Here is a 115343-nt window from a genome sequence, read left to right as displayed (position 1 = left end):
AGGACATCGGCGCGGCGCGTCTGAGCGGCGAGCGCGCGCAGCGTTCGACTCAGATGAAGGTCGGTGGGGCCGCGCCCGGAAGGGCGCACGACCAGTAAAGCGTGGACTCGGGCGGGCATGGCCTGGTCAGCCTAAGCGGATGCACCGGCGTGCACGGGAGGAGACGCGGGGTGGCGCGAATCGCTCAGGACGCGCGACGCTGCTTCAGCTTGCGGCGTTCGCGCTCGCTGAGTCCGCCCCAGATGCCGAAGCGCTCGTCGTTCTGCAGCGCGTAGTCGAGGCATTCGCCGCGAACGTCGCAGGTCGTGCAGATCCGCTTGGCGTCGCGGGTCGATCCGCCCTTCTCCGGGAAGAAGGCCTCGGGGTCGGTCTGTGCGCACAGCGCATCCGCCTGCCAGGCGAGGGCGGTGTCTTCGTCGGTCGGGGCGGCACGACGGACGCCGGGGACGCCGAGATTGACCGGATCGACGAACCAGTTCTCGGGAACGCCGGAACGGTAACCCGTCATCTTGCTCTCCCACCTGTAGAACCTGACCGCTGAGCGGCTCGTCCCTAAATTACACCCGTGTCATTCGCTCCGGTCAAGTCGCAGATCGTAAACCCTCAACCCCTGAGTGAATGTTCTTGAGGCGCATCGGCGTGTCGCGAGGGTGGCGGAGCACCCGATCACCGGTGAATCGTCAGTGGGAGCGCCCGGGCTGCGCGACATAGACCGTACCGTGGCCGGAGAGCACCAGGGTCTCCTCATCGTCGGCGTAGGCCGCAGCACCCGAGACGAGGTCGACACGGACTCCCCCTGCGCGGACGGTCACCGCGCCCTCGGCGGCCAGGACGATGGCCGGACCGGAGAGGGCGACCCGGGCATCGGCACCATCGACCTCGACGCGCGTCAGCGCGAAGTCGGGAACGCCCGCATCGAAGAGCTCCCCCTCGTCGCCTCGCGTCGGCACGAGGACCGGAGCGGGTGCGGGTCGGGTGTCCACGACGCTCATGAGCTCGGGCACGTCGATGTGCTTGGGTGTCAGTCCGCCGCGGAGCACGTTGTCGCTCGCCGCCATGAGCTCGACTCCGAGGCCGTCCTGGTAGGCGTGCAGGACACCGGCCGGGGCGAAGACCGCCTCGCCCGTGCGGAGGACGACGAGGTTCATGAGGAGAGCAACGACGATCCCGGGGTCGCCGGGGAAGTCGCGGGTGATCGCCCGGAGCACGTCGATCTCCTCCGCGAAGTCCCGGGATTCGGCGCCGGCGAGCGCGGCCGACACATCCGCGACGATCGCCTCGCTCCGCCCCGAGAGGACGTCCTCGATCACCGTGCGGAGCGCAGCCGATTCGTCGGGCGCGTCCAGCGCCTCGCGGAGAGCCACGACGCCCGGCGCCGTTCCGAGCACCGACAGCAGCTCGCGGGTGCGCGCGACAGGGCGCAGCCCGACCAGGGCCCGGAAGCGCTCGCTCAGCGCGACGATGATCTCGGGCTTGTGGTTGTCATCGCGGTAGGTCCGCTCGGCCGCGTCGCGCGGGATGCCGGCGGCTTCCTCGCGCGCGAACCCCTCGACGGCCTCGGCGATCGAGGGATGGGCCTGGATGGACAGGGACGACGATGCCGCGAGGATCTTCAGCAGGTACGGCAACGGCGGCCGGCCGGCATCCGCTCGCACCTCGCTGAGCGTGCGGCCGTCGCCGACGCGGGCCGGGCTGCCGGGATGATCGCCGAACCAGACCTCCGCCTCCGGCCGTCCGTTCGGCTCCCGCCCCTGAAGGGCGGGAATGAGCGTCTCTGATCCCCAGGCGTAGTCACGGGGCGCGTTCGTCAGCGTCTCCAGCACGGTTCCAGCCTAGGTCCGCGCGATAGCCTGCTCTCACCATGGCCGTTCACACGAAGCATCCGCTCGCAGCGCCCCCGGCCGCGCCCGTGCGCGAGACGTCCGGGCACCTGCTGCTGCGGGGCTGGTGCATCTTCGTGATCGCGATGGCCCTGTCGGGGACGTCGCCGCTCGTCGCCTTCGGCCTCCCCGTGTCGACCGCGATCGGAATCGGGATCTTCGTCGTGTCGATCGTGATCTGGTTCGTGATCCGCCCGCGCATCCAATGGCGGCGCCTGCCCTGGTACGCCCTCGCCTACGCACTGTGGGGCCTGTCCTCCCTGATCTGGACCGCCTGGCCGGACACGTCGATTCCGACACTGACCCTCCTCGTCATCACGACCTCGCAGGCGCTGTTCGTCGGATCCGTGCTGACGTGGCGGGAACTCGTGCGGGCGATCGCGTCGGCCCTCAAGTGGATTCTCGCGCTCTCCGTGGCCTTCGAGCTGTGGGTGTCGCTCATCTGGGACGGCCCCATCCTGCCCGGCTTCGTCCGCCCCGCTCGCCCGGTCGACGACCCGATCGTGCTCTGGTCGCGCGACAACCTCTTCGACGGCGGTCGGATCCAGGGCGTCTTCGGCAACTCGAACGCGCTCGCCTACGTCGCGCTCCTCGGCGTGATCGTCTTCGCGATCCGCGTCGCCTCACGCGCGCCCCGCCGCCCCGCACTGGCACTGTGGATCGCCCTGTCGCTCTACCTCTTCTTCCGGGCGGGCTCGGCGACGGCGACGATCGCGGCCGCACTCGTCGTGGTCGTCCTCGCGACCGTCCTCCTCATGCGGACCACCACGCGCGCGGGCGAGCGGACGAGGTACTACGCCCTCTACGCCGTCGTCGCCGCGGGCGGCCTCGCCGCGGCTTGGTTCATCCGCGACGGCGTGTTCGCCGCACTGGGCCGCTCGAGCGACCTCACCGGCCGCGAATCCATCTGGGGGTCGGTCTGGGACCGGGCCTCGGAGCACCCGGTGATCGGCTGGGGTTTCGCGAGCCCGTGGATCCCGAGCGACCCCGCGTTCGACGGCTGGATCCTCGACCACGGCGTCAGCGTCATGCAGGCCCACAACATGTGGCTCGACGTCTTCCTCCAGCTCGGCGGGATCGGGGTGGCACTCCTCGCGGCCGCGTATCTCGCCTTCGTCTGGCGCTCGTGGTTCTTCGCCGTCGACCGTCCGCGCTGGGATCTCGTAGCGGACAGGCCCTACTCCCCCGTGACCCTTCTCCCGACCCTCACCGGAGCAGTGCTCCTCGTGCAGGGCCTGGCGGAGTCCACCCCCCTGCTCAGCTGGGGCTGGATGTTCCTCGTCATGTTCGCATTCAAGATCAAGCAGGCCCCCCTCGTGGGGCGCGGTGCGTCGGAGCAGCGGCTGATCGGCGAGCAGGGCGACCTGCCTGGCGAGCGATGAACGAGACTCGGGGCGCGGTCCTCGCCTTCCTGCGCTCCAGCGCCCTCGCCTCGGCATTCGCGGTGGCGACGATCGGCGCACTGTTCGCCACGCACGCGATCCGTCAGCTCATGGGCGACGCCGGGCACGGCGCCGTCACCACCGGCCTCTGCATCCTCGGCGCCGCGATGCTGGTGGCCCGCCGGCGCGAGCTGCGGATCTTCGAGATCATGCCGACGACGCTCCTGGTCCTCCTGATCTGGCTGCTGGCCTCGGTGTTCTGGAGCCCGTCGGTGCCGGCGACGCTGGTCGGCTGGCTCCAACTGGCCGGTCCCACCTTCCTCGCCGTCGTCGTCGCCCAGTTCCGGGACACCCTGCAGACCGTGCGAGCGACCGGCGACGTGCTCCGGTTCCTGCTGACCGCCTCCCTCGGGGTCGAGATCATGAGCGGGATCCTCCTCGACGGACCCATCCCCTTCCTCGGCGTGGCGGGGAACCTCGCCGAAGGAGGACCGATCCAGGGCGTCTTCGGCACGCGAACAGTGCTGGGCGTCGTCACGATGATCGCCCTCATCACCTTCCTGGTCGAGTGGCGGACCCGCTCGGTCCGTCCCGGGCTGTCGCTCTACTCCATCGTCCTAGCCGCGCTGCTCGGAGTGTTCACCGCATCCCCCATCGTGCTGGGGATGGCGGCGATCGCCGGCGCGGCGACGGCGACGCTCGCGGTCGTTCGCCGCGTGGCACCGCGCGTGCGTTCGACCCTGCAGTGGACCCTCGCCGGCGTGGTCGGGGTCGCTCTCCTGCTGGCCTACGTGTTCCGGCGGCCCCTCGTCTACTGGCTGAATGCGGAGCCCGACTTCCTCACCCGCTCGCGCCTGTGGAACGCGGTCCTCGACATCGCGGCCGTGCGGCCCGTGCAAGGGTGGGGCTGGGTCGGAACCTGGCCGGACACCCTGACGCCCTACTACTACATCCGCTTCGCCACCGCCTATCACCACGACTCCGCGCTCAACGCCTGGATGGACCTGCTGCTGCAGTCGGGAGCGGTCGGCGTGGTCCTCTTCCTCGCCTTCGCCGGCCTCGCGCTCGCCCGCTCGTGGATGACCGCGTCGGAGCGGCGCTCGACCGTCCACGTGTGGCCGGCGCTCGTGATCATCACCGTGCTCGCGGATTCGGTCGTGACGAGCTCACCGCTCGGCGGCTTCGGGTGGTTCCTCCTCGTCGTGTGCGCAACGCGGGCCTCCCTCCTCCGCGGGTGGCGGCACTGGTGGAGCTCGGAGGCCGCGCCGAGCGGCATCCCCCGACGCGAGCCGCCGCAGGCGGCCCCAGACGGCGCCGCATAGAATCGACCGATGCCCATTCCGCCATGGAGGTCCCCCGTGCGCGCTCTCCGCAGCGTCCTGCGACGAAGCGCCCTCCTCCAGCGGTGGCGGTTCCTGCCCTATATGGCCGCCTACGCGCTGGCCGCGAAGGCGACGACCGTGCAGCCCGGCCGCGTGCTCTTCCTCTCCGACTCCCGGTCCGGCTTCTCGGGGAACTTCGCGTTCCTCGAGGCCGAGCTGCGCCGCCAGGATCCGGACGCGCAGATCGTGGGGCTCTTCAAACGCAGCCTCCGTGCGCGCAGACCGCTCCGCGACGCGCTCCGCCTCCCCTGGGAGATCGCGCGCGCCCAGACGGTCGTCCTCGACGACTTCTACCCGCTGGTCTACCCGCTGACCCTTCGCAGCGAAACGCGCCTCGTGCAGGTGTGGCACGCCGCGGGAGCGTTCAAGAAGGTCGGCTGGAGCCGGGTCGGGATGCCGGGTGGCCCGCTGCCCGGGTCGCTCGCCCATCGCAACTACACCGATGTGGCCGTCAGCGCGGAGGGCGTCCGCTCGGACTACGCCGACGCCTTCGCCGTCGACGTCGAGCGTGTGCACGCCCTCGGAGTGCCCCGCACCGACGTGTTCTTCGACGCGGACGAGATCGCTGCGCGCGCCGGCGCCGTGCGCGAGAGGTGGGGTATCCGAGCGGATCAGAAGGTCGCCCTGTTCGCTCCCACGTTCCGCGGCAACGGTCAGCTGACGGCATCGTACGACATCGACGCGGTGCCCTGGGACGACCTCATGGCGGGCCTCGGCGACGACTGGACGGTCCTCGTCAAGATGCACCCGTTCGTCCCTCCCCTCGGCCGGCGTCTGCCCGCGCACCCGCGCCTTCTCGACGCCTCCGGGGAGCGCGAGCTCAACGACCTCCTGATGGCCGCCGACGTCCTGATCACCGACTACTCGTCCGCGATCTTCGAGTACTCGCTGCTGGGCCGTCCGCTCGTCTACTTCTGCCCCGACCTCGCCGAGTACACCGCCGGCCGGGACTTCTACCACCCGTTCGAGGACTACATCGCCGGTCCGCTGGTGACCGAGGGGGCCGCGCTCGGGGCCGCGATCCGCACCGCCACCGTCGGGGGCGACACGACGTCGTTCCGGGGGCGCTTCATGTCGGCCTGCGACGGCCGATCGAGCGAGCGCATCGTTCGGGAGCTCCTGCTCCGCCGCCGCGTCGAGCTGGTCGCCGAGCCCGTCGCCGCCGGCGGCACCCCCGAACCCACCCGCATCCGCGGTTCGGTGCACGTGCAGACCGCGATCGCGTGGGTCGCCCGCACCGGGCTCTCGCTCATCTACGGACCCCTCAAGCGGCTGCCCTCTCAGCGCAAGATCGTCATGATCAGCCGGGAACACCACACCGAGCCCGAAGACTTCGCCGACATCCGGACGGCCGTGCTCGCCCTCGATCCGACGGTTCAGGTCGTCTCGCTCGTCCGCATGGTGCCTCCCGGCATCCCGGGGAAGATCCGCTACGCGCTCCACATGCTCCGGCAGCTGTATCACGTGGCGACGGCGCGGGTGCTCGTCGTTGACACCTACGCGATCGTCGCGAGCGTGCTGCGACACAAGCCCGACCTCACCGTCGTGCAGATCTGGCACGCGCTGGGCGCGTTCAAGAAGTTCGGGCTCAGCATCCTCGGGCAGAGCGAAGGCCGTGACGCCCGCCTCGCCACGGCGATGCGCATGCACGCCGGCTACGACGTCGTCCTCGCCAGCGCCGAGGACTGCCGCGAACCCTACGCGGAGGCCTTCGGCGCCGATCCCGAGCGCATCGTCGTCGCTCCGCTCCCCCGCGTCGACCGCCTCCGCGATCCCGCCCGGCGCGCCGAGACCCGGGAGCGCATCTACACCGCGCACCCGCACCTGCGCGAGGCCCGCGTCGCGGTGTACGCCCCCACCTTCCGGCTCGACGGCGCGATGACCGTCGACGCGACCGCACTCGGCGAGGCGCTCGAGGCGATCGGCGTGCACACCGTGGTGAAGCTGCATCCGCTCGTCCACGCCGACCTCGGCGCCGTCGACACCGCGCCCGGCTTCTCGACGCAGGAGCTCCTCACCGTGGCGGACGTCTTCCTCACCGACTACTCCTCGGCCCTGTACGAGGCGGCCCTCCTCGACATCCCGACGTACTTCCTCGCCCCCGACCTCGACGAGTACCTCGCCTCCCGGGACTTCTACCTCGATTACCGCCGCGACCTGCCCGGCCCCATCCTCCGGACCGTCGACGAGACCGCCGCGGCGATCCGAGGCGGCAGAGCGGATGCCGCCGCGTCGGCCGCGTTCGGAGCCCGCTGGGTGCAGGTGCCCGGCGACGCCGCGCCGGCGGCGGGGGCGACGCCCTGCGCGGATGAGATCGCCCGGCTCGTCCTCGCCCGCGTGGGCGGCACGGTAGAGGCCCCCGGCCGCCCGTAGGATTGACGTGCGCGACAGGCACCAGGTCGCGCACCCCGTCCTCCGAGGAGTTCCCCAGTGAGCACACCCCGCACCGTCGCCGTCGTGCTCGCCGGAGGCATCGGCGTGCGCGTCGGGCTCGGCATCCCGAAGCAGCTCATCAAGATCGCCGGCAAAGCGATCGTCGAGCACACTCTCGAAGCGCTCGAAGCGAGTCCGGTGATCGACGAGATCATCATCATGATGAACGCGGTCGCGATCGACGAGCTCGATCATCTGCTCACGAGCGGCCGGTTCCCGAAGCTGACCCGCATCCTGCCGGGCGGCGAGACGCGCAACGACACGACGCAGCTCGCGATCGCCGCGATCGACGGCGATGACACCAAGGTGCTCTTCCACGATGCGGTGCGGCCCTTCATCGACGATCGCATCATCGAGGACTGCGTCCGGGCACTCGACTCCTACGACGCCGTCGACACGGCGATCCCGTCGGCCGACACCATCATCCAGGTCGGCGAAGACCGCCTCATCACCGGCATCCCGAATCGCTCGCTCCTGCGCCGCGGGCAGACCCCGCAGGCGTTCCGCCTCGCGACGATCCGCCGCGCGTACGAGATCGCCGCCACCGACCCGACGTTCACCGCGACCGACGACTGCGGTGTCGTGTTCACCTACCTCCCGGACGTGCCGATCTATGTGGTCGACGGCACCGCGGAGAACATGAAGGTCACCGAGCCCATCGACGTCCACATCGCCGACAAGCTCTTCCAGCTGCAGTCGGCGAGCCTCTCCCTGGAGAGCATGACCTCGGTTCCCGACCTCGCTGGCAAGAGCATCGTCATCTTCGGCGGCAGCTACGGCATCGGCGAGAGCATCGTCGAGCAGGCGCGTCGCGCCGGCGCGGTCGTGAGCGAGTTCTCCCGGTCGTCGACCGGAACCGACGTGAAGTCCGCGAAGGCCGTCCGCAAAGCGCTCGCGTCGGTCAAGAAGACCGTGGGGCGCATCGACGTGGTCATCGTGACGGCGGGCGTCCTGCGCATCGCCACGCTCGTCGACAGCTCGAAGCGCGACCTGAAGGACACGATCGAAGTGAACCTGATCGCGCCCGCGATCGTCGCGCGCGAAGCCTTCGGCCACCTGGTGGAGACCTCGGGCCAGGTCGTCCTGTTCACCTCGAGCTCCTACACGCGCGGCCGCGCCGGCTACAGCACGTACTCCGCGACCAAGGCCGGGGTCGTGAACCTCACGCAGGCCCTCGCCGAGGAGTGGGAGGAGGCGGGAGTCCGCATCAACTGCGTCAATCCGCAGCGCACTCGCACTCCGATGCGCACTCAGGCCTTCGGTGAGGAGCCGCTCGACTCACTGCTCGATCCCGCCGACGTCGCCCGTGTCACCCTCAACGTGGCGGCATCCGAGCTGACGGGCCAGATCGTGACCGTGCAGGTCGCCGCGATGCGCGACCTGACCCCGGGCGACGCGGTCTGACGCGGCCGGCGGATCAGCCGCCGATCTGATTGCGCTCGAGAACGTCGAAGAAGGCCCGGCAGACGTAGTAGTCCTCCGCGGTCGTGATCTTGATGTTCGAGCGCGGCCCGTCGACGCGGTAGAGGGTGTGCCCGTACCGGCGGAGCAGGCTGCAGGTGTCGATCGAGTCGTTCTCGCCGTCGGCGACAGCCTGGTCGTAGACCGACAGCGCCGTCTCGAGAAGGGCGCTCTGCGGCGCCTGAGCGACGTAGAGCAGGTCGCGCGGGATGACCTCGTCCACGGCGCCGTCCGACGACGAGATGATCGTCTCGTTGAACTTCGTGCTCGTGATGGCGGGGCCCTGGCTGCGGACGGTCGCGATGTTCGCCGTGATCACGTCGGCGTTGATGAGGGGGCGCACGCCGTCGTGCAGCAGCACGACCGTGTCGCCGGGCGCCTCGTTCGCCACGGCGCGGAGCGCGCGGTGGCGCGACTCCTGGCCCGTCGCGCCGCCGTCGACGATCCAGTTGACCTTCGTGAGCTCGTAGCGCGCCACGAGCCGCGCGAAGCGGTCACGCCACTGCGGCAGGATCGACACCGCGATGCGGTCGATCTCAGGGTGATCCTGGAAGTGCTGGATCGTGTGCACGATCAGCGGCGTGCCGTGGATCTCCAGGAACTGCTTCGGCAGCGTCGCCGAGGTCATGCGGGAACCGATCCCGCCGGCGAAAATGATGGCGATGTTCACGCGATCTCCTCTTCGGGCACGTCGTTCTCAGCGGAATCGACGGCCTCGTCTTCTCGGTCGGATTCGGGGCTTGGGCTCTCGGTGAGCGCGGTGGTGTCGGGATCGCCCAGGATGAGCCAGTCGATGACCCGGTCGGCGGCGCCGGTGTCGATGCGGTCGAAGTTCTCCGCCCGGAAGCGCGCGACCTTCTCCTGCTCGTACTCGCCGGTGCGGAGCGCGTCGATCACGTCGTCGAAGGTCATCGCCACCCTGCCGGGCGCGGTCTCGTCGTACTCGCGGTGGAAGCCGCGCGTCGCCGAGTAGTTCACCTTGTCGGGCGCGAAGAACAGCATCGGCCGATCGAGGAGGGAGAACTCGTAGATGATCGACGAGTAATCGGTGATCAGCACGTCGGTGACGTGGAGGAGGTTCAGCCCGTCGGAGAAGTGCGTGAAGTCGAAGAACCGGTCGCGGTACTCCTCAGGGATGTCGATCGGGTCCTTGACGAAGTGGTGCATGCGGAAGAGGACGACCGTGTCGTCGCCGCACATCTCGTAGAGGCCGTCGAAGTCGATCTGGTCGTAGTCGTAGAACGCGGTGTAGATCGACCGGCCCCGGAACGTCGGCGCGAACAGCACGATGCGCTTTCCGCGCAGGTGCGGGTGCTCCGCGTAGAACTCCTCGGTGAAGGCATCCCGGCGCACGGGATCGAGGAACCAGTCCACGCGCGGAAGACCGGTGGGGATGACCGCCTCTTCCTCGATGCCGAAGGCCTCGGCGTAGACGTGACGAAGGTGCTCCGAACCGGTGATCGCGAAGGTGTACTGCCGGTGCGGATGCCACAGCTTCGGCGATCCGAGGTTGCCGAAGCGGCTGTAACCCACGGATTTGAATCCGCTCCCGGCGTGCCAGAGCTGGATGACCTTCGTCTTCGGATCCATCTGCAGGCTCTTGAGGATGCCGAAGTAGTCGTCGAGGAGGACGATCTCGCTCGTCGCCAGGAGGTAGATGATGCGGATCGTGGTGCGCCAGCCACCCGAGCGTGGCAGGCGGAACGAGTACTTCAGGTCGAACCGGCGGTCGAGGCCGCGCTCGAACATCCGCTCCTGCACCCGGCGCAGGTTGCCCTCGATCGCCACCCTCTGATCGGAGGCGAAGAGGATGCGCCCCGGCTGGACTCCCACCCATCGGTTGACGGCGCGGTAGATGAGGCCGGCGTACTTCTGCTTCGCCCGGTCGCCCAGGGTGAGCTTCTTGAGGCGCTTGACGGGCCGGAATTTCTTGGGCTTCGGCCGCTCGCGGAACAGGTGGTAGGTCCGCATGAGGAAGTCGAGCCGGTCCAGATCGGCGGGGTTCTCCGCGATGCCGAAGGAGACGGTGAGGACGGCGCGGTTGCCGTCGTAGAGGAAGACCCGGGAGGCCTGGTCGAGATCGAGGAGCGCCGCTCCGTCGAACACCGCCGGCATGGCGCGCTCCCCGTGCGCATAGAGGACGATCCGCCAGGTGCCGTTGGGGATGCCCTGGCGGTCTGCGAACGTGGGGACGTTGACGCTGAGCTCGTACTGCCCGCCGCCGAGGTCGGTGAACGGCACCGGGCGTCGACGCTTTCCGTCGACGAGGCGGAAGGCGATCGCCGGCGCGGGCTCCTCGTCCTCTTCAGGCGCCAGGGGCTCCCACTCGCCGGTCTGCTCGACGTTGATGCGGATCGTGAGGAGAGCGCGCTCCCAGCTCATCCGCTCGACGGTCACGTGATAGGGCGGAACGGGACGCACGACCTGTTCGAGCTCGTCGGTGAACTCGAGGGACCCCCCGTTCGTGGATGCGGAGACCGACGCGTCGATCGTCATGACTGTCGCTCCTCGTGCCAGGCGATCGTGCGATCCACCCCGGACTCCAAGCCCACGTGCGGGCTCCAGCCGAGGCTCCGGAGCCGGGTGTCGTCGAGACCCTGACCCTTGACCGGGTTGTATGCCGACACGTCGACGCCCTCTCGGAAGCGCACCTGGAGCCCCTTCGCCGGTCGAGCGGCGGTGAAGGCCTCGGCGAGCTGGCGGATGCTGATGAAGCCGCCCCGGTCGGAGATGTTGTACGCCGTGCTCTCCCCGAGGAGGATCGCCGCGAACATGCCGGAGATGGCATCGGCGAGGTAGGTGTACGTGCGCCGGGCGCTGCCGTCGCTGTTGAGCGTGATGTCGCGACCGGCCAGCACGTCGGCGGTGAAGTCGGCCTGGACCCGGCCGTCGTCGAGAGCCATACCGGGCCCGTAGATGTGCCCGAAGCGGGCCACGGTGATGGGAACGCCGTACTGGGCGGAGTAGCTCACCGCGATCGTCTCGGCGGCGCGCTTGCCCTCGGTGTAGGAGGCGCGGGGCGTGAGGATGTCGACCGACCCGTAATCTCCCTCAGCGACGAGCGAGCCGTCGTCGGCGCGCTGCCCGTAGACCTCGGCCGACGACATCAGGACGAAGGGTGCGGCCCCCGACCGCACGCACAGGTCGAGGAGACCGAAGGCCCCGCTCACGTTCGCGCGGATCGTGTCGACCGGGCTGGCGGCGTGGAGGGAGGGCCGAGCCGGCGAGGCGCCGTGGATGACCATGTCGACCGTGCGGTCGAGCGAGATCTCCTTCGCCACATCACCGGCGACCAGCTCGAAGTCGGCGCGGTCCGCCACCGCCCCGAAGAAGCGGCGCGCTTTGTCCACGTCCCGGACCATCCCGAGGACGCGGATGCCGGCCGCGTCGCGCTCGTTGAGTGCCAGGAGCGTATAGACGGCGTAGGCGGGGATCATCCCGCCGGCACCCGACACCAGGATCGTCTTGCCGGCGAGGTCCGCCCAGGGCAGCGGGCGGGCCAGGATCTCCGCGAGGTCGCGGTCGACGACGGAGCTTCCTGTCACCGTCACATCGACGCTCGTCGGGGTCGCATCGGCATCCGCCGGAGTGTGGGTCGACATCTGAGCGATTCTACGTCACCACCCGCTCACCGCCGGGGAGATCCGCCGCCCAGCCGGCGACGCAGCCCTCGGATCACGCGCCCTCCCAGCCGGCGCGCTCGACGCACGCCCGAACGCAGCACTCGCTCCGGAAGACCGCGTCCGGCGGGCGACGCGCCCACCCGATGCTTCCGGTAGGACTGATAGATGCGTCGCAGCTTGTTCTGCACCCGCTCGCGGTAGAGCGAGGCGGAGGTGCCGGGGTACGGCGGGAGCTTCGCCGGCAGCTCGTCAGGCGACCAGGCACGGGCGTCTCCATCGGGGGCGACGACGCTCCCGAGCGCCTCGAACAGCGCCGCGTAGACCGTGTGCAGGTACACCGGGTCCTTGCGGACGCCCTCCCGCATGGCGGTGGCCAGAGCGGAGACGGCCTTCGCCGCCGTCCAGTCCTTCCGCTCGAGTGCGCGCCCGCCGTATCCCACCGCGCGGTAGAAGTCGGGCACCTTCGGATTCCACGAGAGGCCGACGGACGGGATGCCGTAGGCGAACGCCGTGATGCTCGCGTGAAGACGGAAGGCGATGACACCGACCGACGCCCGGAGTTCGGCGACCAGTTCCTCGGGCGAGTTCACGGTGTGGACGACCTTGCCCTTCGGGATTCGCTCCGCTCGAACGAACGCATCGAGGAACATCTCGTCGGCGAAGTGCCCCGTCGTGAGCAGGCGGTAGTCGTAGCCGCGCTTGGTGATGAGGGCGATCGCCTCCCGCCAGAACGTTCGCTGCTCCTTCTCGGAGAAGGGCACCCCGTTCGCCTGAGCGAGCCCCTGCCGGGTGACCACCAGCGCGATGCGGGGTCGCGCCGTACTCGGCGCCGCCGGGGGTGCACCGAAGACGACGTCCGCATACACGGCGGGGTCGGCGACGCGGGCAGTCGGGATGTCCGCGCCCGCGACGAAGCGCGAGAGCGAGTCCAGATCGTCGCGGGTCGTGATCTGACGAACGGTGGACGCGGCGAGCGCCGCGCGGAGCCGCTCCGCACGGGCATCGCCCTCGTGGAACTTCTCGATGCCGATGGACGAGAAGATGACCGGGACGCCGTACTCCGCGGCGAGCTCGAGCGTCGTGATGGTTCGCCGGTAGAACTGCTGGTAGCGGTAGTTGAACACCGGCGCGCCGCCGAAGACGATGACGTCGGCGGCCTTGATCGTCTTCCTGGCGTCAGCGAGGAGCGTCGGATCCGCGGTGTCCAGGTAGGCCTGGGGGATCATCCCCGCGGCGCGGCTGTTCACCGAGACGTCGCCCTCCGGGACTCCGAGGTTCGTCAGCGCTGCGCGGATGAGGGACATGGCCGTCGCCTCGATGATCTGATCCCCGACGTTGTCGGAGTCGCGGTTGGTGAGCAGCAGAACCCGGGCGGAGCGAGGAGCCGGTGCCTTCCGTGCCGGCGCCAGCCGAGGCGCACCGTCCTCATCGAGGGTGAAGTCCCACCCGGCAGGGCCGCCGGGCACGCGGTCGCCGATGAGCAGAGTGGCCCCGGGCGCCGGGGACACCACCGACAGCGACGCCGCCCCGTCCTCGATCCGCAGAGTCGCAGAGGTCTCGCCCAAGGCGCCGTCACTCGACCGGAAGGCGACGGTCGTCTCGACCTCGCCCGCTCCATCGTGTGTGCCCGAGAGGTCGAGGCGGAGGACCCCTCCCTCGTCGAGGGAGGGGTGCGAGGGCGAAAGCCGTCGCACCGCTTCGACCGCGCCGTCGACGAAGATCGTCGCGGCGCCGCCGTCGTTCGGGTAGAGGAGGTGCAGCCGGCCCCGCGCGACCGTGACGGTGGCGGGGAGGGTGCTCTTCATGGCCCGGTGGTTCACCGTGCCGCCCAGCTGGCACCGGACGAAGAGGTCCTGATACCCCGCCGAGAGCGGCGAGCCCATGGCTGCCGACTCCGGGTCCACCGTCCCCGTGAACGGCGCGGAGACGCGGGTTCCCGAGGGAGCGGCATCCACCTCCACCGAGTGCTCGGTCGGCGTCAACCAGACCACACGCGTCGAGCGGTCGCGTACCGAGAGATCCGCTGCCGCCGCCTGCACTTCGGCCGTGGCGTCCGCGAGCGAGGCGGGCAGCGTGTTCTTGACGTCGTCGGGGAGCAGCGTATCCACGCGCTCACCAGAGACTCTGAGCGGGAGGGATGCCTTCTCCTTCGTCGTCCACTCCGCCTTTCCGGCGACGTGGAGGATGCCGTCGCGCCACGTCAGTGACGTCGCCTCGGTCTCGCCGACCGGATGCGTGTCCGCTCGGCAGAGCGTCTCCATCGCCGTGCGGTCACCGTCTCGAAGCAGCTCCGCCCTGCGGCGACGATACTGCGGGAGGTCGCCGTCGAAGCGGCTCAGGTCGTAGTCGGCCTGGACCCGACGGCTCTGCTCGAAGATGAAGATGCGCTCACTCTCGGGCCGCTTCGCGTACCCGTCGTCGAACATCCCGAGGATCCGCACCGCGTATTGGTGGGACAGGAGGAGTTCGCGCTGCGCGACGAGGTGTTCCTCCGACAGCTGCTCGACCGTCCAGTCGAGAAGGCGCCCCATCATCGACCACCAGAGTTCGGATGCCCGCACGAAGAGAGTGGACCCGCTCCCCTTCGTCTTCACCCAGTGATAGAACGGCACGCTCGCGAGGGTCGAGACCACCTGAGCGTGGCGGGCGACCTCGATGTTGAAGAACTGGTCCTCCCACAGCACCTTCCGCCCCTCGGGGAAGCGGATCGCGTGCTCCAGAAGGAACTCACGGCGATACAGCTTGTGAGGGTTCATGGGAACGAGCGGGTGGTGGTCGGTGCGTCCGATCGACTGCGCCTCGTCGCGGCGGTATGTCTCGAGCCCCCAGTGCGGCGTGTGCGTGTACGACTCCTTGCCGTTCAGGACGTCGGCGTCGTTGGCGCGAGCGAACTCGTACCCCGCCCGGAGGGCGTCGGGATAGAGCTCGTCGTCGTGGTCCATGAACAGCACGTAGTCGCCGCGGGCGACGTCGATGCCGATGTTCCGAGGGCGGGACGGCCACCCGGAGTTCTCGATCCGGCGCGCACTCACGTGGGGGCGCGCACCGGCGATCACCTGGAGACGATCGAAAGTGTCGTCCGTCGAGCCGTCGTCGATGAAGAGAACCTCGACGTGCTTCGGATCGAGCGTCTGGGCGTCGAGAGACGCGACCAGGCGCTCGAGGCCGTCGACGGGTGAGTTGTAGGTCGGGATCACGATGGAGACATACGGCACGGGCCCACGATACGTCCGCCGGCGGACTTTCGCCCGGATGGCCCGCAGAACGGCGTCCGTGCGAGCCCGCCCGGTATGGAACGATGGCCCTATGAAGGGGATCATCCTTGCAGGCGGCTCAGGAACCAGGCTCCACCCGTTGACCTTGGGGGTGTCGAAGCAACTGATCCCGGTCTATGACAAGCCGATGGTCTACTACCCGTTGTCGACCCTCATGCTGGCGGGCATCAGGGACATCCTGATCATCACCACCCCGCACGACGCCCCCTTCTTCGAGCGCCTGCTCGGCGACGGGTCGCAGTTCGGGGTCACCCTGAGCTTCGCCCAGCAGCCGTCCCCCGACGGCCTCGCGCAGGCGTTCACGATCGGTGCGGACTTCATCGGCGACGACAAGGTCGCCCTGGTCCTCGGCGACAACCTGCTGTACGGCCCGAGCCTCGGCCGCCAGCTGAAGCAGTACGCCGACGTCGACGGCGGCGCCGTCTTCGCGTACTGGGTCGCCTCGCCCGAGGCCTACGGCGTCGTCGAGTTCGACGCCGACGGGCGCGCGGTGTCCCTCGAGGAGAAGCCCGCCGCGCCCAAGAGCAACTACGCCGTCCCCGGGCTGTACTTCTACGACAACGATGTCGTCGAGATCGCGCGGAACCTCTCGCCGTCGCCCCGGGGCGAGTACGAGATCACGGATGTGAACCGGGCCTACCTCGAGCGAGGAACCCTCGCCGTGGAGGTCCTCCCCCGCGGAACCGCGTGGCTCGACACCGGCACGTTCGACGACATGACCGACGCTGCGGAGTATGTCCGGACGATGCAGCGGCGTACGGGCATGTCCATCGGCGTGCCCGAGGAGGTCGCGTGGCGTCAGGGCTTCCTGAGCGACGACGAACTCCGCGTCCGCGCCGAAAAACTTGTCAAGAGCGGATACGGCACGTACCTGCTGCAGTGCCTGGAAAGAGGACGTTGATGGCCCACCTTCTCGTGACCGGCGGCGCCGGCTTCATCGGTTCGAACTTCGTCCACCACGTGGTCGAGCACACCGATCACACCGTGACCGTGCTCGACAAGATGACGTACGCGGGCAACGAGGCGTCCCTCGCCTCCCTGCCCGAAGACCGGGTGCGCCTCGTCGTCGGAGACATCGCCGATGCGGAGCTCGTCGACGGACTGTTCGAAAAAGCGGATGCCGTCGTGCACTACGCCGCCGAATCGCACAACGACAACTCGCTGCACGACCCGCGGCCGTTCCTCGACACGAACATCATCGGGACGTACACGCTGCTCGAAGCGGCCCGTCGTCACGACACCCGCTTCCACCACATCTCCACCGACGAGGTGTACGGCGACCTCGAGCTCGACGACCCGGCACGGTTCACGGAGGACACCCCCTACAACCCGTCGTCGCCCTACTCGTCGACGAAGGCCGGCAGCGACCTGCTCGTCCGCGCCTGGGTGCGCTCGTTCGGCGTCCGCGCGACGATCAGCAACTGCTCGAACAACTACGGGCCGTTCCAGCACGTCGAGAAGTTCATCCCGCGTCAGATCACGAACGTGATCCGCGGCATCCGTCCCAAGCTCTACGGCAAGGGCGAGAACGTCCGCGACTGGATCCACGCCGATGACCACTCGTCGGCGGTCCTCACGATCCTCGACAAGGGCGAGATCGGCGAGACCTACCTGATCGGTGCAGACGGCGAGAAGGACAACAAGTCCGTCGTCGAGCTCATCCTCACCCTCAGCGGCCAGTCGCCCGACGCCTACGATCACGTCACCGACCGCGCCGGACACGACCTCCGCTACGCGATCGACTCCACGAAGCTGCGCACCGAGCTGGGGTGGCGCCCCTCGTACCAGGACTTCGAGGCCGGCCTCGCCGCGACGATCGACTGGTACCGCCGGAACGAGTCGTGGTGGGCGCCCACGAAGGATGGCGTCGAGGCGTTCTACGCGTCGAAGGGACAGTGAGCGTGACCGAGTTCGGCAAGCAGCTGCAGTCCATCGAGACGACCATCCCCGGGCTGACGCTCTGGGAGCTCCCCGTCCACGGCGACAGCCGCGGATGGTTCAAGGAGAACTGGCAGCGCGAGAAGATGACCGGGCTCGGCCTGGACGACTTCGGTCCAGTGCAGAACAACGTGTCGTTCAACGATGCCGTGGGCACGACCCGCGGCATCCACGCCGAGCCCTGGGACAAGTGGGTCTCCGTCGCCACCGGCCGAATCTTCGGCGCGTGGGTCGACCTCCGCGAAGGCCCGAGCTTCGGCGCCGTGTTCACGGCCGAGATCGACCCCTCCCGGGCGATCTTCGTGCCGCGCGGCGTGGGCAACTCGTACCAGACACTCGAGCCCGACACGGCCTACACCTACCTGGTGAACGACCACTGGTCGCCCGACGCGAGCTACTCGTTCCTCAACCTCGCTGACGAGACCGCGGCGATCGACTGGCCGATTCCGCTGGCCGAGGTCGAGATCTCCCCGAAGGACCTCGCCCACCCGCGTCTGGCGGACGTCGTGCCGATCTCCGCCAAGAAGACACTGGTGGTCGGCGCCGGCGGTCAGCTGGGGCTCGCCGTGCGCGCCGCCTACGAGGGCGTGCCGACCGTCGAATTCGCGACGCGGGCGGACCTCGACCTGACGTCCGACCTCTCGGGCGCGCGCCGTTGGCGCGACTACGGCACGATCGTGAACGCCGCCGCGTACACGGCCGTCGACGCCGCGGAGACCGACCGCGCCGGCGCGTGGAGCGCCAACGTCGCGGCAGTGGCGCAGCTCGCCCGGATCGCGACAGCCCACGGCATCACCCTCGTCCATGTCTCGAGCGACTACGTCTTCGACGGCGCGTCCGACGAGCCCTACCGCGAAGACCATGCGTTCGCTCCGCTGGGCGTCTACGGGCAGACGAAGGCCGCTGCGGATGCCGCGGTGTCCACCGTGCCGAAGCACTACATCGTCCGCACCTCCTGGGTCATCGGCGAGGGCAAGAACTTCGTCCGCACGATGGCCTCCCTCGCGGAACGCGGCATCGACCCGGCCGTGGTCGACGACCAGATCGGGCGCCTGACCTTCACGGACGAGATCGCCCGCGGCATCCGCCATCTGATCGACAGCGGTGCCCCCTTCGGCACGTACAACCTCACCGGAGCGGGCGAGCCCGCCTCGTGGGCGGACATCGCGGCCGACGTCTTCACCCTCGGCGGGCACGAAGGCTCCCGTGTGTCGGGCGTGAGCACCGACGAGTACTTCGCGAAGGCGGCCGGCCCGGTCTCGCCGCGTCCTCGGTGGTCGGTCCTCGACCTCGGCAAGATCGAGTCGGTCGGCTTCACACCCGCCGACTTCCGCGAGTCGCTGCGGTCCTACCTCGCCTGAACGGTCCCCTTCCGGGCCCCCAGGGGCCCGGAAGGGACGACTCACTGCTTCTCGAGGATCTCCAGGGCTTCGTCGATGGGCCCGTCGAACACGACGTTGCCCTTCCGGATCACAATGCCGCGCGAGCACAGCTCCTTGACCTGACCCTTGCTGTGGCTGACCACCATCATGGTGACGCCGCGCTCGGCCAGCTCCTTGAGCTTGATGTTGCACTTGGCGCGGAACGGCGCATCGCCGACCGCGAGGACCTCGTCGACCAGCAGCACATCGAGCTCCACGTGGATGGCGACGCTGAACGCCAGACGCATGAACATGCCCGACGAGTAGTGCTTGACCTCCTGGTCGATGAAGTCGCCGATCTCGCTGAAGGCGACGATCTCATCGAAGCGGGCCTTCGTCTCCTTCTCGCTCATCCCGAGGATGGCCGCGTTCAAGAAGACGTTCTCGCGGCCGGTGAGGTCGGGGTGGAACCCCGCGCCGACCTCGATGAGACCGGCGACCTTGCCGCGCGTGAGCACGCGTCCCTCATCGGGCTCGAGCACACCGGAGACGAGCTTGAGGGTCGTCGACTTGCCCGAGCCGTTGAGACCCATGACGGCCACAGACTCGCCCTCGCCGATGCTGAAGGACACGTCGTTCAGGGCGTGGAACTGCTTGGCCCGCACGGGCTTGCCGCGGACCGTGTTGATGAAGGCATCCTTCAGCGAGCGCGTGCTGCGCTTGTTGAACCACTTCGACACGTGGTCGACGATGATGCGGGGCTGATTCTCAAACGACGTAGACATCACAGATCCTGAGCAAAGCTGCGCTCGAAGCGCCGGAAGACGAACTGGCCGACGACCAGAGAGAAGACGATGACGCCGATCGCGGCGACCACGTGCCACTCGAACGACGGCGGCCATGCGAGGTTGTCCGGGGCGGGCTGGGCCGACGTGACCGCCGGCAGAGAGCCCCAGAACGCGTGGTGGTAGAACTCGACGGCCACCGCGAGCGGGTTGGCCATGTACAGGTCGAACAGCCACGGGATGCCGTGGTCGGTCGCGACATTGCGGACCATCGACCACGTGTAGAGGATCGGTACCGACCAGGTGGCGATCGTCCGGATGATCTCGACGAAGTTGCTCGCGTCGCGGAACCGCACGTTGATCGCGGAGAAGAAGAGACCGAGTCCCATCACGAACCCGACCACCATCAGGATGCCGGCGATCGCGAAGCCCAGGGAGGCGAACGAGGGCAGCCAGCCGAAGAGCAGGCTCACGACGAGCAGGACCGCCAGCTGCGGGAGGAAGTGCGTGAAGGTCCCGATGATCGCGGCGAGCGGGAAGAGCTCGCGCGGGAGATAGATCTTCCGGACGAGAGCCCTGTTGCTCACGATCGAGCTCGTCGCCGCCGACATCGTGTCGTTGAACAGGTTGACGAGGACGAGCCCGCTGAACAGGTACAGCGGGAAGGCCGGAACCCGGTCGTGCAGGCCGAGGATCTGACCGACGACGAGGTAGTAGACGAGGAACTGGATCGTCGGTCGCACGTACGACCAGAACCAGCCGAGCACCGAGTTGCGGTAGCGCAGAGACGTGCTCTTGCCGATCAGAAGACGCAGCAGATATCGGTACTCGAAGACATCGAGGATGCCTCGTCCACGCCCCGGCGTATCGAAGGCGCTGTAGTCGATCTGTGTCACAAGGTTCCTAGCGGTGTCGTGATCCCGTGCCGGCTGCCGTCGGCGGGGAGGCCATCCGCCATCCTAGTGGACCCGTTCCTGCCCACTTCCGGTGCGCCCGCTCACCTGAGGTAGCGACCGTGGACCCAGCCGACGCGGGTTCCGACGGTGACCTTGCGCCAGGCACCCTTGGATGCGGTGACGGTCACCGTCGTGCCCTTCTTGAGCGTCGTGATCTTCTTGCCTGCCGTCGACGCCGTGGCCCGGAGATTGAGCGCGGCCGTGGTCTTCTTCTTCGCCGTCGCGCTCGGCTTCGCTGCGGACGTCGACTTCAGCGTGTTCGCCTTCACCCAGCCCGTGTGCGAGCCGACCTTGACGGCACGCCAGGTCGCGGTCCCGTCGACGACGGTCACCTTGGTGCCCTTGGGAAGCGTCTTCACGGCCTTGCTGCTGCTGACGATCGCCACACGCATGACCGTCTTCGCGGATGTCTGCAGCGTGCTCTTCTTCGGCGCCGCGGGCTTCCGCGCCACAAGACGCTTCGAGTCGATCCATCCCTTCGCCGAACCCGCCGTCACGCGCGTCCACCCACTCTTGGTGGAGACGACCGTCACCTTCGTGCCGGTGAGAAGCGTCGAGACGACCTTGGTCGAGCCCGCCGCGGTGCGCAGGTGCACGGCATCCTTCGTGTACCGGACCTTGGAGGCGGCTGCCGGGGGCTTCGCCGGCGTGGGCTTCGGCGTGACCGCCGGCGGGGTGCTCGGCGTGGGCGTCACGGGCGGCGCCGGGGACGGCGTCGGGGTGGGCGCAGGCACTGCGGGCGTGGGAGTCGGCTTAGGAGGAACCGGGGAGGGCGTGGGCTTCGTCGGCGCCGGGGCGACGGTCGCAACCTTGAGGTAGTCGCTGTGCGCCCAATAGGCGGAGCCCGACACCGTGATGCGCCACCATTCGCCGAATGTGCCCGTCCGCGTGTAGGTCGATCCCTCGGCGAGGCTGAGACGTCCCGTCGTGCAGGCCGTCGTCGGCGCCTTGCGCGCATTCAAAGTCGATGCGCCCGTGACAGTCACCTTGCCACCGGCCTTGGCCACGCTCGACTCCGCGGGGACGGCGCAGACGTTGCCACCGGCCGGGCTGCCGGACGAGAGAGCGGAAGACGGGAGCCATGACGTCGCGGACCCGACCTTCACCCGGCGCCAAGACCCGTAGGACCCGGTGAGGGTGACCTTCGCACCCTTCGTCAGCGCCGTCGCACCGGTGCCGCATGTCGTCGTCGGTGCTTTCCGTGCCGTCGTCGCGCTCGCGAGCGAAACGGTGCCCGACGCGGTGGCGATGTCGGCCGATGCGGGAACGGTGCAGGCGGAGACGAGCGCCGGTGCGCCCTTCGACGGCGAAGCCCCCGGTGCGAACCACTGCACGTAGTAGTTGTAGAAGTTGCGATTGCCGTAGCTCGAGCACGCGTCACCCGTGGCATAGCCGGCCGCGAGCGCGGCGACGTTGGGCCGGTACGGCGTGTAGATGTACAAGTTGGCGGTCGCCTGATTGGCGATGTAGACCCGCGACGTGCCGCACGCGCTGTTCGGATGCCACTTGATCGTGTTGACCTGGCCGGCACGGTAGTTGTAGCGCGTGGGGTGGGAGGCGTAGACCTGCTGCTGCCGGACACCCAGGTAGACCTGGTTCACGAATCCTGCCGACGCAGCCGAGCATGGGGCCGTGTCAGGGCAGTTCATGCCCATCGCGGCGCGGTAAGCCCACTCCGCCGGCTTCGTCGCGGTAATCAGGCCCTGCTCTTTCTGCAGCATGACGAGAACAACCTGCGGGTTCAACCCGCAGGCGCGGCTGATCGTGACCACGATGTCCGCAGCCGACGCACCGCGCTTCGCGGGGATGGCGTTGCAGTAGGTGTCCCCCACCTTCGCCGGCAGATCTGCCACGAAGTTGCGCAGGCAGGCGGGGCCGGTCGTCGCTTTACAGGTGGGCACGCGCTGTTCGAGGAACTTCTGCACCTGCGGGGCCGTCATCGAGTCGGAGTCGAAGAACGCCTCGTCGCTGATGATCGTGCCGCCGTCGAGAATCGAGGACGGCAGGGCCGCTGCTCGAGCCGGCGCCGCGGGCACGATCGCGGCGAGAAGGGCGGCGGCGAGGACGATGACGAGCGCCATCGCCGAAGGCCGGTCGAGCCAGGCTCGCCGGACGGTCGGAGTGTGACGCATGTGATCAGTGTTACGGAAGTCGCGCCCAGATACCAGCCGAGACTGAAGTTCGTTCGATCGACACGCGGCGTGACGACGACTCACAACTCCGCGTGCAGCTGCCAGATCCGCTCCGCCGCGCCCGCCCAGGTGAACGCACGACCCCGGTCGGTGGCCAGCACGGACAAACGCTCGACCGCCTCGGTCGACGAGAGCGTGTCGTCGATTCCGGCGGCAAGGGCCGCCGGATCACCGGGAACGGTCAGGACCGCGCCGTCGAGAAGGATCTCCCGGTGGGTCTCGCTGTCGGCGCCAACCACCGGCACGCCGACGCGGAGCGCGTCGAGCACCCGCCATGGGTAGTCCCCACCCTCTGCGGCGGCGATGAATGCGACGGCGCCCGCGAAGACGGCAGCGCGGTCGGGCGCATCCAACCGCCCCCTGATGTGCAGCCGTCGCTCGGGGAGGCCCGCCGCCGAAGCGAGCTCGACGATCGCCGGTTCATCGCCGTCGGGCGCGTCGAGCACGACCACCGCGGTGTCGCGGCCGGTCGCCGCGATCGCCTCGAAAGCCGCCCGCAGATTGGCCGACGGTGCACTCGACCCGCTCGCGAGGAGGTACCCCTCGGGCAGGGTCAGGTCCCGTCGGCGACCGATCTCGTCGGACGGAACCCGGAACGACGAGGCGGGTGCGCCCGACACGACGCGGACGCGATCGCCCAGCGGAGCGATCTCGCTGAGCCGCCGCGCCAGGGAGTGCGTGGGGACCACGACGGCGTCGGCGTGTCGGACGGCGCGCTTGAGCATGGCTCGCGCCCATGCGACCGCAGCCCGGGGAAGCTCATCCGGGGTCTCCCAGGGCCGCAGATCCCACAGCGTCACGACCGTCTGATCGTGTTCGTGCACGCGATCGTGCCGGACGAGCGGCGCGGCGAGGGATGGGGAGTGGATGAGCCCCTCCCCCGCACCTCCCCGCGCGCCCAGCCGCCAGAGCGTCGCGACCGCGGCGCCCGGCATCGCCAGGCGGTCGACCCCGGCGAGCGACGGCATGGCCCCGGCCAGATCGGCATCGGCGTCGCTCGGGGCGATCGCGCGCACCTCGCACCCTCGCGGCGTGGTCGCGGCGAGCGCGAGCGCCACGTCGCGTGCGGCCTGCGTCGAGTCGGCGTCGCTGAGAGGTGTCGGCTGCTCGATCAGCACACGGAGGGTCGTCGTCATCGGGACTCCAGTACGGCCCTCACGGAGCCGGTGTCGGGGTGGGAGTGACCGGATGCAGGAGCGCGTCCGCCTGTTCCCGGACGCTCGCCCACTCCGCGTCGGTCGGGTCGTCGGGGTTGATGCCGGCGCCCTCCAGCGTGATCTCGAGCGTCTGCACCTTCTGCTCCTTGGCCTTGACGGCGAGGTCGACCAGGAACGGCAGGAGCGAGTCGGGGATGTCGGTCTGGACGAGGTTCTTACCCGCAGCCACGATGTCACTGAATCGGGCGAGGACGGTCGTGGGAGTCGCCTGCGACAGGATCGCGGTCTGCAGCTCCCGCTGGCGGCGCATCCGGTCGAAGTCGCTCGTGGTGTAGCGCGACCGGGCGTACCACTGCGCGGTCTTTCCATCCATCGTCTGCCGGCCCTCTTCGATCCACCCGGTGGCCCAGTCCTCCACCGGCTGGTTCTTGAAGCGGGGGCCGGGGCCTTCCGGAAGACGTTCCTTGACGGTGATGTCGACGCCGCCGAGGGCGTCGACGAGGTCGGCGAACCCGTGCATGTCGATGAAGACGTGGTACGGGATGTCGATGCCGAGGATCGCCTCCGCGGCATCCTTCGTCGCTTCGACGGCCGGTGTCGAGTTCTGCGCGGCGGCGTCGGGGTACAGTCCCTCGCCGCGGTCCTCCCGGCAGCTTTCCACGGCGTTCGTCAGCTGGTTGATCCCCGAACCCCAGCCGCACGACGGCGACACGTGGCCTTCGAACCCGTCGGGATAGAGGTCCTGCATGGGACCGGCGGAGAAGTTGGTGTGCCGGAGATCGCGGGGGATGCCGAAGATGGTCACGGCGCCGCTGTCCGCGTTGACGGAGACGACGGAGATGCTGTCGAACCGCATCGAATCCCGGCCCTCGCCGCTGTCGGCGCCGAGGAGCAGGAAGTTGTAATGACCGTCGGAGGGCTGCACGCTCGGCCCCGACGCGAAGATCGCGAGGCCCGACCGCAGCGGGGCGACGACCGACTGCGCGGCGTACGCAGCTCCCGCGCTCGGCACGAGGGCCAGCACGAGCGCCGCCGCCGTCACCGCGACACCCGTCCGTGCGGGAACACGGCCCAGTCGCGCGATACGCAGCGTGTCGACGGCCAGCACGATCCAGAGCACGGCGTACACCCACAGGAGAACCTGGGCCGCCGTGAGCACCCACCACGATGTGAGGATCGCTGTCAGCCCGGTGCGCCACACGAGCGCGGCCACGACGCTGATCACGATGAGCGTCCACATGACCAGCGTGGCCACGATCCCCACCCGGCCGAGTCGTCGGTTTCCGGCGAGCACCTGCGCCGAGCCGGGGATGAGGAAGTTCGCGCCGACGAGCCACCAGGCTCGACGGGACATCACGGACACCGATGAGGCATCCGGGTTGCGGAGAGGCCGCTCCTCGAGCAGGGGGCGGGATGCCGAGGGCGACGGGCGCGGCGGACTGGCGACACTCACGCGCGGAACCTCACAGGGAGTCTTTCAGTCGACGGTTCTTCTCTTCGACCTGCGTCTCGAGATCGGCGGCGTACGCCTCGAGGCGGGCCGCGACGTCGGCATCCGTGGCACCGAGGAGGCGCGCGGCCAGCAGTCCGGCGTTCTTCGCGCCGTTGATCGACACGGTCGCCACCGGGATCCCGGCGGGCATCTGGACGATGCTGAGGAGGGAGTCGAGCCCGTCGAGCGTCGCGAGCTGCACGGGGACGCCGATCACGGGAAGGGTCGTGACGGAGGCGAGCATGCCCGGCAGGTGCGCCGCCCCGCCGGCACCGGCGATGATCGCCCGCAGCCCCCGGTCGCGCGCCCCGCGCCCGTAGCGCAGCAGCTTGTCGGGGGTCCGGTGGGCGGAGACGACCTCGACCTCATGCGCGACGCCGAAATCGGTGAGCACCTGGGAGGCGTCGCTCATCACGCGCCAGTCGGAATCGGATCCCATGACGACGCCCACGAGCGGGGACGAGGAGGAGTGCAGCGGGCGGTTCACTCGACCAGGGTAGGCCGCGCGCCTGGAGATCACCGGAGCGGCACGGGTCAATCGCCGAAGAACGCCGCCGCAGCACGGGCCTGATAGCAGACGTCGTCCAGGTCGTCGCCGGCCACGGTGACGTGCCCGACCTTCCGGCCCGGGCGGGGCGCCTTGCCGTAGGTGTGCACCTTGGCGGAGGGATGCGCCTGAAACGCGGCGGGCATGCGGTCGGCAAGCGAATCGGTCACCGGCCCGCCGAGGATGTTGACCATCACGGCCCACGGTTCGCGGAGCGCGGTGTCACCGAGCGGCAGATCGAGCACCGCCCGAAGGTGCTGCTCGAACTGGCTCGTGACGGAACCGTCCTGCGTCCAGTGCCCGCTGTTGTGCGGTCGCATCGCGAGCTCGTTGACGAGCAGGCGCTCGTCGGCGGTCTCGAACAGCTCCACGGCGAGCATCCCGGTGACGCCGAGACCGGTGGCGATCGTCTCCGCGATGTCGGCGGCGACATCGGCCAGCCGTCCGGCGGCGTGCGGGGCGGGGGCGATGGCCTCCGCGCAGACACCATCGCGCTGCACCGTCTCGACGACCGGATAGACGACGACCTCTCCCGAGGGCCGTCGAGCGACCTGCTGCGCGAGTTCGCGCGCGAAATCGACGAGCTCCTCGACAAGGAGCGCATCACCGGCGGCCAGTCCGTCCAACCACTCCGCAGCCTCGGACGACGACGACACCACGCGCACGCCCTTGCCGTCGTAGCCGCCGCGGGGCGTCTTCACGACCGCGCGACCCCCGTGGTCGGCGAGGAAGTCGTCGAGCTCCGCGGCCGTCGCGACGGCGGCCCACTCGGGCTGGGGCATGCCGAGCTCGGCGAGCCGGGCACGCATCTTCAGCTTGTCCTGCGCGTAGAGGAGGGCATCGGGTCCGGGATGGACCTGCACCCCCGCGGCGACGAGTCCGCGGAGGACGTCCTGGGGCACGTGCTCGTGATCGAACGTGACGGCATCGAGTCCCTCGGCGAAGGCGAGGACCGTCTCGAGGTCGCGATAGTCGCCCACGGCGGTCGCGGCCAGTCCTGCGGACATGCCCGGCTCCTCGGCCAGCACCCGCACGTCGAGGCCGAGCTCGACGGCCGGCGCGATCATCATCCGAGCCAGCTGTCCTCCGCCGACGATTCCCACCTGCAGTGCCATCGTGCTCCCTCCGTCGGCTCCATCTTCGCGTACCGGGGGCGCGAGTCCGTCATCCGTCGGAGCGGGCGACCGGAATGCTGTGCGAATCGCGGTGGGCGAGGATCTGGCTGACCTCGATCTGGTCGGCGAGCGTCTCGTGGACGAGCCGCACCGAGGGGATGTCGACGAGCCGCATCGGCGCGTCGACGCCGTTCGCGAGCGACAGCGTTCCGCTCCCCCACAGACGTTGCAGCGGGCCTCTCCGCTCGGAGATCGTGTACCCGCGCTGGTGCGACACGTCGGTGCGTCCACGGCTGACGAAGCCGGCCCGCTCGATCACGCGTCGTGTCGTCACGGTGTACGTGTGCGAGAGCCAGCGGAGGTAGGGCAGGACGACGAGGAGCAGGACGACGCCCCCCGCGGCGGCCCACAGCATCCAGTCCTCGAGAGGGGCCGGCAGGTTGCCCGTGAAGTATCCGACGGCGCCGGCGACGGCGATGAGCACGAGGGCCGGCCAGAGCATGCGTCGGGCGTGCCGGCGCAGACGCGCCACAACCATCTCGGGCGACGTGCTCCCGGGTGCGGGAGTGCGTGGACGCCCGGAATACGCGGTCGGCTGGGTCACCCTCTCATCATGACGCGCCCGGCCGACACGAGGCGCGTTCGGTCGGGCGTGTCAGCGGACGTGCACGACGTCGCCCGCGGCGACGGCGTGCTCCGCACCGCCCGCGACGACGATGAGTCGGCCGTCGCCATCGAGGCGCGCGGCGCGGCCCAGGAGGGTCGTGCCGCCCGGAAGAGAGACGGACACCTCAGCGCCCACCGTCGCGCAGGCCGCGGCGACGCGCTCCCGCAGCTCGTCGAACCCGGCGCCGCCCACGGCGAGCGCGGCGACGCCGTCGCGGAGCGCCGCCAGGTAGTCGGCGAGCAGACGGTCCTCGTCGACCTCGGCTCCGAGCGCCGCGAAGGACGTCGCCGTCGGCACGGGCAGCTGCGACGCCGTCATCTTCGTGTTGACCCCGGCTCCGACGACGACCGCCTGCGGGTCTGCGGGCGAGACCTCGGCGAGGATGCCGCTGATCTTGAGGCCGCCGACGAGGACGTCGTTGGGCCACTTCAGCGCGACATCCTTCCCGCTCAGCTGGGCGGCGACGGCGGAGGTCATGGCGGCTCCGGCGACGAGCGGTATCCATCCCCGCGCGGCCGTCGGCACGGCGCCCACGCGCAGAAGTGTCGAGACGGCGAGCGCGGTTCCCGGCGGTGTCGTCCACTCGCGGTCGAGGCGTCCGCGGCCGGCGGTCTGGTCGCGGGTGACGACGACCGCCAGGTGGGGGTGGCCATCGGGCTCGCCGACCACATCGCGGAGAAGCTTCGCGTTGGTGGAGTCGACCGAGTCGACCACGTGCAGGCGGGGGCTGATCTCGGCGGCGAGGGGGTAACCGTGCTCGGAGTGCGACATCCCGCCACCCTACGCCGCGGCGATGCCCCGGATGAGAGCAGCGCAGGAGGGATGCCACAGCGGATCGGCGCACTGGTTGTCGCGTGTGTCCAACGATCGTGGGGTGCCGCTCGCTAGGGTGGAACGCGTGACCGATCAGCCCGACCTGTCCACGACCGCCGGCAAGATCGCCGACCTGCGTGCACGCTATGAAGAAGCCGTCGTCTCCGCCGAGAGCATCGCGCGCGAGAAGCAGAGCAAGAAGGGGAAGCTGACCGCGCGTCAGCGGATCGAGCTGCTGCTCGACCCCGGCTCCTTCGTCGAACTCGACGAGTATGTCCGGCACCGGACGACGGCGTTCGGCATGGACCGCTCGCGTCCCTACGGCGACTCCGTCGTGACCGGAACGGGCACGATCCACGGGCGCACCGTCGCCGTGTACTCCCAGGACTTCACGACCTTCGGCGGCTCGCTCGGTGAAGTGGCGGGCGAGAAGATCATCAAGGTGATGGAGCACGCGCTGCGCGGCGGCATCCCGATCATCGGCATCCTCGACTCGGGCGGCGCCCGCATCCAGGAGGGCGTCGTCGCTCTCGGCAAGTACGGCGAGATCTTCCGCCTCAACACCGCGGCATCCGGTGTGATCCCCCAGATCTCCCTCATCATGGGCCCGGCAGCCGGCGGCGCCGTGTACTCCCCCGCCCTCACCGACTTCGTCATCATGGTCGACAAGACCAGCCAGATGTTCGTCACCGGCCCCGACGTCATCAAGACCGTCACGGGCGAGGACGTCGGCATGGACGAACTCGGCGGCGCGTACACGCACAACACCCGATCGGGCGTCGCCCACTACCTCGCCGAAGACGAGGACGATGCGATCGACTACGCCCGGACGCTCATCGGCTTCCTCCCGGACAACAACATGTCCGACGCTCCGACGTACGAGAGCGCATTCGAGTTCGAGACGACCGACAGCGATCGCACGCTCAATACGGTCATCCCCGATTCGCCCAACCAGCCCTACGACATCCACGACGTCATCGGCCACATCGTGGACGAGGGCGACTTCCTCGAGGTGCAGCCGCTGTTCGCCCCGAACATCGTCATCGGCTTCGGCCGCATCGAGGGCCGCACGGTCGGCATCATCGCGAACCAGCCCAAGCAGATGGCCGGCACGCTGAACATCGACGCGGGCGAGAAGGCCAGCCGCTTCGTGCGGTTCTGCGACGCGTTCTCCGTTCCGATCCTCACCCTCGTCGACGTGCCCGGGTACCTTCCCGGCACCGATCAGGAATGGACCGGCGTGATCCGTCGCGGTGCGAAGCTCCTGTACGCCTACGCCGAGGCGACCGTCCCCCTCGTGACCGTCATCCTCCGCAAGGCCTACGGCGGCGCGTACATCGTGATGGGCTCGAAGCAGCTCGGCGCCGACATCAACCTCGCCTGGCCGACCGCCGAGATCGCCGTGATGGGCGGACAGGGCGCCGTCAACATCCTCTACCGGGGTGAGATCAAGCGCGCCGAGGAGGCGGGCGAGGACGTCGCCGCCGTGCGCACGCGTCTCGCCAACGAGTACACCTACAACGTGGCGTCGCCCTTCCTCGCCGCCGAGCGCGGGGAGCTCGATGGCATCATCGAGCCGGCCGCGACGCGCGTGGCAGTCGCGAAGGCGCTCCGCGCCCTTCGGGGCAAGCGCTCGACCCTGCCGGCGAAGAAGCACGGGAACATCCCGCTGTGACCGAGTCGGATGCCGTCGACGTCGCGCCCGTCCGGGTCGACGTGCTCCGGGGGACCCCGACCCCCGAAGAGCTGGCCGCCGTCGTCGCCGTGGTCACGGAGTCGTACGTCCAGGAAGCGTCGGGCGCGCTCGCACCCGAGACCTCTTCGTCTGCGTGGCACGCCTCGGCTCGAGGTCTTCGCTCGCCGCTGCGCCGGGATGTGCCCTGGGGGCGCTTTTCGGGCTGATGCCCTCGAGGCCGACGATTTTGTCCCCCAAAGTACCTACAGACAGCGGGTGGCGCGGCGGCGAGACTTATACCGCTGGAACGCTTCTGCGTTCGGCTCATCCGTATCCCTCAGAACGCGGATGGGCCATGCGAGTCGGTTTTCGGGTAACCGCTCGCTAGGCGAGGGGCGGGCGGCTTCGCCGCCCCTCGCCTTCCTCTTCCCCCTCGGGCCCTTCGCCCAGGGGATGCGAGATCTCGCGCCACAGGTCGACGACCTCCTCGCCGTCGGGGTCTTCCTCGGACCGCGACCGGCCGACAACGGTCACGGCGACGCTCTCGTGCGGTGACGTGCGGATGTAGATCCGATCGGACTCGGCGCCTTCGAGCACGTTCGCGAGGTCGGCGCGGATGCTGTCGAGCGCATCGCCACTGGCCCCGTCGAGCCCGCCCTCGTCGAGGACCGTCACGATGCTGCCGCGGCTGCGCGCTTCGTGGAGCCGCGCTCGGACGGATTCGTCCAGAAGGCGAGGTCCCCGGAGCTCGTCCCGGAGCGCACCCTCAGCGAGGCGCGCGCGCTGGCGCTCGGTGTCGTCGAGACGACCCTCCTTCTCGATCGTGCGAGTGAGCACGGGCCCCGCGACCTCGAGGGCGTGCTGCACGCGGACGCGCCGCTCACGTCGCCGCCCCTCCTGCGTCGCGAGCCATTCCGACGAGCGCCGCTGGATCGCCGCGAGCTCGGCCTGGTCGACGCCGGCTCGATCGACGAGGGCGCTGAGCAGTTGCGCCGTGACGACCCAGACGGCCGCCCCGACGACACCGACGGTGAGAGCTTTGATGACACCGATCCATGCCGTCGCGGTGACGGCAAGGGCGATGACCCCGATCCAGGCGATCACAGGACGACGCCGCACCATCACGATCGTGAGGAGAGCGCCGACTCCGCCGAGCGTCCACGTGGCGAAGCTGTCGGTAAGGGCGGCGGGCCCGACCGCGTACCAGGTGGCGGAAGGGACGGCGACCGTCGCGATGAGCGCGAGCGCGCCGGCCCAGAGCGGGAGCGGGCGATCGCGGCGGAGGATCTCCTCGCCGCCCGGCGGACGCCGCCCGGCATCCCACAGCACGCACAGCCATGTGACGGCGAGGTAGAACACGAGAGCCGCGAAGAAGACGGGCGGCTGCTCGACCGGCGAGGTCCAGAAAAGACCCGCTGCCGCGAGGTACGCGGTGAAGACCAGTCCGAGGACCGTGAGTCCCGTGTGCACGCGTCCGCTCATCGGCTCCGCTCCCAACGCAGTTCGACCACCGTGCCCCTGCTGGAGCTCTTCACCGATGCCTGGCCGCCCACCGCCGCGACCCGCGCCACGATGGAGCCCCGGATGCCGAGGCGGTCGACGGCGACATTGCGGGCGTCGAACCCCTCGCCCTCGTCGGAGATGCGGACGATGACGCGCAGGTCGTCGACGGCGACCTCGGCGCGGATGCCCACGCCGTAGGCATGCTCGAGGGCGTTCACGATGGCCTGCGCAGCAGCGAGGACGAGCGCCCGCGCGACCCGCCCGGGAAGCGGAGCGGTGCGCGGGGCGATCGCGGTGCGGATCGGGATGTCGACCCCGTGCGCGCTTCCCGTGTCTCGGATCCCCTCCACGAGGAACTCCGCCTCGACGGGGGCGTCCGGGCCCTCTTCGGCATCCCGGTCGGCATTCGCGAGCCGGGTCAGCGCCTCCCGCGACATCGCCACCGCCAGGTCGTGCTCACGGGGAGTGTCGGCGCGCTCGACGGCGATCAGCGCGGCCAGGACGCTGTCGTGCATGAGCGCCGCCACGGACACGCGCTCCTGCTCTGCGGCCGCCGCAGCAGCCGCCGTCGCGTACGAGCTCACCGCGGCCTCGCGCGAGTGGTCGAGGTCGGCGGCGAGCCGGCGCAGCATGTAGGCCACGAGGATCATCACGACGGCGAGGATGACCGCGAAGACCACGTCCCGGCTGATCTTCAGCGCGGCATCCGGTCCACCGCCCACCTGGATCATCCGGGCGACGCCGTAGAGCAGCGGGATGCCCACCGCCCACGCGCACTGCAGGACGAGGGGGAAGACCAGCACCGAGGCGACGATCGCGACGTTGAGCAGGTACCAGATCCAGGGTTCGGGCGAGGAGAGCGCCGCTCGCCCCACGGTCGCGACCGGCCAGAGGATGAGCGCGACGGGAAGGGCGACCGCGAACGCACCCGCGAAGATGCGGACGAGGAAACCCGTCACTCCGGCGAGGATCATGAGCGCGAGCGGGACGAAAACGATGACGACCAGGGCGATCCGCCACAGCGGCGGCTCCTGATCGGAGGTCAGCGCATTGGCGAACGCCTGGGCTCCCATGGCGATGGAGCCGACGCCGACGACGAGGCCGAGGATGCGTTCGATCCGGGCACGGGTGAAGACGGTGGCGTCGGGCGGAACACCGAAAGGCACGGCGACCGGATCAGCGCTCACGTCGACCTCCATTGCCCTCGGCGACGAGCCCGTCCTCCATGGCGCGCCGCAGCAGATCGACCTTGGTCGGTGCCGGCCGCCCCACTTCCACGTACTTGACCCGCACGCGCGTGATGTTCTCCTTCGCGGTCGAGTAGGCGACGCCGAGCCGCTCTGCCACGGCCTTGAGCGGCAGGCCGGCGGCATACAGGCGGAGCACCTCGCGCTCGCGCACGGACAGCTGGGCGTCGGCGAAGGCGCGGTCGCCGTCGATCGCCGAGGCCCACTCGACGTTGTCGAGACTCTCGCCCCGTGCCACGGTGTCGATGGCTGCGATGACGTCGCCGATGCGGGAGGCCTTGCTGACGACGCCCGATGCGCCCGCGACGAACGCCTCGCGCACGGCCGCGGCCCGGTCGGCCACGCTGTGGATGATGACGGGCGAACCGTCGTGCACGACGCGGGTGACGTTCTCGGTCACCGTCGAGCCGTCGCCGAGGGTGAGGTCGAGGACCACCACGTCGGCCGGCTGGGCCTGGGCGAACACGCGCCAGTCGAGATACGCCGCGACGCTCTCCCCCGAGAAGACGACGGTCGCGCCCTCGGTGCGCAGGAAGGCGGCTTCGAGCCCGAGCCGCACGGACTCGTGATCGTCGATGAGTGCCACCCGGGTCATGCGGACAGACTATCCACCACCGTCACCTCGACAGGACCGCCACGGCCTCCACGTGGTGCGAGTGCGGGAAAAGATCGAACGCGCGGACCGACGGCGTCGTGTAGCCGAGCGATGCGAAGGTCCCGAGGTCGCGAGCGAGCGCCACCGGATCGCAGGCGACGTAGACGATACGGGCGGGCCCGATCGCCGCCAGGCGCTCCACGACGTCACGGCCGGCTCCGGCGCGGGGAGGATCGAGGACGACGACGCCTCGGGAGAGGCGCTCGCGCTGCGGCGCGGACGCCTCGGTGTCGAGGCCGGCGAGCCAGCGGTCGACGCGTCCCGTCTCCGCCCGTGCGCCGATCCACTCGGCGAGGTTCTCCCCGGCGTGCTCGGTGGCCCGGGGGTCGGACTCCACCGAGGTGATCCGCGTTCCCGCGCCGCCGGCGCTCGCGACGGCGGCGGCGAGCAGGCCCACACCGCCGTAGAGGTCGAGGTGCGCGGCATCCGGATCGACAGCGCCGTCCACCGCGGCGGCGACCGCGGCGTGAAGGGTAGACGCGGCGGAGCGGTGGACCTGCCAGAAGCCTCCCGCGTCGACCTGAAAGTCGCGTCCCGCGGCCGATTCGATGATCGTCTCGCGAGCCGAAGGGTCGATCGCGGTACGGCGGGATCCGGGCACGTCGGCGCGCGGGATGATGCGGACGCGACCGTCGGCCGGCTCGACGAAGTCGAGGCGACCGGGGGCGGCCGAGCGACGACGGGCTGCGGCCTCGGCGATCGCTGGAGAGGCGAGCGGGTGGTCGTCGACCGGGATGACGCGGTGGCTCCGGGCGGCGAAGGGCCCGATGTGACCGTCGGCGTCGACATGAAGGCTGACCCGCGTGCGCCAGCCGGTGCTCTCGGCGGCGGAAGGATCGGATGCCGATGCGACCGGCGCCTCCATGCTCACCGGCACCTCGAGGTGGGCGAACCGCTGCAGGGCGTCACGGACGACCTCGGTCTTGAGCGCGCGCTGGTGCGCGAGAGCGATGTGACCGAAGTCGGCGCCGCCGGGACGATCCTCCGGGGCGGTGGCGAGGTCGGCGGCCGCCCAGATGTGCGGCCTGCGGTGCGGCGAGGCGTCGAGGACCTCGACGACGTCGCCGCGCCAGAACGACGCCTTGCGCGTGTCGGTGAGCCGCACGCGCACGCGCTCGCCCGGAAGGGTGTCGGGGACGAAGACGACCCGGTTCTCGTGGCGGGCCACGAACACGCCGCCGTGGGCGACGGCGGTGATGTCGAGGTCGAGCAGGTCTCCGGGGTTCATCCTCCGATGCTGTCACACCCTCGCGAGCGCACCGCGCCCGGTAGCGTGGCCGCATGCGCGTGTGCCTGGCCTCCACCTCCCCCGCCCGACTCATGCTGATGCGCCAGGTCGGCATCGAGCCGCTCACCCGTGCACCGCAGGTCGATGAGGAGGCCGTCATCGCGGCGACCGAGTCGGCATCCGGGCGCACCCTGTCTCCCGAGGAGCACGTCCTCCTCCTCGCTCGACGGAAGGCCGCCGACGTCGCGGAGGAACTCGCGGCCGAGAGGTTCGACGGCCTCGTCGTCGGCGGGGACTCGATGTTCGAGCTCGACGGCGAGATCCTCGGCAAGCCGTACGAGGCCGCGGTCGCCCGCGCACGCTGGCAGGCCATGCGCGGCCGGACCGGAGTGCTCCACTCCGGTCACAGCGTGTTCCGGGTCGCTCCCGGCCGCGAGCCGGTCGAGGCGCACGCCGTGGCGGCGGCCTCGGTCACCTTCGTCGACGACATCACCGACGAGGAGATCGACGCCTACGTCGCCACCGGCGAGCCGCTCCTCGTCGCCGGTGCGTTCACGATCGACAGCCTGGGAGGTGCGTTCATCGCACGCGTCGAGGGCGAGCCGTCGACGGTCGTCGGGATGTCCCTCACGACCGTCCGCCGCCTCGTGCGGGAACTCGGTGTCACGTGGACCGACCTCTGGAACCTCACCGACCAGCACTGAGGAGCGCCGCGCTTCGTAGACTGTCCCAGACGATCTCGGGATGATCTTGTGCGAGTTGTCCAAAGGGACGCCCCCCGACCTGGGTAGGCTCGAACCCATGCCTGAGAGCGTGAACACTCGGATCTCCAAGGTGCTGATCGCCAATCGTGGCGAGATCGCCGTGCGCATTGCGCGTGCCGCCCGCGACTCCGGAAAGCTGTCGGTCGCCGTCTACGCCGACCAGGACCGCGATGCGATGCACGTGCGCCTCGCCGATGAGGCCTATGCGCTGAACGGGTCGACGAGCGCCGACACCTACCTGTCGATCGAGAAGATCCTGTCCGTCGCGCGGCGCTCCGGCGCCGACGCGCTGCATCCCGGCTACGGGTTCCTCGCGGAGAACGCCGAGTTCGCCCGCGCGGTGATCGGTGCCGGTCTCACCTGGATCGGCCCCTCCCCCGAGGCCATCGAAGCGCTCGGCGACAAGGTGACCGCCCGTCACGTCGCCGAGAAGGTCGGGGCGCCGCTGGCACCGGGAACGCCTGGCCCGGTGAACGGCGCCGACGAGGTCATCGCCTTCGCCCGGGAGTTCGGCCTGCCGATCGCGATCAAGGCCGCCTACGGCGGCGGCGGCCGCGGCCTGAAGGTCGCGCGCGAACTCGACGAGGTCGAGGAGGCGTTCGAGTCTGCGACCCGTGAAGCCATCGCGGCCTTCGGCCGCGGCGAGTGCTTCGTCGAGAAGTACCTCGACAAGCCGCGCCACGTCGAGACGCAGTGCCTCGCGGACGCCGAGGGCAACGTCGTCGTCGTCTCGACCCGTGACTGCTCGCTGCAGCGTCGCCACCAGAAGCTCGTCGAAGAGGCGCCGGCGCCCTTCCTCACGGGCGCTCAGAACACGATCCTCTACGAATCGTCGAAGGCGATCCTCAAAGAGGTCGGGTACGTCGGCGCGGGCACGTGCGAGTTCCTCATCGGCGCCGATGGCACCATCTCCTTCCTCGAGGTCAACACCCGCCTCCAGGTCGAGCACCCGGTCTCCGAAGAGGTCACCGGCATCGACCTCGTCCGCGAGCAGTTCCGCCTCGCCGAGGGCGGCGTGCTCGACTACGACGACCCGGCTCCCGTCGGGCACTCGATCGAGTTCCGCATCAACGGCGAGGACCCGGGCCGCGGCTTCCTGCCCGCCCCCGGCAGCATCCACGTGTTCAAGACCTTCGGCGGACCGGGTGTCCGCCTCGACTCGGGTGTCACCGCTGGAGACAGCGTGTCGGGCGCGTTCGACTCGCTGCTCGGCAAGCTCATCGTCACCGGGCGCAGCCGGGAAGAGGCGCTTGAGCGCTCACGGCGCGCCCTCGACGAGTTCGAGGTCGCCGGCATGCCGACCGTCCTCCCCTTCCACCGGAAGGTCGTCCGCGACCCCGCTTTCACCGCCCCGGACGGGCGGTTCGGCGTCTTCACCCGCTGGATCGAGACCGAGTTCGACAACGACATCCCCGCCTGGGACGGCGAGGGCGGCCTCCAGGCCGAGCCCGAAGCGCGCCACACGGTCGTCGTCGAGGTCTCGGGCAAGCGGCTCGAGGTGAGCCTTCCCGACCGCATCGCGCAGTCGCCCGTCGCTGCCGGCCGGCCCGCGGCCGTGCCGCCGTCGCGGCGCTCGCACGCCTCGACCGCCATGGCCGGCGCCAGCGGCGACTCCGTGGCCTCCCCGATGCAGGCGACCATCGTGAAGATCGCCGTCGAGGAGGGGCAGCAGGTCGTCAAGGGCGACCTCGTGGTCGTGCTCGAGGCGATGAAGATGGAGCAGCCGATCCAGGCGCACAAGGACGGCGTCGTCGGCGCGATCAACGCGACTCCCGGCACCACGGTGGCCGCGGGCCACCAGCTGCTCACGATCTCCTGACGCCCGCGATCCCTCGGATCGCGCACCCGTGCAGGCCGATCGACCGGATGCCGCAGCGCGCGGCATCCGGAGTGTCACTCAGCTGTAGGTGTCCTCTTCGCGACCGACCTGGTGCATCGCACGCGTCGCGTCGGTGATGCTGCCGGTGAGCGAGGGGAACACCGCGAACACGCGGGACAGCTGGTCGACCGTGAGGCGACGCTCGACGGCGATCGCGATCGGGTAGATCAGCTCCGAGGCGCGCGGCGCCACGATGACCCCGCCGATGACCGTGCCCGATCCCTCTCGGGCGATGATCTTCACGAAGCCGTCCTTGACGCCCATCATCTTGGCGCGGGCGTTCGCGGCCAGCGGGAGCTTGTGGACCGTGCCGTTGACGGCGCCCGACTCGATCTCACTCGCCTGCGTGCCGACGGTCGCGATCTCGGGCGCCGTGAAGATGTTCGCCGTCACGCGGTGCCGTTCGAGCGGGATGACGGTGTCGCCGAGGGCGTGGAACACCGCCATGCGGCCCTGCATCGAGGCCACCGAGGCGAGGGGCAGGAACGTGGTGCAGTCGCCGGCGGCGTAGATGTTCGGCACCGAGGTCCGTGCCACGCGGTTGACCTGGATGTGACCGGAGTCGGTCAACTGGATGCCGGCTTCGGCGAGGCCGAGCCCGGCCGTGTTGGGGATCGACCCGACGGCCATGAGGCAGTGGCTGCCCTCGACGGTGCGGCCGTCGGACAGAGTCGCGACGACACCGTCGGCCGTGCGCTCGACCTTTTCGGCGCGCGACTTCGACAGCACCGTCATGCCCCCACGGGTGAAGACCTTCTCGATGACGGCGGCCGCGTCGGAATCCTCACCGGGGAGGACCTGATCGCGGCTGGAGATCAGCGTGACCTTCGCGCCCAGGTTCATGTAGGCGCCGGCGAACTCGGCCCCCGTGACACCCGACCCGACCACGATGAGGTGTTCGGGGAGGGAGGACATGTTGTACAGCTGCGTCCAGGTGAGGATCCGCTCCCCGTCGGGCTTGGCGCTGTCGAGCTCGCGTGGCGAGGCTCCGACCGAGACGACCAGCGTGTCGGCTTCGACGCGGTCGAAATCGGTGCCCCGGGGCCCCGTCGAGACGACGACGGCGTGGGGCCCCTCGAGCCGGCCGTGACCGGCGATGATGCGGACGCCGGCGTCGACCAGCTGGGCGCGCATGTCGTCGGACTGCTGGCGGGCGAGCGAGAGCAGGCGACGGTTGACCGCACCCAGGTTGATCGCGATCTCCGGCTTGAGCGGCTTCTCGTTGTCGCCGCGGGCGAACAGCTGCACGCCGAGATCGGATGCGCCGCGGATCGCGACCGCCGCATCGGCCGTGGCGATGAGGGTCTTCGACGGCACCACGTCGGTGATGACGGCCGACCCTCCGACGCCCGCCCGCTCGACGAGGGTGACCTCGGCGCCGAGCTGTGCGGCGGCGAGCGCCGCCTCGTATCCGCCGGGGCCGCCGCCGATGATCGCGACGCTCTGGGTCCGCTCGAAGCTCAAAGACATGGTCCCTATCCTCTCAGGCTCGGAGCGGCGGGCGGAGCCGTCTGGTCGGTGGTGTCGGAGGTTCCTAGAGTGGTCTCATGTCCGATCACCGCAATCCGCTCGACGACCCCGCTGCAGACCCGTTCGAGGTGGCCGCCCAGGCCGCCGCCGACATCGCCCGGACGACCGGGGTCGACCGGCACGACATCGCCCTCACTCTCGGCAGCGGCTGGGGCAAGGCCGCCGACCTCCTCGGTGAGACCACTGCGACCATCCCCGCCACCGACATCACCGGCTTCAGCAAGCCGGCCCTCGAGGGGCACGTCGGCTCGCTCCGCAGCATCCTCACCGAGAACGGCACACGCGTGCTCGTGATCGGGGCGCGCACGCACTACTACGAGGGCCACGGCGTCCGCCGTGTCGTCCACAGTGTCCGCACCGCGGCGGCGACCGGCGCGAAGACGATGGTCCTGACCAACGGCGCCGGCGGCATCAAGCCCAGCTGGAAGCCCGGCACGCCCGTGCTCATCAGCGACCACATCAACCTCACCGCCGACTCCCCCCTCGAGGGCGCGACCTTCGTCGACCTCACCGACCTGTACTCGGCCCGCCTCCGCGAGGTCGCCCGGACGGTCGACCCGTCACTCGACGACGGCGTCTACTGCCAGTTCCGCGGACCGCACTACGAGACCCCCGCCGAAGTCCGCATGGCGAAGGCGATCGGCGGCGGCATCGTCGGCATGTCCACGGCGCTCGAGGCGATCGCCGCCCGGCAGGCCGGCATGGAGATCCTCGGGTTCTCGCTCATCACCAACATGGCGGCCGGCATCCAGCTGACGCCGCTCAGCCACCAGGAGGTCATCGACGCCGGCCGCGAGGCCGAGCCCGTCATCTCCGACCTCCTCGCACGCGTGATCGGCGCGCTGTGAACGTCGTGGATGCCGCCCGCGCCTGGCGGGCGCAGGACCCGGACCCCGTCACGCGCACCGAGCTCGACGAGCTGATCGAACGGGCCGAGGCAGGCGAGGCCGCCGCAGCCGCAGACCTCCACGACCGGTTCGACACCCGCCTGGCGTTCGGCACCGCCGGGCTCCGCGGCGCGCTCGGGGCAGGCTCGAACCGCATGAACCGCGTCCTCGTCGGTCAGGCGGCGGCGGGCTTCGCGGCCTACCTGCGGGAGCGAGAGCCGGATGCCGTCCCTTCGGTCGTCATCGGATACGACGGGCGCCGGAACTCCGACGTGTTCGCCCGTGACAGCGCCGAGATCTTCGCGGGTGCGGGACTCCGCGCCATCCTGCTGCCCCGGCTCCTCCCGACCCCGGTGCTCGCGTTCGCCGTCCGCCACCTCGGCGCCTCGGCGGGCGTCATGGTGACGGCATCCCACAATCCGCCCGACGACAACGGCTACAAGGTGTACCTGGGCGGCGCCGACCAGGGCGCCCAGATCGTCTCCCCCGCCGATGCGGAGATCGCCGCGCACATCCAGGCGGTCGCGGATCGCGGCGACTTCGCCGGCATCCCCCGCTCCGAGGACATCGAGATCGCCGAGGAGTCGGTGGTCGAGGCGTACGTCGCCGCGACCGCGCTCGTCTCCCCCGCCCCGGCCGGTGCGGCGGGCATGCCCTGGGTCTACACCGCGATGCACGGGGTCGGGTACGAGACCCTCCGGCGCGTCCTGACGGTCGCGGGGTATCCGCTGCCGACCGTCGTCGACGCGCAGATACACCCCGACGGCCGGTTCCCCACCGTCGCCTTCCCCAACCCCGAAGAACCCGGCGCGATGGATCTCTCCTACGAGACCGCTCGCACGGCCGGCGCCGATTTCATCCTCGCGAACGACCCCGACGCCGATCGCCTCGCGGTGGCGGTTCCGGATGCCGCGTCGGCCGACGGGTGGCGACGGCTCACCGGCAACGAGGTCGGCCTGCTCCTCGGCTGGCGCGCCGCGCGCTCGGCGAGCGCGGGCTCGCTGGCCTGCTCGCTCGTCTCCTCGCCGGGGCTCGAGACGGTCGCCGCCCACTACGGCTTGGCCTTCCACGCGACCTTGACCGGGTTCAAGTGGATCTCACGCGCGCCCGACCTCGTGTTCGGATTCGAGGAGGCGCTCGGTTACCTGGTGAACCCGGCGACCGTGCGGGACAAGGACGGCATCTCGGCGGCGGTGGCCGTGCTCGGCCTCGCGGCGGAGGCGAGGGAGGAGGGCCGCACTCTCGGCGACCTTCTCGACAGCTTCAGCGAGACGTTCGGGCACTTCGCCTCGGGGCAGGTGTCCGTGCGCGTCGACGACCTCTCCGTCATCGGCCGGATCATGACCGGGCTGCGTCAGACGCCGCCCACCTCGGTCGGCGCAGTCGCGGTCGATCGCATCGAGGATCTGCTCCGCGCCGCGCCCGGCGAACCGAGCGGCGACGTGCTGCGACTGTGGCTCACCGACGGGTCGCGCGTGATCGTGCGACCGAGTGGCACCGAGCCGAAGCTGAAGGCGTACCTCGACGTGCGCGGCGACTCCGCCGCCGACGCCGCCGCGCGCCTCGACGCCCTCGAGCGGGGCGCGCGCACCCTCGTCGCATCGATCTGACCGGCGCTCGGGCTCGGCATCATCCGCCGAGCCCGAGCGGCCTAGGATCGGCCGCGTGATGAATCTCGTCGAACCCGTCTCCCTCGAGAACGCGCGCGTGCGGCTCGAACCCCTCACCCCCGCCCATGCGGACGAGCTCACGGCCGCCCGCGAGGGCCTGGAGTACGCGTGGTACACCGCGGTGCCGGCATCCGTCCCCGAGGAGATCGAGCACCGCCTCGCCGAGCAGGCGGCCGGGCGGATGAACCCGTGGGCGGTCATCGCCGAGGGGCGCGCCGTCGGCATGACGACGTTCTGCGGCATCGACCAGCCGAACCGTCACGTCGAGGTCGGCTACACCTGGTTGTCGCCGGCGGTGCAGCGCACCGGCGTCAATACCTCCGCCAAGCTCCTGCTGCTCGGCCACGCCTTCGACACGTGCGAGGCGATCGCGGTCGAGTTCCGGACCGCCTGGCACAACCGCCAGTCGCGCGCGGCGATCGAGCGGCTCGGCGCGAAGCGCGACGGCATCCTGCGCAACCACCGGTTCGGCCCGGACGGAACGCTGCGCGACACGGTCGTCTACTCGATCCTGCCGCACGAGTGGCCGGCCGTCCGGCGCGGCCTCGAGGCGGCGCTCGACCGCTGAGCGTCAGCCGTCGACGACGGCGACGAGCTCGTCGAGGAAGGCCCCGAAGGTCGTCCCGCGGCGGAGGATGCGGTGGACGCTCTCGCGTTCGCTGAACACCTCGACGAGTTGCTCGAACACCGTCTGGAACGCCTCCCTGTCCGACTCGGAGAACGCGACGAGCGCGACCACCTGCACGCGTCCCTCGCCCCACCCGATCGACGGGTCGGCCAGTCCGATCGCGATCGCGGTGCGTGTGGCGGTCATTCCGAGCGCGTGCGGGACGGCGAGCGCGTCGGTGAACGCGGTCGACGACATCCGCTCGCGCTCCAGGGTCCGCTCGACGTAGTCGGCGCCGATGACGCCCTGCGTCACGAGGAGCGATCCGAGCTGCCGGATGACGCTCTCCTCGTCGGCCGCGGGAGCCAACCGGGCGACGAAGGCGCCCGGTGAGAAGTACCGCTCCAGCTCGGCGCGGAGGCCCGCCAGCCGGCGGGCGCGGCGGGCGCGGGCCGCGGCGCCCTGCACCCGTTCGACATCGGTCTCGGTCAAGAAGGGCTGGATGCGGACGATACGGTCGGCGACGTGCGGCGGGTCGATCGTGCTGAGGACGAGGTCGGTGTCGATGCGCGACCAGTCGGGATCGGCCCGCGTCTCGACCGCGACCACGTCGATCTCGCGCCCGAGCGCCCGGTCGATGCTGGCGTGGAGCAGCTCGTGCATCTCGTAGTAGCCGGGGCTCACGAGGGTGGCCGTCAGCAGCCGGCCGGCCTGACGTGCGCGCTCGAGGCGGCCGCCGACATGCATCGCGATGTAGGCGATCTCGTCTTCGAACAGCGGAGCGCCGATGAGTTCCCGCAGCTGCTCGGCGATGAAGACCGCGACCTCGAAGATCATCGGGTAGCTGGACTTGAGCGACCGTGTCAGCGCGTTGCGCGACCATGCCTGCTCCTGCGCGCGGTGACGGAGGTTCTGCACGTGGAGCGCGAGGCGGAGGATGAAGTCCTCCTGATCGATGTCGACGAGGAACTGGGATGCCGCGCGCGAGACGACCTCGCGGACGGCGCCCTCGACATCGGCGTCGAGCCGGTCGCGGAGCACGGCGTCGGGTTCGGCGGCACCGGGCGCGACGACACGGGTCTGCACGAGCGCCGCGAGGTGATCTCGATCGCCCTCGCCCAGCCGCACGTCGAGGTGGGCGGTCGTGAGGCGGTCGACGAGCACGCCGATCGTCAGCCGAGCGGGGGTGACGTCGCCGGCGACGTCGTCGAGGCGATGGCCTCGCCTCACCCGGTCGGCGGTGATCGCGATGTGCATCATGACGTCGCCGATGCCGAACTCGTTGACGAGGTAGCCGAGCTCGCCCAGCCCGGCGACCAGGTCGGACTTGAACGACACCAGCGCGGTCGCATCGGCGGTGGTCTCGCCGAGCGCCCGCCGGAGTGCGGGCAGATCGAAGGCCCCCTGCTCCATCTCCTCGTGCGCGAGGCGGCTGAGGAGGCGCCGCTGCGCCATCTCGGTGCCGCTCAAACGCACCCGGGATGCCGAGCGCTCGAGCGTGAGCCGGGTGCCACCCAGCAGAGCCCGCACCCGACCGAGGTCGGCGTCGAGCGTCGCCTCGCTGACGTGGAAGCGCGCGGCGGTCTCGTACACGTCGACGCCGTCGGGCGCATCGAGGATCACCCGGACCAGCCGGTGCAGCCGGTCGCGCGGTGTCTCGTCGGACGCGCCCGCCTGGATCGCGTCGGGAGCGCCCGCACCCGCCCGGTATCCAGAAGGCCCCGACTCGACGGCATCCGCTCCGGAGACCCGGGAATTCAAGGCCGCCACGTACGAGCGGATGCTGCGCGGCGTCACCCCGACGAGGTCGGCGAGCTCGCCCGCCGTCCGCCAGCCCGGCTCGCGCGACAGCAGTGCCATCACGCGGTCCTGTCTGGTGCGGCTCACAGGATCAAGTCAATCACGCAGGCCCCTCACCGGCTTTCCTCCCCCGCGGAAGAAGGACTGGTTGTCGCGGGCATCCGACCCGATCAGAATGGCCCAGAGGCAAGGAGGCGGATCGATGATGATCCTCGTCGTCTGTGGAGCGGGCGCGTCGAGCACATTCGTCGCGCAGCGCGTGCGCAAGGCTGCTGAGCAGCAGTCCCGTCAGGTGCTCGTCGCCGCGGGTCCCCGCAGCGCGGTCACCACGGAGGTGGGCGCGGGCGACGTGGTGCTCGTGGGTCCGCATCTGGCTTCCGATTTCTCCGACGTGGCGCGCGACGCCGCATCGCGCGGCGCCCGAGCCGTGCTGCTGCCGGAGGACATCTTCGACGACCGGGACGGCACCCGGTCGCTCGCCCTGGCGGATCACGCCGCCGAGACCAGCGAAAGGACGCCCCGATGACCACGAAGGCCACGCGCACCGTGAGGATCGGCTCGGCGAACGGACTGCACGCGCGACCCGCGAAGCTCTTCGCCCAGGCGGCGAAGGATGCCGGCATCGCGCTCACCGTCTCGAAAGGCGCGGGCTCCCCCGTCAATGCGGCGAGCATCCTCAGCGTCATCTCGCTGGGCGCCGAGAACGGCGACTACGTGACCCTCACCGCCGAGGGTCCGGACGCCGAACAGGTGCTCGACACGCTGACCGAACTTCTGACCACTGATCACGACGCCTGAGGGACACATGACTGAGCTGCGCGGAGTAGGAATCGGACTGGGCATCGCCCACGGACCTGTGGCGAGGATGGCGGAACCGCTGCCCGCCCCCAAGGACACGCCCAGCACGCTGAGCGTGGAAGAGGAGACCGCGCGCGTACGCGAGGCGATCGCCGCCGTCGCACGCGAGCTCGAGGAGCGCGGGGAGACCGCGGGCGGCGCCGCCCAGGAAGTCCTCGAAGCGCAGGCGATGATGGCGGAGGACCCCGCCCTCGACGACGAGGTCGCCGCCCGACTGTCCGCCGGCAAGACCGGTGAGTACGCCGTCTCCGACGCGTTCGCGTCGTTCCGCGACGCCCTCTCGGCGATGGGCGGCTATCTCGGCGAGCGCGCTGCCGATCTCGACGACGTCGCCCAGCGCGTCATCGCCCGGCTGCGCGGCGTCGCCGCTCCCGGCGTGCCCGACCCCGGTCACCCCTTCGTGCTGGTCGCGAAGGACCTCGCCCCCGCCGACACGGCCCTCCTCGACCTCGACAAGGTGCTCGCGCTCGTGACCACCGAGGGCGGACCGACGTCGCACACCGCGATCCTCGCCCGTGAGAAGTCGATCGTCGCCGTCGTCGGCGCAGCGGGCGCCGCAGGCCTCGCCGAAGGGGAGACCGTCATCGTCGACGCGGCACAGGGCCTCGTCCTGACGGAGCCCTCCGACGACGACATCGCCCAGGCGGAGCGCCGTGAGGCCGACCGTGCCGCTGCGGTGGGCGCTCCCATCACCCCCGGCGCCCTCGCCGACGGAACGCCCGTCCCGCTGCTCGTCAACCTGGGCAAGCCGGGCGGCGCGGCTGCCGCGGTCGAACTCGGCGCCGAAGGCGTCGGTCTGTTCCGCACCGAGTTCCTCTTCCTGAGCTCCGCGCAGGCCCCGGGTGTCGACGAGCAGACGAAGGCGTACACGGAGCTGCTGCAGGCGTTCGAAGGCAAGAAGGTCGTCGTGCGCGCGCTCGACGCCGGCGCCGACAAGCCGCTCGCCTTCCTCAACGACGCCCACGAGGAGAACCCCGCCCTGGGCCTGCGCGGGCTCCGGGCTCTGCGCGCGAGCGAGGACATCCTGCGCGAGCAGCTCACCGCCCTCGCCAACGCGGATGCCGCGACGAACGCCGACCTCTGGGTCATGGCGCCCATGGTCTCGACCGTCGAGGAGACCGAGTACTTCGTGACGATGGCGAAGGACTACGGCATCAAGACCGCCGGCGTCATGGTGGAGGTCCCCTCCTCCGCGCTCCTCGCCGAGAAGGTCCTCGCGATCGCCGACTTCGCCTCGATCGGCACGAACGACTTGACCCAGTACACCCTCGCCGCCGACCGCCTGCTGGGCTCGGTCGCCTCCTTCCAGGACCCCTGGCATCCGGCCGTCCTCCAGCTCGTCAAGCTCACCGGCGAAGGCGGCAAGGCCAACGGCAAGCCCGTGGGCATCTGCGGCGAGGCCGCCGCCGACCCGCTCCTGGCCGTCGTCCTCGTCGGCCTCGGCGCGACCACACTCTCCATGGCACCCACGGCGCTGGCGGATGTCCGCGCCACCCTGCTCGAACACAGCCTGGACGATGCCCACCGCATCGCCGAGGCAGCCCTCGCCGCTCCCGATGCGGCATCCGCTCGCGCTGCAGCCCAGAAGGCGGCAGCTCACCTCAAGGAGAACGACTGACCATGACAACGACGTCCACCGCCACGACCAAGGGGGGTGCCCGCGTCGCCGTCCAGCGATTCGGCACATTCCTCTCGGGCATGATCATGCCGCTCATCCCGGCACTGATCGCCTGGGGCATCTTCACCGCCTTCTTCATCGAGAAGGGGTGGACCCCCAACGCCGACCTCGCGAACATCGTCGGCCCCTTCATCCACTACCTGCTCCCGATCCTCATCGCCTATCTGGGCGGACACCTCGTGTACGCGGTGCGCGGCGGCGTCGTCGGAGCCATCGCCACGATGGGCGTGATCGCGGGCTCCGACCTGCTGATCGCGAACTTCAACGCGGCGCTCGCGGTCTCCGATCCCGGTGCAGACCCGCTCGGACAGGTCAACATGTTCATCGGCGCGATGATCATGGCGCCTCTCGCTGCCTGGACCATGAAGCAGCTCGACCGGCTCTGGGAGGGAAAGATCCCCGCGGGCTTCGAGATGCTCGTCAACATGTTCTCGGCGGGCATCTGGGGCTTCGTGATGGCCATCGTCGGGTTCTACCCGGTGGCGTTCCTCATCAACGGCCTCATGAACACCCTGAGCACGGCCGTGAACTGGCTCGTCGAGACGAACCTGCTGCCGCTGACGAGCATCATCATCGAGCCGGCGAAGGTCTTCTTCCTCAACAACGCGCTCAACCACGGTGTGCTGACCCCGCTCGGGCTCGACCAGGCCGCCCTGAACGACTCCGGCGGCTCCATCTTGTTCCTGCTCGAGGCGAACCCCGGCCCGGGTGTCGGCCTGCTCCTCGCCTTCGCCTTCTTCGGCATCGGTGCGGCGCGCGCTTCCGCTCCCGGCGCCGCGATCATCCAGTTCTTCGGCGGCATCCACGAGGTGTACTTCCCGTACGCGCTCATGAAGCCGACGCTGATCCTCGCGTTGATCGCCGGTGGCATGACCGGCGTCACCACCAATATGCTCCTCGGTGGCGCCCTGCGCGCGCCGGCCGCTCCGGGCAGCATCGTCGCGGTCCTGGTGCAGGTCGCCGATGACAGCTACTTCGCCGTGATCCTGTCGGTGGTCCTGTCTGCGGCGGTGACGTTCATCGTCGCCAGCGTGATCCTCCGCGCTTCCCGCAAGCGCGACCTGGCGGCCGAGGGCGACGCCTTCTCCACGGCCGTCGCGCGGACCGAATCCAACAAGGGCAAGAGCTCCGACGCACTCGCGGGGCTCCGCGGCGGCAGCACCGCTCCGGCGGCGACCGACGCGGCATCCGCAGCGACGGCATCCGCAGACACCGCGGTGGCGGACCGAGACATCTCGAACGTGGTCTTCGCGTGCGACGCCGGAATGGGCTCGTCCGCGATGGGCGCGAGCGTCCTCCGCAACAAGTTCAAGAAGGCGGGCATCGAGGGCGTCACGGTCACCAACAAGGCGATCGCGAACCTCGACCCGTCGGCTGATCTGGTCATCACGCAGCAGCAGCTGACCGATCGCGCCCGGGGGGTCACGCCCGGCTCGCTCCACGTGTCAGTCGACAACTTCATGAACTCGCCGAAGTACGACGAGGTCGTCGACATGGTGCGTCGCCAGCGCGGCGACGCCTGATGCGGACCGCTGCGGGGGTCGGAGACAATGGTCCCGGCCCCGCAGCCCGTTTTCCCCCACCCTTCAGGAAGAGAGAAGTCATGGCACGCGAAGTCCTCACCCTCGGTCAGATCCGCATCCACTCCGGCTCCGTGAGCCAGGAGCAGGCGATGAAGGAGGCCGCAGACATCCTCGAGTCGGCCGGTGCCGTCACCGGCGCGTACTTCGACGCCATGCAGCAGCGCGAGATCGCCGTGTCCACGTACATGGGCAACGAGCTCGCCATCCCGCACGGCACGAACGAGACGAAGGATGCCATCCTCGACTCCGCCCTGTCCGTCGTCCGCTACGACGGCGGCGTCGACTGGGGCGGCGAGCCGGTGACGTTCGTGATCGGCATCGCCGGCAAGGGCGATGAACACCTCGAGATCCTCTCCCAGATCGCGCTCCTGTTCTCCGAGGACGACGAGGTCGCGAAGCTCAAGGCAGCGGCGACCGCTGAAGAGCTCTACGCCCTCCTCTCGACGGTGAACGAGGCATGAAGGCCGTCCACTTCGGCGCCGGCAACATCGGTCGCGGGTTCGTCGGCCTCCTCCTCCACGAGGGCGGCTACGACCTCGTCTTCTCCGACGTCGCGCCCACGCTCGTCGACACGATCAACGGCGTCAGCGAGTACACCGTCCACGAGGTCGGCACCGGCGGCAGCGACAAGGTCGTCACCGGCTTCCGCGCGATCAACAGCCGCACTGAACCGGACGCCGTGGCCGACGAGATCGCGACGGCCGAGGTCGTGACCACGGCCGTCGGTCCCACCGTCCTGCCCTTCGTCGCCCCCACGATCCTCGCGGGCCTGCGGCGACGGGATGCCGAGCGCGCACCCCTGCAGGTCATGGCGTGCGAGAACGCGATCAACGCCACCGACGGCCTCCGCGCCGAGATCGAGAAGCTCGCCGGCGACGACTGGGCCGACCTGTCGACGCGCGCCGTCTTCGCGAACACGGCCGTCGACCGCATCGTCCCGGGACAGCCCGCCGATGCGGGTGTCGACGTCACCGTCGAGCCCTTCTACGAGTGGGCCATCGAGCAGGGGCCATTTGCGGGGAACCTCCCCCGCATCCCCGGCGCGCACTTCGTCGACGACCTCGCCCCGTACATCGAGCGGAAGCTCTTCACGGTCAACACCGGGCACGCCGCGACGGCGTACTTCGGCGCTCTCGCCGGGATCACCCGCATCTCCGACGCCCTGGCCGACCCCGGCATCGCCGCGAAGGTCGACGCCTCGCTGGTGGAGACCTCCGCGCTCCTGAGCGCCGTGCACGGACTCGACCCCGCCGAGCTCGCCGAGTACCGGGCGACGATCCTGCAGCGCTTCGCGAATCCCGCCCTTCCCGACACCGTCCAGCGCGTCGGACGTCAGCCGCTGCGGAAGCTGTCGCGGCACGAGCGCTTCGTCGGACCCGCCGCCGCTGCCGCCGAACGGGGTCTCTCGGCCGAGGGACTCGTCGCAGCCATCGCCGCGGCGCTCCGTTTCGAGGACGCCGCCGACCCGCAGGCCGTCGAACTGCAGGAGCGTCTGCGCGCCGAGAATTCGCTGACCTTCACCGCATCCACGACAGGGCTCGACGAGGCCCATCCGCTGTTCCGTGCCATCGCGGATGCCGTTCAGCAGCGTCAGCAGGAGCTCGGCGTCGCCTCATCGAGCCCCGCGTGACGTCCGCGCCGGAAGGCTCTGCCGACTCCGGTGACCGCACGGCGGCCGACGGCCCGGGTGCCCGCCCGGGCCGTCGCCGCGCCTCCCGCAGGCGGCGGGTCCTCTCGCGCATCGCGCTCGGCATCGGCGGCCTGCTCGTGGCCGGCGTCATCGGGCTGGTCGTGTGGAGCCAGGTGGGCGTGATGGGGGCTGAGCCCGGCCCGCTGGCCGCCCTAACCGCCGATCCGGGCATCACGATCGACGACTCGAGCGGCAACGTCGTGATGACGCCGACCGAGACGGCATCCGGCACCGGGCTCGTCTTCATCCCCGGCGCGAAGGTCGACGCGGAGGCCTACGCGGCCAAGCTCGCCGACCTCGTCACCGACGAGGGCGTCACCGTGGTGATCACCCGGCCGTGGCTGAACCTCGCCTTCTTCGACCTGCGGCCGCTGTCGAACTTCACCGACGCGGCACCGGGCGTCTCGACATGGCTCGTCGGCGGGCATTCGCTCGGCGGGGTGAAGGCGTGCCAGCTCGCACCCGACGCCGACGGTCTCGTGCTCTTCGCGTCGTACTGCGCGAACGACCTCTCCGGCAGCGGGCTGCCTGTGGTGAGCCTCGGGGGCTCCGAAGACGGCCTGTCGACACCGGCGAAGATCGACGACGCGCGGCCCCGGCTGCCCTCAGACGCCACCCTCGTGCAGATCGACGGAGCAGCGCACTCGTCGTTCGGCGACTACGGTCCGCAGGACGGCGACGGCACCCCGTCGATCTCGGACGAGGAGATGACGGCCGCCATCACGGCATCCGTCGCCGACCTGCTTCAGCGGCTCGAGCGCTGACCCGCGCGGGTCAGCGCTCGAAGCCCTCGCCGATGAGCTCGATGAGCTCCTCGCGCTCCTCCACCGACAAGAAGGCTGCCGCGGCGGCGTTCAGCTGGAACGCCTCGAGGTCGGCGAGCGTGTACTCGAACGTGTCGGCCAGGAGGCTGAGCTCGCGCGTCAGCGACGTGCGGCTCATCGTGCGGTTGTCGACGTTCACCGTCACGGCGAACCCGAGCTGGTAGAGCAGGTCGAAGGGATGGTCCTCGAGCTGCGTGCCCCATGCGGCGATGGCGCCGGTCTGCAGGTTGGACGACGGCGAGAGCTCCAGGGGGATCTCACGGTCGCGCACCCAGCGCGCGAGAGCGCCGAAGCTGACCTGCACCTCGTCGCCCATCTCCTCGACGACGTCGAGGTCTTCGGCGATGCGCACGCCGTGTCCGAGCCGGAGCGCACGCCCGTCGATCAGTGCCGAGCGGATCGAGTCGAGGCCGGCAGCCTCGCCGGCGTGGACGGTCACCGGGAAGAACTCCGACGCGAGGTAGTCGAACGCGGCGCGGTGAGCCGAGGCGGGGAACCCGTCTTCGGCTCCGGCGATGTCGAAGCCCACGGCCCCGCGGCCGCGGTGTGCGACGGCGAGCTGCGCGATCTCGAGCGACCGGTCGGCGTGGCGCATCGCGGTGATGAGCTGGCCGACACGGATGTCGCGTCCCGACCGTTCGACGGCGTCCTCGCCCTCCTCGATGCCCTCCTGGACGGCTTCGACGGCCTCGTCGAGGGTCAGGCCTCCGGCGAGGTGCTGCTCGGGCGCCCACCGGACCTCGCCGTAGATGACGCCGTCCGCGGCCAGGTCCTCGACGAACTCCTTCGCGACGCGGCGCAGACCCTCGCGGTTCTGCATCACCGCCGTCGTGAGGTCGAACGTCTTCAGGTACTCGACGAGCGAACCGGAGTCGCTCTGCGATTCGAACCAGTCGGCGAGGTCGTCCGATGCGCTCTCGGGCAGATCGACACCCGCCCCGTCGGCCAACTCGATGATGGTCTGCGGGCGGAGCGCGCCGTCGAGGTGGTCGTGGAGCGACACCTTCGGCAGCGAGCGGATCGATGCGCCCTGAATCTCGGCGTCGCCATGCTGATCGATGGCCATGAGGGTCCCCTCGTCGTGTGTCGGTAGGTCAGGCGGTGATGCGCTCGAGCACGAGCGGAGTGGATGCCGGCGCCTCGGCGCCGATCTCCCACGCACCCTCGAGTGCGTCGGTCGCACGTGCGAAGCGCTTCTCATCCTCGGCGAGGAGGGTGAACAGCGGCTGACCGGCAGTCACCGTGTCGCCGGGCTTCACGTGGAGGTCGATCCCCGCGGCGTGGATGACCGGGTCCTGCGCACGCGCGCGGCCGGCACCGAGGCGCCACGCCGCGATGCCGAAGGGCAGCGCCTCGAGCCTGGTCACGACGCCGGATGCGGATGCCGTGACGGTGTGGGTCTCGCGGGCGACCGGCAGCGCGGCATCCGGGTCGCCGTCCTGCGCGCGGATCATCGCCCGCCAGCTGTCCATGGCGCGCCCGTCCTTCAGCGCGGCCTCCACGTCGGCATCGGGCTGGCCGGCGAGGGCGAGCATCTCCCGGGCCAGAGCGACGGTGAGCTCGATGATGTCGGCGGGACCGCCGCCGGCGAGCACCTCGACCGATTCGCGCACCTCGTTGGCGTTGCCGATCGCGAGCCCCAGCGGCGTGTTCATGTCGGTCAGCAGGGCCGTCGTCGCGACACCCGAGTCGGTGCCGAGGGCGACCATCGTGCGGGCGAGTTCGCGCGCCTTGTCGACGTCCTGCATGAAGGCGCCGGAGCCGAACTTCACGTCGAGCACGAGAGAGTCGGTGCCCTCGGCGATCTTCTTCGACATGATGCTCGAGGCGATCAGCGGGATCGCCTCGACCGTGCCGGTGACGTCACGGAGCGCATACAGGCGCTTGTCCGCGGGGGCGAGACCGGAGCCGGCGGCGCAGATGACCGCGCCGACCGTGCGCATCTGCTCGATCATCTCCTCGTTGCTGAGGGCGGCGCGCCATCCGGGGATCGCCTCGAGCTTGTCGAGCGTGCCGCCGGTGTGGCCGAGGCCACGACCCGAGAGCTGCGGCACGGCCACGCCGAACGCGGCCACGAGGGGCGCGAGCGGGAGGGTGATCTTGTCTCCCACACCGCCGGTGGAGTGCTTGTCGACGGTGGGCTTGCCGAGACCGGCGAAGCTCATCCGCTCACCCGAGGCGATCATCGCCTCGGTCATGACGCGGATCTCGTCGCGGTTCATCCCGTTGAGGAGCACCGCCATGGCGAAGGCCGCCATCTGCGAGTCCGCGACGTACTCGCGCGTGTACGCGTCGATCATCCAGCGGAGTGCGTCCTCGGGGACGGCCCGGCCGTCGCGCTTGGCGCGGATGACGTCGACGGCGTCGAAGGCCTCGACCGCGCTCATCGTGCCACCTCCAGGTCACGAGGACCGAAGGCATCCGGAAGGACCTCGTCGATCGTCCGGATGCCCGACACCGTCTCGAGCAGCATGCCCGGGAGGGCGAACTCGTTGAGGAGCTGACGGCACCGGCCGCACGGCATGATCGTCTCGCCGTCGTTGTTGACGCAGACGAAGGCAACGAGCTCGCCGCCACCCGTCATGTGCAGGTCGCCGACGAGGGCGCACTCGGCGCACAGGCCCACTCCGTATGACGCGTTCTCGACGTTGCAGCCGGAGACGATGCGTCCGTCGCTGACGAGGGCCGCGGCCCCCACCCGGTAGCGGGAGTAGGGCGCGTAGGCCTTCTGCATGGCGTCGACGGCTGCAGCGCGCAGCTCGTCCCAATCGATGTCGGTCACTGTCATCCCTTGATGTACGGCTTGCCGGATGCCGCGGGCCCACGGATCTGACCGGCGAAACCGGCGACCGCGAGGATCGTGACGACATACGGGAGCATGAGCATGAACTCGCTCGGAATCGGCGTCTTCAGAACCGTGAGCAGGTTCTGGAGGGTCGTGGCGAAACCGAACAGGAGGGCCGCGAGCGCGGCCCGGATCGGGTCCCAGCGACCGAAAATGACGGCAGCAAGGGCGATGAAGCCGAGACCGGCGGTCATCTCCTTGCCGAACTGGGGAACCGAGACGAGCGTGAAGTACGCGCCGCCGATGCCGGCGATGGCGCCGGCGAGCGAGACGTTCCAGAACCGGAGGCGGTTCACGTTAATGCCCACCGTGTCGGCGGCCTGCGGGTGCTCGCCGACCGCGCGGAGGCGGAGACCCCAGCGCGTGCGGTAGAGGCCCCAGGCGACCACGGCCACCGTGAGGAACATGAGGTAGACGATGAACGTCTGGTTGAAGAGCACGGGTCCGATGATCGGGATCTCGCTGAGCAGCGGGATCTCGATGCGGCTGAACCGGATGGGCGAGTTGAGCTGCTCTTCGTTCGGCACCAGGAGCGCGCCGTACAGGAAGCCCGTGAGGCCGGTCACGAGGACGTTCAGGACGACACCGACGATGACCTGCTCCACGAGGTACTTGATCGCGAAGGCGGCCAAGACGAACGCGACCAGGACGCCGCCGATCATGGCGCCGATGAGGCCGACGAACGGGTTGCCCGTGATGCTCGACAGCATCGCCGCGGAGAACGCTCCGAGCAGCAGCTGCCCTTCGATGGCCACGTTCACGACGCCCACGCGTTCGCCGATGACGCCGCCCAGCGCGCCGAAGACGAGCGGCACGGACAGCGAGATCGCACCGGCGAGCAGCCCCGTCACGGGAACGAGCCCGTCGGCCGCCGCCCAGGTGAGGAGCGCGAAGACGCCCAGCAGACTGAAGGCGATCGAGAGCCAGAGCGGCGATCGCCGATACGAATACCCGTTCCACACGGCGAGCGCCGCGAGGACGGCGAGGATCGCGACCGTGATCCAGGCTGTCGGCGCGGTGGGCACCTCGAGGTTGGGCAGTGCGATCGAGGATGCCGCGTCGCCGAGTCGGAAGGTGCTCGTCCCCGTGCGGGGCGCGACGAAGAAGAGACCGGCGAGGAAGACCGTGACGACGGCGAGGACGATCGGGAGCTTCAGCTGTCGCCGCTTCACCGTCGCGAGCTGGATGGCCCCGTCGGGGGCCGTGGTGGGAGCGAGTCCGCTCATGCGGTCACCGCCTTCTTCGCGGCCTTCGCGCGCGCCTTGGCTGCCTTCTCGGCATCGGTCTTGGGCAGGAAGAACACGCTGCGCAACAGGGGCGGCGCAGCGATGAACAGCACGATCAGCGACTGCACGACGAGCACGATGTCGACGGGGATGCCCTGCGCCTGCATCGCGAACGAGCCCGCCTTCAGCGCTCCGAAGAGGATGCCGGCGCCGAAGACGCCCCACGGGCGACTGCGACCCAGGAGGGCGACGGTGATCGCGTCGAACCCGATGCCGGCGTCGATGGTGCCGGTGAACCCGGTGGTCACGGAGCCTTGGATCTGGTTCATGGCGGCGAGCCCGGCGAGCCCACCTGCGAAGAGCATCGCGTAGATGTAGACCCGGTCGACGCTGATGCCCGCAGCGCGTGCGGCGTGGGGGTTCTCCCCCACCGCGCGGATGCGCAGGCCCAGGCTCGATCGTTCGATCACCCACCAGACGACGGCGGTCGCGATGATGACGATGACGAACCCCCAGTCGAGGAGGGGGAACTGGGCGCCGATGAGCTGCGGGAACTGTGCCGATTCGGGAGTGGCCGCCGTCACGGGCTGATTGGTGCCCGGCTTCTGCAGCAGTGAGGGCGTCCGGATCATCCACAGCACCAGGTAGTAGGCGATGTAGTTGAGCATGATCGTCAGGATCACCTCGTGCGCGCCGGTGCGCGCCTTCAGAAGCCCGACGATCCCGCCCCACAGAGCGCCCGCGATGATACCGACGGCGAGGGTGAGCGGCAGGTGCAGCCACATCGGCAGATCGACGTTGAACGTCACCAGGGCGGCGAACCCCGCGGCGATGAGCATCTGACCGCGCGCGCCGATGTTGAAGAGGCCGGCGCGGAAGGCGAAGGCCACACCGAGTCCGGCGGCGATCAGCGGAGCGGCGAAGCCCAGCGAGTTCGTGAGCGGGCGGATCTGCAGCGCGAATTCGTCGACGGTGAAGTTGAAGACGGACCCTCGGAACAGAGCGGCGTATCCGTTGGCGATCGAGTTCCAGATCGCGATGAGGGTGTCGGTGGGACGCGCGAAGAAGTAGCCGGCCGTCTCCTGCACCTCGTCGTTGGTGGCGGCGATCAGCACGCCACCGGCGACCAGCGCGAGGACGATCGCGAGCGCCGTGGTCACGGCACTGCCGCGCAGGAGCTCCTTGATGAAGACGTTGGCGCGCGGCGGCTCGGGGATCTCCCCACCGGTCAGCGGGCCCGACGCATGCGGCAGCTGGGGGTCTGAGACGCTCCGCGTCGAGTCGTCGGCTCCAGGCATCGAACCGCTCATGCGGCCACCTCCGGGTCGGTCGCGCCGGCCATCATGAGGCCGAGGATGTCGCGGGGCGTGTCGGCGGGGACGATACCGATGATCGAACCCCGGTACATGACCGCGATCCGATCGGCCAGCGCCGTGACCTCGTCGAGCTCTGTCGAGACGACGACGACGGGAACGCCCGCGTCCCTCGTTTCGATGATCCGCTTGTGGATGAATTCGATGGAGCCGACGTCGACGCCACGGGTCGGCTGAGCCGCGATGAACAGCCGCAGCTCGCGGCTCATCTCGCGGGCGATGACGACCTTCTGCTGGTTACCGCCCGACAGCGTTCCGGCGGGGACGTCGGGGCCCTGGGTGCGGATGTCGTACTCCTGGATCCGCTCGCGGGCGAAGGCGTCGAGGACGCCACGGCGGATGGTTCCCGCGGTCACGAACTCGGAGTCGCTCGATCGGTCGAGGATGAGGTTCTCGGCGACGGAGAACGAGCCGACGAGGCCGTCCTCCGTGCGGTCCTCGGGGACGAAGCCGACGCCCTGGTCGAGGATCGCCCGGACGCTCTTGCCCACGAGCTCGACCCCCTCCAGCCGGATGGAGCCCTCTGTCCGCGCGGCCAGCCCGACCATCGCGTCGACCAGCTCGGTCTGACCGTTGCCCTGCACGCCGGCGATCGCGAGGACCTCGCCCGGGCGCACGTCGAAACTCACATCGTTCACGACGACGTGCCCCGACGCCGTCAGGACGCGGAGTCCCCGCACTTCGAGCCCGCCCTCTCGGGGGACGGCGGGGGTCTTCTGCACCGTGAGCTCGACGGCGCGGCCGACCATCAGCGACGCCAGTTCTGCGTTCGTCGCCGTCGGCGACGCTTCGCCGACGACCTTGCCGAGCCGGATGACCGTGATCCGGTCCGCGACTTCGCGGACCTCTCGGAGCTTGTGGGTGATGAAGACGATCGCCGTTCCCGCCGCGCGCAGCTGACGCATGATCGCCATGAGCTCGTCGGTCTCCTGCGGAGTCAGCACGGCTGTCGGCTCGTCGAACACGAGCACCTTGGCATCGCGCGACAGTGCCTTGATGATCTCGACGCGCTGCTGCACGCCCACCGGCAGATCGCCGACGAGGGCGTCCGGATCGATCTCGAACCCGAACCGGTCGGCGACCTCCCGCACGTGCCGGCGCGACGACGCGAGGTCGAGTCGGCCGAGCGCCTTCGTGTCCTCGTTGCCGAGCATCACGTTCTCGGCGACGGTGAACACCGGGATGAGCATGAAGTGCTGGTGCACCATGCCGATCCCGGACGCCATCGCGTCTCCGGGGCCTCGGAAGTGCTGGACGACGTCGTCCAGCAGGATGTCGCCTTCGTCGGCCTGGTAGAGGCCGTAGAGGACATTCATCAACGTCGACTTGCCGGCACCGTTCTCGCCCAGCAGGGCGTGGATCTCACCGGGCTGGACGACGAGGTCGATGGTGTCGTTGGCGACGAGGCTTCCGAATCGTTTTGTGATTCCACGGAGCTCGAGCTTCATATCTGAACCTTATCTTCGACCGCTGCGCCTTCGGGGGCGCAGCGGTCCATACACGGCGATCGGGGCGGACAGCACGCGCTGTCCGCCCCGATCGTCGAAGGGAATTACTGCTGCGGCGAGTTCTTCGACTCGACCGTGATGTCGCCCGCGACGATGGCGTCGCGGAGGGCGCTCAGCTCGTCGACGAGGCCGTCGGGGAGCTCGGCCTCGAAGTCACCGAAGCCGGACAGCTTGACGCCGTCGTTCTCGAGCGTTCCGATGTAGGGAGCCACGTCGAAGTTGCCGGCAGCGGCCTCGACCGTTGCGTCCTTCACTGCGACGTCGATCGCCTTCATGATCGAGACCAGCGTGATGTCGGCGACACCGGGGTCGGCGACCGCGAGGTCGGAGTCGACACCGAGCATCAGGACGTCCTCGCCACCATCGGCGATGGCGGCAGCGGCGCTTTCGTAGATCGGGCCGCCGACGGGGAGGATCACGTCGACGCCCTGGTCGAGCACGCCCTGCGCGGTCTGCTTGGCGGTGTCGTTCGCCGCGAAGCCTCCCGTGAAGCTGCCTTCCTGTCCGGCGACGTCCCACCCGAAGACCTGGACGGAGCCGCCCTTGTCCTCGTTGTACTTCTCGACGCCCAGCGCGTAGCCGTCCATGAAGACCGCGACCGACGGGATCTGCATGCCGCCGAAGGTGCCGACCTTGTTGACACCCGACTGCGCCGACCAGGCCGCGGCAGCGTAGCCGCCGAGGTAACCGGCCTCCGCCGTGTTGAACACGAGGGGCTTGATGTTCGGAGCGTCGGTCTCGCCGTTGAAGTCGTTGTCGGCGAGGTCGTCGATGATCGCGTAGTTGATGTCGGGGTTGGCCGTCGCCGACTCGACCGTCGCGGCCGAGAGGTTGAAGCCGACCGAGACGATGAAGGTGCAGCCCTGGGCAACGAGCTCTTCGAGGTTCGGGGCGTAGTCGTTCGGCGTCGTCGACTCGAGCTCGATGCCATCGACGTCCAGCTCCTCGAGAGCGGCGTCCATGCCCTCCTTGGCGGACTGGTTGAACGACTTGTCGTTCCAGCCACCCTCGTCCGAGATCAGGCAGGGCTTGAAGCCGTCGACGACCTCGGGCGCGCCTGCGCCGGGGGCGGCGGAGGACTCGGTTTCGGGTGCGGTGCCACAGCCTGCGAGAGCGGCGACGAGAAGCGCGGCGCCGGTGATGCCCGCGAGCTTCTTGGATGTCGAGATGGTCAAAAGTGCCTCCACGGAAGACAACCCGCGGACTTCGCGGGGGTGCGCACACGAAGTTACCGACTGTGACACGCGCGGTGCACGCTGATCGGGCCCGAACCGGGCAATGGTTACAAAGACGCAATCAATCCGTCACGCCACCGGCATCCTGCTCAATCTCCCCCGTCGGATCGGGCCCCGTTCGGGGTCAGAGCACGTCGCCTCGGCCGGTCATCTTTAGCGCGTCCACAACGCTCTTCACGCGCTGAGCGTGCTCGGCCGTCGTGACCAGGAGGGCGTCGTCGGTGTCGACGACCACGATGTCCTTCACGCCGATGATGCTGATGACCCGGCTGGTCCGCGAGACGACGATCCCGCTCGCCGCATCGGAGAGCACCCGCGCGTTCTCGCCGAGGATGGCAAGGTCGTTGCCGCGCGCGTTGGAGTTCAGCTTGGCGAGGCTCGCGAAGTCTCCGACGTCGTCCCAGTCGAAGTGGCCCGGGACGACGGCGAGCTTGCCCTTCTCGGCAGCGGGCTCGGCGACCACGTAGTCGATCGCGATCTTCTCGAGGCGCGGCCAGATCCGGTCGACGGCGGGTCCGCGCCGCTCGCGGTCGTCCCACGCTTCGGCGAGTTCCATGAGCCCAGCATGGAGAGCGGGATTGTTCGCCTCGATCTCGGCCAGGAGCACATCGGCCCGGGCGATGAACATGCCGGCGTTCCAGAGATAGGAGCGGTCGGCCACGTACTCCTTCGCGGTCTCGAGGTCGGGCTTCTCGACGAACCGCTCCACGAGCGACGCATCGCGCGCGCCGTCGACGACCAGCTCGGCGCCGCGCTTGATGTACCCGAAGCCGACGGCCGGCTCCGACGGTGAGATGCCGATCGTGCAGATGTACCCCTGGCGGGCGACTTCGACGGCATCCCGCACCGCGAACTCGAAGACGCGGGTTCCGCGGATGACATGGTCGGCCGCGAACGACCCGATGATGACGTCGGGATGCCGGCGGTGCAAGATCGCGGCCGCGAGGCCGATCGCCGCGGCGGAGTCGCGCGGCTCCGACTCGAGGATCACGTTCATGTCGGGGATGCCGGGGAGCTGCTCCTCGACCGCGGCGCGATGCGCGCGGCCGGTGACGACGGCGATCCGGTCGTGGCCGGCCAGCGGCTCGAGGCGATTCCAGGTCTCCCGGAGGAGGGAGTGCCCGGCTCCGGTGAGGTCGTGCAGGAACTTGGGCGCGTCGGCCCGGGAGAGCGGCCAGAGCCGCGAACCCACCCCTCCTGCGGGGATGACGGCGTAGAAGTCCTCGATGTGGTCGACCATGATCGAACCCTATCGGGGCCGCGCGGGCGCGCCCGTCTCCCGAGTTCTCTCGACGTCGAGACAACTTAGGCCTGCCTTCCTCGCCGAGCCCCGATTTGCGCCCGTAGGATGGGAGAGCGCCCGCGTGCGACGGAGGGCGACATCCCCTGATGCCGCTGACCGACGTGCACGAAGGGCGTCCCATCTCATCCAAGGGAGGACGACCGTGTCTGCACCAGCACGCGTCACACCGTCGATAGCTGAGACCACGTCGAGGACTCCGCGCGGCACGCTGTACCGCGGCAACGAGGGAATGTGGTCGTGGGTGCTGCACCGCATCACCGGCGTCGCCATCTTCTTCTTCCTGCTCGTCCACGTTCTGGACACGGCACTCATCCGCGTCGCACCGGACGCGTACGACGCCGTCATCGGCACGTACAAGAACCCGATCATGGGATTCGGTGAAGTCGCCCTCGTCGGCGCCATCGTGTACCACGCGTTCAACGGACTGCGCATCATCGCCGTCGACCTGTGGCCGTGGGCCACGCGCCACCAGCGTCAGCTGTGGTGGGGCGTGCTCGCCGTCTGGGCGGTCACGCTGATCGCCTTCTCGGCACGGCACATCCCGATCGTGTTGTCGCACGTCGGAGGAGGACACTGATGACCGCTGACACCCTCGCGGCTCCCCGCAGCCCGCAGAGCTCCCGCATCCGCAAGAAGGGACCGAACCTCGAGAAGTGGGGCTGGGTCTTCATGCGCGTGTCGGGCGTGGTCCTGCTCGTTCTGATCTTCGGCCATCTCTTCGTGAACCTGATGCTCGGTGAGGGCATCTCGGGCCTCGACTTCGCGTTCGTCGCCGGCAAGCTCGCCAGCCCCTTCTGGCAGTGGTGGGACGTGCTGATGCTGTGGCTGGCCTTCATCCACGGCACGAACGGCATGCGGACCATCGTCAACGACTACGTGACGAGCCCGAAGACCCGCCGCATCCTCGTGGTCGCCCTGTGGGCCGTCGCGGCCTTCATGATCCTGCTCGGCACGCTCGTCGTCTTCACCTTCGACCCCTGCATCCCCAACCTCAGCGACGGCAGTGTCGTCGCTGAAGTGTGCGCAGCCCAGAACTGAGTCGGGCGAGAGCCCGCATGCAGACGTACAGAACAGAGGCAACCCTCACGTGAGCACTCAGACCGCAGACACCGTCGTGAAAGACGGCGTGTACTACCACCAGTTCGACATCGTGATCGTCGGCGCCGGCGGCGCCGGGATGCGCGCCGCCATCGAAGCCGGTCCCGGCGCGAAGACGGCCGTCATCACGAAGCTGTACCCGACCCGCAGCCACACCGGTGCGGCGCAGGGTGGCATGGCGGCGGCGCTCGCCAACGTCGAAGAGGACTCGTGGGAATGGCACACGTTCGACACCGTCAAGGGCGGCGATTACCTCGTCGACCAGGATGCCGCTGAGATCCTCGCGAAGGAGGCCATCGACGCGGTCATCGACCTCGAGAACATGGGCCTCCCCTTCAACCGCACGCCCGACGGCAAGATCGACCAGCGGCGCTTCGGCGGCCACACGGCCGATCACGGCAAGAGCCCGGTCCGCCGGGCCTGCTACGCGGCCGACCGCACGGGCCACATGATCCTCCAGACGCTGTTCCAGAACTGCGTCAAGCTCGGGATCAACTTCTTCAACGAGTTCTACGCGCTCGACCTGATCACGGTGAAGGATGCCGACGGCAAGACCCAGGTCGCGGGCGTCGTCGCGTACGAGCTCGCCACCGGCGACCTGCACGTCTTCCACTCGAAGGCCGTCGTCTTCGCCACCGGCGGGTTCGGCAAGATCTTCAAGACGACCTCGAACGCCCACACCCTCACGGGCGACGGCGTCGGCATCGTCTGGCGCAAGGGCCTCCCCCTCGAGGACATCGAGTTCTTCCAGTTCCACCCGACCGGGCTCGCCGGACTCGGCATCCTCCTCACCGAGGGCGCTCGCGGCGAAGGAGCGATCCTCCGCAACGCCTCGGGCGAGCGCTTCATGGAACGGTACGCCCCGACGATCAAGGACCTCGCCCCGCGCGACATCGTCGCCCGGTGCATGGTGAAGGAGGTCCTCGAGGGCCGCGGCGCCGGCCCCAACAAGGACTACGTCTACCTCGACTGCACGCACCTCGGAGCCGAGGTGCTCGAGACGAAGCTGCCCGACATCACCGAGTTCGCCCGCACCTACCTGGGCGTCGACCCGGTCGTGGAGCCGGTGCCGGTCATGCCGACCGCGCACTACGCGATGGGTGGCATCCCCACCAACGTCGACGGCGAGGTCCTCGCAGACAACACGACCGTCGTCCCCGGGCTGTACGCCGCGGGCGAGTGCGCGTGCGTGTCGGTGCACGGCGCCAACCGCCTCGGCACCAACTCCCTGCTCGACATCAACGTGTTCGGCAAGCGCTCGGGCCGCAAGGCCGTCGAGTACGTCCAGACCGCCGACTTCATTCCCCTCCCCGAGGACCCCGCCAAGGAGGTCCGCGAGATGATCGAGGGCCTGCGGTCGAACCCGGGCACCGAGCGCATCTCGACCCTCCGCAAGAAGCTGCAGGAGGAGATGGACGCGAACGCCCAGGTGTTCCGCACCGAGGAGACCCTGACCAACGTCATGGGCACGATCAACGATCTGCGCGGGCGCTACCAGAACATCCACGTCGACGACAAGGGCAAGCGCTACAACACCGACCTCCTCGAGGCGGTCGAGCTGGGCTTCCTGCTCGACATCGCCGAGATCGTCGCCTACGCCGCCCGCAACCGCAAGGAGAGCCGCGGCGGCCACATGCGCGAGGACTACCCCGACCGCGACGACGAGCAGTTCATGCAGCACACGATGGCGTACCTCACGGGCGACCCGCATTCCGCGGACCCGGAGGACCACATCCGACTCGACTGGAAGCCGGTCGTGTTCACCAAGAACGAGCAGGGCGAGTTCAACTACCCGCCCATGGAGAGGAAGTACTGATGACCCTCGTCGCAGACTCAGCCGAGGCTCCCGTCGAGGAAGCCATCCAGTCGTACCTCGTCACGTTCATCGTGCGTCGCTTCAACCCTGAAGTCGACGCCGAACCGCACTGGGTCGACTACGACGTCGAGATGTACCCGACCGATCGCGTGCTCGATGCGCTTCACCGCATCAAGTGGGATGTCGACGGATCGCTCGCCTTCCGTCGCTCCTGCGCCCACGGCATCTGCGGTTCGGATGCCATGCGCATCAACGGCCGCAACCGGCTCGCCTGCAAGACGCTGATCAAGGACCTCGACATCTCGAAGCCGATCTACGTCGAGGCGATCAAGGGCCTGCCGCTCGAGAAGGACCTCATCGTCGACATGGACCCGTTCTTCGAGTCCTTCCGCGACGTGCAGCCCTTCCTCCAGGCGAAGTCCGCGCCGGAGCCCGGCAAGGAGCGCATCCAGTCGATCGCCGACCGCGCCGTCTACGACGACACGACCAAGTGCATCCTCTGCGCCGCCTGCACGTCCTCGTGCCCGGTGTTCTGGACGGACGGTCAGTACTTCGGCCCCGCCGCCATCGTCAACGCCCACCGCTTCATCTTCGACTCGCGCGACGATGCCGGTGACGTGCGTCTCGACATCCTCAATGACAAGGAGGGCGTCTGGCGCTGCCGTACGACCTTCAACTGCACCGAGGCGTGCCCCCGCGGCATCGAGATCACGAAGGCCATCGCCGAGGTCAAGCAGGCGGTGCTGCGCGGCTGAGCCATCGCCCCGCCGCCGGAAGAGCCGTGAGCTCACGCGACACCGACACCGACGCATCCCTGCGTGACCGCTGGGATGCGTCGGTTCTTCGTGGTCGGCTCGAGGAGCCGATCGAGCGGGCCACCGCGCTGACGCAGAAGACCCTCGCCTGGTTCCCGATCCGGGTGTGGCGTCATTTCCTGCAGCGGAACGGCTTCCTCCTGGCGGCCAGCATCAGCTACCAGTCGCTCTTCGCGCTCTTCGCGACGCTCTATGCCGCCTTCGCGGTGGCGGGCGTCTGGGTGGGCGGGTCAGAGCGCGCGATCACGGCCCTGATCCGTGTCGTCAACTCCTACATCCCCGAGTTCATCTCGGCGAGCGGTCCGGTGCACCCGGACGACGTGGCCACGGTGGCCCGGCAGAGCGGGAGCCTCCTCGCCGTCACGGGTGCCGTCGCCCTCGCCATCGCGATCTGGACGGCGATCGGGTTCGTGACGTTCACGCGTCGCGCCGTCCGCGACATCTTCGGACTGCCCTTCGACATGCGCAGCTTCGTGATGCTCAAGCTCAAGGACTTCGCGGCGGCCCTCCTGTTCGGAATCGCGCTGGTCCTCGGGGCTGCGTTCGGGCTGATCGCCGGGGGCATCGTCGCCGAGCTGTTCACCGTGCTGAACCTGCCCTACGCCTCGACGTCGGTCGACGTGCTGAGCCGCATCGCATCGGTGCTGGTGGGCTTCGCTCTGAACTCCGCCGCATTGGGATCGCTGATCCGCTTCCTGACCGGAACCTCCCTCCCCTGGCGATCCATCCTGCCGGCGTCGCTGTTCGGCGGCGCCGCTCTGAGCCTGCTGCAGCTGGGTGCCGGCTTCCTCGCCGCCTACTCCCCCACCAACCCGCTCCTGGCCACGTTCTCGATCCTCGTCGGGATGCTGCTGTGGCTCCGGGTGGCCGGGATCGTCATCCTCGTCAGCGCGTCGTGGGTCGCCGTCGCGGCCGGTGACGCCGACGTTCCGCTCGTGGCGCCGAGCGACGAGGACCACCGGAGCCGCGTGGAGCGCGCCCGCCGCCTCGTCGCCGATGCGGAGGTGCGCGATGCCGAGGTGGGCCTCGAAGAGGCGCACGGGTGGCAGCGGCCGGCAGCAGCGCTGCGCCTGCGCAGTGCCCGCCGGATGCAGCGCCGCGTCGACGCTCGACGTCGGTGACCGCGGTTACGCTCGATCGAGTGACCCGCTCTCTCCGCATCGCCTCCGTCAACGTCAACGGCATCCGCGCCGCCGCGCGCAACGGCATGCACGGCTGGCTCGACACCGCCGACGTCGACATCCTCACCCTCCAGGAGGTACGCGCTCAGGCATCCGATCTGGCCGCCGCTCTCCCGGGGTGGCACATCGTCAACGACGAGGCGCTCGCGAAGGGCCGTGCGGGAGTCGCGATCGCCGCACGCGAGCCGCTCGACATCTGGCGGGTCGACCTGGGCGACGACGACCTCGATTCGAAGGGCCGCTGGGTGGAGGCCGACATCGACGTCGACGGCGAGCAGCTGACGGTGGTCAGCGCCTACGTCTTCACCGGCGAGGTGGGCACCGAGAAGCAGGTGGCGAAGTACGCCTTCCTCGACGCGATGGAAGCACGGATGCCGGAGCTCGCCGCCGGGCTCGCGGTCGTCACGGGCGACCTCAACGTCGGACACCGCGAGCTCGACATCCGCAACTGGAAGGGCAACGTCAAGAAGGCCGGCTTCCTCCCGCAGGAGCGCGCCTACTTCGACCGGTTCACGGCGCCCGCGGGCGAGACCGTGACCACCGTCGACGGCGGCTCCGGCGTCGGACTGGGCTGGACCGACGTCGGTCGCACGTTCGCGGGCGAGGTCGACGGCCCTTACAGCTGGTGGTCGAATCGCGGCAAAGCGTTCGACACCGACACCGGCTGGCGGATCGACTACCACCTCGCGTCGCCCGCCCTCGCGCCGCGCGTCACGGACTACCGCGTCGTGCGGGCCCCCTCGTGGGACGCCCGGTGGAGCGATCATGCCCCGGTCGTGGCCGACTACACCGTCGGTTCCTGACCCTCTGGCATCGAGCACGCGGCCGCGGGCTACTCTCGTCCCCATGCCCCTCGTACTCGTGACCGGCGCTGCGCGCCCGAACAGCATCGCCGCCGGCATCGTCCCCCGGCTCTCCGCCGACGGGTGGGACGTCGTGACGAGCGACCTCGACGCAGGCGACTACCCGTGCGACCTGTCGGACCCGGCGGCCCCCACCGAACTCATCGAGCGCATCGCGCAGGAGCGGGGCACCCTGTCGGCCCTCGTGCTCAGCCATGCCCACGACATCGAGAGCGGCATCCTCGACACGACGGCCGAGAGCTTCGACCGCCATGTCGCCGTCAACGCGCGTGCGAGCCTGCTCATGATCGCCGCCTTCGCCCGGCAGATCGGCGCGGACGGCGGCGCGATCGTCGCGTTCACCAGCGACCACACCACCGGGAACCTTCCCTACGGCGCGTCGAAGGGTGCGCTCGACCGGATCGTGATCTCTGCCGCGCGGGAGCTGGGTCCGCTGGGCATCTCGTCCAACGCCGTCAATCCCGGCCCCATCGACACCGGGTGGATGGACGACGAGACGCGCACGTCCCTGACGGCGCTCCAGCCGCTCGGTCGCGCCGGCACGCCCCGCGACATCGCGGGCATCACCTCCTTCCTCGTGTCGGACGAGGGCCGGTGGATCAGCGGGCAGCTGCTCCACACCGATGGCGGGTTCTCGGCTCGCTTCTGACGCCGCACGTTCGCGCCTAGGATTATCGGATGAGCAAACCCCGCCTCTACTCCGGAATGCAGCCCTCCGCCGACTCCCTCCAGATCGGAAACTACATCGGCGCGCTGCTCCAGTGGCGGGAGCTCCAGGAGGCGAACGAAGCCTTCTTCTCGGTCGTCGACCTGCACGCTCTCACCCAGCCGAACGATCCCGCCGAGCTGCGCGAGAAGACCCGCCGCACCGCCGCCCAGTACATCGCCGCGGGCATCGAGCCGTCGAAGTCCACGCTCTACGTGCAGTCGCACGTGCGCGCGCACGCCGAGCTCGCCTGGATCCTCTCCACGGTCACGGGCTTCGGCGAAGCCAGCCGCATGACCCAGTTCAAGGACAAGTCCTCGCGCTACGGAACGGATGCCACGAGCGTGGGACTGTTCACGTATCCCGTTCTCATGGCCGCCGACATCCTTCTGTACCAGACGGACATCGTCCCGGTCGGCGACGACCAGAAGCAGCACGTGGAACTCACCCGCGACCTCGCCGAACGCTTCAACAGCCGGTACGGCGCGGCGTTCCGCATCCCGAAGCCCGTCATCCAGAAGGAGACGGCCCGGATCTACGACCTGCAGAACCCGACCGCGAAGATGTCGAAATCGGCCGAATCGGATGCCGGTGTGCTCTGGTTGCTCGATGACCCCGCGGCATCCGCGAAGAAGGTCATGCGTGCCGTGACCGACTCCGAGGGTGTCGTCCGGTACGACCGCGACGCGAAGCCCGGTGTCTCGAACCTCCTCGTGATCTACGCGGCCCTGACCGGGCGCGAGATCACCGCGATCGAGGACGAGTACGCGGGCCGCGGCTACGGAGACTTCAAGAAGGGCCTCGCCGAGGTCGTGGTGAGCGAGTTCGGACCGGTCCGCCAGCGGGCCCTCGAACTGCTCGACGACCCGGCCGAACTCGATCGGGTGCTCGCGGTGAATGCCGGGCGCGCCGAGGAGGTCGCCGACGCGACACTCTCGGACGTCTACGACAAGGTGGGGCTGCTGCGCCGTGGCTGAGAACCTCGTCCCCGCACCTCTCGATCCCGCGCCCGAATTGATCGAGGCCATCGACGCCGCCGCTGTCGCCTCGATGGCGGCGCCATCGGACGTCGCCGCGCAGGAGAAGCTCTGGCGAGCCGTGTTCGCCCTTCCGACGTGGATCTTCGTCGCCCGCGGCACCGACGAGGAGCCCTCGCCGTACGCGGCGACGACCGACTCGGGCCCGGCGATCTTCGCGTTCTCGACCGCCGACCGGGCGGCTGCCGGCGCCGCGAGCTTCGGCATTCCCGCCGAAGAAGCCAACCGTCTCCTGGCCGTGCCGCTCCCCGACGCCGCCGCCTGGGTCGCCTCGTTCGCCGAGGTGGGGGTCGAGTCCCTCGTCTTCGACGCACCGCAGTTGGGCGCAATGGCGCCGCTGGGGAACCTCGCCGCGATGGGCGTCTGGATCACCCAGCACCCCGAAGGCTGACCGGCGCCTGCGGGAGACGCGATCGGTTCGCAACCCCCTCGGGCTCCGCCGGCAGGCCGTGGCAGGATGAGCCCATGCCGGAGATGCCCGAGGTGCAGGGACTCGTCGACTTCCTGCGTGGCCGCGCGGTCGGCCTCACGGTGACGAAGACGTCGGTCGCCAACATCGCCGCCCTCAAGACGTACGATCCGCCCATCGACGCGGTCGTCGGGGCGACGGTGACGGATGCCCGCCGCCACGGCAAGTTCATCGACCTGACGACCTCCGCCGGCGTGCACCTCATCTTCCATCTCGCCAAAGCCGGCTGGCTGCGGTGGTACGAGACGCTCCCCGCGACCGTGATCCGCCCCGGCAAGACGGCGATCGCCCTCCGGGTCGCGTTCGACGACGGATCCGGATTCGACCTCACCGAAGCCGGAACGAAGAAGTCGCTCGCGTACTACGCGGCCCGCTCCCCCGGCGATGTCCCCGGCATCGCCCGACTCGGACCCGATCCGCTCGACCCCTCGTTCGACCGGGAGGCCCTCGCCGGCCTGCTCGCGGGGCGCCGGACGCAGATCAAGGGGGTCCTCCGCGACCAGTCGATCGTCGCGGGCATCGGCAACGCCTACTCCGATGAGATCCTCCACGCCGCGAAGATCTCGCCCTACGCCCTCGCGGCGACGCTCTCCGGCGACGAGGTGGACCGGCTGTACGAGGCGACCCGCGGCACGCTCGCCGATGCCGTCGCCGCGGCATCCGGACGCCCCCCGGCCGACCTCAAGGACGCGAAGCGGCGCGGGATGTCCGTCCACGGCCGCCGCGGCGAGCTGTGCCCGGTGTGCGGCGACGAGGTGCGGTCGGTGTTCTTCGCGGACAACAGCCTGGAGTACTGTCCGGCGTGCCAGACCGGCGGCAAGATCCTCGCGGACCGTCGCCTCTCGCGGCTTCTCAAGTAGGTCCGGTCAGACGGTTCCGGCGAGCACCCGCGCGTCGTCGTCGACCCAGCCCATCGACTTCGTGACGGCCTTGTCCCAGAGCCGCAAGCGGCGCTCGCGCTCATCCACCGGCATCTGCGGCTCGAACCGGACGTCCTCCTGCCAGTACCCTCGGAGCGAATCGCAGTCGGGCCAGACGCCGACGGCGAGCCCGGCAGCGTAGGCGGCGCCGAGCGCGGTCGTCTCGACGACCTTCGGCCGGATGACCGGGATGCCGAGGATGTCGGCCTGGAACTGCATCAGCGTGTCGTTGCGGGTCATGCCGCCGTCGACGCGGAGCTCTTTGAGGTCTCGCCCGGTGTCGGAGACGACGGCCGAGATCACGTCGCGGGTCTGGAACGCGGTGGCTTCGAGGGCAGCACGGGCGATGTGCGCCTTCGTGACGAACCGCGTGAGACCGACCAGAGCGCCGCGCGCGTCGGGGCGCCAGTGCGGGGCGAACAACCCCGAGAACGCAGGCACGAAGTACGCGCCCCCGTTGTCCTCGACGCTGCGGGCGAGCCGCTCGACCTCAGCGGATTCGGAGATGATCCCGAGGTTGTCCCGCAGCCACTGGATGAGCGACCCGGTGACGGCGATCGACCCCTCGAGGGCGTAGCGTGGCGCCTCGTCGCCGAGCTGGTAGGCGACCGTCGTGATGAGGCCGGCCTCCGACCGGACGAGCTCGGTTCCCGTGCCCACGAGCAGGAAGTTGCCCGTGCCGTAGGTGTTCTTCGACTGGCCGGCGTCGAACGCCGCCTGACCGAAGGTCGCCGCCTGCTGGTCTCCGAGGATCCCGGCGATGCGGATGCCGCGGGCCACCCGGGGCTGCACGACCTCGCCGTACACCTCCGACGACGAGCGGATCTCGGGGAGCATCTCCCGCGGGATGTCCCAGACGGAGAGCATCTCCTCCGACCAGTCGAGGTTCCGGAGGTCCATGAGGAGGGTGCGGCTCGCGTTGGTCACATCGGTGATGTGGATGCCGCCGTCGCTCCCGCCCGTGAGGTTCCAGACGACCCAGGTGTCGGGCGTGCCGAACAGCAGGTCGCCCGCACGGGCGGCCTCGCGCGCGCCGTCGACGTTGTCGAGGATCCAGGCGATCTTGGAGGCGGAGAAGTAGGACGCGAGGGGCAGACCCGTCACCTCGGCGAAGGCGTCGACGCCGTGCGTCTCGATCAGGCGATCGATGGCGGGCTGGGTGCGCGTGTCCTGCCAGACGAGCGCGTTGTGCACGGGCCGGCCGGTGCGGCGGTCCCAGACGATCGCGGTCTCGCGCTGATTGGTCACGCCGATCGCCGCGACGTCTCCCGCCGATAGACCGGACTGGCTCAGCGCCCGCGCGAGCACCCACTCGGTGTTGGTCCAGATCTCGACCGGGTCGTGCTCGACGCGTCCCGCGCGCGGGAACACCTGTTCGTGCTCACGCTGCGCCGTCGCGAGCAGCTCGCCCTGCCCGTCGAACACGATCGCGCGCGTCGAGGTGGTGCCCTGGTCGATGGCGATCACATGGTCCGTCACGTCTACTCCCTTTCGAGGCCGTGGCGCCGGTCAGACCGACGCCGGCTCTGCCGCGTGCACCGCGGCGAGCGCCCGGTCGATCTCGACCCGACGCGCTGCGGCATCCCACCCCATCACGTCGGCGATGGTCTCCGCGAGCTCGGCGACGACCTCGGCGGTCGCTTCGCCGCGGAACGCGATGTTCGTGCGGCGCAGGAGCACGTCGTCGAGGTGGACCACCGACTCGGCGCGGGCGATGTGGCGGAGCTCGCCGGTCGTGTACCGGGGCAGGGTCTCGAGCGGCTCGCTCGTCCCGTCTGCCCGCAGGGCCGCGGCGACGGCGACGGCGTGGGTGCCGTAGCGGTGCAGCATGCGGGCGCCCTGCTCGGCCGGGACGTCGGCGAGGTGATCGGCGACCCAGCGGTCGCGATCGCCGTCGGTGCGCGGGAAACCGACGGCGCCACCGATGGGGAGGCCCTTCGTGCCGCGGCGGCGGGTGCGGCCCAAGCGCTCGAGGACCCGATCGGTCAGGGTGGCGGCGACGGCGCGGAACGTCGTCCACTTCCCGCCGATGAGCGTCACGACGGGGGTGGTCGACTGCGGGGTGAGCGGCGCGGTCTCGATGCGGTAGTCGCGGGAGACGAATCCTGCCGCGACGTCGCCGTGACCGGGCAGCGGGCGCACGCCCGAGTAGCGGTGGACGATCTGGCTGCGGTCGACGGCGATCGCGGGCAGGACGTGGCCGATGAGGTCGAGGAAGTAGTCGACCTCCTCCTCGGTGCAGACGGCCGGCTCGGACATGTCGTGCTCGAGGTCGCTCGTGCCGACGAGGACGCGGCCGTTGAGCGGGTAGATCAGGACGATGCGCCCGTCGGAGTGCTCGAAGAAGAGCTCGCGTCCGCCGGTGGCCTGCAGGAGCTCGGGGTGGTCGAGCACGATGTGCGAGCCCTTGGTGCCGCCCATGTACTGCGTGGGACGGCCGAGCGCGTCGTTCGTCAGGTCGGTCCAGGGTCCGCTGGCATTGACGACGACGGATGCCGTGAAGTCGAACTCCTCGCCGGTCACCTCGTCGCGGAGCCGGACGGCGTCGCCCTGGCTACCCACGGCCGACACGTAGTTCGCTGCGCGGGCGCGGTCTCCCCCGGCGGCGACCCCGTCGCGGACGAGGTCGAGGCCGAGTCGCTCGGGGTCGCGCAGCGAGGCATCCCAGTATGTGGCGGTGTACTTGACCGCCGGGTTCAGCTCGGGCAGTGCCTGCAGCGAGCGGCGACGCCCGTGGAACGTGTGACGCGGCACGCGGCCACCACCGCGCGAGAACGAGTCGTAGATGATGAGGCCGACCTTGATCAGCAGGGCGCCTCGTTCGGTGCTCCCCGTCTTGCGGTGGAGCACCATCCGCAGCGGCGCCGAGAACAGGCCCGAGAAGGTCGAGTAGATCGGCACGGTGGTGCGGAGGGGGCGAACGTAGTGCGCCGCGGTCGACAGGAGGTCGTTGCGCTCGGTGACCGACTCGTGGACGAGGCGGAACTCACCGTTCTCGAGGTAGCGGATTCCGCCGTGGATCATGTGGCTCGAGGCGGCGGACGCGCCGGAGATGAAGTCGGATCGCTCGACGAGCGCGACGTCGACGCCCTGAAGGGCCAGGTCGCGGAAGGTCGCGACGCCGTTGATGCCGCCGCCGACGATGAGGACGTCTGCGGTCGGACGCGCGCGGAGGTCCTCGCTGGTGCGGCGGATCTGAGTGTTCACGGCGTGCTCCCTGTCGTCGAGGGCCCGCGGTGGGCCCCGGTCTGCGGCGTGGTCTCATGATCGCACCCGATGGACGGGATTGCAGTCGGGTTGCACATACGTGCAGACTCTCCTCGTGGATGATCTTCTCGACGCCGTTGACGTGCAGCGCGCACTCACGGCCGCGCACCTCTATTACGTGCAGGAACGCACCATGGAGGCCATCGCCCGCGAGCTCGGGACCTCTCGGTCGACGGTCTCGCGGCTGCTCTCTCGCGCCCGGGCCTCGGGCATCGTGGACATCCGCATCCGGTCGCCCTTCGCGGCTCCCCAGCTGATGGAGCAGGCCCTCGCCGACCGGTACGGCATCACGGCGCACGTCGTGCCGGTTCCCGACGATGCGAGCGAGGTCGAACGACTGGAGCGGGTGGCCACGGCCGCCGCGCACCTGCTCGGCGACCTCGTCAGGTCGGATACGACCGTGGGCATCGCCTGGGGGTCGACGACCGCCGCCGTCAGCCGGCGGCTCGTGCCCAAGGCCGTCCGCGGGACGACATTCGTGCAGCTCAACGGATCGGGGAACACGCAGACGACGGGCCTCCTCTACGCCAGCGACATCCTGAGCCGCTTCGCCCTCGCCTACGGAGGCAGTGCGCAGCAGTTCCCCGTCCCGGCGTTCTTCGACGACCCCCGCACGAAGCAGGCCATGTGGCGCGAGCGGAGCACGGCGCGCATCCTCGCGATGCACGAGGCGATGGACCTCGTCGTCTTCAGCGTCGGCTCGGCCGGATCGCGCGTCCCGAGCCACGTGTACGCAGGCGGGTATCTGGAGCCGCACGAGATCGACGCCCTCGACTCTGCCGGCGTCGTCGGCGACGTCGGCACCGTCTTCTACCGGCTCGACGGCTCGACGAAGGGGATCGCGCTGAACGATCGCGCGAGCGGGCCGCGCTTCGACGTCCTGCGCCAGGCTCCCGAGCGCGTGTGCGTCGTCTCGGGGGTCGACAAGGCCGACAGTCTCCGCGGCGCCCTCGCCGCTCGCCTCGTGACCGAACTCGTGATCGACGAGGCCACGGCCAGGGCACTCGCCAACTGAGGGCGACTTTTCCTGCGCACGGGGGAATGAAACGTGCGGATGCCGGTTGATTACACTCAAGAGCAAGAAATGTGCTCCGGGGTCGGTGAGAATCCGAACCGGCGGTGACAGTCCGCGAGCGGATCCCTCGGGATCTGCTGATCCGGTGTAATTCCGGAACCGACGGTGATGCGACGCAAGTCGCTAGTCCGGATGGGAGGCAGCACGAGAGGTACGCGGACGTGTCCGTGGACCCTTCGCCGCCTGCGCCCTGCCCCGGAGTCCCCATCGTGAGGATCCGGATGAGTGCCACTGACGCCGAGCGCACCGCGCTCCGCCGCGCGTTCGCGCTCGCCCTGAACGGCCCCCGCGGCGTGAACCCGCAGGTCGGCGCCGTCATCCTCAGCGCAGACGGCGAGGTGCTCGCCGAAGGGTGGCACCGCGGCGCGGGGACCCCGCACGCCGAAGTCGACGCGCTGTCGAAGCTCGCCTCGGGCGCCGCCGCCGGCGGAACCGCGGTGGTCACCCTGGAGCCCTGCAACCACACCGGACGCACCGGCCCCTGCGCGGTCGCCCTCCTGGACGCCGGGATCACCCGCGTCGTCTTCGCGGTGTCCGACCCCGGGGTCGCCTCCGGGGGCGGAGCAGAGCGCCTGCGCGAAGCGGGCGTCGACGTCGTCGCCGGTGAGCTGGCCGACGAAGGAGCAGCTCTGCTCGCGTCCTGGATGGATGTGCAGCGCCTCGGACGTCCGCACGTCACCGTCAAGTGGGCGCAGTCACTCGACGGGCGGGCTGCGGCATCCGACGGCACGAGCCAGTGGATCACCGGTGAGGCCGCCCGGCACGACGTGCACCGCCGCCGCGCCGAGGCCGACGCGATCATCGCGGGCACCGGCACCGTGCTCGCCGACGACCCGGCACTCACCGCCCGCCGCCCCGACGGATCGCTCCACGACGATCAGCCCCGGCCCGTCGTCGTCGGGACACGGGCGGTCCCGCAGGAGGCCCGCCTGCGCCGGCATCCCCGACACTTCATGCAGGACGACGGCGAGGACCTCCCCGACCTCCTCGAGCGCCTGCTCGAGCTGGGCGCGCACCACGTCTTCATCGAGGGCGGGCCCACACTCGCCGGATCGTTCCTGCGGGCGGGTCTGGTCGACGAACTGCTCGTCTACATCGCCCCGACCCTCTTGGGCGGCGACCGCCTCGCCGTCGGCGACCTCGGCATCACCACCATCACCGATCAGCGCCGCTTCGCGCTGGCAGACCTCGAACGACTCGGCGACGACATCCTCGTCATCGCCCGACCGAAGGAGAACAGCTGATGTTCACCGGCATCATCGAAGAGCAGGGCACGATCACCGCGATCGAGCCCTCGGGCGACGGCGTGCGTCTGAGCGTGCGCGCCCCCCTGGCTGTGTCGGACGCGGCCCGGGGAGACTCCATCTCGATCAGCGGCGTGTGCCTCACGGTCACCGACCAGACTCACGACGGCTTCACCGCCGACGTGATGAAGCAGACGCTCGACATGTCGACGCTCGGCACACTCGGGGTCGGATCGCCCGTCAACGTCGAACGCGCACTCGCCGCTCACGCGCGCCTCGGCGGTCACATCGTCCAGGGCCACATCGACGGCACCGGCACGGTCCTCGGGGTGCGCCCCGGCGACCAGTGGCGCGTCATCCGCATCGGCGTGCCGGCCGACCTCGCCCCGCTCATCGTCGACAAGGGCTCGGTCGCCCTCCACGGCGTGTCGCTGACGGTCTCCGCCGTCTCCGACCCCGGCGCGGCCGAGCACTGGCTCGAAGTGTCGCTCATCCCCGAGACCCTCGACGTCACGACCCTCGGTGCGTTGTCGACCGGCGACCGGGTCAACCTCGAGACCGACATCCTGGCGCGCCACGTGCAGCGCCTCCTCCGCTTCTCACCCGCAGAACATCCCTCCGCACACGAAGGAGGCTCCCGATGAGCCTTTCCCCCATCCCCGTCGCCATCGCCGCCCTGAAGGAAGGCCGACCGATCCTGGTCGCCGACGACGAGAGCCGCGAGAACGAGGGTGACATCATCCTCTCCGCCGAGCTCGCCTCGCCGGAGTGGCTCGCCTGGACCATCCGGTGGTCGAGCGGGTTCCTGTGCGCCCCCATGCCCGCCGACTGGGCCGATCGGCTCGATCTCCCGCCGATGGTCGAGGTGAACCAGGACAGCCGCGGCACCGCGTACACCGTCAGCGTCGACGCCGCCGACGGCGTCACCACCGGCATCAGCGCGGCCGACCGCGCCCGCACCGTCAACGTCCTCGCCGACCCGTCCTCCACCCCGGCCTCGCTCATCCGACCCGGGCACGTCCTGCCCCTCCGCGCCGTCGACGGCGGCGTGCGTGAGCGCGCGGGCCACACCGAGGCGGCCGTCGACCTCATGCTGCTCGCCGGGCTCGCTCCCGTCGGCGTCATCGGCGAGGTCGTCGCGGACGACGGCAGCATGATGCGGATGCCGGGACTCCTCGAGATGGGCGAACGCGAAGGCATCCCCGTCATCACCATCGAGCAGCTCATCACCTACTTGAACGGCGCGGACGGCACGGGCGCAGCCCTGACCGCAGGAATCGCCAAGCGCCGCGTGAGCCTGCGCGCCGAGGCGAACGTTCCGACCTCGCACGGCGACTTCCGGTTCCTCGCGTACAAGGACCGCATCACCGGCACCGACCACATCGCCGTCGTCTCGGGCGACCTCACCGAGGAGGCCCCGCTCGTGCGGGTGCACTCGGAGTGCCTCACGGGCGAGGCGTTCGGGTCGCTCAAATGCGAGTGCGGCCCGCAGCTCGAAGCCGCACTCGACGCGATCGACAAGGACGGCGGCATCGTCATCTACATGCGCGGTCACGAGGGACGCGGCATCGGCCTGATCAACAAGCTCCGGGCGTACAGCCTGCAGGAGCGCGGCCTCGACACCGTCGACGCCAACCTCGCCCTCGGCCTGCCGGCCGATGCGCGCGATTACGCAGCGGCGGCCGGTATCCTGCAGGATCTCGGCATCGAGAAGGTGCGCCTGCTGACCAACAACACTGACAAGGTCGCGCAGCTGCGGAGCCTCGGCATGACGATCGTCGACCAGGTCCCCCTGCTGGTGGGCGTCGGCGCGAACAACCACCAGTACCTGGCGACCAAGGCGGACCGCATGGGGCACATCATCGACGCCGGCGAGCTGCGCGACGCACTCGCCCACAGTGAGGAGCAGACCGCATGAGCGGACACGGAGCACCCAAGACCGAAGCCGTCGACGCGAGCGGACTCTCCGTCGTCGTCGTCGCCGGGCAGTGGCACGACCAGATCACCGACGGACTCATCGCCGGCGCGACACGAGTGCTCGACGCGTCGGGTGCGGCATGGCGCCTCGTTCGCGTGCCGGGCTCCTTCGAGCTCCCGGTCGTGGCGAAGGCCGCGCTCGATGCGGGGGCGGATGCCGCCGTCGCGCTCGGGGTCATCATCCGCGGCGGGACCCCGCACTTCGACTTCGTGTCCTCGGCCGCGACCGACGGCCTCACCCGCGTCGCCCTCGACACCGGCAAGCCCGTCGGATTCGGCGTGCTCACCCTGGACGACGAGCAGCAGGGCATCGACCGGGCCGGTCTCGCCGGCTCGAAGGAGGACAAGGGCGCCGAAGCCGCGGATGCCGCCATCCGCACCGCCCTGACCCTCCGCGAGCTCCGCGCCTGACCCGCAGACCGATCGCGTCAGGCGTCCCGGATCAGGCACCACGCCTGATCGAAGGCCCTCGCTTCGAGATCTGATGCCCGCATCCAGACCTCGAGGCTCCCCGCATCCCCGAACCATCCCGCGAGGCTTGTCGAACTCTCGATCTCCGCGATCAACCGGTACCGATCCCCGGCGGCGGCGAGCGGGATGCAATGCGGAAGGCACGCGCGCATCGGCCACTGATCACCGTGCTGCGAGTGTCCGTACAGGTGGGTGATGGGCCGGGGGCCCGCTGCTTTGACGAGCGTGCGCTGCCACGACCACATGCGCTGGATCTGGTCGTTCGCCGCCTCCGCAGCGGCGAGTTCCGCCGACCGAGCGCCGAGGAAGTCGTCAGCGGAACGAACGGAGAAGGTGCCGAAGGCGAGCATCGCCTGGCACGCGTCCGACGCGTTATCGCGGTCGGCGGGGCCGGCGTCGAGCGCGGATCGATCAGGAGCGGGGACCCATCGCACGTGCCAGGCGCCGTGGTCTGCCTCTGCCGGATCGTGACCGAAGGTCTCGCAATCGTGGAACACCTCCAAAACCCCGACCTCAGGGAGCCCCTCCTGATCGCCCGGCCATTCGGTGCGGGTGTCGTCACCGATGACCCCTCTCGCGTCGGCAAGATCGAATGTCGCGACGTGAGCGAGCGGCCTCCCATCGTGACGACGAGGCCACGGCTCACCGGCCCCTCCGCCGGCGGGACCGCCCACCCAGGAGAGACCACCACCACCCCAGGCCCGCTCCACCTCGGACATCCCGGGATTGCACGACTGCTCGGAGTACGCGACCGTGAAGGCGATGTCTTCGCCGAGACGCGCCGCGGCGTACTCGTCCCGCTCGAGCCACTCGATCGCCTGCATGCGCCAGCCGTGGATCGGCGGTCGGTCTTCGTCTTTGAGGGTCATCGCTCCACCTTCGCATCGTCACCGAGCGTGCGCGGGATCCGGTCTACCTTCAGGTAGCCTGAGGGCATGGAGATCCTGCGCAGTGTCGTCGTCCTCATCCACCTCGTCGGGTTCGCCACCGTGTTCGGAGCGTGGGTGGTCGAGGCGGTCGGCCGGCGACGCGTCACGCGCATCATGCACTGGGGACTCGGCATCTCCCTGATCGCCGGCCTCGCACTCTCGGCGCCGTGGGGCCTCACGGGCGATCTCAACTACGCGAAGATCGGCATCAAGCTCGTCGTCCTCGTGATCATCGGCGGACTGCTGGGCGCGGGCGCCGCGCGGCTGCGGAAGTCGGGCACGACGCCCGCCGGGATCTTCTGGGCGATCGGCGCCCTAACGCTCCTCAATGCGGGACTCGCGGTCATCTGGCGCTGACCTCGGCCTCACGCCTGGGCGCGCACGGCCCAGCGCGGGAGCGAAGAGTAGAGTTGAGGTTTGTGCGGCGGCCATCATGCCGTCGTTCGGTATCCCCGTGCTGTGATGTCTCTGCATCATCCCTGTGAAGACATCCGCCGCCGACGAGTCCCACGAGGACCTCACCGCTCTTCTCCGACAGGTCCCCCGCATGTCTTCTGCCACCGTGGCATCCCCTGCTCCCGCCAATCCCCGCTCGCGCGTCATCACCGCGAGCCTCGTCGGGACGACGATCGAGTTCTACGACTTCTACGTCTACGCGACCGCCGCCGTCCTGGTCTTCCCCTTCCTCTTCTTCCCGACGGGCAACGAGACGACGTCGCTGCTGCTGTCGTTCAGCATCTTCGGCGCCGCGATGGTGGCCCGTCCCATCGGCGCCGTGATCTTCGGCCACTTCGGTGACAAGTACGGCCGAAAGGCCACCCTCGTCGGATCGCTGCTGACCATGGGCGTCGCGACGTTCCTGATCGGACTGCTCCCGACGTACGGCGACATCGGCGCCTGGGCGGCGGTCCTGCTGCTCATCCTCCGCCTGGCACAGGGCTTCGCGCTCGGCGGCGAGTGGTCGGGCGCTGCTCTCGTGGCGACAGAGAACGCACCGAAGGGCAAGCGCGCCTGGTACGGAACGTTCCCGCAGCTCGGCGCGCCGATCGGGTTCATCATCGCCAACTCGGTCTTCCTCATCATCTACTTCGCGCTCCCGCACCCCGACGGTCCGGCGCTGCGCTCCGAGGAGTTCCTGGCGTGGGGATGGCGCGTGCCGTTCCTGTTCTCCGCCGTCATGGTGATCATCGGCCTGTACGTGCGCCTCAAGCTCGTCGAGTCCGAGACCTTCTCGAAGGCGGAGAAGACCGGCGCGATCCAGAAGTTCCCGCTCGGACAGGTCGTCCGCGGCCACTGGCGTCAGCTCATCCTCGGCACGTTCATCATGCTCGCCACGTACGTGCTCTTCTACCTGATGACGAGCTTCACCCTCGCCTACGGAACCAAGCCGACCACCGAGGGCGCGAGCGCTGCTGCGGAAGCAGCGGGTACAGCCTTCGACGCAGCGGCCTACGTGCCCGGCCTCGGATTCGGGTACACGGACTTCGTGATCATGCAGATCGTGGGTGTCGTGTTCTTCGGCATCTTCACCCTGCTGTCCGGCCCGGTGGCCGACAGTATCGGCCGGCGACGCCTGCTCCTGTGGATCACGGGCGGCATCTTCGTCTTCGGTCTGCTGTTCACCGTCTTCCTGCTCCCCCAGATGGACCCGAAGTTCTCCGGCGCCCTCGTGCAGGCGTTCCTCGTCTTCGGGTTCATGCTCATGGGCGCGACGTTCGGTCCGATGGGTGCGCTCCTGCCAGAGCTCTTCCCGACCAACGTCCGGTACACCGGCTCGGCCATCTCGTACAACGTCTCGTCGATCCTCGGCGCCGCGCTCGCGCCGATCGTCGCCACGGCCCTCTGGGCGGCTGCGGGAGGATCCCCCTGGCTGGTCGGCGTCTACCTGTCGGCGTCGGCGATCCTCACCTTCGTCGCCCTGTGGCTGTCGAAGGAGACGAAGGACGTCGAGTACGAGACCAATATCGGGGTCGCCCGGAAGTCCTGACCGGTCCGCATTCCGCAGGGGCGGATGCCGCATCCCACCGACAGGTGTCATGCGGCATCCGCCCCTCGTCATGTGCTGCTCACAGCCCTCCGGGCGATCACGCGCAGCGGGCCCCGTCAAGAGCTCCCGTTCTCGGGTGAACGGATCTAGTGTCGGTCTCACCAGCCCTGAAGGAGCGCGCCATGAAGAAGGTCACCCACGCATCCGTGGTCCAATACGACCGGACGGGCGGGCCCGAGGAACTGCATCTCGTCTCGGCGCCGCTCGCGGAGCCCGGCCCCGGTGAAGTGACCGTGGAGGTCATGACCATGGGTCTCAATCACATCGACGGATTCGTCCGAGCCGGCGCTGAGAAGGAGTGGGACGACCCGTTCCCGCGCGGTTCGGGCAGCTGCTTCGCCGGCATCGTCATCGCCGTGGGGCCGGACACCACGGGGTTCCCGGTGCGTACCGAGGTCGTCGGTCATCTGCGCGCCGGCGCTCAGGCCAGTCACGTGACCCTCACCGTCGACCGTCTGGTCAAGAAGCCCCGAAACCTCCCCTTCGAGACCGCGGGCGGCCTCTATCTCGCGGGCGTGACCGCGCTCGACATCGTCGACGACCTCAAGATCGGCTCCGGCGACACCGTCGTCATCTCGGCGGCGGCCGGTGGTGTCGGCAGCATCGAGGCGCAGATCGCCCTCCACCGCGGCGCCCGCGTGATCGGGACGTGCGGCGACCGCAACTTCGACTACCTCCGCCAGCTCGGCGTGAAGCCGGTGCGCTACGGCGAGGGGATCGCCGCCCGTATCCGGTCGCTCGCGCCCGACGGCGTCACCGCCTTCATCGACAACTTCGGTCAGGACGGTCACGCCCTCGCTGAGGAGCTCGGGGTTCCGGCCGGAAAGTTCCGCTCGAGCGCCGACCGGCGCGACCGGGAGGTGGCTCTTCTCTCCGACGAACCGGATGCCGTCGCTCATGGCACCGAGCAGTTGCAGCGCGTCGTCGAACTGGCCGACAAGCGCGTCGTCAACGTGCTCGTCTCGGGCTTCTACCCGCTGACCGATGTCGCCGAGGCGTATGACGATCTGCAGAAGCTCCACTCGCGCGGCAAGGTCGTGCTGGGCACGCACCCGGTCAACCCGCGCCGCATTCGCAAGGCGCGCGAGGTCATGGAGTCGGGCCGCTAATCCAGGAACAGGGCCCGCAGCCGCTTGGTGGTGAAGACGAGTCCGATCGCGATCATCACCACGTAGTACAGCACGTGCCACAGCATCCCGACCGACAGGATGCCGGTGGTCAGCCCTCGGATCAGTTCCACGCCGTGCCACAGCGGCAGCGCCATGACGATCGACTGCACCCAGTCCGGGTAGACCGTGATCGGGTAGAACGTCGCCGAGAACAGGAACATCGGCAAGAGCACGAAGTTGATCCAGTCCATGTGCTGGAACGTCTTCATATAGCTGGTGACAGCCATGCCGAGGCTCGCGAAGCCGAAGGCGATGAGCAGGACCGCGGGGATCGCGAGGATCGCCGTCCACGACAGGTTCAGGCCCATCACCTGCATGACGATCATGAACCCGGTGGCGTACAGCAGCCCCCGCAGGAGGGCGTAGAGGATCTCGCCCAGCGCGACGTCGAGCGGACCGAGCGAGGTGGCCAGCATCCCCTCGTAGAGCTTGCCGTAGTTGAGCTTGAAGAAGACGTTCCACGTGGAGTCGTAGATGGCGCCGTTCATCGCCGAGACGGCAAGGAGCGCCGGCGCGATGTAGGCCATGTATGAGACCTCCGTGCCCTGGGAGGTCTGGACCTCCCCGATGAGCGCGCCGAGACCCAGCCCCATCGAGAGCAGGTAGAAGACGGGCTCGAAGAACCCCGAGAGGACCACCGCCCAGCTCGACGAGCGCGCGGCCAGGAAGCCGCGCTGGACGACGGCACCCGGGTTGCCCGCCCAGAGCGCCCGAACGCCGCCGCGACGGACATCGGGGTTCACGACGACGGCGGTCACTTCGCGAGCCTCTCGACGAAGATGCGCCGGCCCCAGAGGTAGGCGACGCCCGTGAGGACGAGCAGATAGGCCAGGTGGACGACCACCATCGCGGGCGGAACGGCGGCTCCGTACGTGGCGAGACGGCCCAGCTCGGCGCCGTGCCACAGCGGTGAGATCCACCCGATCCACTGCAGCCAGACCGGCAGCGTATCGAGCGGATAGAAGGTGCCCGAGAACAGGAACATCGGCATGAAGACGAACCGCTGCACCAGTGCGAACTGGCCCTTGTCATCCTCGATCGACCCGGCATAGGCCATGAGCGGGATGCCGAAGGCGAGGCCCGCGAGGAGTCCCGCCGGGATCGCGAGCCAACCGGTCTCGGGGTTCGGGACCGTCGCCCAACCGACGCCGATCGCGCCCAGCAACCAGATGAACAGGTAGTACGCGGCGACGGCGAACCCCATGCGCGCCGCCGCGCCGATGATCACGCCGTTCGCGATCTGCGGGCTCGACAGTGCGGACGCGTTGAACCCGTAGAAGTACCGTCGCCACTTGAAGCCGGCCATGACCGGGTAGGTCATCTCCTCCGACGCGACGGAGAGCGCGGCGGTGACGAGCAGAGCGGGTGCGACGAAGACGAGATAGTCGACTTCGACGCCGCGATCGACGATCGGCACCTGGATCAGCGCCGCCAGGCCCGCCGCGAGGCCCAGGAGATAGAGGACGGGCTGCCCGAGCGCGCCGACGACGATCGTCCATCCATATGCACGCATGGCGCGCACCATGTGCTCCGTGACGTACCAGGTGCCGCGGCGACGGGGTTTCCGGCCCCACGCCATCGCCTCGGCGCGCAGCTCGTCGAGCGTCGGCGGCGCCGACTGGGCGGTGTCGCTCATTCGATCAGCGTCCGTCCGGTGAGGCGGAGGAACACGTCCTCGAGGCTGGACCGGCGCACGAGGCTCGTCATCGGCTGGAGTCCTGAGGCCGTGATGCGTTCGAGTGCGGCCTCGCCGTCGGTCGCGTAGACGAGGATGCGGTCGGGCAGCACTTCGATGCGATCGCCGATGCCGCGGAGCTCCGCCGCTGCCTGTTCGTTGCGATCGGAGCCGAAGCGGACCTCGAGCACTTCGCGGCTGGAATGCTCGCGGATCAGAGAGGCGGGACTCCCCTCGGCCATGATGCGGCCCTTGTCTACGACGACCAGCCGGTCGCAGAGCTGCTCGGCTTCGTCCATGTAGTGCGTCGTCAGGACGAGGGTCGTGCCTCGCTCCTTCAGGCGGAACAGCCGATCCCACAGCACGTGGCGCGCCTGCGGGTCGAGCCCGGTGGTCGGCTCGTCGAGGAGCAGGATGCGGGGGTCGTTGATGAGCCCTCGTGCGATCGTCAGCCGGCGCTTCATGCCGCCCGACAGTTGGTCGACCTTGCTCTTCGCCTTGTCCTCGAGCTGCGCGAAGGCGAGCAACTCGTCGGCTTTCTGGGCGCACACCTTGCCCGGCAGCCCGAAGTAGCGCCCGTAGATGTAGAGGTTCTCGCGGGCGTTGAGTTCGCCGTCGAGGTTGTCCTGTTGCGGGACGACGCCCAGGCGCGAGCGGATCTCGGGGCCGTACCGGTCGGGGTCCAGACCCAGGATCGAGAGGTCGCCGCTCGTCCGCGTCGAGACCGCGCCGATCATCTTCATGGTCGTCGACTTGCCGGCTCCGTTGGGGCCGAGCAGTCCGAAGGACTCCCCCGGCGCGACCTCGAACGACAGTCCGTCAACGGCGACGAAGTCGGGCTTCCCTCTCGCCGAGTAGGCCTTGACGAGGTTCTCGGCACGGATGACGGGTTCTGGCACCGCACCACCCTATCGACGGCTGGAGACACCACCATCCGATCGTCGAGCCCCCGGCAGAATCTCATCGCCTCGCGGACATCAGGCGGCAGGTCGCCGCGCTCGAAGAGGTGCAGGTTCGGCGCGCGCGCACGCAGGGCCATTCGTGGCAGGCGGTGGCGAGCGCCCTCGGCGTCTCGAAGCAAGCGGCGCACAAGAAGTACGGGGGAAGATAGAAGGATGTCGACACCCGCCCGCACCCGCCGTCCCGCGAAGGACGACGGCCCCCGCGCTCGCCTCAGTCACCTGCTGCCGTTCCTGCTCGAGCACAAGGCGATCCTCGCGGTCGTCGCCGTCCTCAGCATCCTCGAAGCCGTCGCTACGCTGGTGCAGCCGTTGCTGGTCGGCGACCTCATCGGGCGAGTGCAGGCGGGCGACACGCTCGGCATCCTGGTGTGGATCCTCGTCGGACTCGTCGTGGCGTCGTCGCTGATCGGCGGCTTCCAGCACTACCTGCTGCAGCGCACCGGCACGGCTGTCGTGTACTCGAGCCGCCGCCGGCTCATCGCGAAGCTGCTGCACCTCCCGGTGAAGGAGTACGACGCCCGCCGGACAGGTGATCTCGTCTCGCGCGTGGGCACCGACACCACGCTGCTCTATGCGGTGCTCACTCAGGGGTTCGCCGATTCGATCGGCAACGCGCTCATCTTCGTCGGCGCCCTGATCGCCATGCTGATCATCGACCCGCTCCTCCTGCTGCTCATCGCCGTCGTCATCGGTGCGTCCGCCGCACTGGTGGGCGCCCTCAGTGGGCGGATCCGGCGCGCCACCGCGCTGCAGCAGGCCAAGGTCGGCGAGCTCGCCTCCGGGGTGGAGCGCGCCGTCGGGTCGATCCGCACGATCCGTGCCGCCGGCGCCGCCGACCGTGAGCGCGCCGCGATCTCCGAGACCGCACGCGACGCGTACGGGGCGGGACTGCAGGTCGCCAAAGCCTCCGCGGTGATCGTCCCGGTCGCCGGAGTCGCGCTCCAGGTGTCGCTGCTGGTGGTGCTCGGCGTCGGCGGGTTCCGCGTGGCATCCGGAGCCATCTCGATCGCCCAGCTCGTGACCTTCGTGATGTTCCTCTTCTTCCTGATCCAGCCGCTCGCGTCGTTCTTCGGCGCCATCACGTCGGTGAACCAGGCGCTCGGCGCGCTCGGACGGATCCAGGAGGTCCTCGATCTGCCCGACGAGACGCACGACGACGTCTCCCTCGCCGGGGCTGCTCGGGCGACGGGAGCGGGCGACCCGGCGACCGCGGTCGAGTTCCGCGATGTGCACTTCTCCTATCCCGACGCCGTCATGGCCGCCCGGCGCTCGGCCGAGGACGACGCCCGCAAGGCCCTCGCCGGAGTCCACGCGCCCCTGCCGGGAGACGAGGCGACCGGTGACGCGACCGCAGACGCGGACGGCGAGGCGACGGTGCTCCGCGGAGTCTCCTTCCGGGTGCCGCAGGGCGCGCGGGTCGCGCTCGTCGGCCCGTCGGGCGCCGGCAAGTCGACGACCCTCGCCCTCATCGAGCGGTTCTACGATCCGACCTCGGGCGCCGTGCTGATCGGCGGAACCGATGCGCGGTCGCTCGACCGCCTGAGCCTCCGCGCGCAGCTCGGCTACGTCGAACAGGACGCTCCGACCCTCGCCGGGACGATCGCCGACAACCTCCGCCTCGCCTCGCCGTCGGCGACGGATGCCGACTGCGTGCGCGTGCTGGAGGCGGTGAACCTCGGCGACGTCCTCCGCCGCAATCCGCTCGGGCTCGACGCGCCCGTCGGCGAGGCGGGCGTCATGCTCTCGGGCGGCGAGCGCCAGCGACTCGCGATCGCGCGGGCCCTGTTGGCCGCGCCCCCGATCCTCCTGCTCGACGAGTCGACGTCGTCACTCGACGGGCTCAACGAGCAGCGGATGCGCGAGGCGATCGACGCGGTCGCGACGGGGCGGACGCTCGTCGTCATCGCGCACCGGTTGTCGACCGTGGTGGACAGCGATCTGATCGTCGTCCTCGACCGCGGCCGCGTCGTCGGCCAGGGCACCCATGCCGAACTCATCGAGTCGGTTCCGCTCTATCGCGACCTCGCTGCTCGCCAGCTGCTGGTGTGACCGCGTCGATGCCCCCGGCGAGCGCGCCGGGGGCATCGACGGCGGGTCTCAGTCCGACCGCTCGCTCCGCTTGAGGCGGTACCGGAGCGCCGCGAGCTCGGCGTACAGGGCGGGCGGAACACGGCCGCCGAACGTCCGGTAGAACTCCTCGGTCAGATCGGTCTCGGTCAGCCAGGAGTCCACGTCGATCGCGAAGAGCTCGTCGAGATCGGCCTGCGGGACATCGACCCCGTCGAGGTTCAGATCCGCCGTGCGCGGAAGGCGTCCGACCGGGCTCTCGACCGCGTCGACCGAACCGTCGACCCGGCGGATGATCCAGTCGATCACGCGGGCGTTGTCGCCGAAGCCGGGCCAGAGGAAGCGTCCGTCGGCCCCTTTCCGGAACCAGTTGACCTGGAAGATGCGCGGCGCGCGGTCGAAGCGGAGCGCCTGGCCGACGCTGAGCCAGTGCCCGAAGTAGTCGGCCATGTTGTATCCGCAGAAGGGGAGCATGGCGAACGGGTCGCGGCGGAGCTCGCCGACGGTCCCCTCCGCTGCGGCGGTCCGCTCGGACGAGATGTTCGATCCCATGAAGACGCCGTGGGTCCAGTCGGTCGCCTCGACGACCAGCGGCACGTTGGTCGCGCGACGGCCACCGAAGAGGATCACGTCGAGCGGAACGCCTTCCGGAGCATCCCAGTCGTCGCCGATCTGCGGGCATTGCGCCGCGCCGACCGTGAACCGGGAGTTCGGGTGGGCCGCGGGGGTGCCCGATGCCGGCGTCCACGGGTTGCCCTGCCAGTCGGTGAGGTGCGAGGGCACATCGTCGGTGAGACCCTCCCACCAGACATCGCCGTCGGGACGCAGGGCGACGTTCGTGAAGATCGTGTTGCCCCAGAGCGTCTCGACCGCCGTGGCGTTCGTCGAGGCACCGGTTCCGGGAGCGACGCCGAAGAACCCGGCCTCCGGGTTGATCGCCCACAGGCGACCGTCGTCTCCCGGCCGGAGCCACGCGATGTCGTCACCGAGGGTCTCCACGCGCCAGCCGGGGATGGTCGGCCGCAGCATGGCGAGGTTGGTCTTGCCGCAGGCAGAGGGGAACGCGGCCGCCACGTGGTACTTCTTGCCCGCCGGGTCGATGACCCGGATGAGCAGCATGTGCTCGGCGAGCCAGCCCTCCTGCTTGCCGATCACCGACGCGATGCGCAGCGCGAAGCACTTCTTGGCGAGGATCGCGTTGCCGCCGTACCCGGAACCGAACGACCACACCTCGAGGGTGTCGGGGAAGTGCACGATGTACTTCTCGTCGTTGCACGGCCACGCGGCATCCTGCTCGCCCGGCGCCAGCGGGGCGCCGACGGAGTGCACCGTCTTGACCCAGGGCTTGCCCGCGGCGATCTGCTCCAGCACCGACGAACCCACGCGGGTCATGATGCCGATCGATGTCACCGCGTAAGCGCTGTCAGTGACCTGCACGCCGATGTGCGAGAGCGGTCCGCCGACCGCTCCCATCGAGAACGGCACGACGTACATCGTCCGGCCCCGCATGCTGCCGGCGAACAGCGGGTTCAGGGTCTCGCGGATCTCGTCCGGGGCGATCCAGTTGTTGGTGGGACCGGCATCCTCTTCGCGGGCCGAGGCGATGAACGTGCGCCCCTCGGTGCGGGCGACGTCGCTCGGGTGGGAGCGGGCGAGGTACGAGCCCGGGCGCCATTCGGGGTTCAGCTTGATGAGCTTGCCCTCGTCCACCTGCTGACGCAGAAGAGCGTCGTGCTCGGCGCGCGTGCCGTCGACCCAATGGATGGCCTCGGGAGTGGTGAGCGCGGCGATCTCGTCCACCCACGCGCGGAGGGCGGCCATGCCCTCACCGGAGGGTGCCAGACGGATGCCGCGGGGCGGCGCGACCGGAGCGGTGTCGGAACCGGTGGCGGGTCGGGTGAACAGGTCTGCGATGGCCATGGGCACTCCTAAGGTCGAGGCGTACTTCTACTTTCGCCGCCCAGGAGCAGGTCTTTCCATGAAATGGAGCGTCAAGAATCCGGTTTCTTTCTCTAGACTCAAGATCATGGCCACACCACTCCAGCTGTCCACCCTCGGTCATCGCATCCGGCATCACCGGCTCGCCCACGGCTTCACCCTCGACGAGCTGGGCGCCCGTGTCGGGGTCGCGGGCAGCCAGCTGAGCCTCATCGAGAACGGCAAGCGGGAGCCGAAGCTGTCCCTGCTCCAGGCCATCGCCACCGAGACCGAGACCGACGTCTCCGATCTCCTCTCTCCCGAGCCCCCGAACCGCCGCGCAGCCCTCGAACTCGAACTCGACCGCGCGCAGCAGAGCCCGGTCTTCCGGCGGCTCGGTGCCGCCCCCGTCCGCGTGACGAAGACGATGACCGACGACACGATCGAGGGGGTACTCGCCCTTCACCGCGAACTCCAGCGTCGCGAGCGTGAGGCGATCGCGACGCCGGAGGAGGCGCGACGGGCCAACACCGAGATGCGCCTGCGCATGCGGGAGTCCGACAACTACCTGCCCGACATCGAGAAGCTGGCCGAGAAGCAGCTCCGGGCGGCCGGGCACACGACGGGCGCGCTGACGCACCGCACGGTCAGCGTGATGGCCGAGCAGCTCGGCTTCGAGCTCATCTATGCGAACGACCTGCCTCACTCGGCCCGGTCGGTGACCGATCTGCAGAACGGGCGGATCTACCTCCCCCCAGCCTCGATCCCCGGCGGGCACGGCCTCCGGTCGATGGCGCTGCAGGCGATGGCGCACCGGCTTCTGGGCCACGCCCCGCCCACCGACTACGCCGATTTCCTGCAGCAGCGCTTGGAGATCAACTACTACGCCGCCTGCGCCCTCATGCCCGAGACGGCCTCCGTCGCCTTCCTCAGCCAGGCCAAGAAGGACCGCAACCTCGCCGTCGAGGACTTCCGCGATGCCTTCGGCGTCACGCATGAGGCGGCGGGCATGCGCCTGACGAACCTCATGACTGCGCATTTCGGCATCCGACTGCACTTCCTGAGAGTCGACGGCAACGGCGCGATCAGCCGGGTCTACGAGAACGACGGGCTGCCGCTGCCGATGGATGTGACGGGCGCCGTGGAAGGGCAGGTCGTCTGCCGGCACTTCGCCGCCCGCTCGGCCTTCGCCGAGCAGAACCGGACGACCGAGCAGTACCAGTACACCGACACCCCCGGTGGCACGTTCTGGTGCTCGAGCCAGACCGGCTCCACGAGCGCCGGCGAGTTCTCCATCACCGTCGGCGTGCCGTTCGACGATGCACGCTGGTTCCGCGGGCGGGAGACCGCGAACCGCGCCGTCTCGACCTGCCCTGACGAGGCGTGCTGCCGGCGGCCGGATGCCGATCTCACGCGGCGGTGGGAGGGCAAGGCGTGGCCGAGCGCGCGAGTGCACATGCAGATGTTCTCGCCGCTGCCGGCGGGTTCGTTCCCCGGCGTCGACGACACCGAGGTGTACGCGTTCCTCGACCGCCACGCGAGCAGCTGAGCGGACGTTCCGCGCGCGTGAGAACGGGGGACATGGCCCGACACCACGTCCCCCGTCCCCTGACCGAGGTCAGTCCTTCTTGAACGCGTCCTTGACGTTCTCGCCGGCCTTCTTGACGTCGGCCTTGGTCTGGTCGGCCTGACCCTCCGCCACGAGGCGGTCGTTGTCCGTCGCCTTGCCGACTGCTTCCTTCGCCTTGCCGGCGATGTCCTGAGCAGCGTTCTTGATCTTGTCGTCGAGGCCCATGAGGGACTCCTTTCTTCTCGGGGATTCAGATCCCAGTGGTGGGTTTTGCGGGCCGGGTGGGGTTCAGGCCACCCGACGTTGGTCGTGCGCGAGACGGGCGCGGAGCCCGCTGTGCACGGAGATGTACGTCGGCGTCTCACGTCCGGTGACACGTCCGAGGCCGGAGACGAGGCGATCGACCAGTTCGACGAGGTCGCGCGGATCGGTGTTCTGACGAGCCGTGATACTGACGTGGAGCACGGGCTCGTCGTCGATCGTGTTCGCGGTCACCGAGGAGCCCAGCACCTCGTCGCGCTGTGCCAGCGATGCGGTGATCGCCTCCGACACGAACGACTCGGTGACGGTGACCCTGCCGAGCGGAGTCTCGGACCCCGTGGAGCGGAGCACCGTCCGCGAGCGCCGACCACCGATGCTGAAGAGCACGCGGACGAGGAGCGCGATCAGCACCACCAGCGCGGCGACCACTCCGACGCCGAGCCAGCTGACGGTCGAGCCGCCGATGACCGTGGCGTCGCGGGCGACGACCAGAGCGTCGATGACGCTCGCGCCACCCGTGGCCCAGACGGAGCCGGCTGCCGGCCACGCCGCGGCGGTCGCGACCGCTCCGCCGACGACGAGGACGACGATCCCGATGAGCAGCACCATGGTGCGGTTCAGCGCGCGATTGGTGGCGTTCATGCGGCATCCTCCTTCTGATCCTGTCGGGCGATCCGCACGCGGGTGCGCACGGAGCGGGCGAGATCCCAGCGCGACACCTCGGCGTCGCTGAGGCGGGTCACGGCGGATTCGTCGAGCGGGATGCCGGGCGCCGGGCGCACGGTGACGTCCACCGAGCGGTGGCCGACGCCGACGGTGATGCGATCGGGCTCGATGCCGGTCTCGTCGCTGAGGTGCCGCGCGAGCGCGGCGGCGAGGACGCCGTTGTCGACGACGACGGCGCGGCCTCCCCACGAGAGCTCGTGCTTGGAGAGGCGACCGGGTGTCAGCGCCACGATCACGAGCCACAGCCCGATGAGCGCGATGACGACACCGGCGGCGATGACGAGACCGGCAGGCCCGTTCTCGGGCAGGCTCGAGGCCCACGCGAGGACGTCTCCTGGCGCCGCGACGAGCGCGGGCTGCGCCGCGAGGTACAGCACGACCTCGACGGCGACGTAGGCGAGCGCGGCGATGACGAGCGCGACCGCGACGATCATCGCGACGGTGCGCGGCGAATGCGTCTCGCGCCGGACGACACGTCGGAGCACGGGTGTGGTCGTCATCGGACTCGCTTCCTTTCGGGGATTCGGGCGCCGGTCACGGTGAGATCGACCCGGACGATGTCCCGGCCGAGCACCCCGGCGAGGTGTGCACGGATCTGCTCCTGGAGAGAGGCGGCTCGCTCAAGGACGGGGACGACGTCCCGGAGGGCATCGTCGTCGTCGAGCGGCGGGATCGGAAGCGGGCTGCGGAGCGTGATCGCCATGCCCCCGCGGTGGTCGGCCACGTCGACCGACACATCCCCGCGGGGAACTCCGATCGCGGTGGCAGCTGCCTGTTCGGCGATCTTGACGAGCACCCGCTCCTTGACCTCGGTCCGGCCGGCCACGGTGTCACCCGCGGCGACGGCCCGCGAGGGACCGTCGCCGGCGGGTGCGTACTCGTCGGCGCGCATCAGGACGTGCGCCGACCCGTGAAGGCGTCCGTCACAGCCCGGAGATCGAGCTGGCCGGTCGCGACCCGACCCACGACCGCGCCGATCGCCATGAACAGGGCGACGAGGAGGAATCCCCAGAACCCGAACAGGAGGGCGGCGGCGGCCAGGATGGCGCCGATCAGGGCGCCTGTCGTGGTGGCACTCATGAGACGCGCGACTCCTCGGTCTCCTCGGCGTCCTCGCCCGGGAGGTGCACGTCGTCGACGGTCACGTTGACCTCGACGACCTCGAGCCCGACCAGGCGGGTGATCGCGCCGGCGACAGCCGTACGCACCTGCGAAGCGACCTCGTGGACGGGGGTGGGGTACTCGACGACGATCGTCAGGTCGACGGCAGCCTGGGTCTCGCCGACCTCGACCTTGACGCCCTGCGTCAGGTCGGTCGCGTTGATGGCGTTGCGGATCGCGCCGAGGGCGCGTGCTCCACCGCCGCCGAGGGCGTGGACGCCGGGGATCTCGCGAGCGGCGATGCCTGCCACCTTGGCGACGACACCGTCGGCGATCACGGTGCTGCCCGAGGCGGCCTGCGCGTCGCCCGATGCGACGGGGGTCGTGCGGTCGACCCGCGGGGCGCTGGCGGCGCTGCGCGCGGTGACGGGGGCTGCGGGGGTCTTCTGGTCGTCGGTAGCCATGTCCTACTCCTCTGATGAGTCACGTTGCCTGAGCCTCTCGGCGTCAGGTGGCCGTGTTCTTTCGGCCTCACAGATAAGAGGGTCAGTCCCGCAGTTTCGTCACAAAAAAGTTCCGACCACTTTTCGGGGGCGTCGGATCAGTGGATCCGGGCCACCTGCACGCTGATGTGGGCGTCTGCGGGAGTGTTCGCGAGGAGCGCGTCGGCGACGCGTCGAGCGGCTGCCGGGGTCTTGTCCGCCGTCGATGTCGCGACGCGGGCCGCGACCGAGGGCCGGCCGTCGCGCATGGAGACGGCGACTTCGGCGAGCCGGTCTTCGGAGGCGCCCGCCGCGACGGCGATGAGCCCCGGGATCTGCGCCACAACCGCGCGCGGCGAGTACACGTCCGTGACGCCGTCGACGGCGCGGATGCGGGCGACCAGGTCGGTCTGGTCGCCGGAAGGCAGGTCGGTCATGCGGTTCACTCCCCCGGGATGGTGCCGTGGAGCTCCTCGACGGAGACGTTGACGGCGGTGACGTTGAGTTCGGTGTGCTCGGCGAGCACGCGGTAGACGAGGTCGCGGAGCGCGACGGTGAGCGCAGGGATGGGGCGCCCCCAGGCGACGGATGCCGTCAGCTCGATCTGCACAGGGGCCCCGGGCGTCTCGGCGTCGCCGACGATGTCGGTGCGGCCGATGTAGATGCCGTCGAGGGCGTCGGCGCTCGACCGCACGAGCGACCGCACCGCGCCCTCCGTGACCGTGATGGTCACGCGGGGATCCGGGTGATGGATCGGGAAGCTCCGGCCCGCGCGCAGCTCGGAGTGAATCGCCGAGAGGATCCCTTCGAACCAGCTCTCCGGCGGGCGCGGCAGCGTCTCCGCGTCGTCGCTGATCAGATCGCGGGAGAGCTGACCGACCCGCTCGAGCGCCTCGATGGCGTTGAGGCACTCGGGACACGATTCGATGTGAGGATCACGAGGGATGCGCCCGTTCTCGATGTACCGGCTCAGCTCGTCGATACTCCGACCGCAGTCGAGGGATGACTGATCGTCGTCGCTCATCATCGCCATCCCTCCATTGTGCGTGCGATGCTCGCGCGAGCTCGCGCGAGCAGTCCTCTGACGGTGCTCTCCGAGATCTCCATCTGCTCGGCGATCTCGGCGTAACTGCACTCCGCGACTTCTCGCAGCAGCCAGCAGCGACGCTGGTCCTCCTTGAGCCCGCTCAGGGCATCAGACAGCGCGACGAGCTGGGCCGACCTGACCGCCGACCGCTCGGGCTGATCGTCCTCCCTCGTGGCGAGCGTAGCCCCCTCGAGGTCGTCCTCGGGAGGCCGCCTGCGCACGAAGGCGAGAGCCTGGCGGCCCGCGATGCGCATGAGCCATGCCCGGACGGCGGACGGATCGCGGAGCGTGGGCAGCTGCTTCCACGCGGTGACGAAGGCGTCCTGCACGACGTCGTCGGTGTCGGACAGCGAGCCGACGATGCGATAGACGTACGCGCGGACGAGTGGCGAGTGCCGCCGGACGATCTCACCGAACGCGGCGGGGTCGCTCTGCGCGGCGCGTTGGACCAGGATCGCGTCGGGGACGGAGACCAATGACGTCACGCTGATCCCTCTCCCGGATGGCCTCCCGACGGCGGATCCTGCCGGGTTGTGCGCTATGGCGAAAGTAGCGCGGGCCCGATCTTCGGCGAAGTTCTTGCGTCGGGCGGCGTCGACGGGTAGTGGACCCGACTCCGGCGGCGAGCGCACCTATACTCGACGTGTCCGGAGACGATGACCGTCGCCGGTGCTCGGAAAAGGGGCACGCAGCCGCAGCGCGAGGACGCGCCGCGAGCGAGACACATACGGCATCCCCGTCACTGTCTCCAGGAGTTCTCCCATGCCTTCCGTCGCCTCCCATGTCGCCCAGACCCTCGCCCAGCACGTCGACCACGTCTTCGGGGTCATGGGCAACGGCAACGCCCATTTCCTCGATGCGCTCGAGCGCTCGACGGCCGCGACCTTCACCGCGGTCCGGCACGAGGCGGGCGGGGTGGTGGCCGCCGATGCCCACCATCGCGCCGGCGGCGGGCTCGCCGCGGCGACGGCGACGTACGGCGCCGGCTTCACGAACACACTGACCGCCCTCGCGGAGGCCGTCCAGGCCCACGTCCCCCTCGTCCTCGTGGTGGGCGACGAGCCGACCTCGGGCCCCCGCCCGTGGGACGTCGACCAGATCGCCCTCGCGTCGGCCGTCGGCGCGCGCACCTACACGGTGGGTCGAGCGGATGCCGCTGCCACCACCGTCATCGCGATCGAGCACGCCCTCTCGTACCGGGTTCCGACCGTGCTCGCGATCCCCTACGACGTGGCGAAGCTCGAGGCGGGCCCGGTTCCTGCAGCCCCTGCGCCCGTCGTGCCGGCCGCCCCCGGACCCACCGGTGCGTTCGCCGCCGAGACCGTGCGCGAGGTCGCGGCGGCACTCGCCGTCGCCCGGCGGCCGCTGCTGATCGCGGGGCGCGGGGCCTGGCTCTCGCACGCGGGGACCGACCTCGATGCCCTCGCCGATGCGACGGGCGCGCTGACGGCGACCACGGCGCTCGGCCGCGGCGTCTTCTCCCGGGTCGACACCGACCTCGGGGTGACGGGTGGCTTCGGGGCGGAGGGCGCGATGCGGACGGTGGCGGATGCCGACGTCGTGGTCGTGTTCGGCGCGTCGCTCAACCAATTCACGATGCGTTTCGGAGCGCTCTTCCGGCCCGGCACGCGGGTCGTCCAGGTCGACACCGCGCCGGCGGCGACCCACCCGCACGTGGGCACCTACCTGCGGGCCGACGCCGCGGCGGCCGCACGCGCCATCCTCACGGAGCTGGAGCGCCTCGGGCGATCGACGACCCGCTGGTGCGACGAGGTCGACGTCGCGCCGCTCCGCGCGTACGAGCCGGGTGACGACCTCGCACCGGACGGACGGCTCGATCCGCGGTCCGCCGCGGCCCGCATCGCGGAGCTCCTGCCGGAGGACCGGGTGGTCGTCTCCGACGGCGGCCACTTCATCGGCTGGGCGAACATGTACTGGCCCGTGGCATCCCCCGACCGGATGATGATGGTCGGAACGGCCTACCAGTCCATCGGACTCGGCTTCCCGTCGGTACCGGGCGCCGCGATGGCGAAGCCCGAATCGACCATCGTGCTCACGACCGGCGACGGCGGCGGCCTCATGGCGATCGCCGACCTCGAGAGCGCCGTGAGAGTCGCGCGCGGGCGGGGCCTCGCGATCGTCTGGAACGACCGCGCGTACGGCGCCGAGATCCACATGTACGGCGTGATGGGCCTCGCGACGGCCCCGATGCTGATCCCGGAGGTCGACTTCGCCGGCCTCGCGAACGCGGTCGGCGCCGAGGGAGTCGTGGTCCGGACCCTGGGCGACCTCGAGGCCCTCGCCCGGTGGCGGGAGCGCCCGGCCGAGGAGCGGCCGTTCCTGCTGCTCGACCTGCGCATCTCGGGCGAGGTGCGGGCGCCGTACCAGGAGGAGATCCTCCAGGTGAACCTCGCCCGCTGAGCGCGCTCAGGCGATCGTCGTGAGGGCGCCGGCCAGGAACCGTCCGAGTCGCTCCGTGTCGGCGAGCGGCACGACGGCGGCCACGTACTGGTCGGGCCGCACGACGACGACCGCGCCGGCCCGGGAGATCGCCCGTGCGCCGAAGATGTCGACGTCGGTCCACGTCGACGGCCCCGAGGCGAAGACTTTCTCCCAGTCGGTGAGCCCGAGCGGACCCGACCGAGGGCGGAAGAGCGCCGGCACCACGCCGAGATCGACCTCGTCGTAGCCCTGTTGGTAGACGACCTTGACGTCGAACACCGCATCGGCGTCGGCTCCGACCGGAGTGTGGCGCTGCTGCGGGCCGCCGGGAGAAGCGAACCACTCGGCCCACCGGCCGAGATCGGAGTCGGCGCCGGGCTGTGCGGCGTCGGCGAACGCGTACACCCGCCAACGGCCGTCGGCGCGGGCGTGGTGGCCCAGGTGGATGACGTTGCCGTCGGCCACGCGCACCACCTCGGCAGACATGAACCGCTTGCCGACCGGGTACCCGGCGGCGAGGTGGCCGCTCTCCCCGCCGTCGACGATCCGGGACGCCTCGTACCGGGTCCTGAAACCGGACGGGAACTCGGCGGTGGCGAGGTAATGCGTGGCGAGGTCCTGCGGGTCGGTGATCTCCTCGGGCTTGCGCGCCATCAGCGACGACCACTCCCTGTCGAAGTCGATCAGCTGCTGGGCGACGGGGCGACGCTCGGCTCCGTAGGTCGACAGGAGCGATGCCGGAGCGAGCCCGGAGAGCACGTGACCCAGCTTCCACCCGAGGTTGAAGCCGTCCTGCATCGAGACGTTCATGCCCTGACCGGCCTTCGCGCTGTGCGTGTGGCAGGCGTCGCCGGTGAGGAAGACCCGGGGCGTCCGGTCGACACCGTCGGGGACGTCGTCGAAGCCGTCGGTCACCCGGTGCCCCACCTCGTAGACGCTGTGCCAGGCGACCTCCCTGACGTCGATCGAGTACGGATGCATGATCTCGTTCGCCCGGGCGATGATGCTCTCAACGGGCGTCTGCCGGACCCGATGGTCGTCGTCCACCGCCACCTCGCCGAGGTCGATGTACATCCGGCTCAGGTATCCCCCCTCGCGGGGGATGTGGAGGATGTTGCCTGCCGAACTGCTGATGGCGCACTTGGTCCGCCAGTCGGGGAAGTCGGTCTCTACGAGGACGTCCATCACGCCCCAGGCGTGCAGGGACGCATCACCCACGTGGACCCGGCCGATCGCCCGGCGGACGCCGCTGCGCGCGCCGTCGCACCCGACGACGTAGCGGGCGCGGACGGTCTGCTCCTGCCCCTCACGGCCGCCGCCGAGGTGCCGCACGCGGACGTCGACGGGCGCGTCCGGCGCTTCGGGAACGTCGAGGTCGACGAACTCGATGCCGTAGTCGGGCGCGATACGGCCGGGACCGTTCGCCGCGGCCTCCGCGAAGTAATCGAGCACGCGCGCCTGGTTGACGATCAGGTGCGGGAACTCGCTCATCTTGAGCGCGTAGTCGTCGGTCCGGGCGGTTCGCACGATCCGCGCCGGGTCCTCCGGGTCGGGCCCCCAGAAGTTCATGTAGGCGATGTTGTACGCCTCGGCGACGATGCGCTCGGCGAAGCCGAACGCCTGGAACGTCTCCACCGACCGGGGCTGGATCCCGTCCGCCTGGCCGAGGACGAGCCGTCCGCTGCGTCGCTCGATCAGCCGTGTCGTCACCTCGGGGAACTGCGACATCTGGGCTGCGAGGAGCATTCCGGCAGGCCCCGAGCCGACGATGAGCACGTCGATCTCGTCGGGCAGGTCGGCGGGCCGGTCGATGCCCGACCCGGCGGCATCCTGTCGCCTGGGATCCCCGGACACGTAGCCGTGATGGTGGAACTGCATGCGGAACTCCTCGGATGGGGCGATCAGACCTTGGCGACGCCGCGGATCGGGCTGACCGACTGCTCCGCCTCGTGGTCGGGATCGAGCGGGATGCCGGAGCGGTCGCGCAGCAGGAGGGTGGCGACGAGTCCGAGCAGGGTCATGCCGGCGAGGTACCAGGTCACCGGAGTCGTCGATCCGAACGCCTGCACCAGCGCCGTCGCGATCGCGGGGGCGAACGCGCCGCCCAGGATCGCGCCGATGGCGTAGGAGATCGAGACGCCGGAGAACCGGATGGATGCCGGGAAGAGCTCGGCGTAGAGGGCGGCCTGCGGCCCGTAGGTGAACCCGAGCCCGATGGTCAGGATCGCGAGACCCAGGAAGAGGATGAAGATGTTCCCGGTGTTGACGAGCGGGAAGAGCGCGAACACGCCGACCAGTTGGAGGAGCCAGCCCGCGATGTAGGTCGAGCGCCGCCCGATGCGGTCGGACAGGAAGCCCGCGACGAGGGTCGAGATCAGCCAGGTGACGGCCGATCCGGCGACGGCCCACAGCACGGGGCCACGATCGAGCGCGAGCGGGCCGTCGGGATTGGTCGCGTATCCCTGGATGTAGCCGCCGGTCGTCATGTAGCCGACGGCGTTGTTGCCGGCGAAGACGAAGGCCGCGATGATCACGAGCAGCGCGTGCCGACGGAACAGCGCGACGATCGGCATCTGCGCGTGCTCCTTGCGCTCGGCGAGTTCGAGGAAGACCGGGCTCTCCTCGACCCGGCGACGCACGTACCAGCCGATGAGGATGAGGACGACGCTCAGCAGGAAGGGCACCCGCCACCCCCACTCGAGGAACTGGTCTCCCGGCGCGATCGCCGTCATGAGGGCCATGACGCCCGAGGCGAGGAGGAGTCCGAGCGGCACGCCGATCTGCGGCGAGGCCCCGAAGGCGCCGCGGCGCTGTTTCGGTGCGTGCTCGACCGCCATGAGAACGGCCCCGCCCCATTCGCCTCCCGCCGAGATGCCCTGCAGGATGCGCAGCAGCACGAGGAGGATCGGCGCGGCGATGCCGATGGTCTCGTATGTGGGCAGCACGCCGATCAGGGCCGTGGCGATGCCCATGAGGATCAGCGTCCACATCAGGACGACCTTGCGGCCGTACTTGTCGCCGAGGTGACCGGCGAGGAAGGCGCCGAGCGGGCGGAACAAAAAGCTGACGCCGACGGTGGCGAAGCCCACGAGCACGCTGTTGGCGCCCAGCGGGGCGAAGAAGAGCTGCCCGAACACGAGGCCCACCGCGGTCGCGTAGATGAAGAAGTCGTACCACTCGACGGTGGTGCCGACCACGGTGGCGAACACGACGCGGCGGCGATCGGCCGCGGTTGCGATCGTGCCGGTGGGGGTGAAGCCCGCGGCTCGTGACGGGGGAAGGGGTGCGCTCATGATGACTCCTGTGTCATTCGACGTCTTTGTCGTATCCCCGATCGGCTGCGCCCGATTGTGGGAGAGGGTTAGATCATATACGATTTGAGATACGACGCAAGAGCGAAGGAGCTCATGAGCATGGAGTCCCCCCAGCCCCGCCCGGCGCCCGCGCTGCCCGCGCGGCCGGGCAAGATCATCGCCGTCCACCTCAGCTACCGGTCGCGCGCAGAGCAGCGCGGCCGCTTTCCCGCCGCTCCGTCGTACTTCTTCAAGCCGTCGAGCTCGCTCGCCGCCTCGGGCGACACGGTCGAGCGGCCCGCAGGAACCGAGCTGCTCGCCTTCGAGGGTGAGATCGCGCTCGTCATCGGCGCACCGGCCCGCCGCGTCGGCGTGCTCGACGCGTGGGGCCACGTCGCAGCGGTCACCGCGGCGAACGACCTCGGCCTCTACGACCTGCGCGCGGCCGACAAAGGATCGAACGTGCGGTCCAAGGGCGGCGACGGCTTCACGCCGCTCGGCCCCGAACTCATCGACGCCCGCACGGTCGACCCGGGCGCACTCCGCGTGCGCACCTGGGTCAACGGGACGCTCGTCCAGGACGACGACACGACGGGGCTCCTCTTCCCGCTCGCCCAGATCGTCGCCGATCTCTCTCAGCACTTCACGCTCGAGCCGGGTGACGTGATCCTCACCGGCACCCCTGCGGGGTCGTCGGTGATCGCGCCCGGCGACGTCGTCGAGGTCGAGGTGGACTCCCCCGACACCGGCACCTCGAGCGGCCGCCTCCGCACCACCGTGACGGCCGGCACGCATCCGGCCGACCCCGCACTCGGGTCGACCCCGACCGTCGACGACACCCAGCGCGAGGAGGCCTGGGGGTCGCGGGCGGCGGCAGGGCTCCCGGACGAGGAGTCGGCATCCGCTCTCTCGCCGGACCTGCGGGAGGCGCTCCTCGCCGTCCCGGTCGCCGCACTCTCCCAGCAGCTCCGGCGCCGCGGCCTCGACAACGTCACGGTCGACGGCGTCCACCCCCTGCATCCCGGCGCGAAGCTCGTCGGCACCGCCCGCACCCTGCGCTTCGTCCCGAACCGCGAAGATCTCTTCACCGCCCACGGCGGCGGCTACAACGCGCAGAAGCGCACGTTCGACACCGTCCGAGACGGCGAGGTCATCGTCATCGAAGCTCGCGGCGAGCGCGGCTCCGGCACGCTCGGCGACGTCCTCGCCCTTCGTGCCCGGGCCCGCGGAGCCGCCGGGGTCGTCACCGACGGCGGTGTCCGCGACATCGAGGCCGTCGCGGCCGTCGGCATCCCGGTCTACACCGTCGGCGCGCATCCCGCGGTCCTCGGGCGGAGGCATGTGCCGTGGGAGGGCGACGTCACCATCGCCTGCGGCGGGACGACCGTGCAGCCCGGCGACATCATCGTGGGCGACGCCGACGGGGTGATCGTCATCCCCCCCGCCGTTGTGGCCGAGGTCGTCGAGGCGGCCCTCGCTCAGGAGAAAGAGGACGCCTGGGTCGCCGCTCGCGTCGCCGACGGCGAGCGCATCGACGGCCTGTTCCCGATGAACGCCGAGTGGCGTGCGCGCTACGAAACCGAACAGGGGCAGGGCGCATGACGGCCACGGACAGCGCGACGCTCAGCAAATCCCAGCTCGCCTACCGCTGGATCAAGGAACGGATCGCCAGTCAGGAGTTCACGCCGGGCTACCGCCTGGTGCTGGGGACTCTCGCGGGCGAGCTGCAGATGAGCGTCGTGCCCGTGCGCGAGGCGATCCGTCAGCTCGAAGCGGAGCAGCTCGTCACCTTCGAGCGCAACGTGGGCGCCCGGGTGTCGATGGTCGACGACTCGCAGTACCGGCTGAGCATGCAGGCGCTGTCGATCCTCGAGGGGGCGGCCACCGCCCTGTCGGCGCGTCGACTGACCCCCGATGACGTCGGGGCCGCCCGCCGGATCAACGAGCTGATGATCGAGACGCTCGCCCACTTCGATCCGCGGGCCTTCACCGCGCTCAACCAGGAGTTCCACGCCACGCTGTTCGGCAAGTGCGCCAACCCGCGCATGCTCGACCTCGTCGAGGCCGAGTGGGCCCGCCTCGGTCACCTCCGCGACTCGACGTTCAGCTTCGTGCCCGGCCGCGCACAGGAGTCCGTGCGCGAGCACGAGAACATCCTCCAACTGATCGAGACCGGCGCCCCTCTCGGGGAGATCGAGAAGGCGGCCCGCCGGCACCGATCGGCCACCCTCGACGCCTACATGATCCACGAGCACCCCGACGAGGCCCTCGGCCTCCCCGCGTTCTGACCCGTCTGCGAAGGAGCACACGATGACCCACCCCACGCCCGCGCTCGACGCGCGACACGTCCCGGCAGACCTGCCGACCCGCATCCGTCACTACATCGACGGCTCCTTCGTCGACTCGGTCGACGGCGCGACCTTCGACGTCCTCGAGCCCGTCTCCAACGAGGTCTACGTGACGGCCGCAGCGGGCAAGCAGGCCGACGTCGCCCTGGCGGTCGCCGCCGCGCGCCACGCGTTCACGGACGGACCATGGCCCCGGATGCTGCCGCGCGAGCGCTCGCGTGTGCTCCACCGCATCGCCGACCTGGTCGAATCGAGCGATGCCCGCCTCGCCGAGCTCGAGTCGTTCGACTCGGGCCTGCCGATCACGCAGGCCCTCGGCCAGGCGCGGCGCGCGGCAGAGAACTTCCGCTTCTTCGCCGACCTGATCATCGCGCAGACCGATGACGCGTTCAAGGTCCCCGGCCGTCAGCTGAACTACGTGAATCGCAAGCCGATCGGCGTCGCCGGTCTCATCACGCCGTGGAACACACCGTTCATGCTCGAATCGTGGAAGCTGGGCCCGGCCCTGGCCACCGGCAACACGGTCGTCCTCAAACCCGCCGAGTTCACGCCCCTATCGGCATCCCTCTGGGCCGGGATCTTCGAAGAGGCGGGACTGCCTCCGGGAGTCTTCAACCTCGTCAACGGCCTCGGCGAAGAGGCGGGTGACGCCCTGGTGAAGCACCCCGATGTGCCGCTCATCTCGTTCACCGGCGAGAGCTCGACGGGACAGGTGATCTTCGCGAACGCGGCGCCCTTCCTGAAGGGACTGTCGATGGAGCTCGGCGGCAAGAGCCCCGCGATCGTCTTCGCCGACGCCGATCTCGAGGCGGCGATCGATGCGACGATCTTCGGCGTGTTCTCCCTCAACGGCGAGCGCTGCACGGCCGGCAGCCGCATCCTCGTCGAGCGCTCCGTCTACGACGAGTTCGTCGAGCGCTACGCAGCCCAGGCCCGCCGCGTGCGGGTGGGATACCCGCACGACCCGGCCACCGAGGTCGGGGCACTCGTGCACCCGGAGCACTTCGAGAAGGTCATGTCGTACGTCGAGATCGGCAAGACGGAGGCGCGTCTGGTGGCCGGCGGCGGACGACCCGAGGGGTTCGACGCCGGCAACTTCGTCGCCCCGACGGTGTTCGCCGACGTGCCGCCGACGGCGCGCATCTTCCAGGAGGAGATCTTCGGGCCGGTTGTGGCGATCACCCCGTTCGACACCGACGACGAGGCCCTCGCCCTCGCCAATGACACCAAGTACGGCCTCGCCGCCTACCTCTGGACGAACGATCTGACCCGCGCACACAACTTCTCGCAGGCCATCGAGGCGGGCATGGTGTGGCTGAACTCGAACAACGTGCGCGACCTCCGCACGCCGTTCGGAGGCGTCAAGGCCTCCGGTCTCGGACACGAGGGCGGGTATCGCTCGATCGACTTCTACACCGACCAGCAGGCCGTGCACATCACGCTCGGCGAACCCCACCACCCCACCTTCGGCAAGAACTGACCCTCCCCCACGCAAGGACGCTGACATGACACACCGCGACGGGATGACGAAGACGTCATCCGGCTTCTACGTCTCCGCCGAGGCCCCCATCCGCGCCGACGACCCGGTCGCCACCCCGGCCTCGCCTGCCCCCGACATCCTGCGCTGCGCATACATGGACCTCGTCGTGACCGACCTCGCGGCATCCCGCCGCTTCTACGTCGACATCCTGGGGCTGCACGTCACCGAGGAGGACGACGAGGCGGTCTACCTCCGCTCGACGGAGGAGTTCATCCACCACAACCTCGTGCTGCGGAAGGGCCCGATCGCGGCCGTCGCGGCGTTCTCCTACCGGGTGCGGAGCCCCGAGGACCTCGACCGCGCCGCCGCGTTCTACACGGAACTCGGATGCCGCGTCGAGCGCCGCCCCGACGGGTTCACGAAGGGCATCGGCGACTCGGTGCGCGTCGAGGATCCGCTCGGATTCCCGTACGAGTTCTTCCACCAGAGCGAGCACGTCGAGCGGCTGTCATGGCGATACGACCTGCAGATACCGGGTGAGCTCGTCCGGCTCGACCACTTCAACCAGGTCACCCCCGATGTCCCGCGCGCTGTCCGGCACTACCAGGACCTGGGCTTCCGGGTGACCGAGGACATCCAAGACGACGAGGGCACCGTCTACGCCGCATGGATGCGACGCAAGCCCACCGTGCACGACACTGCGGCGACCGGCGGCGACGGCCCCCGCATGCACCACGTCGCCTTCGCGACCCACGAGAAGCACAACATCCTCGCGATCTGCGACAAGCTCGGGGCGCTCCGCCTGTCGGATGCCATCGAGCGCGGTCCCGGCCGGCACGGCGTCTCGAACGCGTTCTACCTGTACTTGCGCGACCCCGACGGGCACCGAGTCGAGGTCTACACGCAGGACTACTACACCGGCGACCCCGACAACCCCGTCATCACCTGGGACGTGCACGACAACCAGCGCCGCGACTTCTGGGGCAACCCCGTCGTGCCGTCGTGGTACACCGAGGCCTCCCTCGTCCTCGACCTCGACGGCAACCCGCAGCCGGTCCGCGCGCGGGAGCACCGGAGCGAGATGGCCGTGACCATCGGCGCCGACGGGTTCTCGTACACGCGCGAGGGCGATGCCGAGGAGATGCCGTCGTACAAGCAGGGCGAGTACAAGTTGGGTCACCAACTGTGAGCGGGCGGATGCTGACGAACGAACAGATCGCGTCGATCGCCGCCGAGCTGGCCGAGGCCGATCGGACCCATGGGGTCATCCCACGCATCACCGCGCGCTACCCCGACGCGACCGTCGAGGATTCGTACGCGATCCAAGGCGTGTGGCGCGACCGTATGATCGCCGGCGGCCGCCGCCTGGTCGGTCGCAAGATCGGCCTGACGTCGAAGGCGATGCAGCAGGCGACCGGCATCACCGAACCCGACTACGGCGTCATGTTCGATGACACGGTCTACCGATCGGGCGACAGCATCCCCGTCGATCACTTCTCGAATGTCCGCGTCGAGGTGGAACTGGCCTTCGTCCTGGCCGCGCCCCTCGAAGGACCCGACTGCACCCTCGACGACGCCCTCGAGGCGATCGACTACGCGGTTCCCGCGCTCGAGGTGCTCAACTCGCACATCGAGCTCGAGGGCCGCACGATCGTCGACACGATCAGCGACAACGCGGCCTACGGGGCGATGGTGCTCGGCGACGAGCACCGCCGGCCGGACGAGCTCGATCTGCGCTGGGTGCCCGGCGTCCTGTCGCGAAACGGTGAGATCGAGGAGACCGGCGTCGCGCAGGGCGTCCTCGGCCACCCCGCCGCGGGGGTCGCCTGGCTGGCGAACAAGGTCCACCAGCACGGCGACCGCCTGGAGGCGGGCGAGATCATCCTCGCGGGGTCCTTCACCCGGCCCGTCTGGGTCTCGCGCGGCGATGACATCCGCTGCGACTATGGTCCGATGGGAGTGATCGAATGCCGTTTCCGCTGAATCCGACCTTCCGCGACGCGCTGGCCGGCGCCGACCGTCCGCTCGCCGGCATCTGGGTCTGTTCCGGGTCCCCGCTCGTGGCCGAGATCTGCGCCGGTGCCGGGTTCGACTGGATGCTCATCGACATGGAGCACTCCCCCAATGGCCTCGAGTCCGTGATGGCGCAGCTGCAGGCGGTTGCGGCGTCGCGTGTGACGCCGGTCGTGCGGGTGCCGATCGGCGATGTCGTCACGATCAAGCAGGTCCTCGACGTCGGCGCGCAGAACATCCTCGTGCCCATGGTCGACACCGCCGAGCAGGCGGCCGACGCCGTCAGCGCCGTGCGGTACCCGCCACGCGGTCGCCGGGGTGTGGGCGCGGCGCTCGCCCGCTCGGCACGCTGGGGCAGGGTCGACGACTACGCCGTCGAGGCAGACCGGCATGTGTCCCTCTTCGTGCAGGTGGAGACCGCGGCGGGTGTCGAGAACGCAGCGGCGATCGCGGCGGTCGACGGCGTCGACGGCGTGTTCGTGGGGCCGAGCGACCTGGCCGCATCGATGGGGCTCCTCGGGCAGCAGACGCACCCCGACGTGACCGCGGCGGTGAGGCGCGCGTTCGCCGCAGTGCACGCGTCCGGCACGCCCGTCGGAGTGAACGCCTTCGATCCGGATGCCGCCCGGGCGTACGTCGACGCAGGGGCGGACTTCCTCGCCGTCGGCGCCGATGTCACCCTCCTGGCGAGGGGATCGGAGACCCTCGCCGCACGCTGGACGACGGCGCCGAGCGGCTAAAAAAGCGTTTTCTCCGGCGCCTTCTGTGCCATAGGGTGTGGGGATGGCCCGCCTCGACCAGATTCAGATCAGAGATCCCTACGTGCTGACGGACGAGCAGGACGGACGCTATTGGCTGTTCGGCAGCACGGATCCGAACATCTGGGATGGGCCGGCCATCGGGTTCGACACGTGGTGGAGCGACGATCTCGAGGTCTGGCACGGTCCGATCCCGGCGTTCCGCCCGGCACCCGATTTCTGGTCGCACACGCAGTACTGGGCTCCGGAGGTGCACCCCTACGCCGGAGCGTTCTACCTCTTCGCGACCTTCACGGCCCCCGGGTTCACGCGCGGAACCCAAGTACTCCGCGCCGAGCGCCCGGAGGGCCCCTATTCGCCGTGGTCGGATGGCCCCCTCACTCCTCGGGCATGGGAATGCCTCGACGGAACACTGCACGTCGAGGACGGAATCCCCTACCTCGTCTTCTGCCACGAGTGGAAGGACGTCGGCGACGGCGAGGTCCATGCGATCCGCCTGACCGACGACCTTCGCGACACCGTCGGCGAACCGGTCCTTCTCTTCTCCGCGTCGACCGCGCCGTGGTCTCAGCCGATCCCGCGCCCGGAGTTCGAACGGGTCCACGTCACAGACGGACCTTTCCTGCACCGCGCTTCCGACGCGCGGCTCATGATGCTGTGGTCGAGCGGTGGAGCGTCCGGCTATGCGATGGGTGTCGCCGTCTCGACGTCCGGGTCCGTACTCGGCCCATGGCATCAGTCCGCCGAACCGATCTGGTCCGCCGACGGCGGGCACGGGATGATCTTCCGCGATCTGATGGGCGGGCTCAACCTGACCCTCCACTCACCGAACGACACCCCGAACGAACGGGCACGGATCTTCCCTCTCGAGGAGACAGCCGACGGCCTCGCTCTGCGGCGATGACGAGCGGAGACAGATCAATCGAAGACGGGCGCCACGAACCGCGGGCCGCCGGCGTGCTCCGGCCGCCCCTCGCCCACCCGGACGATCTGGTTGGCGGAGACCGACAGCTCGAGATCGAGACCCGGCATCCGGAGAGTGCCGGACACGGTCGCCGGACTGAGACCCACCACCGTGTCCACTGCGCCCGACGGATCGACGGTCACCCGCCACCCTCGCGGGAACGTGACGAAGGCGGCGCCATCGCGAAAGACCTCGATCGTCTCGTCATCTCCCACCAGTTCCCAGCGATGCCCGTCTATGGCGCGACGGAACGCGAGCGTCTCAGCCGAGGCGCCATGCTCGAGACGCGTCGGAGTCAGGCCCGACAGCCACACCGAACCGTCGCCCCGACGCATCACGCCGCTGAGCCGTTCGAGCGCATCGAGGTACCAGAGGATGGCGGGCGCGTACACCTCGGTGTACCCGGCATCTCCCGACCAGGGGTCCAGGCATTGCGGGAACCGTCCCTCGATGGCGAGGGCTGACAGCACGGGCGCCGCCGTCAACGCGAGCTCCGCGACGTGCCCGTGGCGGTCGAAGGCGTCGGGGGCGCGAAGCAGTGCCAGGAAGTTGACCGGCCCACCCCAGGAGTTGCGGCCGGAGTCGTGGTCGAAGCGGGGGTCGTCCATCGCGATGGTCGTGAACCCGTAGTGAGCGAGGAACTTCCGGGTGTTCATGAGATAGCGGTGGAGGCTCGCTGCGAAGAACTCGCCGTCTCCGACTTCGCAGGCGAGAACCCGCGCGAGGACGTCCGTCGCGATGCGCACGTGGGCGCCTGAGCCGTCACGGTCGTAGAACTGGCCGTCCTCGGCCACGAAGCACTGATCGTACAACGCCGCGCGGGACTCTGCTGCCGCCTGCGACCATGGCCCGGGGTCGTCTCCGAGTTCCTGTGCGATGAGGGCGAGATACTCGCGCTGGCACGCTACGTTCGCGGTCAGGTCGGGAGCGATGTACGGCATGAGGGGAGCGGACGGATCACAGTGGCGCGCATCCGCATGCAGGGCACGATCAGGAGCGAACCAGAATCGCGGTGACAGGTCGTGGCCGGTGTCGAAGGCGCAGAAGGCCTCGACGCCGCCCGTGGCGCGGGTGTTGCGATAGCGCAAGAGCCACGCGTCGTGCCGGACCATGGCGCCGTAGAGCGCCGCGAGCAGCTCGCGGTCGCCCGTCGCGAGGTAATGACGCCAAACGGTGCGGGCAAGCGGCGTCACCATCTGGATCTGGCTGAACCCCGGCCCGGTGGGCGCCACCTTGTACGGGATCATGCCATCCTCGCGCTGGTGCACCGCGAATTGTCGCAGCGTGCGCGCGGCGACATCGGGAGCGAACCGAGTGAGGACGTCGACGTTCACCGTTCCCGTGCTCTCGATCCAGCATCCGTCGTACGGGCCGCCCTCGTTCAGGACTGGATCGGCCCCGATGATCGGCCGGATACACGACGACAGCTCGCGGAGCGCGTCGTCCCACCGGCGTTCGAGCGGCCCGCCGCGCGCGACGAAGCGCACATCGGCCCGCGCCATCTCCTCGCCGAGCGGAGTGCCGGCGATGCCGGCGCGCGCGGCCACGTCCGCGGAGCGCAACGCGCGCAAGGTGTCCTGGCGTCGCAGGGCTGTCATCGATTCTCCTTCTCTGTCGGCGGCGGTCGGTGGCGGACGGCCCGGAGACCGCCCGCCACCGACCTCACGTCATCCGAGCGCGGATGTCAGCTCATCGACCCAACGCTGGCCGGCCTCCTGCGGAGTGGCCCGGCCGAAGAGGACCTCGGACTCCATGCGCTGAGACAGCTCGTTCATGATGGCGCCCCCCGCCGGCTGCGGCGGAGCGACGACGCCCTCGTCGAGGACCACTTCGACGTAGTCGGCAGCGATCTGACTCGGTCCGCTCAGGAGCGGGGAGACCACTTCGAGGGTCGCGGGGTTGAAGGGGACGCCTCGGGTGTCGAGGATCAGCTTCGCCGCTTCGGGCTCGTGGAGGAACCAGTCCACGAGGAGGGCGGCAGCCTCGGGATGCTTCGTCGCGGCGTTGATCGACCAGAAGGCGGAGGGCAGCAAGGCGACGCCTGAGATGTCGGTGGAGGTGGGCGGCAGCATCATCTGGACGTCATCACCTGCCGTCGAGTAGGCGCTCATGAGATTGCTGTACCCGAACGTGATGGCGGCTTGCCCCAGGGTGAACGGCTGCTGGTCCGGCGGAAGAGCCCAGTTCGCCGTGACGACCGACGGGTCGGGGAGCGCGCCGGCCGCGGCGAGCTCCTCCTCGATCTCGTACCAGCTCGCCATCTGATCGGCGGTGACGCCAAGGGTGCCGTCCCAGTCGTACATCCCGACCTCGCTCACCTGACCGGCGTAGGTGCCGATGATGTCGTGGATGCGCAAGTCGATCCCGACGATCTGCTGTCCACCCTCCGTCTCGAGACCGGCATCGCCGATCTCACCCGCGGCGTCGATGAGGTCTTCCCACGTCCAGTCGCCGGTGGGGACCTCGACGCCCGCTCGTTCGAAGATCTCCCCGTTGATGAAAGCCGCCGTGGCGTTGCCGCCGGTCGGCAGGCCATACAGCTTCTCGTCGACGATCGCATTGGTCAGAGAGAACTCGGGGTAGTCCGACGTGTCCAGCTGTTCGCTCACGGTGCCGAGATCGAGCAGCGCGCCGAGCGAACCGTACTCCTGCGGCTTGGCCCCACCCAGGGCGAAGACATCCGGTGCCGTATCCGCACCGGCTCCGAAGTCCGTCGCCAGCCGGTTGAAGAGGTCATCGGGCGCGCCGACCGGCGTCTCCACGACGGTGATGTTCGGATACTCGGCCTCGAACTTGTCGATGACCTCTCCGAAGAGGACAGCCCGGGCGTCGTCGCCCCACCAGGAGATCTCGAGTTCGATCTCCTCATCGGGGTCGAACCCGTCGCCGGCAGGAGACCCGGCGCCGGAGCACCCGGCGAGAGCGAACACGGACACGGCCGCGACAGCGCCGATCGTTCCGCGGATAGCTCGTTTACGCATCATTGCGCCTCATTTCAGGTTGTTGCCGTGGATCGCCGACATCGGCGAGAAATCGCTTTCTCGGGGAAGCTAGCACTGCTCGCGATGCGGAGTCAAGAAATGTGCTCAGCGGCAACAAACTTGTGATCCCGCTCCCCGCAGGCAAGCTCGGCTCAGCGCCGAACGGGCGCCGCGGTGGATCGCCTGACCTCGAGCCGCGGCTCGAAGAGCGCGTGCGGCCCCGGATCCGCCCCCGCCATCACCGCGCGCATCTGGCTCCACGCCAGAACGCCCAGCTCCGCGTGCGGCACCGATGCGGACGTCAGCGCAGGGTCGAGGAACCGGGCGAGAGGGATGTCGTCGAAACCGGTCACCGACACGTCACGGGGCACCTGAACGCCGAGTTCCCGCAGACCTCCGATGAGCCCGATGGCCACCAGATCGTTGAACGCCATCGCGGCCGTCGCACCGCTGGCCCGAACGGCGTCCGCTGCTGCGCGCCCTTCCTCAGACCCGGCTCCCGCGGCGATCCGGCGGATGGTCACATCGGAGTTCACCGCGAGGAAATCCTCGATCCCCCGCTCGCGCAACGCATTGGACGCACTCCGCTCGGGGCCGTAGACATACGCCATGTCGCGGTGACCCATGTCGTACAGGTGCTGCGCGATGACCTCGATGCCGCGACGGTAATCCACGGCGAGAGACGGCGCGGACGATCCTTCGACCCGCCGATTGACCAAGACCACCGGTCCCAGGCGAGGGATCAGAGCGGCCAACTCCTCCTCCGGCATGCGGGGGGCGCAGAGGACGATGGCATCCGTGCGCCGTCGGATCTCCATCGCGAGCGGCGCCTCTTCCGCCGCCGACTCCCCCGAGTCGGCCACGAGGACACGATATCCGTCACCGGCGGCCGTCTTACTGAGGCCCGCGAGCACCGACTGGAACGAGGGGTTTGCCAGATCGGGTACCACGAACGCCACGACGTGCGTGCGCCCGAGCGCCAAGCTCCGGGCCACGGGGCTCGGCGCATAGCCCAGTTCGGCGATCGCGCCTCTGACCCTCTCCGCGATCGCTGGCTCGCCGGCGAACCGATTGTTCGTCACTCGGGAGACCGTCGCCGGTGAGACACCCGCGGCCTTCGCCACGTCGGCAATAGTCGCGTTCCCCCGATGTTCCGCCACGGAGCTCCTCCCGTCGAGCGCGTGCTGACACCCGGACGCTCACACGATACCGGGCGGTCGCTTGACGAATCGACGAACAGAGGTCAATAATCATCCCTGCGAGAAACCGCTTTCTCATATGCTGTGGTTTCCGACTAATTCACGAATGATGAGGAGGTCATGTGAGCAGCCTCGGCGAACTCCGCACGATCGCACGATCGCGGAAAGCCACGACCCCGACGCGCGTGAAGGTGCGATATCCAGACAACAAGGCGGCGTTCTTCTTTCTGCTCCCCTGGTTGATCGGAACTCTCGGCCTGACCCTCGGCCCAGTCCTCGCATCGCTCTACCTGTCTTTCACCGACTACAACCTGCTGCAGCCTCCGGTGTGGGCCGGGCTCGACAACATCACCGAGATGTTCGGCGACGCCCGCTTCTGGAATTCGATGAAGGTCACGACGATCTACGTCCTGGTCGGCGTTCCGTTGCAGCTCGCCCTGGCGCTGGGCCTCGCACTGCTTCTCGATAAGGGGATGCGAGGCCTGCCGTTCTACCGGTCGGTCTTCTATCTGCCGTCGCTGCTCGGCGGGTCCGTGGCGATCGCGATCCTCTGGCGGCAGGTATTCGGCAAGGAGGGACTGGTCAACGGGTTCCTCGCCGTCTTCGGAATCGAGGGCCCCGGGTGGATCGGCCACCCGGACTACGCGCTGGGGACACTGATCGTCCTGCACGTATGGACCTTCGGCTCTCCGATGGTGATCTTCCTCGCCGGGCTCCGGCAGATCCCCGAGATGTACTACGAAGCGGCCTCCATCGACGGGGCGGGTCGGCTGCGGCAGTTCTTCTCCATCACCTTCCCCCTCCTCACCCCGGTGATCTTCTTCAACCTGGTCCTTCAGATCATCTTCGCCTTCCAATCGTTCACACAGGCCTATGTCGTCTCCGGCGGCACCGGTGGCCCGAGCGACGCGACGATGTTCTTCACATTGCTGCTCTACAAGGAGGCGTTCACCGAGCTCGACATGGGCTACGCATCGGCGATGTCCTGGTTCCTGCTGCTGGTGATCGCCGCGTTCACCGCGTTCAACTTCTGGCTCTCGAAGTATTGGGTGTTCTATGACGACTGAAACTGAAACCCTCGTCCGCCCGGACGCCGTGATCCGGCCCCGACCGCGCAGGCGTCCTGTCGGTCGGCGAAGCGGCATCCGTTCGATCATCAAGCACACGCTGCTCGTGCTCGTGTCGCTCATCATGATCTATCCGCTCATCTGGCTCGTCGTCTCGAGCCTCAAGCCGAACGATGAGATCTTCCGAGACCTCAGCATCTTCACGACGGATGTGACCTTCGAGAACTACGCGAACGGGTGGAACGACCTGCAAGCGCCCTTCGGCGTCTTCCTGGTCAACTCGTCGATCATCGCCCTCGGCGCGATCGTCGGGAACCTGCTGTCGTGCTCGATGGCGGCCTATGCGTTCGCCCGGCTCCAGTTCCGTGGGCGCACGATCGCCTTCGCGGTGATGCTGGGCTCGATCATGCTGCCTTTCCAGGTCCTGCTCGTCCCCCAGTTCTTGATCTACAAGGAACTCGGATGGTTGAACACCTTCCTTCCTCTCATCGCGCCGAAGTTCCTCGCGACGGAGGCCTTCTTCATCTTCCTCATGGTCCAGTTCATCCGTGGTCTGCCGAAGGAGCTGTTCGAGGCGGCCCGCGTCGACGGTGCCGGCCAGATCCGCAGCTACTTCCAGATCACCCTGCCCCTGATCGTCCCGTCCCTCGCGACGACCGCGATCTTCACCTTCATCTGGACGTGGGGAGACTTCTTCGGCCCCTTGATCTACCTGCGCCTGCCCGAACTCTTCCCCGCCTCGCTCGCTCTGAAGGGGTTCCTCGATGCGCAGTCGAGTTCGGACTACGGCTCGATGTTCGCAATGAGCGTCGTGTCACTGATCCCGCTCTTCCTCGTCTTCCTGTTCGGCCAAAGATTCCTGCTGCGAGGGGCGGCAACGTCCGGACTGAAATAACGGGCAGTGTTCTGTGCGCCCCGCATTCATGAGCGGCGCACAGAACACGGGAGCGATTGGGGTGTCGGGCGTGTAACAAATCGACCCGGCTGATCGTCCCGACGGAGACGGCAGGCGAGAATGGGGCTCGGCACCCGACGACAGCCTTCGGGAGACGCCGATCCCTCAGCCGAGGTTCTCGGCCCAAACGGAGGCCCGCATGTCCCGTCGTTCCGCTCTGCGCATCGCCCTGCTCTCGACCACCGCCGCCTCGGCGCTCCTCCTGGCGGGATGCGCCGGAGCGGGCCCGTCGACCACGCCCTCTGCCGCCGTCGACGGCCAGCCGTCGCCCGACGATCTCGTCACTCCCGGCACCTTCACCGTCGCGACCGGTGAGATCGCCTACTTCCCGTACGTGATCGACGACGAGCCCGAGTCGGGCGAGGGGTTCGAGTCCGCGGTCGCCTACGCAGTCGCAGACAAGCTGGGCTTCGCGAAGGATGAGGTCACCTGGGTGCGGACGAGCTTCGAGGCGGCCATCGCGCCCGGACCGAAGAGCTTCGACATCAACATCCAGCAGTACACGATCACCGACGAACGCAAGCAGGGCGTGGACTTCTCCTCCCCCTACTATGCGGCGAGTCAAGCTGTCGTGGCCGTCAAGGGCGGCGCGGCCGACGGCGTCGATTCGCTCGCGGGTCTCGCCGACCTCACCATCGGAGTGATGGCGAACTCGACGAGCGCCACGACACTCGCCGAGACGGCGCCGGATGCCGAAGCGAAGGCGTACAACTCGAACGAGGATGCCGTCGCGGCGCTGAATGCCGGTCAGATCGACGCCATCGTGCTCGACCTGCCCACGGCCTACTTCGCGACCGCGGAGTACATCGAGGATTCGTTCATCGTCGGCGAGCTTCCCGCTGCCGGGATCCCCGACGAATGGGGCCTGCTCCTGGCGAAGGATTCGCCGCTGACCGACGCGGTGACGGATGCCGTCGACGAACTCCGTGACGAGGGAACCCTTGCCGAGATCACCGACGAGTGGCTCGGTTCGGGGCAGGGCGTGACGCTCCTGGAGTGACCGGGCGCTAACGTCGATTCGTGACAACACTTCCTCCCCCGAGCGCGCTCGAGCTCGACCGACGGGCCTACCGTCGAGGACGCGAGCGCCGCTCGGTGTGGGTGGCGATCGTCTCGACACTCGTCTTCGCGGGCGTCGTCTGGCTCACGGTCATCAACACCCCGGGGTGGGCGGCCGTCCAGCAGACCTTCTTCGACCCGGCGATCGCCGTCCAGGCTCTGCCGAAGGTGTGGGACGGGTTCCTCATCAATGTGACGGTCCTCGCGTTCTCGGTCATCACCGTTGGAATCGTGGCCCTCGTCGTCGCCCTCCTGCGTACGCTCCCGGGCCCGGTGTTCTTCCCCCTCCGCGTCCTCGCGGCCGGCTACACCGATCTCTTCCGCGGTGTTCCCTTCATCATCGTGCTGTACCTCGTCGGCTTCGGGCTGCCGACGATCCTCGGCGAGAGGGTCAACGAGATCCTCCTGGGCGTCGTTGCCGTCACCCTGACGTACTCGGCCTACGTCGCCGAGGTGATCCGTGCCGGCATCGAGTCCGTACACCCCTCTCAACGCCTCGCGGCACGCGCGCTCGGCCTCGGCCATGCGCAGACGCTTCGCCGAGTCGTACTCCCCCAGGCGCTGCGCCGGATGACGCCGCCGCTTATGAACGACTTCATCTCCATGCAGAAGGATGTCGGACTCATTTCGATCCTCTCCGCCGTCGACGCGATCGCCGGCGCGAAATCTGTCGTCGCCGTGACCTACAACTTCACGCCCTACGTGGTCGCGGGCCTGCTGTTCGTCCTTCTGGCGATCCCGACGATCCGACTCACCGACTGGTACACCGCCAGACTCCGCGAACGCGAGCAGTCGGGATCCCTCCTGTGACCGCGCTCCTCCGCGCGACCGGCATCCGCAAATCATTCGGCGACCGCGAGGTGCTGTCCGGCGTCGATGTCGCGCTGGCCACGCACGAGGTGGTCGCCCTGATCGGAGCGAGCGGTTCGGGCAAATCGACCCTCCTCCGCTGCGTCGGCCTCCTCGAACCGATCGACGACGGCCAGATCTTCCTCGGAGACGAGGACATCTCCGATCCTCGCGTCGATGGCAACCGCGTACGCGCGCGCCTGGGTGCTGTGTTCCAGAGCTTCAACCTCTTCCCGCACCTCTCCGTGCTCGACAACGTGACGCTCGCGTCCCGTGTCGTCCATCGGATGCCGCGAGCCGCCGCCGAGGACCGCGCCATGTCGCTCCTCGCACGGGTCGGGCTCGAAGCGCACGCGAAGAAGCATCCCGACCGTCTTTCCGGCGGGCAGCAACAGCGCGCGGCCATCGTCCGGGCGATCGTGACCGAACCGGAGGTGCTCCTCCTCGACGAGATCACCTCCGCTCTCGACCCGGAGCTGGTTGGTGAAGTCCTCGAGCTCGTGCGGGAGCTAGCCGCAGACGGCACCACGATCCTCATGGCCACCCACGAGATGGCCTTCGCCCGAGATGTCGCAGACCGCGTGATCTTCCTGGATGCCGGCACCATCATCGAAGAAGGCTCGCCGGCACAGGTGCTCAAGCGCCCGCGCGAAGCGCGCACGCGCGAGTTCCTCGCACGCTTCACCGCCTGATCGCCGCGCGAAAACCGGTGCGGTGCGTCGGATGCACCCGACCGCGCGCGCACCGCCCGGTGTCGCGCCGGAATTGAGCACCCACCACCCTGTCAGGGCGAACTGACGCGTTAACGCACGAAAGCCCCGACCAGCATTGGTCGGGGCTTTCGTATAAAAGAAGTCCGGCGGTGTCCTACTCTCCCACAGGGTCCCCCCTGCAGTACCATCGGCGCTGTGAGGCTTAGCTTCCGGGTTCGGAATGTAACCGGGCGTTTCCCTCACGCTATGGCCGCCGAAACACT

The 115343-nt window shown here is 69.5% G+C and carries 105 protein-coding genes, 1 rRNA gene and 1 riboswitch (1 of these 107 running past the window's edge); of the genes, 54 read left to right on the top strand and 52 right to left on the bottom strand.

The annotated features are described in order from the left end of the window. From ACJJV7_RS06290 to manA, 3 genes are all read right to left on the bottom strand, one after another. Positions 1-119, bottom strand: partial view of a glycosyltransferase family 2 protein gene (locus ACJJV7_RS06290; protein WP_405373205.1) — the 5' portion only. Its footprint begins 2743 nt before the window's first position; only the first 119 of its 2862 coding nucleotides appear in the window; its start codon is at positions 117-119; the stop codon falls past the left edge of the window. Between the two features lie 65 nt (positions 120-184). Continuing rightward, a complete protein-coding gene (locus ACJJV7_RS06285) occupies positions 185-508 on the bottom strand; it encodes a WhiB family transcriptional regulator (protein ID WP_405373203.1) in 324 nt (107 codons plus the stop codon). 172 nt (positions 509-680) lie between these two features. Beyond that, positions 681-1823 (bottom strand): mannose-6-phosphate isomerase, class I, encoded by a 1143-nt coding sequence (gene manA, locus ACJJV7_RS06280; RefSeq protein ID WP_405373201.1) that lies wholly within the window; start codon positions 1821-1823, stop codon positions 681-683. Between the two features lie 38 nt (positions 1824-1861). Here manA and ACJJV7_RS06275 point away from each other — a divergent pair, with 38 nt between their 5' ends. From ACJJV7_RS06275 to ACJJV7_RS06260, 4 genes are read left to right on the top strand one after another with little or no spacing between them, the layout of a single operon-like run. After that, entirely contained in the window at positions 1862-3262 is a 1401-nt protein-coding gene (locus ACJJV7_RS06275) for an O-antigen ligase family protein (RefSeq protein WP_405373199.1), read from the top strand. Next, positions 3259-4584, top strand: a complete 1326-nt coding sequence (locus tag ACJJV7_RS06270) for an O-antigen ligase family protein (RefSeq protein WP_405373197.1) — start codon at positions 3259-3261, stop codon at positions 4582-4584. Before ACJJV7_RS06275 ends, ACJJV7_RS06270 begins: the two co-directional genes overlap by 4 nt. Positions 4585-4593: 9 nt before the next feature. Continuing rightward, a complete protein-coding gene (locus ACJJV7_RS06265) occupies positions 4594-7017 on the top strand; it encodes a CDP-glycerol glycerophosphotransferase family protein (protein WP_405467831.1) in 2424 nt (807 codons plus the stop codon). A gap of 57 nt (positions 7018-7074) precedes the next feature. Continuing rightward, on the top strand, positions 7075-8481 hold the full coding sequence (locus tag ACJJV7_RS06260; protein ID WP_405373193.1) for an SDR family NAD(P)-dependent oxidoreductase: 1407 nt from the start codon (positions 7075-7077) through the stop codon (positions 8479-8481). A gap of 13 nt (positions 8482-8494) precedes the next feature. On the opposite strand, the gene ACJJV7_RS06255 is transcribed toward ACJJV7_RS06260, so the two are convergent. From ACJJV7_RS06255 to ACJJV7_RS06240, 4 genes are read right to left on the bottom strand one after another with little or no spacing between them, the layout of a single operon-like run. Continuing rightward, complete coding sequence (locus ACJJV7_RS06255) at positions 8495-9208, bottom strand: 2-C-methyl-D-erythritol 4-phosphate cytidylyltransferase (RefSeq protein ID WP_405373191.1); 714 nt, start codon at positions 9206-9208, stop codon at positions 8495-8497. Next, positions 9205-11034, bottom strand: a complete 1830-nt coding sequence (locus tag ACJJV7_RS06250) for a CDP-glycerol glycerophosphotransferase family protein (protein WP_405373189.1) — start codon at positions 11032-11034, stop codon at positions 9205-9207. Before ACJJV7_RS06250 ends, ACJJV7_RS06255 begins: the two co-directional genes overlap by 4 nt. After that, positions 11031-12140 (bottom strand): NAD-dependent epimerase/dehydratase family protein, encoded by a 1110-nt coding sequence (locus ACJJV7_RS06245; RefSeq protein WP_405373188.1) that lies wholly within the window; start codon positions 12138-12140, stop codon positions 11031-11033. The genes ACJJV7_RS06250 and ACJJV7_RS06245 overlap by 4 nt, the downstream gene beginning before the upstream one ends. Before the next feature lie 26 nt (positions 12141-12166). Next, a complete protein-coding gene (locus ACJJV7_RS06240) occupies positions 12167-15376 on the bottom strand; it encodes a glycosyltransferase (RefSeq protein WP_405373187.1) in 3210 nt (1069 codons plus the stop codon). 91 nt (positions 15377-15467) lie between these two features. Here ACJJV7_RS06240 and rfbA point away from each other — a divergent pair, with 91 nt between their 5' ends. From rfbA to ACJJV7_RS06225, 3 genes are read left to right on the top strand one after another with little or no spacing between them, the layout of a single operon-like run. After that, on the top strand, positions 15468-16337 hold the full coding sequence (rfbA, locus tag ACJJV7_RS06235) for a glucose-1-phosphate thymidylyltransferase RfbA (RefSeq protein ID WP_405373185.1): 870 nt from the start codon (positions 15468-15470) through the stop codon (positions 16335-16337). Further along, positions 16337-17335: a dTDP-glucose 4,6-dehydratase gene (gene rfbB / locus ACJJV7_RS06230; RefSeq protein WP_405373184.1), complete on the top strand. Its 999-nt coding sequence runs from the start codon at positions 16337-16339 to the stop codon at positions 17333-17335. The genes rfbA and rfbB overlap by 1 nt, the downstream gene beginning before the upstream one ends. Continuing rightward, entirely contained in the window at positions 17332-18735 is a 1404-nt protein-coding gene (locus ACJJV7_RS06225; protein WP_405373182.1) for a sugar nucleotide-binding protein, read from the top strand. Before rfbB ends, ACJJV7_RS06225 begins: the two co-directional genes overlap by 4 nt. A 41-nt stretch (positions 18736-18776) precedes the next feature. On the opposite strand, the gene ACJJV7_RS06220 is transcribed toward ACJJV7_RS06225, so the two are convergent. The 9 genes from ACJJV7_RS06220 to ACJJV7_RS06180 all read right to left on the bottom strand — a co-directional run bounded on the left by ACJJV7_RS06220 (position 18777) and on the right by ACJJV7_RS06180 (position 28417). Continuing rightward, positions 18777-19520, bottom strand: coding sequence for an ABC transporter ATP-binding protein (locus ACJJV7_RS06220; RefSeq protein ID WP_405373180.1), 744 nt, complete (start codon positions 19518-19520; stop codon positions 18777-18779). Next, positions 19520-20416, bottom strand: a complete 897-nt coding sequence (locus ACJJV7_RS06215; protein ID WP_405373178.1) for an ABC transporter permease — start codon at positions 20414-20416, stop codon at positions 19520-19522. Before ACJJV7_RS06215 ends, ACJJV7_RS06220 begins: the two co-directional genes overlap by 1 nt. A gap of 101 nt (positions 20417-20517) precedes the next feature. Next, positions 20518-22608: an SH3 domain-containing protein gene (locus ACJJV7_RS06210; RefSeq protein WP_405373176.1), complete on the bottom strand. Its 2091-nt coding sequence runs from the start codon at positions 22606-22608 to the stop codon at positions 20518-20520. A gap of 80 nt (positions 22609-22688) precedes the next feature. Continuing rightward, the gene (locus ACJJV7_RS06205) at positions 22689-23804 is read right to left on the bottom strand and encodes a glycosyltransferase (RefSeq protein WP_405373174.1); all 1116 of its coding nucleotides are present in this window, start codon (positions 23802-23804) and stop codon (positions 22689-22691) included. 19 nt (positions 23805-23823) lie between these two features. Then, positions 23824-25278, bottom strand: coding sequence for an LCP family protein (locus ACJJV7_RS06200; RefSeq protein WP_405373172.1), 1455 nt, complete (start codon positions 25276-25278; stop codon positions 23824-23826). A gap of 10 nt (positions 25279-25288) precedes the next feature. Next, positions 25289-25756: a 5-(carboxyamino)imidazole ribonucleotide mutase gene (gene purE / locus ACJJV7_RS06195; RefSeq protein WP_405373525.1), complete on the bottom strand. Its 468-nt coding sequence runs from the start codon at positions 25754-25756 to the stop codon at positions 25289-25291. Between the two features lie 95 nt (positions 25757-25851). Continuing rightward, positions 25852-26979 (bottom strand): 5-(carboxyamino)imidazole ribonucleotide synthase, encoded by a 1128-nt coding sequence (locus ACJJV7_RS06190; RefSeq protein WP_405373170.1) that lies wholly within the window; start codon positions 26977-26979, stop codon positions 25852-25854. A 49-nt stretch (positions 26980-27028) separates the two neighbouring features. Further along, positions 27029-27583, bottom strand: a complete 555-nt coding sequence (locus tag ACJJV7_RS06185; protein ID WP_405373169.1) for a PH domain-containing protein — start codon at positions 27581-27583, stop codon at positions 27029-27031. 51 nt (positions 27584-27634) lie between these two features. Continuing rightward, positions 27635-28417 (bottom strand): biotin--[acetyl-CoA-carboxylase] ligase, encoded by a 783-nt coding sequence (locus tag ACJJV7_RS06180; RefSeq protein ID WP_405373168.1) that lies wholly within the window; start codon positions 28415-28417, stop codon positions 27635-27637. A 127-nt stretch (positions 28418-28544) separates the two neighbouring features. On the opposite strand from ACJJV7_RS06180, the gene ACJJV7_RS06175 reads away from it, so the two are divergent. Then, positions 28545-30134 carry an acyl-CoA carboxylase subunit beta gene (locus tag ACJJV7_RS06175; RefSeq protein WP_405373166.1) on the top strand — a complete coding sequence of 530 codons (1590 nt, stop codon included), beginning with the start codon at positions 28545-28547 and terminating at the stop codon, positions 30132-30134. Continuing rightward, complete coding sequence (locus tag ACJJV7_RS06170) at positions 30131-30361, top strand: acyl-CoA carboxylase subunit epsilon (RefSeq protein ID WP_405373164.1); 231 nt, start codon at positions 30131-30133, stop codon at positions 30359-30361. The genes ACJJV7_RS06175 and ACJJV7_RS06170 overlap by 4 nt, the downstream gene beginning before the upstream one ends. A 157-nt stretch (positions 30362-30518) precedes the next feature. Here ACJJV7_RS06170 and ACJJV7_RS06165 read toward each other — a convergent pair whose 3' ends face one another. The 4 genes from ACJJV7_RS06165 to ACJJV7_RS06150 are packed head-to-tail and all read right to left on the bottom strand — an operon-like array spanning position 30519 to position 34767. Continuing rightward, positions 30519-31616: a hypothetical protein gene (locus ACJJV7_RS06165; RefSeq protein WP_405467829.1), complete on the bottom strand. Its 1098-nt coding sequence runs from the start codon at positions 31614-31616 to the stop codon at positions 30519-30521. Further along, on the bottom strand, positions 31613-32824 hold the full coding sequence (locus ACJJV7_RS06160; protein ID WP_405373160.1) for an ATP-binding protein: 1212 nt from the start codon (positions 32822-32824) through the stop codon (positions 31613-31615). The genes ACJJV7_RS06165 and ACJJV7_RS06160 overlap by 4 nt, the downstream gene beginning before the upstream one ends. Then, entirely contained in the window at positions 32814-33479 is a 666-nt protein-coding gene (locus ACJJV7_RS06155) for a response regulator (RefSeq protein ID WP_405373158.1), read from the bottom strand. Before ACJJV7_RS06155 ends, ACJJV7_RS06160 begins: the two co-directional genes overlap by 11 nt. Positions 33480-33501: 22 nt before the next feature. After that, positions 33502-34767 (bottom strand): class I SAM-dependent RNA methyltransferase, encoded by a 1266-nt coding sequence (locus ACJJV7_RS06150; RefSeq protein WP_405373157.1) that lies wholly within the window; start codon positions 34765-34767, stop codon positions 33502-33504. Between the two features lie 53 nt (positions 34768-34820). On the opposite strand from ACJJV7_RS06150, the gene ACJJV7_RS06145 reads away from it, so the two are divergent. Both ACJJV7_RS06145 and ACJJV7_RS06140 read left to right on the top strand, forming a co-directional pair. Further along, the gene (locus ACJJV7_RS06145) at positions 34821-35471 is read left to right on the top strand and encodes a Maf family protein (protein WP_405373156.1); all 651 of its coding nucleotides are present in this window, start codon (positions 34821-34823) and stop codon (positions 35469-35471) included. 97 nt (positions 35472-35568) lie between these two features. Then, complete coding sequence (locus ACJJV7_RS06140; RefSeq protein ID WP_405373155.1) at positions 35569-37350, top strand: acetyl/propionyl/methylcrotonyl-CoA carboxylase subunit alpha; 1782 nt, start codon at positions 35569-35571, stop codon at positions 37348-37350. A gap of 78 nt (positions 37351-37428) precedes the next feature. Here ACJJV7_RS06140 and ACJJV7_RS06135 read toward each other — a convergent pair whose 3' ends face one another. Further along, entirely contained in the window at positions 37429-38880 is a 1452-nt protein-coding gene (locus tag ACJJV7_RS06135; RefSeq protein WP_405373154.1) for an NAD(P)H-quinone dehydrogenase, read from the bottom strand. A 77-nt stretch (positions 38881-38957) separates the two neighbouring features. On the opposite strand from ACJJV7_RS06135, the gene ACJJV7_RS06130 reads away from it, so the two are divergent. From ACJJV7_RS06130 to ACJJV7_RS06120, 3 genes are read left to right on the top strand one after another with little or no spacing between them, the layout of a single operon-like run. After that, entirely contained in the window at positions 38958-39788 is an 831-nt protein-coding gene (locus tag ACJJV7_RS06130; protein ID WP_405373153.1) for a purine-nucleoside phosphorylase, read from the top strand. Continuing rightward, on the top strand, positions 39785-41437 hold the full coding sequence (locus ACJJV7_RS06125; protein ID WP_405373152.1) for a phospho-sugar mutase: 1653 nt from the start codon (positions 39785-39787) through the stop codon (positions 41435-41437). Before ACJJV7_RS06130 ends, ACJJV7_RS06125 begins: the two co-directional genes overlap by 4 nt. Before the next feature lie 58 nt (positions 41438-41495). Then, on the top strand, positions 41496-42065 hold the full coding sequence (locus ACJJV7_RS06120; RefSeq protein WP_405373523.1) for a GNAT family N-acetyltransferase: 570 nt from the start codon (positions 41496-41498) through the stop codon (positions 42063-42065). Positions 42066-42068: 3 nt separating this feature from the next. On the opposite strand, the gene ACJJV7_RS06115 is transcribed toward ACJJV7_RS06120, so the two are convergent. Beyond that, a complete protein-coding gene (locus ACJJV7_RS06115; protein ID WP_405373521.1) occupies positions 42069-43964 on the bottom strand; it encodes a BglG family transcription antiterminator in 1896 nt (631 codons plus the stop codon). Between the two features lie 142 nt (positions 43965-44106). Here ACJJV7_RS06115 and ACJJV7_RS06110 point away from each other — a divergent pair, with 142 nt between their 5' ends. The 7 genes from ACJJV7_RS06110 (at position 44107) to ACJJV7_RS06080 (ending at position 50477) form a co-directional block, all read left to right on the top strand. After that, positions 44107-44430, top strand: coding sequence for a PTS sugar transporter subunit IIB (locus ACJJV7_RS06110; protein ID WP_405373151.1), 324 nt, complete (start codon positions 44107-44109; stop codon positions 44428-44430). Beyond that, a complete protein-coding gene (locus ACJJV7_RS06105; protein WP_405373150.1) occupies positions 44427-44702 on the top strand; it encodes an HPr family phosphocarrier protein in 276 nt (91 codons plus the stop codon). Before ACJJV7_RS06110 ends, ACJJV7_RS06105 begins: the two co-directional genes overlap by 4 nt. Before the next feature lie 7 nt (positions 44703-44709). Continuing rightward, positions 44710-46380 (top strand): phosphoenolpyruvate--protein phosphotransferase, encoded by a 1671-nt coding sequence (gene ptsP, locus ACJJV7_RS06100; RefSeq protein WP_405373149.1) that lies wholly within the window; start codon positions 44710-44712, stop codon positions 46378-46380. Between the two features lie 2 nt (positions 46381-46382). Then, the gene (locus ACJJV7_RS06095; RefSeq protein ID WP_405373148.1) at positions 46383-47963 is read left to right on the top strand and encodes a PTS mannitol transporter subunit IICB; all 1581 of its coding nucleotides are present in this window, start codon (positions 46383-46385) and stop codon (positions 47961-47963) included. A gap of 80 nt (positions 47964-48043) precedes the next feature. Then, positions 48044-48484 (top strand): PTS sugar transporter subunit IIA, encoded by a 441-nt coding sequence (locus ACJJV7_RS06090; RefSeq protein ID WP_405373147.1) that lies wholly within the window; start codon positions 48044-48046, stop codon positions 48482-48484. Continuing rightward, positions 48481-49653: a mannitol-1-phosphate 5-dehydrogenase gene (locus ACJJV7_RS06085; RefSeq protein ID WP_405373146.1), complete on the top strand. Its 1173-nt coding sequence runs from the start codon at positions 48481-48483 to the stop codon at positions 49651-49653. Before ACJJV7_RS06090 ends, ACJJV7_RS06085 begins: the two co-directional genes overlap by 4 nt. Beyond that, positions 49650-50477: an alpha/beta hydrolase gene (locus ACJJV7_RS06080; protein ID WP_405373145.1), complete on the top strand. Its 828-nt coding sequence runs from the start codon at positions 49650-49652 to the stop codon at positions 50475-50477. Before ACJJV7_RS06085 ends, ACJJV7_RS06080 begins: the two co-directional genes overlap by 4 nt. A 10-nt stretch (positions 50478-50487) precedes the next feature. Here the strand turns inward: ACJJV7_RS06080 and ACJJV7_RS06075 are convergent, their stop codons facing one another. From ACJJV7_RS06075 to ACJJV7_RS06040, 8 genes are all read right to left on the bottom strand, one after another. Continuing rightward, entirely contained in the window at positions 50488-51603 is a 1116-nt protein-coding gene (locus tag ACJJV7_RS06075) for an adenosine deaminase (RefSeq protein WP_405373144.1), read from the bottom strand. Positions 51604-51631: 28 nt separating this feature from the next. Then, positions 51632-52924, bottom strand: a complete 1293-nt coding sequence (locus tag ACJJV7_RS06070) for a thymidine phosphorylase (RefSeq protein WP_405373143.1) — start codon at positions 52922-52924, stop codon at positions 51632-51634. Then, a complete protein-coding gene (locus ACJJV7_RS06065) occupies positions 52921-53319 on the bottom strand; it encodes a cytidine deaminase (protein WP_405373142.1) in 399 nt (132 codons plus the stop codon). The genes ACJJV7_RS06070 and ACJJV7_RS06065 overlap by 4 nt, the downstream gene beginning before the upstream one ends. 2 nt (positions 53320-53321) lie before the next feature. Continuing rightward, entirely contained in the window at positions 53322-54608 is a 1287-nt protein-coding gene (locus ACJJV7_RS06060) for an ABC transporter permease (protein WP_405373141.1), read from the bottom strand. Further along, entirely contained in the window at positions 54605-55918 is a 1314-nt protein-coding gene (locus tag ACJJV7_RS06055; RefSeq protein WP_405373140.1) for an ABC transporter permease, read from the bottom strand. Before ACJJV7_RS06055 ends, ACJJV7_RS06060 begins: the two co-directional genes overlap by 4 nt. Next, a complete protein-coding gene (locus ACJJV7_RS06050) occupies positions 55915-57429 on the bottom strand; it encodes an ABC transporter ATP-binding protein (RefSeq protein WP_405373139.1) in 1515 nt (504 codons plus the stop codon). Before ACJJV7_RS06050 ends, ACJJV7_RS06055 begins: the two co-directional genes overlap by 4 nt. A 104-nt stretch (positions 57430-57533) precedes the next feature. Next, positions 57534-58664 (bottom strand): BMP family protein, encoded by a 1131-nt coding sequence (locus tag ACJJV7_RS06045; protein ID WP_405373138.1) that lies wholly within the window; start codon positions 58662-58664, stop codon positions 57534-57536. 184 nt (positions 58665-58848) lie between these two features. Further along, positions 58849-59964, bottom strand: a complete 1116-nt coding sequence (locus tag ACJJV7_RS06040; protein WP_405373137.1) for a mannose-1-phosphate guanylyltransferase — start codon at positions 59962-59964, stop codon at positions 58849-58851. Positions 59965-60169: 205 nt separating this feature from the next. On the opposite strand from ACJJV7_RS06040, the gene sdhC reads away from it, so the two are divergent. The 10 genes from sdhC (at position 60170) to ACJJV7_RS05990 (ending at position 68872) form a co-directional block, all read left to right on the top strand. After that, positions 60170-60604 (top strand): succinate dehydrogenase, cytochrome b556 subunit, encoded by a 435-nt coding sequence (gene sdhC / locus ACJJV7_RS06035; RefSeq protein ID WP_405373136.1) that lies wholly within the window; start codon positions 60170-60172, stop codon positions 60602-60604. Then, positions 60604-61065 (top strand): succinate dehydrogenase hydrophobic membrane anchor subunit, encoded by a 462-nt coding sequence (locus tag ACJJV7_RS06030; protein WP_405373135.1) that lies wholly within the window; start codon positions 60604-60606, stop codon positions 61063-61065. The genes sdhC and ACJJV7_RS06030 overlap by 1 nt, the downstream gene beginning before the upstream one ends. A 49-nt stretch (positions 61066-61114) precedes the next feature. Beyond that, positions 61115-62941 carry a succinate dehydrogenase flavoprotein subunit gene (gene sdhA / locus ACJJV7_RS06025; RefSeq protein WP_405373134.1) on the top strand — a complete coding sequence of 609 codons (1827 nt, stop codon included), beginning with the start codon at positions 61115-61117 and terminating at the stop codon, positions 62939-62941. Next, positions 62941-63696, top strand: coding sequence for a succinate dehydrogenase iron-sulfur subunit (locus ACJJV7_RS06020; RefSeq protein WP_405373133.1), 756 nt, complete (start codon positions 62941-62943; stop codon positions 63694-63696). The genes sdhA and ACJJV7_RS06020 overlap by 1 nt, the downstream gene beginning before the upstream one ends. Before the next feature lie 26 nt (positions 63697-63722). Then, positions 63723-64877, top strand: a complete 1155-nt coding sequence (locus tag ACJJV7_RS06015; protein ID WP_405373132.1) for a YihY/virulence factor BrkB family protein — start codon at positions 63723-63725, stop codon at positions 64875-64877. Positions 64878-64897: 20 nt separating this feature from the next. Then, the gene (locus tag ACJJV7_RS06010; RefSeq protein ID WP_405373131.1) at positions 64898-65740 is read left to right on the top strand and encodes an exodeoxyribonuclease III; all 843 of its coding nucleotides are present in this window, start codon (positions 64898-64900) and stop codon (positions 65738-65740) included. Positions 65741-65783: 43 nt separating this feature from the next. Then, positions 65784-66449 carry an SDR family oxidoreductase gene (locus ACJJV7_RS06005; protein WP_405373130.1) on the top strand — a complete coding sequence of 222 codons (666 nt, stop codon included), beginning with the start codon at positions 65784-65786 and terminating at the stop codon, positions 66447-66449. A gap of 29 nt (positions 66450-66478) precedes the next feature. Continuing rightward, positions 66479-67483, top strand: coding sequence for a tryptophan--tRNA ligase (trpS, locus tag ACJJV7_RS06000; protein ID WP_405373129.1), 1005 nt, complete (start codon positions 66479-66481; stop codon positions 67481-67483). Further along, complete coding sequence (locus ACJJV7_RS05995) at positions 67476-67934, top strand: hypothetical protein (protein WP_405373128.1); 459 nt, start codon at positions 67476-67478, stop codon at positions 67932-67934. The genes trpS and ACJJV7_RS05995 overlap by 8 nt, the downstream gene beginning before the upstream one ends. Before the next feature lie 74 nt (positions 67935-68008). Then, on the top strand, positions 68009-68872 hold the full coding sequence (locus tag ACJJV7_RS05990; protein WP_405373127.1) for an Fpg/Nei family DNA glycosylase: 864 nt from the start codon (positions 68009-68011) through the stop codon (positions 68870-68872). 6 nt (positions 68873-68878) lie between these two features. On the opposite strand, the gene glpK is transcribed toward ACJJV7_RS05990, so the two are convergent. Continuing rightward, positions 68879-70411: a glycerol kinase GlpK gene (gene glpK / locus ACJJV7_RS05985; protein WP_405373126.1), complete on the bottom strand. Its 1533-nt coding sequence runs from the start codon at positions 70409-70411 to the stop codon at positions 68879-68881. A 30-nt stretch (positions 70412-70441) separates the two neighbouring features. Continuing rightward, positions 70442-72139 carry a glycerol-3-phosphate dehydrogenase/oxidase gene (locus ACJJV7_RS05980; RefSeq protein WP_405373125.1) on the bottom strand — a complete coding sequence of 566 codons (1698 nt, stop codon included), beginning with the start codon at positions 72137-72139 and terminating at the stop codon, positions 70442-70444. A gap of 115 nt (positions 72140-72254) precedes the next feature. On the opposite strand from ACJJV7_RS05980, the gene ACJJV7_RS05975 reads away from it, so the two are divergent. The 5 genes from ACJJV7_RS05975 (at position 72255) to ribH (ending at position 76906) form a co-directional block, all read left to right on the top strand. After that, on the top strand, positions 72255-73214 hold the full coding sequence (locus ACJJV7_RS05975; protein ID WP_405373124.1) for a sugar-binding transcriptional regulator: 960 nt from the start codon (positions 72255-72257) through the stop codon (positions 73212-73214). Between the two features lie 69 nt (positions 73215-73283). Then, a riboswitch (FMN riboswitch) is annotated at positions 73284-73422 on the top strand. 73 nt (positions 73423-73495) lie between these two features. Further along, a complete protein-coding gene (gene ribD, locus ACJJV7_RS05970) occupies positions 73496-74518 on the top strand; it encodes a bifunctional diaminohydroxyphosphoribosylaminopyrimidine deaminase/5-amino-6-(5-phosphoribosylamino)uracil reductase RibD (protein ID WP_405373123.1) in 1023 nt (340 codons plus the stop codon). Continuing rightward, on the top strand, positions 74518-75162 hold the full coding sequence (locus ACJJV7_RS05965) for a riboflavin synthase (RefSeq protein WP_405373122.1): 645 nt from the start codon (positions 74518-74520) through the stop codon (positions 75160-75162). The genes ribD and ACJJV7_RS05965 overlap by 1 nt, the downstream gene beginning before the upstream one ends. Then, positions 75159-76436: a GTP cyclohydrolase II gene (gene ribA, locus ACJJV7_RS05960; protein WP_405373121.1), complete on the top strand. Its 1278-nt coding sequence runs from the start codon at positions 75159-75161 to the stop codon at positions 76434-76436. The genes ACJJV7_RS05965 and ribA overlap by 4 nt, the downstream gene beginning before the upstream one ends. Next, positions 76433-76906 carry a 6,7-dimethyl-8-ribityllumazine synthase gene (ribH, locus tag ACJJV7_RS05955; RefSeq protein ID WP_405373120.1) on the top strand — a complete coding sequence of 158 codons (474 nt, stop codon included), beginning with the start codon at positions 76433-76435 and terminating at the stop codon, positions 76904-76906. The genes ribA and ribH overlap by 4 nt, the downstream gene beginning before the upstream one ends. Before the next feature lie 17 nt (positions 76907-76923). On the opposite strand, the gene ACJJV7_RS05950 is transcribed toward ribH, so the two are convergent. Continuing rightward, positions 76924-77835 (bottom strand): DUF1963 domain-containing protein, encoded by a 912-nt coding sequence (locus ACJJV7_RS05950; RefSeq protein WP_405373119.1) that lies wholly within the window; start codon positions 77833-77835, stop codon positions 76924-76926. Between the two features lie 66 nt (positions 77836-77901). On the opposite strand from ACJJV7_RS05950, the gene ACJJV7_RS05945 reads away from it, so the two are divergent. From ACJJV7_RS05945 to ACJJV7_RS05935, 3 genes are all read left to right on the top strand, one after another. Next, the gene (locus tag ACJJV7_RS05945) at positions 77902-78252 is read left to right on the top strand and encodes a Fe-S protein (RefSeq protein ID WP_405373118.1); all 351 of its coding nucleotides are present in this window, start codon (positions 77902-77904) and stop codon (positions 78250-78252) included. A 190-nt stretch (positions 78253-78442) separates the two neighbouring features. Further along, complete coding sequence (locus tag ACJJV7_RS05940; protein WP_405373117.1) at positions 78443-79882, top strand: MFS transporter; 1440 nt, start codon at positions 78443-78445, stop codon at positions 79880-79882. A gap of 182 nt (positions 79883-80064) precedes the next feature. Continuing rightward, on the top strand, positions 80065-81051 hold the full coding sequence (locus ACJJV7_RS05935; RefSeq protein ID WP_405373116.1) for an NADP-dependent oxidoreductase: 987 nt from the start codon (positions 80065-80067) through the stop codon (positions 81049-81051). On the opposite strand, the gene ACJJV7_RS05930 is transcribed toward ACJJV7_RS05935, so the two are convergent. Genes ACJJV7_RS05930 through ACJJV7_RS05920 form a run of 3 tightly spaced genes read right to left on the bottom strand, consistent with a single transcriptional unit; the run spans position 81048 to position 83685 of the window. Next, the gene (locus ACJJV7_RS05930; protein WP_405373115.1) at positions 81048-81869 is read right to left on the bottom strand and encodes an ABC transporter permease; all 822 of its coding nucleotides are present in this window, start codon (positions 81867-81869) and stop codon (positions 81048-81050) included. The genes ACJJV7_RS05935 and ACJJV7_RS05930 overlap by 4 nt on opposite strands. Beyond that, on the bottom strand, positions 81866-82747 hold the full coding sequence (locus ACJJV7_RS05925; protein ID WP_405373114.1) for an ABC transporter permease: 882 nt from the start codon (positions 82745-82747) through the stop codon (positions 81866-81868). The genes ACJJV7_RS05930 and ACJJV7_RS05925 overlap by 4 nt, the downstream gene beginning before the upstream one ends. Further along, positions 82744-83685: an ABC transporter ATP-binding protein gene (locus ACJJV7_RS05920; RefSeq protein WP_405373113.1), complete on the bottom strand. Its 942-nt coding sequence runs from the start codon at positions 83683-83685 to the stop codon at positions 82744-82746. The genes ACJJV7_RS05925 and ACJJV7_RS05920 overlap by 4 nt, the downstream gene beginning before the upstream one ends. 216 nt (positions 83686-83901) lie before the next feature. Between ACJJV7_RS05920 and ACJJV7_RS05915 the strand changes: the two genes are divergently transcribed. Then, a complete protein-coding gene (locus tag ACJJV7_RS05915) occupies positions 83902-85797 on the top strand; it encodes an ABC transporter ATP-binding protein (protein WP_405373112.1) in 1896 nt (631 codons plus the stop codon). A 48-nt stretch (positions 85798-85845) separates the two neighbouring features. On the opposite strand, the gene ACJJV7_RS05910 is transcribed toward ACJJV7_RS05915, so the two are convergent. Further along, positions 85846-87735, bottom strand: coding sequence for a phosphoenolpyruvate carboxykinase (GTP) (locus ACJJV7_RS05910; RefSeq protein WP_405373111.1), 1890 nt, complete (start codon positions 87733-87735; stop codon positions 85846-85848). Positions 87736-87841: 106 nt separating this feature from the next. On the opposite strand from ACJJV7_RS05910, the gene ACJJV7_RS05905 reads away from it, so the two are divergent. Continuing rightward, entirely contained in the window at positions 87842-89281 is a 1440-nt protein-coding gene (locus ACJJV7_RS05905; protein WP_405373110.1) for a helix-turn-helix domain-containing protein, read from the top strand. A gap of 69 nt (positions 89282-89350) precedes the next feature. Here the strand turns inward: ACJJV7_RS05905 and ACJJV7_RS05900 are convergent, their stop codons facing one another. The 9 genes from ACJJV7_RS05900 to ACJJV7_RS05860 all read right to left on the bottom strand — a co-directional run bounded on the left by ACJJV7_RS05900 (position 89351) and on the right by ACJJV7_RS05860 (position 93444). Then, positions 89351-89527: a CsbD family protein gene (locus tag ACJJV7_RS05900; protein WP_405373109.1), complete on the bottom strand. Its 177-nt coding sequence runs from the start codon at positions 89525-89527 to the stop codon at positions 89351-89353. Positions 89528-89590: 63 nt separating this feature from the next. Then, positions 89591-90205, bottom strand: a complete 615-nt coding sequence (locus ACJJV7_RS05895) for a hypothetical protein (protein WP_405373108.1) — start codon at positions 90203-90205, stop codon at positions 89591-89593. Beyond that, the gene (locus ACJJV7_RS05890; protein ID WP_405373107.1) at positions 90202-90789 is read right to left on the bottom strand and encodes a DNA/RNA endonuclease G; all 588 of its coding nucleotides are present in this window, start codon (positions 90787-90789) and stop codon (positions 90202-90204) included. The genes ACJJV7_RS05895 and ACJJV7_RS05890 overlap by 4 nt, the downstream gene beginning before the upstream one ends. After that, a complete protein-coding gene (locus ACJJV7_RS05885) occupies positions 90786-91181 on the bottom strand; it encodes a hypothetical protein (protein WP_405373106.1) in 396 nt (131 codons plus the stop codon). Before ACJJV7_RS05885 ends, ACJJV7_RS05890 begins: the two co-directional genes overlap by 4 nt. Further along, complete coding sequence (locus ACJJV7_RS05880) at positions 91181-91369, bottom strand: DUF2273 domain-containing protein (RefSeq protein WP_405373105.1); 189 nt, start codon at positions 91367-91369, stop codon at positions 91181-91183. The genes ACJJV7_RS05885 and ACJJV7_RS05880 overlap by 1 nt, the downstream gene beginning before the upstream one ends. Then, positions 91366-91854: an Asp23/Gls24 family envelope stress response protein gene (locus tag ACJJV7_RS05875; protein WP_405373104.1), complete on the bottom strand. Its 489-nt coding sequence runs from the start codon at positions 91852-91854 to the stop codon at positions 91366-91368. Before ACJJV7_RS05875 ends, ACJJV7_RS05880 begins: the two co-directional genes overlap by 4 nt. A 137-nt stretch (positions 91855-91991) precedes the next feature. Beyond that, positions 91992-92309 carry a hypothetical protein gene (locus ACJJV7_RS05870; protein WP_405373103.1) on the bottom strand — a complete coding sequence of 106 codons (318 nt, stop codon included), beginning with the start codon at positions 92307-92309 and terminating at the stop codon, positions 91992-91994. A gap of 5 nt (positions 92310-92314) precedes the next feature. Next, complete coding sequence (locus tag ACJJV7_RS05865; protein ID WP_405373102.1) at positions 92315-92905, bottom strand: Asp23/Gls24 family envelope stress response protein; 591 nt, start codon at positions 92903-92905, stop codon at positions 92315-92317. Continuing rightward, the gene (locus tag ACJJV7_RS05860; protein ID WP_405373101.1) at positions 92896-93444 is read right to left on the bottom strand and encodes an RNA polymerase sigma factor; all 549 of its coding nucleotides are present in this window, start codon (positions 93442-93444) and stop codon (positions 92896-92898) included. Before ACJJV7_RS05860 ends, ACJJV7_RS05865 begins: the two co-directional genes overlap by 10 nt. A 277-nt stretch (positions 93445-93721) precedes the next feature. Here ACJJV7_RS05860 and ACJJV7_RS05855 point away from each other — a divergent pair, with 277 nt between their 5' ends. Then, positions 93722-95380, top strand: a complete 1659-nt coding sequence (locus tag ACJJV7_RS05855; protein ID WP_405373100.1) for a thiamine pyrophosphate-binding protein — start codon at positions 93722-93724, stop codon at positions 95378-95380. A gap of 6 nt (positions 95381-95386) precedes the next feature. On the opposite strand, the gene ACJJV7_RS05850 is transcribed toward ACJJV7_RS05855, so the two are convergent. Further along, positions 95387-97279: an FAD-dependent monooxygenase gene (locus tag ACJJV7_RS05850; RefSeq protein WP_405373099.1), complete on the bottom strand. Its 1893-nt coding sequence runs from the start codon at positions 97277-97279 to the stop codon at positions 95387-95389. A gap of 23 nt (positions 97280-97302) precedes the next feature. Beyond that, complete coding sequence (locus ACJJV7_RS05845; RefSeq protein ID WP_405373098.1) at positions 97303-98694, bottom strand: MFS transporter; 1392 nt, start codon at positions 98692-98694, stop codon at positions 97303-97305. Positions 98695-98808: 114 nt separating this feature from the next. Here ACJJV7_RS05845 and ACJJV7_RS05840 point away from each other — a divergent pair, with 114 nt between their 5' ends. Genes ACJJV7_RS05840 through ACJJV7_RS05810 form a run of 7 tightly spaced genes read left to right on the top strand, consistent with a single transcriptional unit; the run spans position 98809 to position 106197 of the window. Continuing rightward, positions 98809-100296, top strand: a complete 1488-nt coding sequence (locus ACJJV7_RS05840; protein WP_405373097.1) for a fumarylacetoacetate hydrolase family protein — start codon at positions 98809-98811, stop codon at positions 100294-100296. Then, entirely contained in the window at positions 100293-100982 is a 690-nt protein-coding gene (locus ACJJV7_RS05835; protein ID WP_405373096.1) for a GntR family transcriptional regulator, read from the top strand. Before ACJJV7_RS05840 ends, ACJJV7_RS05835 begins: the two co-directional genes overlap by 4 nt. A gap of 22 nt (positions 100983-101004) precedes the next feature. Beyond that, positions 101005-102522 (top strand): 5-carboxymethyl-2-hydroxymuconate semialdehyde dehydrogenase, encoded by a 1518-nt coding sequence (gene hpaE / locus ACJJV7_RS05830; RefSeq protein WP_405373095.1) that lies wholly within the window; start codon positions 101005-101007, stop codon positions 102520-102522. A 25-nt stretch (positions 102523-102547) separates the two neighbouring features. Further along, positions 102548-103711: a 3,4-dihydroxyphenylacetate 2,3-dioxygenase gene (hpaD, locus tag ACJJV7_RS05825; protein ID WP_405373094.1), complete on the top strand. Its 1164-nt coding sequence runs from the start codon at positions 102548-102550 to the stop codon at positions 103709-103711. An 8-nt stretch (positions 103712-103719) separates the two neighbouring features. Further along, complete coding sequence (locus ACJJV7_RS05820) at positions 103720-104505, top strand: 2-keto-4-pentenoate hydratase (RefSeq protein WP_405373093.1); 786 nt, start codon at positions 103720-103722, stop codon at positions 104503-104505. Beyond that, positions 104490-105275, top strand: coding sequence for an HpcH/HpaI aldolase/citrate lyase family protein (locus ACJJV7_RS05815; protein ID WP_405373092.1), 786 nt, complete (start codon positions 104490-104492; stop codon positions 105273-105275). Before ACJJV7_RS05820 ends, ACJJV7_RS05815 begins: the two co-directional genes overlap by 16 nt. Positions 105276-105318: 43 nt before the next feature. Next, complete coding sequence (locus ACJJV7_RS05810) at positions 105319-106197, top strand: glycoside hydrolase family 43 protein (RefSeq protein ID WP_405373091.1); 879 nt, start codon at positions 105319-105321, stop codon at positions 106195-106197. A gap of 14 nt (positions 106198-106211) precedes the next feature. On the opposite strand, the gene ACJJV7_RS05805 is transcribed toward ACJJV7_RS05810, so the two are convergent. The 3 genes from ACJJV7_RS05805 to ACJJV7_RS05795 form a co-directional block, all read right to left on the bottom strand. Next, positions 106212-107855 (bottom strand): MGH1-like glycoside hydrolase domain-containing protein, encoded by a 1644-nt coding sequence (locus ACJJV7_RS05805; RefSeq protein WP_405373090.1) that lies wholly within the window; start codon positions 107853-107855, stop codon positions 106212-106214. A gap of 69 nt (positions 107856-107924) precedes the next feature. Continuing rightward, complete coding sequence (locus tag ACJJV7_RS05800) at positions 107925-109241, bottom strand: ABC transporter substrate-binding protein (protein ID WP_405373089.1); 1317 nt, start codon at positions 109239-109241, stop codon at positions 107925-107927. A 149-nt stretch (positions 109242-109390) separates the two neighbouring features. After that, a complete protein-coding gene (locus tag ACJJV7_RS05795; RefSeq protein WP_405373088.1) occupies positions 109391-110362 on the bottom strand; it encodes a LacI family DNA-binding transcriptional regulator in 972 nt (323 codons plus the stop codon). Positions 110363-110586: 224 nt separating this feature from the next. On the opposite strand from ACJJV7_RS05795, the gene ACJJV7_RS05790 reads away from it, so the two are divergent. The 5 genes from ACJJV7_RS05790 (at position 110587) to ACJJV7_RS05770 (ending at position 115059) form a co-directional block, all read left to right on the top strand. Next, positions 110587-111504: a carbohydrate ABC transporter permease gene (locus ACJJV7_RS05790; protein ID WP_405373519.1), complete on the top strand. Its 918-nt coding sequence runs from the start codon at positions 110587-110589 to the stop codon at positions 111502-111504. Further along, the gene (locus ACJJV7_RS05785; protein WP_405373087.1) at positions 111494-112399 is read left to right on the top strand and encodes a carbohydrate ABC transporter permease; all 906 of its coding nucleotides are present in this window, start codon (positions 111494-111496) and stop codon (positions 112397-112399) included. The genes ACJJV7_RS05790 and ACJJV7_RS05785 overlap by 11 nt, the downstream gene beginning before the upstream one ends. A gap of 199 nt (positions 112400-112598) precedes the next feature. Further along, positions 112599-113459, top strand: a complete 861-nt coding sequence (locus ACJJV7_RS05780; protein WP_405373086.1) for an ABC transporter substrate-binding protein — start codon at positions 112599-112601, stop codon at positions 113457-113459. 20 nt (positions 113460-113479) lie between these two features. Beyond that, positions 113480-114328, top strand: a complete 849-nt coding sequence (locus ACJJV7_RS05775) for an amino acid ABC transporter permease (RefSeq protein WP_405373085.1) — start codon at positions 113480-113482, stop codon at positions 114326-114328. Continuing rightward, positions 114325-115059, top strand: coding sequence for an amino acid ABC transporter ATP-binding protein (locus ACJJV7_RS05770; protein WP_405373084.1), 735 nt, complete (start codon positions 114325-114327; stop codon positions 115057-115059). The genes ACJJV7_RS05775 and ACJJV7_RS05770 overlap by 4 nt, the downstream gene beginning before the upstream one ends. A gap of 162 nt (positions 115060-115221) precedes the next feature. Here ACJJV7_RS05770 and rrf read toward each other — a convergent pair. After that, a 5S ribosomal RNA gene (gene rrf / locus ACJJV7_RS05765) occupies positions 115222-115338 on the bottom strand. Positions 115339-115343: the final 5 nt, after the last annotated feature.

Source organism: Microbacterium sp. Ld4 (assembly GCF_045066555.1).
Classification (GTDB): domain Bacteria; phylum Actinomycetota; class Actinomycetes; order Actinomycetales; family Microbacteriaceae; genus Microbacterium.
This window is presented reverse-complemented; position numbering and strand designations above follow the sequence as displayed.

Bases quoted from the DNA above. Each gene is read 5' to 3' on its own strand.
- ACJJV7_RS06285 (WP_405373203.1), bottom strand. From the start codon at position 508: ATGACGGGTTACCGTTCCGGCGTTCCCGAGAACTGGTTCGTCGATCCG.
- ACJJV7_RS06275 (WP_405373199.1), top strand. From the start codon at position 1,862: ATGGCCGTTCACACGAAGCATCCGCTCGCAGCGCCCCCGGCCGCGCCC.
- ACJJV7_RS06270 (WP_405373197.1), top strand. From the start codon at position 3,259: ATGAACGAGACTCGGGGCGCGGTCCTCGCCTTCCTGCGCTCCAGCGCC.
- ACJJV7_RS06265 (WP_405467831.1), top strand. From the start codon at position 4,594: ATGCCCATTCCGCCATGGAGGTCCCCCGTGCGCGCTCTCCGCAGCGTC.
- ACJJV7_RS06250 (WP_405373189.1), bottom strand. From the start codon at position 11,034: ATGACGATCGACGCGTCGGTCTCCGCATCCACGAACGGGGGGTCCCTC.
- ACJJV7_RS06245 (WP_405373188.1), bottom strand. From the start codon at position 12,140: ATGTCGACCCACACTCCGGCGGATGCCGATGCGACCCCGACGAGCGTC.
- rfbA (WP_405373185.1), top strand. From the start codon at position 15,468: ATGAAGGGGATCATCCTTGCAGGCGGCTCAGGAACCAGGCTCCACCCG.
- rfbB (WP_405373184.1), top strand. From the start codon at position 16,337: ATGGCCCACCTTCTCGTGACCGGCGGCGCCGGCTTCATCGGTTCGAAC.
- ACJJV7_RS06220 (WP_405373180.1), bottom strand. From the start codon at position 19,520: ATGTCTACGTCGTTTGAGAATCAGCCCCGCATCATCGTCGACCACGTG.
- ACJJV7_RS06210 (WP_405373176.1), bottom strand. From the start codon at position 22,608: ATGCGTCACACTCCGACCGTCCGGCGAGCCTGGCTCGACCGGCCTTCG.
- ACJJV7_RS06205 (WP_405373174.1), bottom strand. From the start codon at position 23,804: ATGACGACGACCCTCCGTGTGCTGATCGAGCAGCCGACACCTCTCAGC.
- purE (WP_405373525.1), bottom strand. From the start codon at position 25,756: ATGGGATCCGATTCCGACTGGCGCGTGATGAGCGACGCCTCCCAGGTG.
- ACJJV7_RS06190 (WP_405373170.1), bottom strand. From the start codon at position 26,979: ATGGCACTGCAGGTGGGAATCGTCGGCGGAGGACAGCTGGCTCGGATG.
- ACJJV7_RS06180 (WP_405373168.1), bottom strand. From the start codon at position 28,417: ATGTCGCACTCCGAGCACGGTTACCCCCTCGCCGCCGAGATCAGCCCC.
- ACJJV7_RS06165 (WP_405467829.1), bottom strand. From the start codon at position 31,616: ATGAGCGGACGCGTGCACACGGGACTCACGGTCCTCGGACTGGTCTTC.
- ACJJV7_RS06155 (WP_405373158.1), bottom strand. From the start codon at position 33,479: ATGACCCGGGTGGCACTCATCGACGATCACGAGTCCGTGCGGCTCGGG.
- ACJJV7_RS06150 (WP_405373157.1), bottom strand. From the start codon at position 34,767: ATGAACCCCGGAGACCTGCTCGACCTCGACATCACCGCCGTCGCCCAC.
- ACJJV7_RS06145 (WP_405373156.1), top strand. From the start codon at position 34,821: ATGCGCGTGTGCCTGGCCTCCACCTCCCCCGCCCGACTCATGCTGATG.
- ACJJV7_RS06140 (WP_405373155.1), top strand. From the start codon at position 35,569: ATGCCTGAGAGCGTGAACACTCGGATCTCCAAGGTGCTGATCGCCAAT.
- ACJJV7_RS06135 (WP_405373154.1), bottom strand. From the start codon at position 38,880: ATGTCTTTGAGCTTCGAGCGGACCCAGAGCGTCGCGATCATCGGCGGC.
- ACJJV7_RS06130 (WP_405373153.1), top strand. From the start codon at position 38,958: ATGTCCGATCACCGCAATCCGCTCGACGACCCCGCTGCAGACCCGTTC.
- ACJJV7_RS06120 (WP_405373523.1), top strand. From the start codon at position 41,496: ATGAATCTCGTCGAACCCGTCTCCCTCGAGAACGCGCGCGTGCGGCTC.
- ACJJV7_RS06115 (WP_405373521.1), bottom strand. From the start codon at position 43,964: ATGGCACTGCTGTCGCGCGAGCCGGGCTGGCGGACGGCGGGCGAGCTC.
- ACJJV7_RS06110 (WP_405373151.1), top strand. From the start codon at position 44,107: ATGATGATCCTCGTCGTCTGTGGAGCGGGCGCGTCGAGCACATTCGTC.
- ACJJV7_RS06105 (WP_405373150.1), top strand. From the start codon at position 44,427: ATGACCACGAAGGCCACGCGCACCGTGAGGATCGGCTCGGCGAACGGA.
- ptsP (WP_405373149.1), top strand. From the start codon at position 44,710: ATGACTGAGCTGCGCGGAGTAGGAATCGGACTGGGCATCGCCCACGGA.
- ACJJV7_RS06095 (WP_405373148.1), top strand. From the start codon at position 46,383: ATGACAACGACGTCCACCGCCACGACCAAGGGGGGTGCCCGCGTCGCC.
- ACJJV7_RS06090 (WP_405373147.1), top strand. From the start codon at position 48,044: ATGGCACGCGAAGTCCTCACCCTCGGTCAGATCCGCATCCACTCCGGC.
- ACJJV7_RS06085 (WP_405373146.1), top strand. From the start codon at position 48,481: ATGAAGGCCGTCCACTTCGGCGCCGGCAACATCGGTCGCGGGTTCGTC.
- ACJJV7_RS06075 (WP_405373144.1), bottom strand. From the start codon at position 51,603: ATGGCCATCGATCAGCATGGCGACGCCGAGATTCAGGGCGCATCGATC.
- ACJJV7_RS06070 (WP_405373143.1), bottom strand. From the start codon at position 52,924: ATGAGCGCGGTCGAGGCCTTCGACGCCGTCGACGTCATCCGCGCCAAG.
- ACJJV7_RS06060 (WP_405373141.1), bottom strand. From the start codon at position 54,608: ATGAGCGGACTCGCTCCCACCACGGCCCCCGACGGGGCCATCCAGCTC.
- ACJJV7_RS06055 (WP_405373140.1), bottom strand. From the start codon at position 55,918: ATGAGCGGTTCGATGCCTGGAGCCGACGACTCGACGCGGAGCGTCTCA.
- ACJJV7_RS06050 (WP_405373139.1), bottom strand. From the start codon at position 57,429: ATGAAGCTCGAGCTCCGTGGAATCACAAAACGATTCGGAAGCCTCGTC.
- ACJJV7_RS06040 (WP_405373137.1), bottom strand. From the start codon at position 59,964: ATGGTCGACCACATCGAGGACTTCTACGCCGTCATCCCCGCAGGAGGG.
- ACJJV7_RS06030 (WP_405373135.1), top strand. From the start codon at position 60,604: ATGACCGCTGACACCCTCGCGGCTCCCCGCAGCCCGCAGAGCTCCCGC.
- ACJJV7_RS06020 (WP_405373133.1), top strand. From the start codon at position 62,941: ATGACCCTCGTCGCAGACTCAGCCGAGGCTCCCGTCGAGGAAGCCATC.
- ACJJV7_RS06005 (WP_405373130.1), top strand. From the start codon at position 65,784: ATGCCCCTCGTACTCGTGACCGGCGCTGCGCGCCCGAACAGCATCGCC.
- trpS (WP_405373129.1), top strand. From the start codon at position 66,479: ATGAGCAAACCCCGCCTCTACTCCGGAATGCAGCCCTCCGCCGACTCC.
- ACJJV7_RS05990 (WP_405373127.1), top strand. From the start codon at position 68,009: ATGCCGGAGATGCCCGAGGTGCAGGGACTCGTCGACTTCCTGCGTGGC.
- ribD (WP_405373123.1), top strand. From the start codon at position 73,496: ATGAGTGCCACTGACGCCGAGCGCACCGCGCTCCGCCGCGCGTTCGCG.
- ACJJV7_RS05965 (WP_405373122.1), top strand. From the start codon at position 74,518: ATGTTCACCGGCATCATCGAAGAGCAGGGCACGATCACCGCGATCGAG.
- ribA (WP_405373121.1), top strand. From the start codon at position 75,159: ATGAGCCTTTCCCCCATCCCCGTCGCCATCGCCGCCCTGAAGGAAGGC.
- ribH (WP_405373120.1), top strand. From the start codon at position 76,433: ATGAGCGGACACGGAGCACCCAAGACCGAAGCCGTCGACGCGAGCGGA.
- ACJJV7_RS05950 (WP_405373119.1), bottom strand. From the start codon at position 77,835: ATGACCCTCAAAGACGAAGACCGACCGCCGATCCACGGCTGGCGCATG.
- ACJJV7_RS05945 (WP_405373118.1), top strand. From the start codon at position 77,902: ATGGAGATCCTGCGCAGTGTCGTCGTCCTCATCCACCTCGTCGGGTTC.
- ACJJV7_RS05940 (WP_405373117.1), top strand. From the start codon at position 78,443: ATGTCTTCTGCCACCGTGGCATCCCCTGCTCCCGCCAATCCCCGCTCG.
- ACJJV7_RS05935 (WP_405373116.1), top strand. From the start codon at position 80,065: ATGAAGAAGGTCACCCACGCATCCGTGGTCCAATACGACCGGACGGGC.
- ACJJV7_RS05925 (WP_405373114.1), bottom strand. From the start codon at position 82,747: ATGAGCGACACCGCCCAGTCGGCGCCGCCGACGCTCGACGAGCTGCGC.
- ACJJV7_RS05915 (WP_405373112.1), top strand. From the start codon at position 83,902: ATGTCGACACCCGCCCGCACCCGCCGTCCCGCGAAGGACGACGGCCCC.
- ACJJV7_RS05910 (WP_405373111.1), bottom strand. From the start codon at position 87,735: ATGGCCATCGCAGACCTGTTCACCCGACCCGCCACCGGTTCCGACACC.
- ACJJV7_RS05905 (WP_405373110.1), top strand. From the start codon at position 87,842: ATGGCCACACCACTCCAGCTGTCCACCCTCGGTCATCGCATCCGGCAT.
- ACJJV7_RS05900 (WP_405373109.1), bottom strand. From the start codon at position 89,527: ATGGGCCTCGACGACAAGATCAAGAACGCTGCTCAGGACATCGCCGGC.
- ACJJV7_RS05895 (WP_405373108.1), bottom strand. From the start codon at position 90,205: ATGAACGCCACCAATCGCGCGCTGAACCGCACCATGGTGCTGCTCATC.
- ACJJV7_RS05890 (WP_405373107.1), bottom strand. From the start codon at position 90,789: ATGACGACCACACCCGTGCTCCGACGTGTCGTCCGGCGCGAGACGCAT.
- ACJJV7_RS05885 (WP_405373106.1), bottom strand. From the start codon at position 91,181: ATGCGCGCCGACGAGTACGCACCCGCCGGCGACGGTCCCTCGCGGGCC.
- ACJJV7_RS05880 (WP_405373105.1), bottom strand. From the start codon at position 91,369: ATGAGTGCCACCACGACAGGCGCCCTGATCGGCGCCATCCTGGCCGCC.
- ACJJV7_RS05875 (WP_405373104.1), bottom strand. From the start codon at position 91,854: ATGGCTACCGACGACCAGAAGACCCCCGCAGCCCCCGTCACCGCGCGC.
- ACJJV7_RS05870 (WP_405373103.1), bottom strand. From the start codon at position 92,309: ATGACCGACCTGCCTTCCGGCGACCAGACCGACCTGGTCGCCCGCATC.
- ACJJV7_RS05865 (WP_405373102.1), bottom strand. From the start codon at position 92,905: ATGGCGATGATGAGCGACGACGATCAGTCATCCCTCGACTGCGGTCGG.
- ACJJV7_RS05855 (WP_405373100.1), top strand. From the start codon at position 93,722: ATGCCTTCCGTCGCCTCCCATGTCGCCCAGACCCTCGCCCAGCACGTC.
- ACJJV7_RS05850 (WP_405373099.1), bottom strand. From the start codon at position 97,279: ATGCAGTTCCACCATCACGGCTACGTGTCCGGGGATCCCAGGCGACAG.
- ACJJV7_RS05845 (WP_405373098.1), bottom strand. From the start codon at position 98,694: ATGAGCGCACCCCTTCCCCCGTCACGAGCCGCGGGCTTCACCCCCACC.
- ACJJV7_RS05840 (WP_405373097.1), top strand. From the start codon at position 98,809: ATGAGCATGGAGTCCCCCCAGCCCCGCCCGGCGCCCGCGCTGCCCGCG.
- ACJJV7_RS05835 (WP_405373096.1), top strand. From the start codon at position 100,293: ATGACGGCCACGGACAGCGCGACGCTCAGCAAATCCCAGCTCGCCTAC.
- hpaE (WP_405373095.1), top strand. From the start codon at position 101,005: ATGACCCACCCCACGCCCGCGCTCGACGCGCGACACGTCCCGGCAGAC.
- hpaD (WP_405373094.1), top strand. From the start codon at position 102,548: ATGACACACCGCGACGGGATGACGAAGACGTCATCCGGCTTCTACGTC.
- ACJJV7_RS05820 (WP_405373093.1), top strand. From the start codon at position 103,720: ATGCTGACGAACGAACAGATCGCGTCGATCGCCGCCGAGCTGGCCGAG.
- ACJJV7_RS05815 (WP_405373092.1), top strand. From the start codon at position 104,490: ATGCCGTTTCCGCTGAATCCGACCTTCCGCGACGCGCTGGCCGGCGCC.
- ACJJV7_RS05810 (WP_405373091.1), top strand. From the start codon at position 105,319: ATGGCCCGCCTCGACCAGATTCAGATCAGAGATCCCTACGTGCTGACG.
- ACJJV7_RS05805 (WP_405373090.1), bottom strand. From the start codon at position 107,855: ATGACAGCCCTGCGACGCCAGGACACCTTGCGCGCGTTGCGCTCCGCG.
- ACJJV7_RS05800 (WP_405373089.1), bottom strand. From the start codon at position 109,241: ATGATGCGTAAACGAGCTATCCGCGGAACGATCGGCGCTGTCGCGGCC.
- ACJJV7_RS05785 (WP_405373087.1), top strand. From the start codon at position 111,494: ATGACGACTGAAACTGAAACCCTCGTCCGCCCGGACGCCGTGATCCGG.
- ACJJV7_RS05780 (WP_405373086.1), top strand. From the start codon at position 112,599: ATGTCCCGTCGTTCCGCTCTGCGCATCGCCCTGCTCTCGACCACCGCC.